General features: G+C 41.5%; 102 protein-coding genes, 1 tRNA gene and 2 other annotated features (2 of these 105 running past the window's edge). Of the genes, 55 read left to right on the top strand and 48 right to left on the bottom strand.

Annotation, left to right across the window (positions count from 1 at the left end; translation table 11 throughout):
* The 6 genes from gabD to GUY17_RS16005 form a co-directional block, all read left to right on the top strand.
* On the top strand, positions 1–236 hold the final stretch of the coding sequence (gabD, locus tag GUY17_RS16030) for an NADP-dependent succinate-semialdehyde dehydrogenase (RefSeq protein ID WP_162023719.1). 1,213 nt of this gene lie to the left of the window's left edge; 236 of the gene's 1,449 nt are visible here — the last part of the coding sequence; the start codon falls outside the window, past its left edge; the stop codon is at positions 234–236.
* 11 nt (positions 237–247) lie between these two features.
* Entirely contained in the window at positions 248–1,522 is a 1,275-nt protein-coding gene (gene gabT, locus GUY17_RS16025) for a 4-aminobutyrate--2-oxoglutarate transaminase (RefSeq protein WP_162023718.1), read from the top strand.
* Positions 1,523–1,654: 132 nt separating this feature from the next.
* Complete coding sequence (locus GUY17_RS16020; protein WP_162023717.1) at positions 1,655–3,772, top strand: methyl-accepting chemotaxis protein; 2,118 nt, start codon at positions 1,655–1,657, stop codon at positions 3,770–3,772.
* A gap of 94 nt (positions 3,773–3,866) precedes the next feature.
* Positions 3,867–4,526 carry an RluA family pseudouridine synthase gene (locus GUY17_RS16015; RefSeq protein ID WP_162023716.1) on the top strand — a complete coding sequence of 220 codons (660 nt, stop codon included), beginning with the start codon at positions 3,867–3,869 and terminating at the stop codon, positions 4,524–4,526.
* Between the two features lie 85 nt (positions 4,527–4,611).
* Entirely contained in the window at positions 4,612–5,334 is a 723-nt protein-coding gene (locus tag GUY17_RS16010) for a DUF599 domain-containing protein (RefSeq protein WP_101088816.1), read from the top strand.
* Positions 5,335–5,569: 235 nt separating this feature from the next.
* Positions 5,570–7,228 carry a sensor domain-containing diguanylate cyclase gene (locus GUY17_RS16005; RefSeq protein WP_162023715.1) on the top strand — a complete coding sequence of 553 codons (1,659 nt, stop codon included), beginning with the start codon at positions 5,570–5,572 and terminating at the stop codon, positions 7,226–7,228.
* Positions 7,229–7,520: 292 nt separating this feature from the next.
* On the opposite strand, the gene GUY17_RS16000 is transcribed toward GUY17_RS16005, so the two are convergent.
* The 5 genes from GUY17_RS16000 to rpsU all read right to left on the bottom strand — a co-directional run bounded on the left by GUY17_RS16000 (position 7,521) and on the right by rpsU (position 12,251).
* A tRNA-Ile gene (locus GUY17_RS16000) sits at positions 7,521–7,597 on the bottom strand.
* Between the two features lie 184 nt (positions 7,598–7,781).
* Positions 7,782–9,617 carry an RNA polymerase sigma factor RpoD gene (rpoD, locus tag GUY17_RS15995; protein ID WP_101088819.1) on the bottom strand — a complete coding sequence of 612 codons (1,836 nt, stop codon included), beginning with the start codon at positions 9,615–9,617 and terminating at the stop codon, positions 7,782–7,784.
* 150 nt (positions 9,618–9,767) lie between these two features.
* A complete protein-coding gene (gene dnaG / locus GUY17_RS15990) occupies positions 9,768–11,495 on the bottom strand; it encodes a DNA primase (protein WP_162023713.1) in 1,728 nt (575 codons plus the stop codon).
* 89 nt (positions 11,496–11,584) lie between these two features.
* Positions 11,585–12,028, bottom strand: a complete 444-nt coding sequence (locus GUY17_RS15985; RefSeq protein WP_101088821.1) for a GatB/YqeY domain-containing protein — start codon at positions 12,026–12,028, stop codon at positions 11,585–11,587.
* 7 nt (positions 12,029–12,035) lie between these two features.
* Positions 12,036–12,251: a 30S ribosomal protein S21 gene (rpsU, locus tag GUY17_RS15980; protein WP_006080725.1), complete on the bottom strand. Its 216-nt coding sequence runs from the start codon at positions 12,249–12,251 to the stop codon at positions 12,036–12,038.
* A gap of 683 nt (positions 12,252–12,934) precedes the next feature.
* On the opposite strand from rpsU, the gene tsaD reads away from it, so the two are divergent.
* Positions 12,935–13,951, top strand: coding sequence for a tRNA (adenosine(37)-N6)-threonylcarbamoyltransferase complex transferase subunit TsaD (gene tsaD, locus GUY17_RS15975; RefSeq protein WP_162023712.1), 1,017 nt, complete (start codon positions 12,935–12,937; stop codon positions 13,949–13,951).
* A 75-nt stretch (positions 13,952–14,026) separates the two neighbouring features.
* Here tsaD and plsY read toward each other — a convergent pair whose 3' ends face one another.
* A complete protein-coding gene (plsY, locus tag GUY17_RS15970) occupies positions 14,027–14,647 on the bottom strand; it encodes a glycerol-3-phosphate 1-O-acyltransferase PlsY (RefSeq protein ID WP_162023711.1) in 621 nt (206 codons plus the stop codon).
* Positions 14,648–14,898: 251 nt separating this feature from the next.
* Between plsY and folB the strand changes: the two genes are divergently transcribed.
* From folB to GUY17_RS15950, 4 genes are all read left to right on the top strand, one after another.
* A complete protein-coding gene (folB, locus tag GUY17_RS15965) occupies positions 14,899–15,252 on the top strand; it encodes a dihydroneopterin aldolase (protein ID WP_011638438.1) in 354 nt (117 codons plus the stop codon).
* Between the two features lie 36 nt (positions 15,253–15,288).
* Complete coding sequence (folK, locus tag GUY17_RS15960) at positions 15,289–15,804, top strand: 2-amino-4-hydroxy-6-hydroxymethyldihydropteridine diphosphokinase (protein WP_162023710.1); 516 nt, start codon at positions 15,289–15,291, stop codon at positions 15,802–15,804.
* Positions 15,805–15,838: 34 nt separating this feature from the next.
* Entirely contained in the window at positions 15,839–16,639 is an 801-nt protein-coding gene (locus GUY17_RS15955; protein ID WP_101088826.1) for an undecaprenyl-diphosphate phosphatase, read from the top strand.
* A 105-nt stretch (positions 16,640–16,744) separates the two neighbouring features.
* Entirely contained in the window at positions 16,745–17,593 is an 849-nt protein-coding gene (locus GUY17_RS15950; protein ID WP_101088827.1) for a putative RNA methyltransferase, read from the top strand.
* Positions 17,594–18,350: 757 nt separating this feature from the next.
* On the opposite strand, the gene GUY17_RS15945 is transcribed toward GUY17_RS15950, so the two are convergent.
* Entirely contained in the window at positions 18,351–18,617 is a 267-nt protein-coding gene (locus tag GUY17_RS15945; RefSeq protein WP_011638433.1) for an Lpp/OprI family alanine-zipper lipoprotein, read from the bottom strand.
* A 268-nt stretch (positions 18,618–18,885) separates the two neighbouring features.
* Positions 18,886–20,130 carry a multifunctional CCA addition/repair protein gene (locus GUY17_RS15940; protein WP_162023709.1) on the bottom strand — a complete coding sequence of 415 codons (1,245 nt, stop codon included), beginning with the start codon at positions 20,128–20,130 and terminating at the stop codon, positions 18,886–18,888.
* A gap of 130 nt (positions 20,131–20,260) precedes the next feature.
* Between GUY17_RS15940 and GUY17_RS15935 the strand changes: the two genes are divergently transcribed.
* The gene (locus GUY17_RS15935; RefSeq protein WP_162023708.1) at positions 20,261–21,934 is read left to right on the top strand and encodes an ExeA family protein; all 1,674 of its coding nucleotides are present in this window, start codon (positions 20,261–20,263) and stop codon (positions 21,932–21,934) included.
* Positions 21,934–23,103: a general secretion pathway protein GspB gene (locus tag GUY17_RS15930; RefSeq protein WP_162023707.1), complete on the top strand. Its 1,170-nt coding sequence runs from the start codon at positions 21,934–21,936 to the stop codon at positions 23,101–23,103. Before GUY17_RS15935 ends, GUY17_RS15930 begins: the two co-directional genes overlap by 1 nt.
* Positions 23,104–23,181: 78 nt before the next feature.
* Here GUY17_RS15930 and nhaD read toward each other — a convergent pair whose 3' ends face one another.
* The 4 genes from nhaD to GUY17_RS15910 form a co-directional block, all read right to left on the bottom strand.
* Positions 23,182–24,429 (bottom strand): sodium:proton antiporter NhaD, encoded by a 1,248-nt coding sequence (nhaD, locus tag GUY17_RS15925; RefSeq protein WP_162023706.1) that lies wholly within the window; start codon positions 24,427–24,429, stop codon positions 23,182–23,184.
* A 323-nt stretch (positions 24,430–24,752) separates the two neighbouring features.
* Complete coding sequence (gene hemL, locus GUY17_RS15920; protein WP_162023705.1) at positions 24,753–26,039, bottom strand: glutamate-1-semialdehyde 2,1-aminomutase; 1,287 nt, start codon at positions 26,037–26,039, stop codon at positions 24,753–24,755.
* Between the two features lie 26 nt (positions 26,040–26,065).
* On the bottom strand, positions 26,066–27,085 hold the full coding sequence (locus tag GUY17_RS15915) for an aspartate carbamoyltransferase (RefSeq protein ID WP_101088833.1): 1,020 nt from the start codon (positions 27,083–27,085) through the stop codon (positions 26,066–26,068).
* A 514-nt stretch (positions 27,086–27,599) separates the two neighbouring features.
* Positions 27,600–29,324: a chloride channel protein gene (locus GUY17_RS15910; protein ID WP_101088834.1), complete on the bottom strand. Its 1,725-nt coding sequence runs from the start codon at positions 29,322–29,324 to the stop codon at positions 27,600–27,602.
* Positions 29,325–29,645: 321 nt separating this feature from the next.
* Between GUY17_RS15910 and GUY17_RS15905 the strand changes: the two genes are divergently transcribed.
* On the top strand, positions 29,646–30,419 hold the full coding sequence (locus GUY17_RS15905) for a DUF6776 family protein (protein ID WP_162023704.1): 774 nt from the start codon (positions 29,646–29,648) through the stop codon (positions 30,417–30,419).
* A 21-nt stretch (positions 30,420–30,440) separates the two neighbouring features.
* Positions 30,441–30,791: an iron-sulfur cluster insertion protein ErpA gene (erpA, locus tag GUY17_RS15900; protein WP_011638424.1), complete on the top strand. Its 351-nt coding sequence runs from the start codon at positions 30,441–30,443 to the stop codon at positions 30,789–30,791.
* A gap of 137 nt (positions 30,792–30,928) precedes the next feature.
* On the opposite strand, the gene GUY17_RS15895 is transcribed toward erpA, so the two are convergent.
* From GUY17_RS15895 to GUY17_RS15880, 4 genes are all read right to left on the bottom strand, one after another.
* A complete protein-coding gene (locus GUY17_RS15895; protein ID WP_162023703.1) occupies positions 30,929–31,393 on the bottom strand; it encodes a hypothetical protein in 465 nt (154 codons plus the stop codon).
* Positions 31,394–31,399: 6 nt separating this feature from the next.
* Positions 31,400–31,786, bottom strand: coding sequence for a DUF2750 domain-containing protein (locus GUY17_RS15890; RefSeq protein ID WP_162023702.1), 387 nt, complete (start codon positions 31,784–31,786; stop codon positions 31,400–31,402).
* A gap of 114 nt (positions 31,787–31,900) precedes the next feature.
* The gene (locus GUY17_RS15885) at positions 31,901–33,013 is read right to left on the bottom strand and encodes an anhydro-N-acetylmuramic acid kinase (protein WP_162023701.1); all 1,113 of its coding nucleotides are present in this window, start codon (positions 33,011–33,013) and stop codon (positions 31,901–31,903) included.
* 36 nt (positions 33,014–33,049) lie between these two features.
* Complete coding sequence (locus GUY17_RS15880) at positions 33,050–34,588, bottom strand: peptidoglycan DD-metalloendopeptidase family protein (RefSeq protein WP_101088839.1); 1,539 nt, start codon at positions 34,586–34,588, stop codon at positions 33,050–33,052.
* 125 nt (positions 34,589–34,713) lie between these two features.
* On the opposite strand from GUY17_RS15880, the gene tyrS reads away from it, so the two are divergent.
* Positions 34,714–35,910 (top strand): tyrosine--tRNA ligase, encoded by a 1,197-nt coding sequence (tyrS, locus tag GUY17_RS15875; RefSeq protein WP_101088840.1) that lies wholly within the window; start codon positions 34,714–34,716, stop codon positions 35,908–35,910.
* Positions 35,911–36,005: 95 nt separating this feature from the next.
* Here the strand turns inward: tyrS and GUY17_RS15870 are convergent, their stop codons facing one another.
* From GUY17_RS15870 to GUY17_RS15805, 14 genes are all read right to left on the bottom strand, one after another.
* Positions 36,006–36,416 (bottom strand): nuclear transport factor 2 family protein, encoded by a 411-nt coding sequence (locus GUY17_RS15870; protein WP_081430168.1) that lies wholly within the window; start codon positions 36,414–36,416, stop codon positions 36,006–36,008.
* 67 nt (positions 36,417–36,483) lie between these two features.
* A complete protein-coding gene (locus GUY17_RS15865) occupies positions 36,484–37,110 on the bottom strand; it encodes a trimeric intracellular cation channel family protein (RefSeq protein ID WP_101088841.1) in 627 nt (208 codons plus the stop codon).
* Positions 37,107–37,496, bottom strand: a complete 390-nt coding sequence (locus GUY17_RS15860; protein WP_101088842.1) for a DUF2721 domain-containing protein — start codon at positions 37,494–37,496, stop codon at positions 37,107–37,109. Before GUY17_RS15860 ends, GUY17_RS15865 begins: the two co-directional genes overlap by 4 nt.
* Positions 37,497–37,694: 198 nt before the next feature.
* Positions 37,695–38,702, bottom strand: a complete 1,008-nt coding sequence (locus GUY17_RS15855; RefSeq protein ID WP_101088843.1) for a cobalamin biosynthesis protein — start codon at positions 38,700–38,702, stop codon at positions 37,695–37,697.
* Between the two features lie 84 nt (positions 38,703–38,786).
* Positions 38,787–39,479: a 5'-methylthioadenosine/adenosylhomocysteine nucleosidase gene (locus GUY17_RS15850; RefSeq protein WP_101088844.1), complete on the bottom strand. Its 693-nt coding sequence runs from the start codon at positions 39,477–39,479 to the stop codon at positions 38,787–38,789.
* Positions 39,480–39,811: 332 nt separating this feature from the next.
* Positions 39,812–40,897 (bottom strand): methyl-accepting chemotaxis protein, encoded by a 1,086-nt coding sequence (locus GUY17_RS15845; protein ID WP_101088845.1) that lies wholly within the window; start codon positions 40,895–40,897, stop codon positions 39,812–39,814.
* Between the two features lie 217 nt (positions 40,898–41,114).
* The gene (locus tag GUY17_RS15840) at positions 41,115–41,927 is read right to left on the bottom strand and encodes a sterol desaturase family protein (protein WP_101088846.1); all 813 of its coding nucleotides are present in this window, start codon (positions 41,925–41,927) and stop codon (positions 41,115–41,117) included.
* Entirely contained in the window at positions 41,924–42,589 is a 666-nt protein-coding gene (locus GUY17_RS15835; RefSeq protein ID WP_059744012.1) for a CDP-alcohol phosphatidyltransferase family protein, read from the bottom strand. Before GUY17_RS15835 ends, GUY17_RS15840 begins: the two co-directional genes overlap by 4 nt.
* A 167-nt stretch (positions 42,590–42,756) precedes the next feature.
* Positions 42,757–43,425, bottom strand: coding sequence for an ATP-binding cassette domain-containing protein (locus GUY17_RS15830; protein WP_242445222.1), 669 nt, complete (start codon positions 43,423–43,425; stop codon positions 42,757–42,759).
* Between the two features lie 2 nt (positions 43,426–43,427).
* Positions 43,428–45,140, bottom strand: coding sequence for an ABC transporter permease (locus tag GUY17_RS15825; RefSeq protein ID WP_101088847.1), 1,713 nt, complete (start codon positions 45,138–45,140; stop codon positions 43,428–43,430).
* Entirely contained in the window at positions 45,137–46,429 is a 1,293-nt protein-coding gene (locus tag GUY17_RS15820; RefSeq protein WP_162024384.1) for an ABC transporter substrate-binding protein, read from the bottom strand. Before GUY17_RS15820 ends, GUY17_RS15825 begins: the two co-directional genes overlap by 4 nt.
* A gap of 115 nt (positions 46,430–46,544) precedes the next feature.
* Positions 46,545–47,291, bottom strand: coding sequence for a DUF547 domain-containing protein (locus GUY17_RS15815; protein WP_254439937.1), 747 nt, complete (start codon positions 47,289–47,291; stop codon positions 46,545–46,547).
* A 247-nt stretch (positions 47,292–47,538) separates the two neighbouring features.
* The gene (locus GUY17_RS15810; RefSeq protein ID WP_162023699.1) at positions 47,539–49,692 is read right to left on the bottom strand and encodes an FAD-dependent oxidoreductase; all 2,154 of its coding nucleotides are present in this window, start codon (positions 49,690–49,692) and stop codon (positions 47,539–47,541) included.
* A gap of 11 nt (positions 49,693–49,703) precedes the next feature.
* Entirely contained in the window at positions 49,704–52,076 is a 2,373-nt protein-coding gene (locus GUY17_RS15805) for a TonB-dependent siderophore receptor (RefSeq protein ID WP_162023698.1), read from the bottom strand.
* A 239-nt stretch (positions 52,077–52,315) separates the two neighbouring features.
* Between GUY17_RS15805 and GUY17_RS15800 the strand changes: the two genes are divergently transcribed.
* On the top strand, positions 52,316–52,729 hold the full coding sequence (locus GUY17_RS15800) for a hypothetical protein (RefSeq protein WP_101088851.1): 414 nt from the start codon (positions 52,316–52,318) through the stop codon (positions 52,727–52,729).
* Between the two features lie 142 nt (positions 52,730–52,871).
* Here GUY17_RS15800 and GUY17_RS15795 read toward each other — a convergent pair whose 3' ends face one another.
* A complete protein-coding gene (locus GUY17_RS15795; protein ID WP_242445223.1) occupies positions 52,872–54,800 on the bottom strand; it encodes a cytochrome c/FTR1 family iron permease in 1,929 nt (642 codons plus the stop codon).
* A 726-nt stretch (positions 54,801–55,526) separates the two neighbouring features.
* Between GUY17_RS15795 and GUY17_RS15790 the strand changes: the two genes are divergently transcribed.
* Entirely contained in the window at positions 55,527–56,195 is a 669-nt protein-coding gene (locus GUY17_RS15790) for a flagellar brake protein (RefSeq protein ID WP_162023697.1), read from the top strand.
* Between the two features lie 193 nt (positions 56,196–56,388).
* On the opposite strand, the gene GUY17_RS15785 is transcribed toward GUY17_RS15790, so the two are convergent.
* Together GUY17_RS15785 and gltB are read right to left on the bottom strand one after the other, a co-directional pair.
* A complete protein-coding gene (locus GUY17_RS15785; protein WP_162023696.1) occupies positions 56,389–57,795 on the bottom strand; it encodes an FAD-dependent oxidoreductase in 1,407 nt (468 codons plus the stop codon).
* Positions 57,796–57,800: 5 nt separating this feature from the next.
* Positions 57,801–62,249 carry a glutamate synthase large subunit gene (gltB, locus tag GUY17_RS15780; protein ID WP_162023695.1) on the bottom strand — a complete coding sequence of 1,483 codons (4,449 nt, stop codon included), beginning with the start codon at positions 62,247–62,249 and terminating at the stop codon, positions 57,801–57,803.
* Between the two features lie 522 nt (positions 62,250–62,771).
* On the opposite strand from gltB, the gene GUY17_RS15775 reads away from it, so the two are divergent.
* The 3 genes from GUY17_RS15775 to oxyR all read left to right on the top strand — a co-directional run bounded on the left by GUY17_RS15775 (position 62,772) and on the right by oxyR (position 65,514).
* Positions 62,772–63,740: a TIGR01212 family radical SAM protein gene (locus GUY17_RS15775; RefSeq protein WP_162023694.1), complete on the top strand. Its 969-nt coding sequence runs from the start codon at positions 62,772–62,774 to the stop codon at positions 63,738–63,740.
* 296 nt (positions 63,741–64,036) lie between these two features.
* Complete coding sequence (locus GUY17_RS15770) at positions 64,037–64,402, top strand: Hpt domain-containing protein (protein WP_101088857.1); 366 nt, start codon at positions 64,037–64,039, stop codon at positions 64,400–64,402.
* A 194-nt stretch (positions 64,403–64,596) separates the two neighbouring features.
* Positions 64,597–65,514, top strand: a complete 918-nt coding sequence (gene oxyR, locus GUY17_RS15765; RefSeq protein WP_162023693.1) for a hydrogen peroxide-inducible genes transcriptional activator OxyR — start codon at positions 64,597–64,599, stop codon at positions 65,512–65,514.
* Between the two features lie 201 nt (positions 65,515–65,715).
* Here oxyR and GUY17_RS15760 read toward each other — a convergent pair whose 3' ends face one another.
* Together GUY17_RS15760 and mutH are read right to left on the bottom strand one after the other, a co-directional pair.
* On the bottom strand, positions 65,716–66,738 hold the full coding sequence (locus GUY17_RS15760; RefSeq protein WP_174839649.1) for an adenylate/guanylate cyclase domain-containing protein: 1,023 nt from the start codon (positions 66,736–66,738) through the stop codon (positions 65,716–65,718).
* Positions 66,739–67,262: 524 nt separating this feature from the next.
* The gene (mutH, locus tag GUY17_RS15755) at positions 67,263–67,931 is read right to left on the bottom strand and encodes a DNA mismatch repair endonuclease MutH (protein ID WP_162023691.1); all 669 of its coding nucleotides are present in this window, start codon (positions 67,929–67,931) and stop codon (positions 67,263–67,265) included.
* Positions 67,932–68,693: 762 nt separating this feature from the next.
* Between mutH and rppH the strand changes: the two genes are divergently transcribed.
* The 3 genes from rppH to GUY17_RS15740 all read left to right on the top strand — a co-directional run bounded on the left by rppH (position 68,694) and on the right by GUY17_RS15740 (position 72,365).
* Complete coding sequence (gene rppH / locus GUY17_RS15750; RefSeq protein ID WP_011638393.1) at positions 68,694–69,212, top strand: RNA pyrophosphohydrolase; 519 nt, start codon at positions 68,694–68,696, stop codon at positions 69,210–69,212.
* Between the two features lie 24 nt (positions 69,213–69,236).
* Positions 69,237–71,477 carry a phosphoenolpyruvate--protein phosphotransferase gene (gene ptsP / locus GUY17_RS15745; RefSeq protein WP_162023690.1) on the top strand — a complete coding sequence of 747 codons (2,241 nt, stop codon included), beginning with the start codon at positions 69,237–69,239 and terminating at the stop codon, positions 71,475–71,477.
* An 87-nt stretch (positions 71,478–71,564) separates the two neighbouring features.
* Entirely contained in the window at positions 71,565–72,365 is an 801-nt protein-coding gene (locus tag GUY17_RS15740; RefSeq protein WP_101086339.1) for a sulfite exporter TauE/SafE family protein, read from the top strand.
* Between the two features lie 81 nt (positions 72,366–72,446).
* Here GUY17_RS15740 and GUY17_RS15735 read toward each other — a convergent pair whose 3' ends face one another.
* Positions 72,447–73,298, bottom strand: a complete 852-nt coding sequence (locus GUY17_RS15735; protein ID WP_101086340.1) for a thymidylate synthase — start codon at positions 73,296–73,298, stop codon at positions 72,447–72,449.
* 216 nt (positions 73,299–73,514) lie between these two features.
* Here GUY17_RS15735 and nhaA point away from each other — a divergent pair, with 216 nt between their 5' ends.
* The 5 genes from nhaA to GUY17_RS15710 all read left to right on the top strand — a co-directional run bounded on the left by nhaA (position 73,515) and on the right by GUY17_RS15710 (position 76,913).
* Positions 73,515–74,690 (top strand): Na+/H+ antiporter NhaA, encoded by a 1,176-nt coding sequence (gene nhaA, locus GUY17_RS15730; RefSeq protein ID WP_101086341.1) that lies wholly within the window; start codon positions 73,515–73,517, stop codon positions 74,688–74,690.
* The gene (locus GUY17_RS15725) at positions 74,687–75,073 is read left to right on the top strand and encodes a hypothetical protein (RefSeq protein WP_101086342.1); all 387 of its coding nucleotides are present in this window, start codon (positions 74,687–74,689) and stop codon (positions 75,071–75,073) included. Before nhaA ends, GUY17_RS15725 begins: the two co-directional genes overlap by 4 nt.
* A gap of 184 nt (positions 75,074–75,257) precedes the next feature.
* Positions 75,258–76,181 carry a transcriptional activator NhaR gene (gene nhaR, locus GUY17_RS15720; protein WP_101087191.1) on the top strand — a complete coding sequence of 308 codons (924 nt, stop codon included), beginning with the start codon at positions 75,258–75,260 and terminating at the stop codon, positions 76,179–76,181.
* A 29-nt stretch (positions 76,182–76,210) separates the two neighbouring features.
* A complete protein-coding gene (locus GUY17_RS15715; protein ID WP_101086343.1) occupies positions 76,211–76,459 on the top strand; it encodes a succinate dehydrogenase assembly factor 2 in 249 nt (82 codons plus the stop codon).
* Complete coding sequence (locus GUY17_RS15710; RefSeq protein ID WP_101086344.1) at positions 76,440–76,913, top strand: protein YgfX; 474 nt, start codon at positions 76,440–76,442, stop codon at positions 76,911–76,913. Before GUY17_RS15715 ends, GUY17_RS15710 begins: the two co-directional genes overlap by 20 nt.
* Positions 76,914–76,943: 30 nt before the next feature.
* On the opposite strand, the gene nadB is transcribed toward GUY17_RS15710, so the two are convergent.
* Positions 76,944–78,560, bottom strand: coding sequence for an L-aspartate oxidase (gene nadB, locus GUY17_RS15705; RefSeq protein WP_101086345.1), 1,617 nt, complete (start codon positions 78,558–78,560; stop codon positions 76,944–76,946).
* A gap of 234 nt (positions 78,561–78,794) precedes the next feature.
* Here nadB and rpoE point away from each other — a divergent pair, with 234 nt between their 5' ends.
* The 12 genes from rpoE (at position 78,795) to GUY17_RS15645 (ending at position 89,744) form a co-directional block, all read left to right on the top strand.
* Positions 78,795–79,373 carry an RNA polymerase sigma factor RpoE gene (gene rpoE / locus GUY17_RS15700; RefSeq protein WP_011638383.1) on the top strand — a complete coding sequence of 193 codons (579 nt, stop codon included), beginning with the start codon at positions 78,795–78,797 and terminating at the stop codon, positions 79,371–79,373.
* Between the two features lie 26 nt (positions 79,374–79,399).
* On the top strand, positions 79,400–80,017 hold the full coding sequence (locus GUY17_RS15695) for a sigma-E factor negative regulatory protein (RefSeq protein WP_162023688.1): 618 nt from the start codon (positions 79,400–79,402) through the stop codon (positions 80,015–80,017).
* A 40-nt stretch (positions 80,018–80,057) separates the two neighbouring features.
* On the top strand, positions 80,058–80,990 hold the full coding sequence (locus GUY17_RS15690) for a MucB/RseB C-terminal domain-containing protein (protein WP_101086347.1): 933 nt from the start codon (positions 80,058–80,060) through the stop codon (positions 80,988–80,990).
* 199 nt (positions 80,991–81,189) lie between these two features.
* Entirely contained in the window at positions 81,190–81,660 is a 471-nt protein-coding gene (locus tag GUY17_RS15685; RefSeq protein ID WP_162024383.1) for a SoxR reducing system RseC family protein, read from the top strand.
* A gap of 417 nt (positions 81,661–82,077) precedes the next feature.
* The gene (lepA, locus tag GUY17_RS15680; protein WP_101086349.1) at positions 82,078–83,868 is read left to right on the top strand and encodes a translation elongation factor 4; all 1,791 of its coding nucleotides are present in this window, start codon (positions 82,078–82,080) and stop codon (positions 83,866–83,868) included.
* Between the two features lie 465 nt (positions 83,869–84,333).
* Positions 84,334–85,248: a signal peptidase I gene (gene lepB, locus GUY17_RS15675; protein WP_101086350.1), complete on the top strand. Its 915-nt coding sequence runs from the start codon at positions 84,334–84,336 to the stop codon at positions 85,246–85,248.
* Positions 85,248–85,928: a ribonuclease III gene (gene rnc, locus GUY17_RS15670; RefSeq protein WP_101086351.1), complete on the top strand. Its 681-nt coding sequence runs from the start codon at positions 85,248–85,250 to the stop codon at positions 85,926–85,928. The genes lepB and rnc overlap by 1 nt, the downstream gene beginning before the upstream one ends.
* Positions 85,925–86,929 (top strand): GTPase Era, encoded by a 1,005-nt coding sequence (gene era, locus GUY17_RS15665; protein ID WP_101086352.1) that lies wholly within the window; start codon positions 85,925–85,927, stop codon positions 86,927–86,929. Before rnc ends, era begins: the two co-directional genes overlap by 4 nt.
* 45 nt (positions 86,930–86,974) lie before the next feature.
* Positions 86,975–87,688, top strand: coding sequence for a DNA repair protein RecO (gene recO / locus GUY17_RS15660; RefSeq protein ID WP_162023687.1), 714 nt, complete (start codon positions 86,975–86,977; stop codon positions 87,686–87,688).
* Positions 87,689–87,797: 109 nt separating this feature from the next.
* Positions 87,798–88,535 carry a pyridoxine 5'-phosphate synthase gene (gene pdxJ / locus GUY17_RS15655; protein WP_162023686.1) on the top strand — a complete coding sequence of 246 codons (738 nt, stop codon included), beginning with the start codon at positions 87,798–87,800 and terminating at the stop codon, positions 88,533–88,535.
* On the top strand, positions 88,535–88,915 hold the full coding sequence (gene acpS, locus GUY17_RS15650; RefSeq protein ID WP_101086355.1) for a holo-ACP synthase: 381 nt from the start codon (positions 88,535–88,537) through the stop codon (positions 88,913–88,915). Before pdxJ ends, acpS begins: the two co-directional genes overlap by 1 nt.
* A gap of 304 nt (positions 88,916–89,219) precedes the next feature.
* Positions 89,220–89,744, top strand: coding sequence for a DUF962 domain-containing protein (locus GUY17_RS15645; RefSeq protein ID WP_162023685.1), 525 nt, complete (start codon positions 89,220–89,222; stop codon positions 89,742–89,744).
* A gap of 61 nt (positions 89,745–89,805) precedes the next feature.
* On the opposite strand, the gene GUY17_RS15640 is transcribed toward GUY17_RS15645, so the two are convergent.
* On the bottom strand, positions 89,806–91,086 hold the full coding sequence (locus GUY17_RS15640; protein WP_101086357.1) for an HlyC/CorC family transporter: 1,281 nt from the start codon (positions 91,084–91,086) through the stop codon (positions 89,806–89,808).
* A 152-nt stretch (positions 91,087–91,238) separates the two neighbouring features.
* Entirely contained in the window at positions 91,239–92,027 is a 789-nt protein-coding gene (gene ccsA, locus GUY17_RS15635; protein ID WP_101086358.1) for an inner membrane protein YpjD, read from the bottom strand.
* A 281-nt stretch (positions 92,028–92,308) separates the two neighbouring features.
* On the opposite strand from ccsA, the gene ffh reads away from it, so the two are divergent.
* The 8 genes from ffh (at position 92,309) to GUY17_RS15595 (ending at position 99,044) form a co-directional block, all read left to right on the top strand.
* The gene (gene ffh, locus GUY17_RS15630) at positions 92,309–93,682 is read left to right on the top strand and encodes a signal recognition particle protein (protein ID WP_101086359.1); all 1,374 of its coding nucleotides are present in this window, start codon (positions 92,309–92,311) and stop codon (positions 93,680–93,682) included.
* Positions 93,683–93,911: 229 nt separating this feature from the next.
* A complete protein-coding gene (rpsP, locus tag GUY17_RS15625) occupies positions 93,912–94,163 on the top strand; it encodes a 30S ribosomal protein S16 (protein WP_011638368.1) in 252 nt (83 codons plus the stop codon).
* Between the two features lie 21 nt (positions 94,164–94,184).
* Entirely contained in the window at positions 94,185–94,715 is a 531-nt protein-coding gene (gene rimM, locus GUY17_RS15620; protein ID WP_011638367.1) for a ribosome maturation factor RimM, read from the top strand.
* A 15-nt stretch (positions 94,716–94,730) separates the two neighbouring features.
* Entirely contained in the window at positions 94,731–95,477 is a 747-nt protein-coding gene (gene trmD, locus GUY17_RS15615) for a tRNA (guanosine(37)-N1)-methyltransferase TrmD (protein WP_011638366.1), read from the top strand.
* Between the two features lie 33 nt (positions 95,478–95,510).
* Positions 95,511–95,864: a 50S ribosomal protein L19 gene (rplS, locus tag GUY17_RS15610; RefSeq protein ID WP_011638365.1), complete on the top strand. Its 354-nt coding sequence runs from the start codon at positions 95,511–95,513 to the stop codon at positions 95,862–95,864.
* 462 nt (positions 95,865–96,326) lie between these two features.
* A complete protein-coding gene (locus GUY17_RS15605; RefSeq protein ID WP_011638364.1) occupies positions 96,327–97,418 on the top strand; it encodes a 3-deoxy-7-phosphoheptulonate synthase in 1,092 nt (363 codons plus the stop codon).
* Between the two features lie 11 nt (positions 97,419–97,429).
* The gene (gene tyrA, locus GUY17_RS15600; protein ID WP_162023684.1) at positions 97,430–98,569 is read left to right on the top strand and encodes a bifunctional chorismate mutase/prephenate dehydrogenase; all 1,140 of its coding nucleotides are present in this window, start codon (positions 97,430–97,432) and stop codon (positions 98,567–98,569) included.
* A gap of 130 nt (positions 98,570–98,699) precedes the next feature.
* Positions 98,700–99,044 (top strand): hypothetical protein, encoded by a 345-nt coding sequence (locus tag GUY17_RS15595; RefSeq protein ID WP_011638362.1) that lies wholly within the window; start codon positions 98,700–98,702, stop codon positions 99,042–99,044.
* Positions 99,045–99,150: 106 nt separating this feature from the next.
* Here the strand turns inward: GUY17_RS15595 and GUY17_RS15590 are convergent, their stop codons facing one another.
* The gene (locus GUY17_RS15590) at positions 99,151–101,097 is read right to left on the bottom strand and encodes a chorismate mutase (RefSeq protein WP_162023683.1); all 1,947 of its coding nucleotides are present in this window, start codon (positions 101,095–101,097) and stop codon (positions 99,151–99,153) included.
* A gap of 58 nt (positions 101,098–101,155) precedes the next feature.
* Positions 101,156–101,277: a sequence feature (Phe leader region), on the bottom strand.
* 123 nt (positions 101,278–101,400) lie between these two features.
* Entirely contained in the window at positions 101,401–101,754 is a 354-nt protein-coding gene (gene raiA, locus GUY17_RS15585; protein WP_101086362.1) for a ribosome-associated translation inhibitor RaiA, read from the bottom strand.
* Positions 101,755–102,249: 495 nt separating this feature from the next.
* Here raiA and GUY17_RS15580 point away from each other — a divergent pair, with 495 nt between their 5' ends.
* The gene (locus GUY17_RS15580; RefSeq protein ID WP_162023682.1) at positions 102,250–102,915 is read left to right on the top strand and encodes a cytochrome b/b6 domain-containing protein; all 666 of its coding nucleotides are present in this window, start codon (positions 102,250–102,252) and stop codon (positions 102,913–102,915) included.
* A gap of 103 nt (positions 102,916–103,018) precedes the next feature.
* Here GUY17_RS15580 and GUY17_RS15575 read toward each other — a convergent pair whose 3' ends face one another.
* The gene (locus GUY17_RS15575) at positions 103,019–103,468 is read right to left on the bottom strand and encodes a cytochrome c (RefSeq protein WP_162023681.1); all 450 of its coding nucleotides are present in this window, start codon (positions 103,466–103,468) and stop codon (positions 103,019–103,021) included.
* A gap of 314 nt (positions 103,469–103,782) precedes the next feature.
* Between GUY17_RS15575 and trpR the strand changes: the two genes are divergently transcribed.
* Positions 103,783–104,061: a trp operon repressor gene (trpR, locus tag GUY17_RS15570; protein WP_101086365.1), complete on the top strand. Its 279-nt coding sequence runs from the start codon at positions 103,783–103,785 to the stop codon at positions 104,059–104,061.
* Between the two features lie 273 nt (positions 104,062–104,334).
* Here trpR and GUY17_RS15565 read toward each other — a convergent pair whose 3' ends face one another.
* Both GUY17_RS15565 and slyD read right to left on the bottom strand, forming a co-directional pair.
* The gene (locus GUY17_RS15565) at positions 104,335–104,712 is read right to left on the bottom strand and encodes a hypothetical protein (protein ID WP_101086366.1); all 378 of its coding nucleotides are present in this window, start codon (positions 104,710–104,712) and stop codon (positions 104,335–104,337) included.
* Between the two features lie 246 nt (positions 104,713–104,958).
* Positions 104,959–105,525 (bottom strand): peptidylprolyl isomerase, encoded by a 567-nt coding sequence (slyD, locus tag GUY17_RS15560; protein WP_011638355.1) that lies wholly within the window; start codon positions 105,523–105,525, stop codon positions 104,959–104,961.
* Between the two features lie 543 nt (positions 105,526–106,068).
* Positions 106,069–106,191, top strand: a sequence feature (Thr leader region).
* A gap of 62 nt (positions 106,192–106,253) precedes the next feature.
* Here slyD and thrA point away from each other — a divergent pair.
* The 4 genes from thrA (at position 106,254) to GUY17_RS15540 (ending at position 111,735) form a co-directional block, all read left to right on the top strand.
* Entirely contained in the window at positions 106,254–108,722 is a 2,469-nt protein-coding gene (gene thrA / locus GUY17_RS15555) for a bifunctional aspartate kinase/homoserine dehydrogenase I (protein ID WP_162023680.1), read from the top strand.
* The gene (gene thrB, locus GUY17_RS15550; RefSeq protein WP_162023679.1) at positions 108,719–109,678 is read left to right on the top strand and encodes a homoserine kinase; all 960 of its coding nucleotides are present in this window, start codon (positions 108,719–108,721) and stop codon (positions 109,676–109,678) included. Before thrA ends, thrB begins: the two co-directional genes overlap by 4 nt.
* A gap of 46 nt (positions 109,679–109,724) precedes the next feature.
* Positions 109,725–111,008: a threonine synthase gene (gene thrC, locus GUY17_RS15545; protein WP_162023678.1), complete on the top strand. Its 1,284-nt coding sequence runs from the start codon at positions 109,725–109,727 to the stop codon at positions 111,006–111,008.
* 184 nt (positions 111,009–111,192) lie between these two features.
* On the top strand, positions 111,193–111,735 hold the full coding sequence (locus tag GUY17_RS15540) for a hemerythrin domain-containing protein (RefSeq protein WP_101086370.1): 543 nt from the start codon (positions 111,193–111,195) through the stop codon (positions 111,733–111,735).
* Positions 111,736–111,867: 132 nt separating this feature from the next.
* Here GUY17_RS15540 and GUY17_RS15535 read toward each other — a convergent pair whose 3' ends face one another.
* The 4 genes from GUY17_RS15535 to GUY17_RS15520 form a co-directional block, all read right to left on the bottom strand.
* On the bottom strand, positions 111,868–112,053 hold the full coding sequence (locus GUY17_RS15535) for a DUF3545 family protein (protein ID WP_101086371.1): 186 nt from the start codon (positions 112,051–112,053) through the stop codon (positions 111,868–111,870).
* A gap of 179 nt (positions 112,054–112,232) precedes the next feature.
* Positions 112,233–113,870 (bottom strand): glucose-6-phosphate isomerase, encoded by a 1,638-nt coding sequence (gene pgi, locus GUY17_RS15530; RefSeq protein ID WP_162023677.1) that lies wholly within the window; start codon positions 113,868–113,870, stop codon positions 112,233–112,235.
* Positions 113,871–113,885: 15 nt separating this feature from the next.
* Complete coding sequence (gene tal / locus GUY17_RS15525) at positions 113,886–114,839, bottom strand: transaldolase (protein ID WP_162023676.1); 954 nt, start codon at positions 114,837–114,839, stop codon at positions 113,886–113,888.
* 296 nt (positions 114,840–115,135) lie between these two features.
* Positions 115,136–115,343, bottom strand: partial view of an OmpA family protein gene (locus tag GUY17_RS15520; RefSeq protein WP_162023675.1) — the end only. 911 nt of this gene lie beyond the right edge of the window; only the last 208 of its 1,119 coding nucleotides appear in the window; its start codon lies beyond the right edge, outside the window — the gene reads right to left on this strand; the stop codon is at positions 115,136–115,138.

Raw genomic sequence — 115,343 nt, 5'->3', positions numbered from 1 at the left:
AACAAGCTAATGACACTGAATTTGGCTTAGCCGCTTACTTTTATGGCCGTGATATTTCGCTGGTTTACAAAGTAGCAGAAGCACTTGAATACGGTATGGTGGGCGTTAACACCGGATTAATCTCGACCGAAGTCGCGCCATTTGGTGGCATTAAATCGTCTGGATTAGGCCGCGAAGGCTCAAAATTTGGTATCGAAGAATACCTTGAAATGAAATATATCTGCATGTCAGTTTAAGAGAGCGGGCTATGACTAAAACAAATGATGGATTAATGGCTCGTCGCCAAGCGGCTGTGGCTCAAGGTGTAGGGCAAATTCACCCAATTTTTACTGAACGTGCTGAAAACGCCACAGTATGGGATGTTGAAGGTCGTGAATATATCGACTTTGCCGGTGGTATTGCGGTACTCAATACTGGTCATTTACACCCTAAAGTTAAAGCGGCAGTGGCAGCGCAGTTAGATGCATTTTCTCACACATGTTTTATGGTGTTGGGTTACGAAAGTTACATTGCGGTATGTGAAAAACTTAACCATTTGGTACCGGGTGATTTTGCTAAAAAAACCGCCTTATTTACCAGTGGTTCTGAGGCGGTAGAAAACGCAGTAAAAGTAGCTCGTGCTTATACAAAACGAGCAGGCGTTATTGCATTTACCTCTGGCTATCATGGTCGAACCATCGCTGCGTTAGCATTAACTGGCAAAGTAGCACCGTACAGTAAAGGCATGGGCTTAATGTCTGCCAACGTGTTCCGAGCTGAATTTCCGTGTGAAATGCATGGCGTGTCTGAAGATGATGCTATGGCATCAATTGAACGTATTTTTAAGAATGATGCTGAGCCTGCCGATATTGCCGCAATTATTTTAGAGCCGGTACAAGGTGAGGGTGGCTTTTACGCGGTTACGCCATCATTTATGAAGCGCTTACGTGAATTGTGCGACAACCATGGCATTGTATTAATTGCCGATGAAGTACAAACCGGCGCTGGTCGTACAGGTACTTTTTTTGCGATGGAGCAAATGGGTGTAGCCGCTGACATTACTACCTTTGCCAAGTCAATTGCCGGTGGTTTTCCACTGTCGGGTATTACCGGTAAAGCAGAAGTCATGGATGCTGTTACCGCTGGTGGCTTAGGTGGTACTTATGGTGGTAGCCCGATCGCCTGCGCTGCTGCGTTAGCGGTTATTGAAGTGTTTGAAGAAGAACAATTATTGGCCCGAGCTAATGAAGTTGGTCATCGGCTTAAGTCGGCACTCACTGAGATGCAAGCTAAGTATCCGCAAATTGCTGATGTGCGTGGATTGGGTGCAATGATCGCCATTGAGTTAATGGAAGATGGTGAACCTGCTCCGCAGTACAGTGGTAAGATTTTAACTGAAGCACGTAACCGCGGACTGATTTTATTGTCTTGTGGCACCTACGGCAACGTTATCCGCGTGCTGGTACCATTAACTGCGCCAGATGCACAAATTGATACTGGTCTTGCGATTATGGACTCTACATTTCAGACAGTGTTTAAATAGCGGCTTTTTGTCAAAATAATCAATAGAATCCCGTTTTTACGGGATTTTTTATATCTCATACTTACTTAATTTTTAAAGCTGACTACACTTTATTGTATCTGAAAATTAATACTAAAGCGGGAGCTCAATTGAATGAAGGCATTATCCATTAAGTCAAAGTTGTTATGGATCACCTCGGCGTTATTTATTGCCACAGTAATTACACTCTCTTTAAGTTTATGGCTAGGCTTAAAAGATAAGAATACCAGTCTGGCCGCAGAGGTTGAGGTTGCGTTACAACAAGAGATTAATGACAAACTCTCAGCAAGAGCGGGTGAGTATGGTGAGCGTATTGCTGGATTTATCAATGAAGCTTATCGGGTTCCCTTTTCGTTTGCGGGCTTACTGGAACAAACCTCAAAAAAAGATCCTTTAAGTCGTGAGCGGGTGGAGTTATCGCTTGCGGCAATATTGCAGAAAAATAACATCATATCATCGATGTATGCGCAATTTGAACCTAATGGCTATGATGGTCTCGATGACAGTTATCTTCAAGGTGAAAGCCACAGTGTACCGAATGCGGGCACATTAGAAATTTACTACACCCGCAATGATGACGGCACAGTAGAGCAGAATCAAGTTGATGAAGCGGCTGAAAAATACGTTACCACGTTAAATGAGTTTGGCGTTCGCGAGGCTGAGTGGTACTTGTGTGCCAAAGACAGTAAAAAGCCGTGCTTAATGGAACCATATTTGTACGAAATCACTCCAGGCAATACTGCACTCATGACCTCGTTAACCGTGCCCGTTATAGTGGATAACCAATTTAAAGGTCTCGTTGGCGTGGACATCAACTTGCCGATATTTCAAACCATGATTATGCAATTATCTAAAAGTTTGTATGGTGGACAAGCTAAGGTGACCTTGGTGAGCCAGAAAGGGTTTGTGGTGGCTGCTAGCCATTATAAAAAATTTGCACGACCTTTTAGTGAATCTGTCGGGCCAGAATTAGCTAAAAAGCTGTTGGCATTAAATAGTTCATCGGGGTTTGTAAATGAACCAACCACCATTGCCGTGGCATATCCTATTAACATCCCTATTGCTAATGCAACTTGGTCATTGATTATTGAAGTGCCGAAAACCCAAGCGTTTATGGCGGTAGATCATATGAATACTGCCATGAATGACATGGCGATGTCTCTGGGCAGCTTGCTATTAACCATCGGTATTATTGTCACGGTTATTGCGGTGCTTATTATCAGTTTGGTTATTCGCAGCATTATTGCGCCGCTTAATATGATCCAAGCTCGCGTCGAAAACCTTGCCAGCGCCGAAGGCGACTTAACTCAAGCGATAGAAGTCGATGCCCATGCGGAGTTAATTGCATTAGGCAGTGGTATTAATGCCTTCATTGCGAAATTGCGCCATCTCATTTCCGAGCTCAAAATTCTTGCCGACCGTTCGCAACAAGAAAGCATAAAATCGGCAGACATTGCTAAGCACACACGCGAAAGTGTTAATCGCCAATATGGTGAAATTGAAAGTGTGGTAACAGCGGTTAATCAAATGAGCGCCACCGCGCTTGAAGTGGCTAAAGCCTCTGAGCAAACCGCAATGGAAACCGAATCCATGACGGTTAATGTGAAAGACGGTCAGTCGCGGTTAACTCAAGCAATGGTATTTGTTGAGGGAGTCTCGGGTGATTCAGCACAAGCTCAGCAAGCGGTAGGTATGGTGTCGCAAAGCAGCGCCAATATTAGCCGTATTTTAGAGGTGATCAGTTCCATTGCAGAGCAGACTAACCTATTAGCGTTAAATGCGGCTATTGAGGCTGCCAGAGCGGGGGAACAAGGCCGAGGCTTTGCTGTTGTTGCTGATGAAGTCAGAACCCTTGCGTCTCGAACTCAAACGTCGACTAATGAAATTAGTACCTTGATTGAGTCGTTACAAAAAGAAGTTAAAAATGCCTCGAGCATTATTGATAAAGGTGCCCAAGGCGCACAAAAAGCGGTTGAGCAAACTCAGCTAGCATTACAATCGCTGAATGCCATCGTTGAACAAATTAACCAAGTGTCAGGTCAAGTGACCCACATCGCTACCGCCGCTGAAGAGCAGAGTGCGGTAACCGAAGAGGTCAATCGTAACATTACTGGCATTTCAGACTCGGCTGCTGAGTTATCACAGCTGGCTGACAGTGCTCAGCAGAGCAGTGACAGCCTAGCTGATTTAGTTCAGCAGCAGCATCAGCAATTGGGACGATTACGAACTTAACCCTGCTTTAACCTAGCGCGAACAGTATGAAAGGTGGCTTACAAGCCACCTTTTCTATTATTATTCCCGCTTAGATAGTTACCACTAAGATATTATGGCTGAATTTATTGCTCCACCCTGCGATGGCAACATTGAGGTTTTATACCAAGATGAACATTTGTTGTTGATCAATAAACCGACGGGATTATTAAGTCTCTCGGGGAAGAATCCATTAAACAAGGATTCAGTACATCATCGTTTAGTGCAAGATTATCCAACGGCTACGTTAGTACACCGTCTCGATTTCGGTACGTCAGGTATTATGTTAGTGGCGCTAAACAAAGAGATTAATGGATTATTAACTAAACAATTTCAGCTACGCACTGTCACAAAAACCTACACCGCAGTGTTATATGGTGATTTGGTTGAGCAACATGGTGATATTGAATTACCGATCGCCAAAGATAGTGATAATTTCCCATTTATGAAAATTTGTCAGCAAACTGGTAAACCCGCTCACAGTCAATATCAAGTAATTGAACGCCATCAACAAGGGCTGTCAACACGGGTCACCTTTACCCCTATTACCGGTCGAACTCATCAGCTACGCATACACAGCCAGCAAATAGGCCATCCTATTTTAGGTTGTGACTTATATGGTAATGACTATTCGCGAGCGATGTCGGACCGATTAATGTTGCATGCCACTTCATTATCGTTCACTCATCCAGTAACAGAACAACGGATTGATTTTGTTTGCCCAAGCCCATTTTAACCACTTCTAGCAACAAACTGATGTAAGCATGGTGAAAACTGATGCATAATCAATCTATTATTTATTCTTACATAGGTTAATCAGCATGGTGATTTCATGGTTAGATTCGCTGGCTTTAATTGTATTTTTAGTTAGTTGGATAGGGTATACCGGTTTTGCCCGTCGTAAAGCCAAAACCTCTAATTGCATTGCACGAGTAATGCATCAGCAACGTATTCATTGGATGTCGCAGGTGATAGCCAAAGAGATACGCGTAGCGGAAGCGGCATTATTGGCTAATTTAGAACGCAATATTGCCTTCTTTGCTTCAACAACTTTACTGATCCTGGCGGGTGTGTTGACGTTATTTTCGCAGGTTGAAAAGCTTGAAACCGTGATTGGTTCTATTCCCTTCACCTCGTCGCCTAATCACGCGCTGGTACAGATCAAACTGGCTCTTTTAGCTGGGATTTTCGTGCTAGCATTTTTCCAATTTACCTGGTCAATGCGTCAATATGGTTTTGTGAATATTATGATTGGCGCGGCACCATTAGATAAAACCGGTAGCGATAAAAATGCATTGGGCTATGCAAGGCAAATGGCCGTGGTACAAGATCAAGCGGCGCATTCATATAACTATGGCTTACGTTCTTATTACTACTCTATGGCGGCGCTGTGCTGGTTTATGCATCCAGGAATGTTCATTTTAGCCAGTTTATTTGTGGTATATACCTTGTACCAACGTGAATTTAATTCTAAAGCCGTGGTTGCTATCACTGCAGCACAGGCTTATTTAGAACAAAATCCGAGTTATATTCGTCGAGATTAACCCCAAAAAACATGCATTGTTTGTTAACATTAACGGATATGGCGTAATAACATGACTTAATGCAAGATGATTTGAGTGAGTTTATGTGTTCAATTCAAAGTCTATGCAATCATGATTTAATGGTATTGCATCAGTACGACATAATGCTAACCACCAGTCTATACCATTAAGTGTCATCAATTTTTTGTGATTTATATATATTTTAGTGTGTTAAGCAAACGTTTTCAGGGGTGATATGTTTCATAGTATAAAAGCCAAGGTTATCACTATTTTCTCTTTAGTCATGATAGCTTTCACGTCTGTGCTTTTAATCACTATATTTATCAATGAGCGTGATCGTGTAATGGATTTAGCATTAGAAAACTCTACCAAAATTTCGAAAATGCACGCAAACCTCCTCAGCCAAGAGTTTGCTCGATATGTGGTTATGTTAAAAATGCTCAGCAACAACCCAAAGACAAAGCTAGGTGATAAAGCGACTATCGCTCGACAGCTGCAAAGGCTGATGACAATGGGGCGTGGTAATTTCATTAATGCTATTTATGTAGACAAAAATTTAAATTTAACTGATGTGTTAGGTAATACAAATAAAGTCACTCATTCTTCATTTATACGTGCTGAGCAATGGGTGGGCAAAGAATATAATATTAGCGCGCCTGTAATCACTCGGTTTGAAAAGGCCCCCGTTATCATGGTGGGAGTACCTATTTTAGACACGAAAAATAATTGGATAGGAACACTTGCAGTGGCGGTGCCTCTCACCATCATCTCCGCTAAATTAGCAGAAATTAAGCTCGCAAAAGAGAGTTACGCCTGGTTAACTGACTCGAATGGCTTAATGGTTTCACATCCGAATAAAAGTTTTATAATGAAGAATAAACTTTCAATGACAGAAAGTGCTGATTATCCAGGATTTTATAAAATAGTCCGACAAACTAAATTACAAAATGATGGCTACGGTCGTTATAGGGATGCCAAATTAAATGAATCGAAGATAGTCACATTTTCAAAAGTTGATTATCTGCCTGGCTGGACCTTGTTTGTCACAACTAAAGAGTCTGAAATTTTTCACGCTATATATACAATAATGTACGACGTTTTAGTCACTTCGATCATTTTGATGGTGATATTTTTATTACTCATCAGTGAACTATCCAATAGAATAACAAAACCAATCGTGCAACTGACCAAAGATGTAAAAGCCTCTGTTAAAGATAAAAAAAGTTATCTAAAAATAATCGATTCAGATGATGAAATAGGTCAACTGTCTAAAGCTTTCCACGATAGTCTTCAAAAAATACATTTACACACTATCCATTTAGAACAAATGGTCAATCATCGAACCCAAGAAATCACCGACAAAAACTTACTGCTTAATCAGCAAAATGAAAAGCTTGAACAGCTTGCCTCTAAAGACCCGTTAACCTTGCTTTATAATCGTCGAGCTTTTAGTGCTCTGGTTGATAAAGAGATCTCCCGCGCTAAGCGACATCATTTTCCTGTTACTCTGGTCATATTAGACATAGATTATTTCAAAAAGATTAATGATGAGTTTGGCCACAATGTTGGTGATGATATTTTGTGCCGTTTTGCGGATGAACTGTCTGTAAATATGCGCAAAGAAAATCTCATCTGTCGTTGGGGGGGCGAAGAGTTTGTGATTTTAATACCAGAAGCGACCTCGGCTATGGTCTTTAAACATATTGAAGCGCTACGTCAAAAAATCTCACAGATGGACTTCGCGCCAATCGACAAGTTAACCTTTAGTGCCGGCATGGCAACTCTGCGTATTGAAGAGCCTTTTAAAGAGTGGTTCCAACGAGCTGATAGCGCTTTGTACAACGCTAAAGGATCGGGTCGAAACAAGATAGTAGTTGATGACATTATTGGCTAGAAAGAAGCTGAGGCATATACGATAGCGAAGCTTAAATTAGTTACCTTGGTTTTTACTTAAGCCGATTGGCTATCCTCTAATGCATCACGCAGATTGTTCAAGAGCGTTATAAGCGCTTATCGTGGAGTTATTTGATGGTTGGTGATTTGCATAACTATCAAAATGGCAAGCGGATTCAAATTCCTTCAATTACTGACTTTTATTTAAGTATCTGCTACACATTTGCTACAACACAGAACGCCAGATATGAAAAAGCCGTAGTAGGTATTAACCTACTACGGCTTATCAGAATTGGTGGCCCCTCCCAGACTCGAACTGGGGACCTGACGATTATGAGTCGTATGCTCTAACCAACTGAGCTAAGGGGCCGACTTAAGATAGTCGTCACTATCGAAAGCGGGGAAAGTATACGAAGTTTGTTGGCACTTGTCACCCGTGTTTTTAGTTGTATTTACTTATCTTGTTTCAATTGGTTATCTGTTAAGCAATTATTGCGTTTTTGGACATAAAAAAACCTGCCGAAGCAGGTTTTTATACTATTTTTTCAGTGAGCTTATTCGTCTAAGAACGACTTTAAGATTTCTGAGCGAGAAGGGTGACGTAATTTACGTAACGCTTTAGCTTCAATTTGACGAATACGTTCACGTGTAACATCAAATTGCTTACCCACTTCTTCTAACGTGTGGTCAGTATTCATATCGATACCAAAACGCATACGCAGTACTTTTGCTTCACGGGCTGTTAGGCCAGCTAACACTTCGTGTGTGGCGTTCTTTAGACTTTCGCTAGTTGCTGAGTCAAGTGGTAGCTCGAGGGTAGTATCCTCGATAAAATCACCTAAATGCGAATCTTCATCGTCACCGATTGGGGTTTCCATTGAGATTGGCTCTTTAGCGATTTTCAGCACCTTACGAATCTTATCTTCAGGCATCATCATACGTTCTGCCAATTCTTCAGGAGACGGCTCACGGCCCATTTCTTGAAGCATTTGACGAGAAATACGGTTCAGCTTGTTAATCGTTTCGATCATGTGTACTGGAATACGGATCGTACGTGCTTGGTCGGCGATTGAACGAGTGATTGCCTGACGGATCCACCACGTTGCATAAGTCGAGAACTTGTAACCACGGCGGTATTCAAACTTATCTACTGCTTTCATCAAACCAATGTTACCTTCTTGGATTAAATCCAAGAACTGTAAACCACGGTTGGTGTACTTTTTGGCAATAGAAATAACCAAACGTAAGTTAGCTTCAACCATTTCTTTTTTCGCACGACGAGCTTTCGCTTCACCGATAGACATACGACGGTTAATGTCTTTAATGCCTGCGATGGTTAAATCTGTTTCAACTTCAATAGCACCAAGTTTGGTCACACAACGCGTTACGTCATCGGTGATCATACGCAAACCTTCAGCGTAAGGCTTAGTGCTTTCTTTTTCTTTGTTAAACCAATCTAAGTTTGTTTCGTTGCCAGTGAAAGCCTTAATAAAGTTTTTCTTTGGCATCTTAGCGTGTTCAACACAAAGCTTAATGACTAGACGTTCTTGAATTCGTACGCGGTCCATCATGTTGCGCATGCTTTTCACTAAACGGTCAAACTGTTTAGGTACTAAACGGAATTCTTTGAATAATTCGCCAATAACAAATAATGAGCCAATCGCTTCAGGGTGGTCACGGCCTTTTTCGGCAATAATTCCTAAGCTTTTTTCGTAGGCTTCTCTGAGTTGAGTGAATTTTTCTTTGGCTTCTTCAGGGTCTGGCCCTTTGTTGCCTTCTTCCTCTTCCTCATCGTCATCATCGTCGTCATCGTCATCATCATCATTTTTAGAGTCAGCTAATTCTGAACCAACATTGGTGGCAGTTGGTGCGACGTCATCGTCGTCAGGATTGATAAATCCAGAGATAATATCAGACAAGCGCAATTCTTCAGCTTCATACTTATCGAATTGCTCTAAGATCATTGCGATCGCTTGAGGGTACTCACTGACAGAACTCTGTACTGTGTTGATACCTTCTTCGATACGTTTAGCAATAACAATTTCGCCTTCGCGAGTAAGTAGCTCTACCGTGCCCATTTCGCGCATATACATGCGGACAGGGTCTGTGGTTCGGCCTAACTCACTTTCTACGGTTGCGAGAGCTGCCGCTGCTTCTTCTGCAGCATCTTCGTCTGTGTTGTCTTCCGACATCATCATGTCATCGGCATCTGGCGCTTCTTCAAAAACGCGGATACCCATGTCATTTATCATCTGGATAATATCTTCAATCTGATCGGAATCGACCATGTCTGCAGGTAAGTGGTCGTTCACTTCTGCATAGGTTAAGTAACCTTGCTCTTTACCTTTAGCGAGCAACAGTTTGAGTTGCGACTGCGGAGTGTGATCCATAGATATCATCCAATTTTGGGTAACTGATAAAACGATAGGCCAGTTAGCTGTGCTAAGTGGCGCGCAAATCGTCAATTATAGCTGTGTGGACTAACCTTAGCTAGTCCATGGCAATGTTTGTACGCATATTCTTCACGAATAAATTGCGTATTACTTCGCTATGCCTTTCATTATAGAAATCAGCTTTGTTAGCTGCATTTTTTCAACTTTCGTTAAAGCCTGTTTTAGGCTTAATTCCTGATATCGTTGTTCAATATATTGGTTGTTTAACCAAATCAGGGTTTGCTTAAACTCTGGCAATACGTTTTCATCCGCCACTTGATGTTCCCATTGGGCTAGCTTTATTAGAGTGCTCTTTTGATTATGCTCTCTATGCATTTCAAGTAGTTGTGCGCTGTTTAACGTTTGCTCTCGAGTTATATCTAACAAATGATTGAGCAATTCTATGCCGGTCATCTGTAATCGATCTAGTGCAGGCTGTTTTGCCAAACCAAAGCCTAAACTTGGGTTTTGGACCAGTAGGGCAATGGCCAATCTTAATGGCGTACCACGACCTTGTAAGCCTTTCGCATTTAATGGTTTTGGCTGTTTTACAGTAAAACCTAATTTTTTCTTTAAATCTTCGCTACTGTTCATGCCTAATTTGTGTGCTAAATTTTCTAACAGTAAATTCTGTAGGACGGTATCTTGTACCTTTTCGATTAGCGCAATGGCTTGCTTGGCTAATGCCCCTTTATCGGTACCGTGGTTAGCACTTAATGTGTCAAACAAAAACTCGGGCAGTAACATGGCTTTTTGCATTAATGCTTCGAATGCTTCTTTGCCAATTTTGCGGACCATAGTGTCAGGGTCTTCACCTTGCGGTAGAAACATAAACTTGACTTGGTCACCCGGTTTTAACAGTGGTAGCGCTGTTTCTAGTGCACGCCAAGCTGCTTCGCGGCCTGCGCGGTCACCGTCATAACAACAGACCACTTGTTTTGCACTACGCACTAAAAGCTGAAATTGTTCAGCTGTAGTCGATGTACCTAACGATGCAACCGCATAATCAATCCCAAATTGGGCGAGTGCGACGACATCCATATACCCTTCAACAATTAACACATGTTGTGGGTCACGGTGTTTTTGCTTTAGCTCATATAAACCATAAAGCTCATTACCCTTATGAAATATGGGCGTTTCTGGAGAATTCAAGTACTTTGGGGTGCCGTCACCCAAAACTCTTCCTCCAAATCCAACCACACGACCACGACGATCGCGTATTGGGAACATTAATCTGTCGCGAAAACGGTCATAGCGTTTACCGCTATCATTGGCAATTAACATGCCTGCGGTCAGTAATTTATCTTGGGCGGGCAAATTTTGCCTGTAACGACCCAGTAAACCATCCCAACCATCGGGTGCAAACCCAATGCCGAACTGCTCAACAACGTCACTCGATAATCCGCGAAATTCAAGATAATCGACAACTTTTTGTTTGTCTGTATGCTGCCTAAGTTGGCTTTGATAGAAGAGGTTAGCTTCTTCCATCAGTTCGTATAAGTCTCGACTTAATCCTTGATCTGGCCTTTTTCCTGTGCCTTGCTCTCGTGGTACGGCAAGACCAAGTTGACCTGCAAGTTCTTCAATGGCATCAACAAATTCTAGGCGATCATATTCCATGACAAAATCAATAGCATTGCCATGGGCACCGCAACCAAAACAGTGGTAAAACTGTTTGTCTCTGCTGACGGTAAAAGAGGGTGATTTTTCGCTATGAAAAGGACAACAAGCCGAATGGTTCTTACCGGCTTTTTTCAACGGCACTTTACGGTCAATGAGATCGACTATGTCTATTCGAGCTATTAGCTCATTGATAAAATCACGAGGTATCGCCATTGATTGCTGTTGTTCTCGAATTTACTTTATCAACTGATGTAAACAAACAAGCCGTGCAAGTGCACGGCTTATTCAACATTAAAAATTGATTACTTCAATTTAGCGCGGATCATTGTACCAATAGCACTCATATCTGCACGGCCTTGAACTTTAGTTTTTAATGCTCCCATTACTTTACCCATATCCGCCATGGATGCAGCACCAACATCAATAATAGTGGCATCGATAATCGCTGCTACTTCATCTTCTGTTAGCGGTGTAGGCAGAAAATTTTCGATAACTCGAATTTCATCTGCTTCTACGGCTGCCAACTCCGGACGATTCGCTGCTTCATATTGAGCAATCGAATCACGGCGTTGTTTAACCATTTTGGTTAATACAGCTATTGTCTGTTCATCAGTCAGAGTTTCGCGGGTATCCACTTCAATCTGTTTGATGGCAGAAAGTGCCATACGAATTGTTCCTAAGCGCACTTTATCTTTAGCGCGCATGGCATCTTTCATGTGGTCTTTTAGCTGATCGGTTAAGTTCATAATGAGATTAATATAAACGTACGCGACGTGCGTTTTCGCGAGAAAGCTTCTTAGCTAGACGCTTAACTGCAGCTGCTTTTGCACGCTTACGGGCAGTAGTTGGCTTCTCGTAAAATTCACGAGCACGCACGTCAGCTAAAATACCAGCTTTTTCACAAGAGCGCTTGAAACGACGAAGAGCTACGTCGAATGGTTCGTTTTCACGTACTTTAATAATTGGCATACGCCATCACCCCTTAGGTGTAGTTATGTTGGATGATTAAATCGACTAAACATTTTTAGTGACTTCACTCAAACCAAAGGCTATTTAAAATGGTGCAGAATTTTACACCGAGCGGCGACCATTTGTAAACCCCTGATTGATTTTCTCTTCGGGGAAATAGCCCACTGTTTCATTTTTTTAATATTTAACCTGAACTCGGGATATAGAGTTGAGAATATAATTATAAATATCATAATTTTAGTAATTAACCTCTATCAAACTTGTCATTTTTTACTAACAAAGCGAAATGACGCGTCAAATAGCGGGATTATTGCAAGTCTTCTTGTGTAAATAATCTCGACGTTAGCAAGGCAAAGGGCTGTTTGGGAGGAATTTGTTATCTTAAGTTCAGGTTATTTAAGAAAAAGTAGCCGTTATATGTCTATTCGTTTAAGCCGTTAGTTGTACTGCAGTGCCTGTTTTGTTAGGTAACGCGCATGGACAATATCATGGTTGCCCCTTGGTAAGTGTATTTAACACTAATTGTGACTGTTTAAAATCGGTTTGTTATCTATGTTTTGCTGGTTCAGAGTCTTGAGTTGATCTCTTACTTATAAGGATAGGTATTTAATCGTTAAACATTGGAGTATTTACGCTGAGACGGGTAGAATTGGCGGCCTTATTTTTAATGAAGACGAGAGATTATGCGGGTTATTGGTATTGAGACATCCTGTGACGAGACTGGGGTTGCAGTGTATGACGATAAATTAGGCTTATTGTCGCATGTGCTATACAGCCAAGTTAAATTGCACGCCGATTATGGTGGTGTTGTGCCTGAGCTTGCCTCTCGTGATCATGTTCGCAAAATTGTGCCATTGATTAAGCAGGCTTTATCAGAGGCTAATTCAAGCCTAGATAATATCGACGGTGTTGCTTATACCAAAGGCCCTGGGCTAATTGGTGCATTACTTGTTGGCGCTTGTGTGGGACGCTCTTTAGCGTATGCATGGAATAAACCGGCGATCGGTGTGCATCATATGGAAGGACATTTATTGGCACCCATGCTGGAAGAAAATGCGCCTGAATTTCCTTTTTTAGCCTTGTTAGTGTCTGGCGGCCATTCAATGTTAGTGCAAGTTGAAGGCATTGGACGATATCAAGTGTTAGGTGAATCTGTCGATGATGCTGCAGGCGAAGCGTTTGATAAGACAGCCAAGCTCATGGGATTAGATTATCCTGGCGGCCCTCGTTTAGCCAAACTAGCCCAGAAAGGCTTGCCTGCGGGGTATAAGTTTCCACGTCCAATGACGGACAGGCCAGGTTTAGATTTTAGTTTTTCTGGATTGAAAACATTTACCGCAAATACGATTGCTGCAGAACCGAATGATGAACAGACTCGTGCCAATATTGCGCGTGCATTTGAAGAAGCGGTTGTTGATACCCTTGCGATAAAATGTAAACGAGCCTTGAAGCAAACAGGTTATACACGTTTGGTGATTGCCGGTGGTGTAAGTGCTAATACTCGCTTACGTGAGACATTGGCAGAGATGATGACCAAGTTAGGCGGTCAAGTGTATTATCCTCGTGGGGAGTTTTGTACTGACAATGGTGCCATGATTGCTTACGCTGGATTACAGCGTTTACGTGCAGGGCATATAGAGGGGCTTGAGGTTAAAGGTCAGCCTAGATGGCCTTTGGATACGCTGCCTGCAGTAGACTAATTGATGAGTTAGCGTGTTTGAGTCGGTAAGCTTAAAAGTAATGATTTACTTTCAAGCCGCCAAGAAAACCTAATACTATTTGGTGTTGGGTTTTTTTATGGATTTTTTTCGTGTGACCTTACTTTCTTCGCCATGGCGCAAACGGCCAATATTGTCTTTGTGGCGGATTAAAATAAGGGTTGAGAGCATCGCAACAGGCAGAATAAAACGTTCGTCTAACCACCAAGTAAAAAAGGGCGCTAAAGTTGCGGTTGCCATAGCGGCTACAGAGGAATAACGCGTTAATAGTAAAAACACAATCCAAGTGAGGATGAGGCATAGCGCTAAATCACCGCCAATGGGGGCCATTGCACCAAAGGCTGTAGCAACACCTTTTCCGCCTTTAAAGCCAAAAAATATTGGGAATATATGCCCTAGGCAGGCGCTGACAGCGATAAAACCTAATGATGCGGCATCAAGTCCCATTTTATAGCCCAGATAAGAAGGCAGGGCGCCTTTGAGCATGTCAAAAAATAACACAAGCGCTGCAGAACTAACTCCACCAATGCGTAGCACATTAGTGGCACCGGGATTGCCGGAGCCGCTGGTTCTTGGATCAGGTAAACCTCTTAATTTACAAACCAGTACGGCACTTGAGATCGAACCCGCTAGGTAGGCGGTAATGATCATCAAAATGGTGACTGTAACGGCGTTCAAATTGGTTTCCTTACTCTTCTTAGGGTATCATCGCGCATTCATTTGTGAGACAAGTCATTTTAGTATTCACTGAAGCTGTCTTTGCGTTAACATTAACCATTTAATTGATGTTAATTGAACAACAGCGCCTATCCTACTGCTTTAATTCATTAGGAAAAAGCTTAAATGTGCATATTAGGCATATAATCGGTAATAAAGTTTGATTAGGATGAACTTAACGTCTTTTTACATCGGTTAAGGTAGGAATTTATATGGATAAAGTACTCATTCGCCAGTTAGCGATAGAGACCATTATTGGTATCTATGAGTGGGAAAAAAAACTTCATCAAACATTGCTTATCGATTTAGATATGGCATGGGATAATCGTCTTGCGGCCGCTAGTGATAGTTACGAAAATGCATTGTGTTATGAAACGGTATCAAATCGTTTAACGGCATTGATTACTGAGAATCCGATAGAGCTGATTGAAACTGTTGCTGAAATGATTGCGCATTGTTTGCAAGACGAATTTAATGTGCCTTGGGTTAAAGTGGTTGTGATGAAGCCAGGTGCAATTCCTCATGCTGTTTCTGTCGGTGTCGAGATCGAACGCGGTAGCATTTAACTGTTATTTTTTTACTGTTTAGCATTAGGTCAGTCAATGGCACGTATTTACATAAGTTTGGGCACTAATATTTCGCCAGAGAAACACCTGAAAGCCGGTTTGGTTGATTTACAACAATATTTTGGCCCATTACAATTATCACGGGTTTTTGAGAGTGAATCGGTAGGGTTTAAAGGCACTAATTTTTTAAATATGGTGGCTGCGGCTGATACCGATTTATCAATTGCACAGGTTGTGGCGACATTTAAGCAAATTGAACAAGACAATGGCCGAATTCGAGGTGAGAAAAAATTCAGCCCGAGGAGCCTTGATATTGACTTATTGCTGTATGACGATGTTATTTGTGACATCCCCGTTGAATTGCCTCGTGGCGAAATTTTGTTTAATGCGTTTGTATTGTGGCCTTTGGCAGAATTAGTCCCTAATCTGTCTCATCCGGTGACGTTACAAAGCTATCAAACACTTTGGCAGAATTATGACAAACAGTGTCAACAATTGTGGCCTATTGTATTTGAGTTCCCACCAGAACTATTACCCATTAACACGTTATAACTAATCGATAAGTTAATCTCTAACAAGGACAAATATGGAAACGTTTCAAGTTATTCTGCTGGCATTAATCCAAGGGCTTACGGAGTTTTTGCCTATTTCTAGCTCGGCACATTTAATTTTACCATCACAAATATTAGGTTGGGCAGATCAAGGTTTATCATTTGATGTCGCAGTTAATACAGGCTCTTTATTTGCCGTGGTCATTTATTTTCGCCATGAGATTGTTGTACTGGCAAAAGCTTGGTTTACCAGTTTAGCTAGCAAGCAACAAACTCAAGAAAGTAAACTCGCTTGGTGGATTATTTTAGCGACTATTCCTGCTGTTATTGTCGGATTTACTGCCAAAGACTTTATTGAAACCCATTTCAGAAATACTTTAGTGATTGCAATCACTACGATTGTTTTTGGTTTGCTGTTGTGGGCGGCAGATAGAATGTCAAAAGCACAGTTAACTGAATTTCAAATGGGTTGGAAAAAGGCTTTGCTTATCGGTTTAGCACAGGCTATGGCATTAATACCTGGCACGTCGCGCTCTGGCGCCACGATGACAGCAGCACTGATGTTAGGGCTAACCCGTGAAGCCGCGGCTCGCTTTTCATTCCTTATGTCTGTTCCTGTTAGCTTTGGTGCCGCGTTACTGGTGACCAAAGACTTAGTCAGTAGTCCTGCACCTATCGATTACCAAGCGCTTGGTTTAGGGATTGTTGTATCATTTGTTGCTGCGTATTTATGTATTCATTTCTTTTTAAAATTTATTAGCAAAATAGGCATGACGCCGTTTGTATTATATCGCCTTGCTCTTGGTGCGTTATTGCTTGGATTGCTCTATCTTTAATATAAGCATTTAAGCGACTTTTTATTTGCATAGCGGGTAGGCTTACCACACTAGGTATTTCTACCCGTTTGTTTTACCGTCTTTCAATTAACTATCAGTGTAATTATGACTTTATCTTTATTATGTCCAGTGTGTTCAGCTCCACTAAATCAACATCAAGCTTCAGCGGGATTTTATTGCGACAACAAACATCATTTTGATAAACACCCTAATGGTTACTGGCCACTGCTGAGCAACGTAAAGGGCAAGAGTAAGCCGCAAGTGGAGTCTCGCCAACAAATGCGCGGGCGACATTTTTTATTAGAAACAGGCTTGTTTGCACCGTTAATTAAACAACTTCAAACAGTATTGCTGGACTTATGTGCCTCTACCTCTAATGGTGACACACAATTACAGCATATCGATTACCAATGTGCTGATGGTTATTATTTACGTCAGCTTGTGCCTGCGTTAGTGGAAGCCAATGTATCGTGTCAGCATTGGGGCATTACCGATGCTGAAAATGCTATCTTTGCCGCGGCAAAATCTGAAACACCGGCGAATTTATTGTTGTTGGCGTTAAAAAAATTGCCCTTTGCCTCGCAATCAGTCGATATCGTGACGGTTCTTGATTCACCGTTAAAAGGGAAAGAATGCATTCGGATTTTAAAAGATGACGGTCGAATTGTATTGTTGCAGCCTGGTATTAGGCATTTATGGCAAATTAAACAACAAGTTTATCCAGACTTAGTCGAAAAGCCGCTGCAGTTAAATTTACCCAATGATGTGGAAATTGATGCCCAGCAACAAGTGGTGTTTACTCAGTCAGTTACCGGTGAGCAGGCATTAACATTGCTTGATATGTCGGTATTTGGTTGGCGTGCTAATGATCAGCTAAAGCATCAAGTTAAATCTACTGCAATTAGTGAACTAGAGTTTGACTGGCAGATTATAACCCTCAAAAAACGCTTATAAAAATGTAAAATAGGTAACAAGCGTGAAGGCTGATGGAAAGCGATAACAAGCGATGGAAAACGATAACAAGCGATAAGATGAAAGTGCGGTGAGGGCGTTAGAGCCTAAGAGCTAGGACGCTTCGCGGCTAGATGATATACAAGCTAAGATTGGTTGCGATCGATGACAAGCGATAAGGACGACAATGCGGTGAGAGCGTTAGAGCCTAAGGGCTAGGACGCTTCGCGGCTAGATGCTATAAGAGCTGGTGCTAAGATTTCTGTGATGACAAGCGATAACGAACGGTGAGAGCGTATACAAGCCTAGGGGCTAGAGCGCTTCGCTGCTAGATGCTATAAAAGCTAATGCTAAGATTGAACTTTGTGTTAATGGTCAATCCAGATGATATCTGTGAGATTGTTTAGAAAGATTAACTGGTTGAACAATGTATAGATTAAATAGTGAAAAAGCTGGTGTGGATAAGCTGTAGGTGTTTAGATTTTTCGCTTGATACCGCTTGATACCGCTTGATACCGCTTGATACCGCTTGATACCGCTTGATACCGCTTGATACCGCTTGATACCGCTTGATACCGCTTGATACCGCTTGATACCGCTTGATACCGCTTGATACCGCTTGATACCGCTTACTATTACTTTTCTACGCGAAGCACAAATAATTAAGGCTTGATGTTGAAGTACTACTTAGAGTAGTGGTATCAACAATCAAGCCCTAATAATCAACCTATGTAAATAAGCTAATTTTTAATAACTATTCTTACTTTTTGTAAGAAGAAGCCATGTTGTCTAAACGGTCGTTAGCACGTTTAGCTTCGGCTTGTGCGTCCATAGAAGCAGCTTTAGCGCCTTTAACATCAGCAGATAGCTTGCTTTGCTCAGACTTTAAAGAACCAACTTGTGCTGATAGTTGATCAACTTTGTTACCTAGGTTTGCTACGCTTTCTTCTAAAGCAGTAGTGTTAGCACAACCACCTAATAAAGCAGTCATCGCAACACCAGCAATCATCAGTACTTTCTTGTTCATGGGTAAATCCCTTAATATATAGGTTGTTAAATAGTGCAACGGCATGTGCCTTTGCAACGGCGTAATTATGTCACAGATTTTTTTATTTGCTATAGGCAAATATAAGATTGTTCATTTAAAATAGCGAAATAAATGAAAATTGCAAGTCTACCGGGCCAAAAGCATCATTAATTGCCGAATTTATATAAATCTTAGTGATTTATTGCTTATTCCCTGTTAAAAAATGCTTTTTTCCGCTTTTTTTCATAAAACCCTAAATAGGCAATAGCTAATGTAGCTGCTTGCTTTCAATGTATTGTATTTTATAGTTATTAATCGTTTCGGCTCGATTTAGCTGAAGTTGACTTTTAATCTGTGATCCTTGGTAACCCGCGGCAATAATCGATTGCACATCGACGTTGCTCGCTAACTCATAGCAATGTAGTAAATATTCGGCTTGTGGATAGGGTGCTTGTTCAAATCCAGTTCGTCCTCTTAAGTCGCCATGACAACATAATAGTAGCTCTGTTAAGCGTTGAGGTTTTCGCCAAAAATCACCTTTATCAAATAATTTGACGATGGTTTCTGCTCTTAGTTCAAACGCGTTATGAATGTTTTGGTGTTGATCGCTGACTAATAATGCTAAATCACGGTATTCGTTTGGCACTCTAATTCGTTCACAAAGCTTTTTAATGACCGGCAAACCTTTCTGCCCGTGGCCATAATGCTTCGGCCAATCTTGTTTTGGGGTCAACGCTTTACCTAGATCGTGAACTAGAGCGGCAAAACGTACTGCTTTGTTGTCACTTAACAGACTCGTTTGCTCGAGAACCATGAGGGTATGAATACCGGTGTCTATTTCAGGATGCCACTTTTCAGGTTGTGGCACGCCAAACAACGCATCAATTTCAGGAAATAACACTGTTAATGCTTGGCATTGCTTTAATACATTGAAAAAAACCTGCGGACTTTGACTGCTTAATGCTTTATCACATTCTTGCCATACGCGTTCTGGGGTGAGGTGATCTAATTCACCGCTATTAGCTATGTCGGTCATTAACTGTAAGGTTTCAGGTGCAATAGTAAACCCTAAGTGGTGAAATCGAGCGGCAAAACGAGCCACTCGTAACACGCGTAAAGGATCTTCAACAAAGGCATCTGACACATGGCGAAGTATTTTAGCGTTAATGTCTGCAATACCGTGGAACGGGTCCGTCAGTGTGCCGTGCTCATCTTGCGCGATGGCATTAATGGTTAAATCTCGGCGTAATAAGTCTTCGGCGAGGGTGACATCTTTATTGGCATCACAACTGAAACCTTGATAACCCTTACCGGTTTTTCGTTCTGTTCTGGCTAACGCATATTCTTGCTGAGTTTTAGGGTGTAAAAAAACAGGAAAGTCTTTACCGACTTGCTGATAACCCAATGCGAGCATTTCTTCTACGCTGCTGCCAACAACCACATAATCTTTATCAACGACAGTTTGTTTAAGAAGGGTATCGCGTACGGCCCCGCCTACTAAATAAATCTTCATGGCGTACCACAACGTGTAATAATAAGTTGCTTAAATCTTATCAGAGTTAGATTTTTACGGCTAACTTTTGACAAGCTGTCATACAAGCATTAACGTGAGCCGTCAGTTTCAAATAAGGATTTTTGGTCGAATGTATAAAGCCTTCTATGGATTAAACGATAATCCATTTTCTATCGCGCCTAACCCTCATTATATGTTCTTAAGTGACCGTCATCGTGAGGCGTTGGCTCATTTAACCTACGGCCTAGGTGAAACCGGTGGCTTTGTATTATTAACGGGTGAAGTCGGCACTGGAAAAACCACTGTTTCTCGCTGTCTATTACAACAAATACCCGATAATACCGACACCGCGTTTATTCTAAACCCATCGTTAACAGAGCTTGAACTCTTAGCCACCCTATGTGATGAGCTGGAAATTAAATACGGTGAAAATCCGACGTTAAAGCAGTTGACTGATTTAATCAGCATGTACTTACTGAATAATCACAAAAATGGTCGTAATACGGTGCTGATTATTGATGAAGCACAGCATTTGCGTTCGGAAGTATTAGAGCAGCTGCGTTTATTGACCAATCTAGAAACCAACACCAAAAAACTGCTGCAAGTGATTTTGATTGGCCAGCCAGAATTACAACAACTGCTAAAGCGTCAAGACTTACGTCAGTTAGCACAGCGGATCACCGCTCGCTATCATTTATTACCGCTAAATAAAGATGAAATTGCTCTATATGTGTTGCACCGTTTGCAGGTTGCCGGTAGGCATGAGCCGCTATTTACACGTAAGGCGATAACCGCGTTACATAAACATTCTGGCGGTATTCCGCGTTTAACCAACTTATTATGTGAACGTGCATTAATGGCTGGTTATGGTCAAGCTAAGGTTCCGATCGATCACAAAATGGTTAATCAAGCTGCGGTCGAAGTATTGGGTGATATTGATGTACCAGGCGACAAACGCTGGCCATTTATTGCCGCTACTGCGTTGGTGCTCGCTTTTGGTTTATCATTTTATCTGTTTAATCGTTCAGCCATTGAAAACAATATGAATGCGAATGCGGCGATAGCAGATGTTCAAGCGCAATCTAGCCTAGCCAATCAAACGCCTGCAGTTATGCCTAGCCAGATAAACCAAGCAGCACAAACTCAACCTCAACAAGTACAAGCAGCAACTCCAGTTGCCAATGCACAACAACAAATTATGCGCCAAGCAATGCTACAAAGCAGTAGCATTGATAATGCCTTTGCCGGATTATTTGGCTTGTGGAATAAACAGCCTATTATCGGCTTGTCGGCCTGCCAAGCTGCGCAGCAACAAGATTTAGCCTGTTATCAGCAACAAGGTAATTGGCACAGTATTATGCGTCTTAATTACCCCGCAGTTGTTTACTTGCAAGATACACAAACGAACGTGTTTTATGGCGTAATTGTTGAGCGTCAAGCCGAACAGATTTTATTGCAACTGGGCGAGCAACAATTTTGGGTGAATAAAGATTGGTTTGACCGTCACTTTAGTGGCACTTTTGAAATTTTGTGGCAACCAGACAGTGTCTTGCCGCGTGAGATTGGTCAGTCCTCTAGCTTGGCACAAGTGCAATGGCTCGAGAATAGCTTAGCGTTAGTCAACAAGCGACGTGCACGGCTACTGACGCAGTTTGATAGTGATTTAGAGCAACAATTGATGAATTTTCAACGTCAGCATGGGTTAAAGCCAGACGGTATAGCTGGCAATCAGACCTTGGTGCAACTTAACTTATATCTGAGCCAGCAAGGCCCTCGTTTAAGTACCTCTGAGGTGCGCAGTTAATGTCAATTCTATTGGATGCGGTTAACCGTAAAAAGCAGCAACAAGGTGATGTTGTCGATATTATGTCGACACAGCCGCCTCAATATACATCGCAATCTAACAGCTCAAATAAGTTGAATCAGTATAGTCTATTGGCTGTAGCCATTGCTTTGGGCATTGGCGCTGCATGGGGCATGAGTGTGCTATTACAGTCACCGTCTGCATCGTTATCAACTATCCAGCATAATGGCGTTAATGCACTACAAACTGTCACGGCGCCAGTTGCTGTTGTTACACCACATAAAACACCTGAAGCATTAGCCGGTAACAAAAATGAATCTGCGGTACAAAATAACGATGATATTCGTTTAGCGGGTAAGGTGGCATTACCTATTGCCAAACCTTTCAATACGAATGCAATGAACACGCAAGCGGCAAGTTATAATAATTATAGTTACGCTGAGTCTTCTGGTTTGAATGAACCATATCTGCAAGCAAATGATGACCAGCGCAGTTTTCAACAAGCTAATTCCCAGCAATTCAACTCTCAGCAATTTAACTCTCAACAAACCAACGCCCAACAAGCCAATTTTCAGCAACCAAGCTATCAGCAGCAAGCAGGTTATGAACAGGATAATTATCAAAGCGGGCAAGATAGCAGCGTTGATGAATATCAGACACAAGAGAGCAATCGTCAACAGGCGCAGCAGCAAGAAGCTATTGCATTGGGTGCTAAGGCTAATCGCCGAGGTTTAGCAGAGCTTGAGGCATTGCGCTTGCAAGTGAATGCCGCCGCAGAAGACGTCGATTTTGCCTCTGTTAAAGCACCATCAATTAAAGAGCAGAGTAATTTGATTGCTGCGTTTGAAACTGCGCTTAAAGACGTTGAATATGAACAGTCGGCGAATCAGCAAGTGACCTCAGCAAAATTAGATCCTATCCCTCGACCTTCCAATCAGCAAATTCCTAAGTATGGTGACTTACCCGCGAGTGTGCAGTTGCAAGTACCGGAGTTTAATATTAATGCTCATGTGTATTCGACAGAACCAAGTAACCGTTGGTTAAATGTCGATGGGGTTGAATTACAACAGGGCGATATGATCAAGAATAAGCTGACGATTGTAGAAATTCGGCCACGAGATATCGTATTAGAAATTGATGGTGAGCAATTTAGAGTGCCAGCAATTTAAGGCGATGTTGGGATGTTAGGCATAAAACAAAGGCGCTATTAGCGCCTTTGTTTTATCTGAAAAACCCTCGTAATAATATTAGCCGTGAATGTTATTGGCTAAAAACAGCGTTAATCCATAACCTATGCAGTAGCATAATAGTAATGCTGGAACATATTTTAAGTAGCTTACGAATGTCAGTTCTTCAACTTTACTCATCGCGATGATGCCAGATGCCGAACCGATGATTAATAACGATCCGCCTACACCAACCGAATAAGTTAAGCCTAACCATTGTGCTGTTGTCAGTACGGGATCTGCTTTTAATAATGCTGCAGTTAGTGGCACGTTGTCTAATAATGCAGAACCGACACCGGTAAAGAAGTTAGAAATGCTTGGGTTATACATGCCATAGACTTCTGTTAATAGGTTAAGCGTACCAATCTCTTTAAGCATACCAACCAGTAACAAGATACCTAAGAAGAACAGCAGGGTATCGAACTCAACTTGGCGAATGTATTCTAATACCTGAACTTCTTCGGTTTTACTCTTATGGGTAGTGCCGACTAAGAACATTACTGATAAACCGAATAAAAAGGTCAATACCGGTGGAATACCAAACAGCACGTTAAGTACCATGGTTAATACGATGGTGGTGAAGAAAATCAAGCCAATGACGATATCAACGGTATTGTAGTTTTGCTCAATTGGCGATGTGCTCACATGCCCTTCGGCTTTGAGTGAGAACAATATTGCTAGGATCATAACGCTGATGCTGGCAGGAATGAACAGAATTAATAATTCAGAAATATGCACTTTACCGGCAAGGAAAATCATCAGAGTCGTTACATCGCCGGTGATTAATGCAACCCCACCAGAGTTCACCGCAAAGATAATGAGCACTGCCATACGGCGACGCATTTGTTTGTCTAAATTAAAGGTGGTCAGTAAACCTAACGACACCAATGTGGCTGTCACGTTGTCACAAAAAGTCGACAGTACTAACGAAAACATCCCAACTTGTATCATCAACATGCGAACAGACACTTGCTGCGGAAATATTTTTTGCACCAGTACTTGGATCATACCTTTAGCGTTAAGGTAAGCAACAAAGGTCATAGTAGACATTAAAAACAGCCATAAGGTGGCAATTTCTAATAAGTTTTCATTGAGTTCTTCACCGACCAGTTTACTTTTCTCTGGGCTACCAGAGGCAATAAATAAGGTGATCCAAGCAATACAGCCAAGGAACAGGGTGGTTTTGGCTTTATTAATATGGGTAATTTCTTCGAGCACGATACTTAACAGCGCAAGCACTGCAAGTGAGATAAGAAAGGTATGTAGCATGACTGCAATTCCAACTTTGTGTTGTAGGTAATCAACATCATTACCATGAATTTTTGCTAACCTAATTCAGCCTTTTTTTTAAGGTTCAATTAAGCTTTCCGTTTGGCGGGGCGATCACATCACACCACGGGCATTTTCGCAATATAGATCACAGTTTTTTCGTTAATTATCGACCAAAGTCGTGGATAAAATAATTAACACAGAGAAAGGTAATAGGAATTTGTTAACATAAATAAAAATAGGATAAACAACGTAGTTATTTATCCTATTTTTGTTACCAACAGTTTGCTTAACCTAAAAAGAGGTTAACTGATGAAGTTGAGCTATTTCATTGCCGCAAAAACGCGATCAACAGCAGCTAAAGTATATTCAATTTCAGCATCACCATGAGCCATAGACATGAAGCCTGCTTCATAAGCACTTGGCGCTAAATAAATACCTTCATCTAACATGGCATGGTAGAAATGACGGAAATGCTCCATGTTGCATTTTGTGACTTGGGCAAATGACGTCATTGGCGTGTTATCTTCAGTAAAGAAGAAACCAAACATGCCGCCCACATAAGTAATATTTAATGGAATACCATGTTTGTCTGCTGCGGCTTTAAAGCCTTCAGCAACACGTTTAGTTTTGTCTGCAAGCGCTTCATACAAACCGGGTTCACATAAAGCGTCCATTTGCGCTAAACCTGCAGTCATTGCAATTGGGTTACCTGATAATGTACCCGCTTGATAGACTGGACCTGTTGGTGCGATAAATTGCATAACGTCTTTACGTCCACCAAATGCGCCTACAGGCATGCCACCACCAATGACCTTACCAAGTGTGGTTAAGTCTGGCGTTACGCCATAGTGACCTTGTGCGCCACTCATAGAGACACGAAAGCCCGTCATCACTTCATCGATAATCAATAATGCACCGAATTCGTCACAAATTGTACGTAAGCCTTGTAAAAAACCTTCTACTGGCGGGATACAGTTCATGTTGCCCGCAACGGGTTCAAGGATGATACAAGCGATATTGTCTGGGTTCTGTTCAAATATAGCGCGTACAGAATCAAGGTCGTTATACGTCGCGGTTAAAGTGTGTTTGGCAAAGTCTTCTGGAATACCAGGTGAACTTGGCTGGCCTAACGTTAATGCGCCTGATCCCGCTTTAACCAACAAGCAGTCAGCATGACCGTGGTAGCAACCTTCAAACTTTAAAATATCATCACGGTTAGTAAATCCACGGGCTAAACGGATTGCACTCATGGTAGCTTCGGTGCCCGAACTTACCATACGAACTTGTTCCATCGATGGCACCATTGAAATGACTTTTTCAGCCATTTTTACTTCAAGTTCAGTCGGTGCGCCAAATGATAAGCCGTTTTCGACAGCAGCTAACACTGCTTGACGAATTTTAGGATGATTATGGCCTAAAATCATCGGTCCCCATGAACCCACATAGTCGACATACTTTTTGCCATCGGCATCAAAAATATAAGCGCCATCAGCTTTCTCAATGAACAAAGGTGAACCACCGACACCATTAAAGGCACGTACAGGTGAGTTAACGCCACCAGGAATGGTTTTTTTAGCCTGTTCAAATAAAACTTCGGAACGGGTCATGTCTAATCCTTAATATTGTGTGCCAATTATCTATCGGCTTTACGTGAATACCAGTTTACTGGGCACTCATACTTTTCGAGTTGGTTTTCAACTCCAAGTGTTAATGCAAAAAGTGCCATACGTATAAGTAAGCCGTTGTCGGCTTGTCTAAAAATAGCCAAACTTGGATGGCTGTTTAAATCATTGTCGAGTTCATTTGCTTGCGCGCGTGAATCACGAGGTAATGGATGCATAATCACCGTATTTGATTTGCAATGTTGCGTATAAATATTGTGATTTAAGCGAAACTTACCCCGGTATTTATTGGCTTCTTCCTGTGACGGAAAGCGCTCTTCTTGAATACGGGTAAGATATAAAATATCCGCGTTATGTAAATTACCTTCAAGTTGTTCGGTTATTGTGATCTTATGGCCAGCATTTTCAATGTCGGCGATCACATAGTCAGGCATTGCTAGCTCACTTGGCGATATCAATGTGAACTTAATGTCCTTATGCATACAAAGTAAGCGCGAAAGTGAATGCACAGTGCGACCATATTTTAAGTCACCTACCATGGCAATATGCATACCATCGATACCCATACCTGAATGGCTTAATTCTTTTTTGATGGTAAATAAGTCCAGCAAGGCTTGAGTTGGATGTTCATTTGGTCCATCACCGCCATTGATCACTGGCACTCGGCTGCCTTCAGCAAACTCTTTGACGGAGTAGGCATCTGGGTGACGCATGGCAATCACATCTGAGTAAGTTGATAGTACTCTAGCCGTGTCATACAAGGACTCGCCTTTTGATAATGACGATGATGCCATTCCGGTGGTTTCTCGTACATGTCCGCCAAGCAAATTGAAAGCGCAGCCAAAGCTGACACGAGTACGGGTGCTAGGTTCAAAAAAAAGATTGCCTAAAATGGCACCTTCCAACACTTTGGTGCGTTTTTCACGCAAAGCATAAGGGGTCATTTTGTTAGCAACATTAAAAATAGTGTTAATCGAATCCAGATCTAACTGGCTTACTGAAAGGATATGTGAACCTTCGAACTGTGTCATCAGCCTGATTTCCAAAGTTTAGGGGCAAAATATTCACCAGAACAGCATGCTATTTTACCGTATTATTATATAGGGCATTATATAGAGTGTTATATAGGTTATGTGTAGGGTGGCTGAGGCAAAATTGTAGCAGAAAAGAACCGCCAGATAAATATAATAACCGTGCTGAACTTTGAGATTCACTTGCTGCTATGAAGAACATTCGCAGGGCTTTAGTTTACTTTTTAATGGAATTAAGTTGCGCGCCTTTATGACTCATTCAGCACTGAATGAGCGGCATACTGACCGAGCTACCTCAAATTTCATTGTGCTATAGCAGCCCCTGTATGGGTTAATGAATATTTGTTAAAGCATTTCGCCTCACTATTTAAGTTGTCTAATTTCCTAATAAAAGGACCGCTTTCAAGGTGTTAATACGTCTTGTTAGCCAATAGACCTATTTTGAAAATAGGTTGATTGAATAGGTACATTCCATCTTCACTCGGTGAGAGCTTATACCGAGGATAGTCTGGGACTATACCTGCCCGGAGCGGATTTCTTGAAGTAAATTAGCCCAACTTATTACCCCAACGACTTTCTGATTAGTGCCTCGATAGATATACACTTCACCGGAGCGTTTCGCGACCAGCGCTTCATAGGCTTCATTTAAGGTGGCCGTGTCTGGTAACCCTGGCATAGGGAGGCGTGATAGCGTGGTTGAATCTTCAAATGACTGCATTTCAAGACGCAGCATTTCAATTTCTCCCTCTGCATTACGCACTAGTACTGGGCGACCTGCTGCGCGTTTGAGTACTTCAAGTAGCAGTTCGTCATCATCATTAACAATGACAAAGCGTTTATCCATCAGTACCCTCACACCTTTCTTTTGCAGCCCTTGGTTAAGCGGAGCAATTTTGTAACCAAGCCCCATAATATCAAGTTGTTTTAGCAAGATAGAATTGGTATTAAATCCCTGATACGCCACCAAAAATGCTGGGATGGTGACAAACATGGCCGGTAAAATAATCGAAGCATCGTTGGTTAATTCAAGTAATGCTACTAATGCTGCTAGGGGCGCACTCAGGCAAACCCCCATCATCGCCGTCATCCCAATCACGGTATATAAGCCAACATAAGGCGCAATTGACGGGAATATTAGGCTACTGATTAACGCTAGAATTGCCCCAATTAAGGCGCCAATACCATAGAGCGGACCAATAAGTCCGCCTGGTACGCCAAAGCCAATAGCAGCAATGGTCGCCAACATTTTTGCTAATAACAGCGCGATTAAAAACAACAAACTAGGATGCTCACTAATGGCTTCATTGATGGCAAAATCGCCTGAGCCTAATGCCTGTGGCATGACTAAACCAACTAGAGTGGTGACTGCTGCAGCAATGAGCAGACGATAAATTAATGGCCAGTGCTGGCCAGTGGCAGTGACTTTCATCAGTGAAAAGTTAAACAGGGCAGCGACACATCCCAGCGCAAGTCCGCCAATGAGTAAAATAGGATAATGATCGAGTGGAATGTGGATCACATTGATCAAATCGTATTCGTGAATATTACCAAATACAAGTTGGCTTGATACCGCGCCGCAAATAGCAGATAGCATAATAGGGAAAAAGTAATGAATTTTGTACTCTCGTACAATGACTTCAAATACAAACAAAACCGCAGCCAGCGGTGCGTTAAAGGTGGCAGCAATACCCGCGGCAATACCACTAGCACACATAATGCGCACGCTATTGTCTGGTAACGAGAACTTCTCAGCCATAACACTTGCGCTCACCGCACCTAAGTGAATCGCTGGGCCTTCTTTTCCGACAGAAAAATTGGTCATCAGTGCGATTAATGCTTGAAAAAACTGTCCAGCAGCTGATTGAAGCGGTACCTTACCGTAGTGCAATTTAAATCGATGCAATACATAAGCAATGCCCATGCGCCGGTAACGCTTTGACCCCAACAATGACAGCAACCAAATAAGCAGCGCGCCGATTAAAGGTAAGTAAGAGCGCCAATCGCTTAAGGTTGAGCTAAGGCTCATGGAATCTGCATGCAGATATTGTTCTGCCCACACCAAGCTTAACCGGAATAAGATAATCACTAATGAGGCGATGATGGCAAATAACAGTGCGAGTGCACAAAGTTGCACACTAATTTTAGCCTGAGATAACTTATCTCTAAATTCGTTACGTAGATATTTGCGCGTAGTTCTTTTGGCGTGAATAATAGCGGCTTTATTTATCTTAAATTGCACGGTTTGACTCTAAAGTCTGTTGATATTTTAGGGTTATGTTTGGCAATTTTTTATTGATTGACCGATAACGCGTATGTGTCATGTTATGACTCTCCATCAATTTGCACTAACGCCTTTTAACAGGTCAAAGTACTGCCTGCGCATGTTTTTTAGCTCTTTACGTTGGCTGGTAAAGCTTTATTTGGCAAGCAAATTATTATCATTAGAACCTTATTTACAATGCATAGGATTTGAACAAGATGTTAAGCTCTACAAAAATATAAGCCCTAAGCAAATAAGCTTCATCAAGCATACTGTATTTTATTAAAAGGTTGTAACGTAATGTTAAATTATCACCGCTGGTTAGACAGACTGCAAGTTTTAGAACGCAAAAACCGGACATCAAGCATATACTTAATAGGGTTAATGGTAGTGTGTTTTTTGCTGGGAGCGATAAGTTTTAACCTATGGCTTTCATTTGCACCAGAGGCTACACCAAATAGCGCCAGTGGTAAGCGTAAATTATTGCAAGAACTAGAGACTCAAGCGCAAGCGCTTGCCAGTCGAAATTTAGCCTTAAGTATTGCTGATAATGCCAACAAAGAAATGCAAGAAATGTTTAGTCAGCAATTATCTGCACAGAAAGCGTTAGAAAAAGAATTAGCATTTTATCGCAGTGTTATGGTTACCGATGCTGATGTTGAAGGGGTGGCAATTCATGGAGTGGAATTATCTCAAGGTGTAGCTCCCGAGCAATATCAGTTACGACTAATCTTAACTCAGTTGCAAAAACGCAAAGTAAAAGTGAAAACCAACGCCACTGTATTGTTGCTTGGCACACTAAATAACCAGCCGGCCGAACTGTCTTTGAGCAAGTTAATTAATAAAAAGCTGGATTTTGAGTTTAATTATTTTCAAATTATGGACAGCGATTTTGTGCTGCCAAGTGGTTTTAATTTACAACGAATTATGGTCAAAGTGAAGGTCGCTGCGAGTCGTGGGGTGAAAGGCGGGGAGATTGAACAAGTCTTTAATGTGCCAGAGCTGTTGATGGGTGAAAAAGAACTGCGGGTAATACTTGAACAAAATAGTCAGGTAAAGGATAATTCTCAGTAGACACCGAAGTAAGAGGTAGTAATGACTGAACAAGTTGATGCAACAATGCCGATCCAATTTACCGATGCGGCGGCGATAAAAGTAAAAGGTCTGTTAGAAGAAGAACAGAATCCTGAATTAAAGCTACGTGTATATGTAACAGGTGGCGGTTGCTCTGGTTTCCAGTATGGCTTTACATTCGATGAAAAAGTCAACGAAGGTGATTTCACCATTGAAAAGCAAGGTGTGCAGTTGGTTGTTGATCCAATGAGTCTTCAGTACCTTGTTGGTGGTGAAGTGGATTATACATCGGGTCTTGAAGGTTCACGCTTTTTTGTTAAAAACCCTAATGCGACCACTACATGTGGCTGCGGGGCTAGTTTCTCGGTGTAATGAGTCTTACAGCAGCGATAAACCACGCTATAAATGAGATAACAATCTCACTGTAGAATGGATTTATATAATAAAAAGCCGTCTTTCGACGGCTTTTTTGATTTATGGACAACATCTCTAAATAATATAATCGATGATTAGCTACTCATAATGTTGAGGTTCATCCGCGGTTTAAACCACGCTTTCACTTTGGCATTAAAGCTAATCCACACTTGTATAATACCTAGCGTAATCAGCACTGAGTATATAAGCCAATCAGGCACTACGGCTTGAAATAAACCAAAATCAAATGTCGTTGGTCCGGCAACCAAATTATCTGGGTCATACATTATGATCGGTAATAGGCTATACAACAGCAGTTGCAACAGACAATAAACCCGCAGTAGATATAAACCTGCTTTCTGGCGACCGATAATTGCCAATACCATCATCAAGGTCAAAATGCATAACATTGCACTTAACTCTGATAGTGAGCTGGCGGACATTAATCCACTGACAGACGATAATGTATAAATAACCATTAAACCGATAAGTCGTTTTGGTAAACGTGGTTTGACCGTTACTTTATCTATTTGGTTTGATTCCGAGCTGATTATTGTCATAACACATTAATGCTTTTGTTGTTTCTTTGGCGAAATACGTTCGTTCATTTCAAACGGTGGCACAACGACACCTAAGTCTTCTTGTACTGGGAACACAGCGATAAATAAATCATCATCTTCCATGCCGCTCACCCAACGTTCTTGAAACTCGTCTAGTGGAATCGCTAATGGTTCACAGTCTTTCCATTCATCAACTGCCCAAAGTGCAGCTGTTTCTTCAGAAGGCCACATTGGAATGCAATCTTCATCTTCAGTGGTTAGCATGACGCAACCATCTTGGTCTTGAAGTGTCCAAATGATTTTTTCTGCTTTAATTTGCTCAACCATATAATCGTAACGGCCTTCTGGCGTTAGATTCATCAGTTCAGACACACTTTTGGTTTTGTTGCTCATATTGACTCTCATCTTAAGTTACGGCTTTGCCCAATTTCAAACGATTGAGCAAATTTGTGGGCATCATAACATTGAGGCCACAATTGCAAAAGTAAACCGCACATATTGGTGTATTTATCTCGCTTTAAAGCGACCACCTAATATAGCAGCACGTGACGCACCTGTGACGGCCGGTAAGTTTGCGGGTAAATCATGGTGATAACGCATTGCTAACCATGCAAAGGCAATCCCTTCAACCCACTTAGCATCAACACCTAAGGCGCTGGTAGTATCGACTTTATAACCGGGAACTAAAGTGGCTAGTCGCTGCATTAAGGCTTTATTTAACGCACCACCGCCGCAAACAAACAATTCGCCAGTCGGTGACAATTTATTAATGTCATTGGCAATACTGTGACAGGTAAGGTCAAGTAAAGTGGATTGAATGTCTTGTTGATCTAAATGGCTATAGTCAGCGAGTTGTTGTTCAAGCCAAGCTTGATTAAATAACTCTCTGCCAGTGCTTTTTGGATAGGCTAGTGAAAAATAAGAGTGTGATAATAGCTGCTTGAGTAAGTCTGGGTGGGTGGTGCCAGAATCTGCCCAGGCACCATCTTCATCAAAAGGTTGGTTTAAGTTTTGTTGAATAAAGGCATCGATTAAATTGTTACCTGGGCCAGTATCAAAGCCTAATACTTGCTCACTATTGCCGGGTAAATAAGTAACATTGGCAATGCCGCCAATGTTTAAAATAACTCTTGAATGACCAGACTGAGCAAACACTTGTTGATGAAACGCCGGAACTAACGGTGCGCCTTGGCCGCCAAGGGCGATATCTTTACGTCTAAAATCAGCAATAACATCGATATTGGTTTCAATGGCAATGGTGTTTGGATCGCCAATTTGCAAGGTAAAACCCATTTCTAAATTGGGCATGTGACGCACGGTTTGTCCATGTGAACCAATCGCGATCACTTCAGCGGCAGTCACTGTTGATTTTGCCAATAAGTGATTTACTGCCTGAGCAAACAGTTTGCCGACACTGCGATCGAGCCTACCTAAGCGGTTAATTTCATCTGTTTCGGGTTGACATAAACGCTGTAAGCCTTTTAATAAATGTGTAGGAATGGCTTCTGTATGGCTGGCGATTAGCACAGGATGTTCGGCCGAAAAATCAACCAATACTGCATCTACACCATCCATGCTTGTGCCTGACATTAGACCGATAAAATACTCTGGCTTAGACATGAAGTGACTCTCTGTTAACAGCAATAAAACCGCTTATTAATTACTTGCCAATTGCTGTTGTTGATTTGATTTTAATTGCGTCATCAATTGCTTGCTGAGTGCAGCGAATTTGTTCTTCTCTCTGCTATCAATTGGCATTGATTTAGGTAAATCGATGGTTCGTGGATTGCGGTGAACCCCATTTACAATAAATTCGTAATGTAAGTGAGCGCCAGTGACTCGGCCTGTTTTACCTAGAGTACCGATTATTTGGCCTTGTTTAACCGTTTCACCACGGTTTACTTTGCGCTTAGTTAAATGCAAATACTTAGTGGTGTAGGTTTCGTTGTGCTTAATGAAGACATAGTTGCCATTAAACTGGTTATAACCGGCCTCAACCACTTTACCTTTACCTGCCGCTTTAATCGGCGTGCCAATGGCAGCAACATAATCGACACCGCGGTGGGCTTTAACTTGGCCTGTTACCGGATGTAAGCGACGGGGGTTAAAATTAGAACTGACGTATTTAAAGTCTACTGGCGAACGCAAAAAAGCTTTACGCATGCTACTGCCATTTTCAGAATAGTATTCACCGTCGGTATAACGTACTGCGGTGTAGCGTTCACCTTGGTTAATAAACTCTGCTGCGAGAATATTGCCATTACGCAAAAATTGACCGTCGGCGTATTCTTGTTCAAATAACAACGAAAAGTGATCGCCTTTACGAATATCTAGAGCAAAGTCGACATCCCAACCAAAAATATTGGCCAATTCCATAATGTGGTTACCAGACAAGCCTGCATCGGCAGCGGCATTCCAAAAGTTGCTTTTAATATTGGCGCTAATAAACGAGGTGCGATTAACGACTTCTTTAGTGTTAACCGTTTCTTTGTATTGCTCATTGTGTTGACTGATAATTAATGTCGACACTTTATCCATGCGATAGGTTAATTCTTGTAATTCACCTTGAGCATTTTTACTGATGGCGATTTCTTCGCCCGGCATTATTTTTAGTAGATTCTTTTTCGCTAAGGGTAATTGGGTAATGTCATAAACATCTTTCGCGCTGAGTCCTGCACGGCTAAATAAACCGCCTAAGGTATCGCCTTTAGCCACTTCATAGTATTCAACGCTATAATCATCATTAGCCGCTTGTTGTTTTAATTTAGCTTTTTGAGTGGCAACTTGCTGATCGATATCATTGATCATGCCATCAATATCAGAGGTACTTGTTTGCAACATGGCAAGATGATGGGCAAACGCTTCATCGTCAGGGGTTTCGCCGCTGTTTACCTCTTCGCTATTATCTCGTGATGCAAGGGCATCATTTGATATGAAATCAATCGATTCATCTTCAGCGACACTGTCATTATTACCCGGTGGTGTTGGGCTGCGAAAGGCTAATGGAATATCATAACGTTTATTGGTTTCTATGTCTGATTTGTCAGCAGATTGACTTACCAGTTGGGTTTGTTTAGATGCTTGAGCGTCTTCCGATGGAAACATCAGAATAATTGTCGTTAGAATCACCAATAAAGATAATGTGATTTGATGTGCTTTTGGCAGCAATGTGAATAAAGTAAGAAGCTTTGCCATTGACTCTGTTACCAATTTCTCTCTTTCGTTATTATCGGCTAAGTGTACACTCTTTCATTTGCTGTGGCTAACAAGTAACATAGACCTCTTTATTTTTTGTGCAAGCCCTGGGAGTTGCAGTAGAGATGGCGAATTTAGATCAAGTATTGGCAGAGATTAAGCGCGGTACCGATGAGATATTACTTGAAGCGGATTTGCTTGAGAAACTGAAAGAAGGGCGTCCCTTACGCATCAAGTTAGGTGCAGATCCTACCGCTCCAGATATTCACTTAGGTCACACGGTCATCTTGAATAAAATGCGTACTTTTCAAGAGCTTGGTCACGAAGTGATTTTCTTGATTGGTGATTTTACCGGTATGGTCGGTGATCCTAGTGGTAAAAACAGCACCCGTCCGCCACTGACTCGTGAACAAGTGCTTGCTAACGCCGAAACCTATAAAGAGCAGGTCTATAAAATTTTGGACCCTGCAAAAACCCGCATCGAATTTAATTCTAGCTGGTTAGAGCCATTAGGCGCTGCTGGCATGATCCGCTTAGCATCACAGCAAACTGTTGCCCGAATGATGGAACGCGATGACTTTAAAAAGCGTTATGCATCAGGTCAATCGATTGCGATTCATGAATTTATGTACCCTTTATTACAAGGTTACGATTCGGTTGCATTGAAAGCCGATGTTGAATTAGGCGGTACAGACCAAAAGTTTAACCTGCTTATGGGTCGTGAACTGCAAAAATCTGAAGGCCAAAAGCCGCAGACTGTCATCATGATGCCATTACTTGAAGGGTTAGATGGCGTTAAGAAAATGTCTAAATCGGCGCATAATTATATTGGTGTGAGCGAGCCTGCCAACGAAATGTTTGGCAAACTGATGTCGATTTCTGATGACTTAATGTGGCGTTATCTTGAACTGTTGTCATTCCGTCCGTTAACTGAGTTAGCCCAATTCAAGTTAGACGTTGAAAATGGCACAAATCCACGCGACATCAAGATTTTGTTAGCCAAAGAAATCATTGCTCGTTTTCATGATGAAGAGCAAGCACAAGCGGCGCATCAAGCTTTTATCGACCGTTTCCAAAAAGGTGCCATCCCTGATGACATCGAAGAAGTGGTATTAGAAGCGGGCGACGGGTTAGCTATTGCTAACTTACTTAAAGATGCAGGCCTTGTGGGTTCAACCTCTGACGGTATGCGGATGATTAAGCAAGGCGCAGTTAAAATGGACGGCGAGAAGATTGAAGACAGTCGCCAAATTTTTAATGCAGGTCTTGAAGCGGTATTCCAAGTGGGTAAACGCAAATTTGCTAAAGTGATTTTAAAGTAATCACGGATGTTAGCGAATAAAAAACGGCTTATAATGTAAGCCGTTTTTTTATGTCTGAACCATGGTTAATTTATGGCTAATTTATACGTGCAACACTACTGAGACTCAAGTTGATCAGACATGGTTTGATAGTCCATTAAGTCCATTTGCTCAATTAAACGCTCAGTATTGTTATCAAATTTTAGTGTGGTGACACCTGGTACCGCAAGGTCGATAATTTTACCGGGTTTACCATATTGATCGCCGGGGCCTCGTAATCGATAACTGCCTATTATCACCACGAGAGAGCCGGTATTAAACATGTGTTCTACGTTTAAACGGTATTCTAATACACCTTCATGAGCCCGCTGTAAAAACGCAATAATATGCCGACCGCCAGTGTAAGTAGTATTGGCTGTTTTATCGTAAAATACCGTGTCGCGAGAGTAGAAACGACGCAGGACGGTATAGTCATGATCCGTAAGCGCTTCCATGTATTGCATCGCGAGTTGTTGTTCTCGTGGCATATCACCAATATTGGCTTTGCTCGGAAAGCTCAATAGCAAACAGCATAATATGAAGATTATTCGCACATTAAATTCTCTTTGTTTTCAAATCAAAAGCCGGTAAAGATAAGTGCCAGCGGATAGCACTCAGACGGATGATTAGCGTGCTGAACATAGCGATCAACATCGATGTCATGCTATCCATGCCGACAAATATGCTTAAGGTATAACAGATCCCTCCAACGATGGAAGCGGTTGCGTAAATTTCCGTTCGCAACACCATTGGAATTTGCCTACATAACAAATCTCGGATAATACCACCACCGACACCGGTTATTAATCCCATTACCACCGCGACCATACCAGATAACCCGAGTAATAAGGCTTTTTCCGCACCAATTACGGTAAATAGTGCTAAACCGAGTGCATCGGCAATAGATAATGAGCGTGGCGGTAATTTATGCGGTTTACGCACTAACACTAAGCAGGTTATTACTGTCGCAAGAATGACAAGAATATAGTTAGGATCGCGGATCCAAAAAACCGGTGTAGCACCTATTAGCGCATCGCGAATACTGCCACCGCCAATTGCTGTAACAGAAGCCAACACGATAACGCCAAAGGGATCCATACGATGTTTACCCGCGGCTAATGCTCCCGAAAGGGCAAATACCGCAGTACCACATAAATCAAAAAAGTAAATCCACTGACTCATTTACTTAACTCTTCAAGGTGAATAGTCAGAGCATCTACTGAAATACGGATCTCGATTACAGATAAAATTAACGAATACAATAACAACAATAAACTTAACCCAAAAACTATCGAACCAATTTGGTTAAAACCAACATAAATCAAAATCATACAAAACACACATAGGGCAAAGCTGCTGACACCGGCTTCTTGCATTTTTCGGATGATAATGATGCGTTGGCGTAAATTTTTAATTTGCTCGCCTTGCACTGGTTTTTTGTCGTTACTGAGTTGGCGGATTAATGCCGCTAATGAAAAAAATCGATTTGTGTAGGCCAATAGCAATAAGGAAATTGCCGGGAATAATAATGCCGGAGTCGTTAACGATACATGTAAGTTGTTCAACAAAGCGATATTCCTAAACAGGTTTTTAAGCAGACAATAATCAATTTTTTGTTATTTAAAAGGTTAATATGTTGTAAAAATGCAATGACCTTGTGATGTAATATCCTTATATTAACAAGCGAATATGACGCACAGACAAAATAGACAAATATTGATTCATAATTGCTAAATAATAGCCTGTTTAAAACAAGATTTATACGTTTAAAGTAATCTTAATCCTGTCCATATTAATGGCAATAATAACGTTAAGCTTATCCAAAATAGGTTCGCGGTTTGTGTCACTGTGATTGCTTGGCTTATGTAGCGATGATCTGGCAAGGGACCCGCTTTTACTTTCGGTAAATCGACCCGAATTGTCTTACCATTTTCGATAAATTGCTGGGGGCCACCAAGCTCTATCTTCAATAACTTAGCCGCTAACGCATAACTGCTGTAATGATTATTCAATTGATTTTTATTGGTTTGAGCTGATATTGGCTGCGAAAAAATAGACCTAATACCCAGTTGCCCAAACTGAATCGCTAACGAGCAATGCCATAATAAGGTTGGTATGAAAAAAATTACCCGATTGAATTGGCCTACAAAACTCGAAAACATATGAAAGTGTGGATGATATGGCGGCCAGCAATGTTCTAGTTGTCTTAACATCCGCACTACTAATGCCATGGTAGCGCCGCCTAAGCTAAAAAACAATATAGTCGCTAAGGTGCCGTAAATGGGAGTGGTAAAAAGTTTTTCAATGGTGGTTTTACTTAAACCGACTTCAGATAACACTTGAGTATTCTGACGTACCCATGGGGTGAGTAGTTGTTTTGCGTCTTGCTTATTACCAGTTTTTATTGCTGTAACGACCTTTTCAGCCACGGGTTTAAATGCTGAGTCGCATAAACAAAAATACAAGATGATTAGCTCAAAAAACCATGGGTAGGCGGCAAGGCTGAGTAAAAAACTGACGATAATCCCGCTAGGTACTATCAAAATAAGTGTGGCTAAAATCCCAGCGATAAGTTGTTGGCTCACAGCTCGGTCTGGGTGGTTAACCTTACTGGAAATTAATACCGCTAAACGGTTAAACCATAATAATGGTTGCAGCTCTCTAGGAATAGGAGCAAACCGAGCCAATATTAATGCGCAAAATAAAATACAACAGCTCTGAAGCAATCCGCCGTCTTGGCTCAGTAATTGAGGATTGAATAATTGATTGACCATAGAGACTCAATAATGTGCTGTTGTATTGTTTATGAAGCCTGCTTAGCTCGGCCCTATAGCGGGTCCGAGCTAAGTGTAGACCGATTACAGCTGTTGTAATAGCGCGATAACCATCATTGCTGAATGCATACCTGCTTTGATAATGTACGAGTCAAAATCAACGGGTGAGTCATTGTTTGCATTGTCTGATAGCGAGCGAATAACCACAAATGGCACGTTAAACTGGTGACATACTTGTGCAATCGCTGCGCCTTCCATCTCACAAGCTGCCATCGTTGGAAAGTTTTCACGCATGATTTTTGTGCGTACAGGATCGCAAATAAAGCTGTCGCCAGTACAAATTAACCCTTCAATTGCCTTAACTTCACCTAATTCAGCGACAGCACTTTTGGCCGCATTGACTAAGATGCTATCTGGCATAAATGCCGCAGGTTGCTGAGCCATTTGGCCAATTTCATAACCAAATGCTGTGACGTCTACATCGTGATGACGCACTTCTGATGAAATGACAATATCGCCAATTGCCAATGAATCGACAAAACCGCCAGCAGAACCGGTGTTAATCACATGGGTTGCGGCAAACTTTTCGATTAATAATGTGGTTGCAATACTGGCTGCTACTTTACCGATACCTGAGCGGGTCACAACCACGTCTTTACCGGCAATGGTGCCGCTAATAAATTCGATGCCAGCAATTGTTGTATGTACTGGTTCTACAATAGCTTGAACTAAATGAACAACTTCTGGCTCCATTGCGCCAATAATACCGATTTTCATGTGTAAACCTTAACTGAATAAGCAAATTCGAATGGGCGCTAATATACCATGAGCTCGATAAATTAGTGAAAACTGACAGTGATTTTATTGACCCATTAATTGGTTATTTGTGGCTAAACCTCGTGTTGATATTATTCTATTATGGCTAATTTAATCCATAGTAATTGGAAGTGATTGCTCTTTTTAACCTTAATTAATGACAGCACAATAACCTCAATCCAAGGCGCTAGCCTCAGGATTGCAGATTAAAGTGTCATTGACGTTATTTAGAGGGGAAATCATGCAACACGATATTATTTATTTTGTAGGCTCATGAAGTTGTGAGGTTAATTTTACTGCTGGCTTTGCGTGAGCAAATGATCGATTGCGCGAACCACATTGATACTGGCCTGTTCCATGGTTTCAAGATGAGCCAAAATAGTCGACTCATTACCCGACTGCATGGCTATAACAGCTGCTTTACCTGCACTGTGTACGGTTGTATGTGGTTGTTCGATAGTTTTAAAACTGGATAAACTGGCAAAATTTTGACCTTCGCCTTTGTAATACCATTTACCAAGTCTGCATTCAGTGTGGCTATTAACACTGGCATTTAGATCTTTATTTGCCAACACGCTGTATACATTACTTTTCCATACGCTGTGATCTAGTTTTACCGTGGTTAAGAAAGCAGTCATAGAGGCTTCTCCAATGACTCGTTTCATCACGCCTGAGCTTTGTAATACATCAGTCACCACTTGATCAATTTGTTCTGAAGATACAGCAATATCCCTAGAGCAAGTTTGGTTGGTAATGACTACATTCTTAATTTGTTCAGTTTGTTCAATAACTGTGGCGACTAATTTTTCAATATTAGCGCTGGCATCATGAGCATTACTGGCCAGTTGGCGCACTTCGCTTGCCACCACTGCAAAGCCACGGCCTGCATCACCAGCTCGTGCAGCTTCAATGGCTGCATTAAGAGCAAGTAGATTGGTTTGTTCAGAAATTTGCTGGATAGATGAAACTAAACTACTTATTCCATTAGCCGAAAGACTTAATTCTGCGGCAGTAGCCATGCTTTTTTCTGCATGGTCATTTAGATGCCCAGCTCGTTTTTTTAAGTTGCCAATCGCGACATGTGTTTGATTAAATAACTTATCTAATTCAGATAGCATTTGTTTTTCTTCGTCTAACTTAATTGAGTTTGCCAAGGTGGTGTCGCGAATATCATTGAGCATTGTTGCGCCCAGCAATTGTAAATTAGCGCGTGCGGTATCGTATTCAGATTGGCTATTAGAATGGTTTAACTGCTGGCTTAATTGCGTAATAGTCTGTTGTAATTGATTTAATTCATCTGAATGTTGCTGTTTATGAGTGACTAATTGGTGTTCTAAGTCGGCTATTTTAGTTTTCAAACCTTGGGTAAAACCGATCATAGTATCTTTATCCTTTAGCAATATATTAATAATATTTTGATAAACTATCATCGATTAATCAAGTGCTTCAGCAGTCACATATCACAAAAATGCATAATAAATACTTCTAACCTTTGACCTTTAACCGTACCAAGTCCTATTTATAAATTAAATAAGATCGTAGTATTATTCTGTTTATTGCTTAATCATTAGTGCTGGTAAAAATCAACGTAAACCGTTATTTTTTATGGGTAAACGGCATCCATAGCAACCCTGTTAACCAAGCGTTTTGTTTCGCGTTTTGGTATTCAATTAATCCTATGTCGATATCCTCGTCTGCTTTACTGGCCTTAGCAGAATAAGTACCAAATAGACGATCCCACCACACAATACTAAAACCAAAGTTGCTGTTGGTTTCGCACATTATTTGGCTGTGATGAATTCGGTGCAATATTTGAGTTACTAATACGGTTCTGACGACGCGTTCTAGCCTTGGTGATAGTCGGATATTGGCATGGTTAAATATGGCTAAACCATTTAATAAAATCTCAAATAAGATCACTGCACTGGCTGGTACCCCTAGTAGGATGATCGCTAATGCTTTAACCCCAATGCTGGCGATAATTTCTAGTGGGTGAAATCGCAACGCAGTCGTACTGTCGACATGAACGTCAGCATGATGAACTTTATGTAATCGCCACAATAATGGGACACGATGAAACAGCCTGTGTTGCCAATAAATAAGCAGGTCTAATAACAATAAGCTTATGGTGATGCTAGCCCAATCAGGTAATGCAATATAATTGAACAGTCCCCATTGTTGTTGCTGACAGTACAGTGCAATACCTGCTAATCCTATTGGTAATACCATTCGGGCTGCTATTGCTGAAATAACCAATATACCGATATTGCCTACCCAACGCGTAGCTGGTTTCGGTGCGTTGGCTCTATTGGGCAAATGCCTAGCAGGCAACCAAAACTCCAGTAGCAGCATGATTATCAATATCGTTAAAAATGCCCCGAGTCGAATGGATGAAATATCGTCCATCATGTTGATTTACCTCGTTGAGATTGATTAACTGAAGTGTTTTTTTTCACCGTATGATTTTTCAGAGTGTGATAGCCACCATGTATACGGGTGAAAATGGTAATTGCGCCTAAAAATGCAAAGCTATAGGCAAGTTCTGGGAAATAAGCCGGCCACAAACAAAATGCGACAAAGAAGGCGATGGTTTCGGTGCCTTCAGTTAAGCCGTTTAAAAAGTAAAAGCTCTTATTGGCAAATTGTGGTCGAGGCAGATTCAGCTTTTCGGCCGGTATGGCAAAGGCTAAAAAGCTTGAGCCTGTGCCAATGAATACGGTTAACAACACTGCCGCGGCTAAGGCATTTTCATTAGGGTTGGCCAAGGCGAATCCTAGCGGAATGGCCGCATAAAACAGAAAGTCGACACAAATATCTAAATAGCCACCTGCGGCACTGGTGTGTTTTTGGTGGCGAGCAAGGGCGCCATCGAGTCCGTCGATAATCCGATTCAGTGCGATAAAAAACAAGGCGCCATACCAAAGTTGTAATGCCAGTAACGGCACTGCCAGCATGCCTAAACCGAAACCGACTAATGTGAGCTGATCGGGATGGACATTCTTTTTGTCTAGTAGCAGCACAACTGGGGCTAACAGTGGCTTTATTACTGGGGTGATAAATCTATCTAGCATGATGTCATTCCAATTAATCTCTTGATTATCTTTTCAATTTTTTAAAGTCGCGAGTTTGTTATGTCACGACTTATCTATTTTTTAGCTATCTGTGTATTACCTACATCAGTACAGTTGATTACAGTACTTTCTATTTGAGTAGGGTTTTAGTCATTTAGTACCACAACTCAAAGTGAGATGACTTTACCTTGAGCGGCATCGGCATCTGTTTGATCGTGAGTCACCATAATGGCAGGTAGCTGATGCTGGCGTATTTGATCAAATACTAATTGTCGGGTTTCTTGACGTAACTGACTGTCTAGCTTACTAAAGGGCTCGTCTAATAATATGGCTTTGGGTTGGCTAAGCAATACCCGCAGCAATGCCACCCTAGCTTGCTGACCGCCAGATAAACTTTGCGGGTCACGTTGTTCTAATCCACCCAGACCCACTAGGGTTAACGCTTCACTAATTGCGGCTTGTCGCTGTGCTTTGGGGCTTGGCGGCATGGCAAAGCCGATGTTTCCTGCCACGGATAAATGCGGAAATAATAATGGGTCTTGGTAGAGCAAACCAATATGGCGTAGATGACTGGCTGTTGTGGTGATATTTTGGCCGTTTAAATGCAACTGACCTTCAGCACTAAATCCCGCTGGCAACATGCCAGTTAACCAGTTTAATAGCGTTGATTTGCCGCTGCCAGATGGGCCCATAATAGTCAATATTTCACCGCCACGAATGGTCGCGCTTAATGATAATAAGCTTTGTTGCTGGCGACGCAAGATCAGCCCATCAATGGTGAGTTCTGATGTTGAGGTGGTATTTGAGCCGTTGGCTGTACTCACGAATGTTTGCATTATTATCCTTGTTGGTGGCGTTTGACTAACATTTTTGGCAATAGCCAAGCCAGTAAAAAACCTAAAGCTGGGAGGATCATTTGCATTAACGCATATACGGCACTGATCCTGCGGCTTCCACCATTGGCGAGCGAAACGGCTTCAGTGGTAATGGTGTTGATGCGTCCACCACCAGTGAGTAAGGTTGGTAAGTATTGGCTAAAGCTAATGGCTAAACCTAATGCGCAAGCAATGAATATCGGCCCAATTAGCATGGGCAGTTTAATCCGGAAAAATATTTTTGCTTTGGTGGCCCCAAGACTGGCCGCAACAATACTAAAGCGTGGGTCTAAACGACGATAGCTACTGGCCAGCGATAAAAACACATAGGGTAATACAAATAACAAATGGGCCAGTACCACATTGATAAAGGTGTGTTGACTGTTTACTTGCTCAAGTAACCACACCAAACCAAATAAAAACGCGATACTTGGAATAAGCAAGGGCAGATAAATTAATACACTGCCCAGCAGCGATAGCGGTTTTCCGCTGTGCTGCTCTGCTTCTAAAGTGAGTAAGGTTAAGGTTATCGCTAGGGCGGTTGCGCAGAGGGCAATCAGTACCGTGTCGATAAGTGGCGTGTGCATTTGTTGCAATGCCGTTTGCCAGTGCAGCATTACAAATTGTTGAGGCAAGGCATCAGGGAAATGCCAAAAGCCAGCAAAAGACCACAGCAGCATTCCCACTAATGCCAAACCTATGATGGTCAACATTAAGGCGGTGATGACATGGGTTATCTTTTGGATGATAGCGCCGCCGTATTCGCGCTGGCCATTGGTTAACATCGATTGAGCGAATCGACTCACCAAGCGTTCCAGTAACCACCAGCAGGCTAATACGAATAACGTCAGTTGAATTTGTAATATCGCCCCCGCAGACGCTTTGATCCGTAAACTTAAATCCACGTCATGAAACCACTGCATAATCGCTACAGCCAATGTCGGCGGATTGTTGGGGCCTAAAATTAATGGGATTTCTACACTGGCACTGGCGTAGGCCAATACTGCCAATATTGGCAAGCGTAAGTGAGGATACAGGCTTGGCAACACCACTTTTAAAAATGCTGTCATTGGGCAATAACCTAAACTCAATGCCACTTTATGTTGCGCCCGTAGTGTTTGCCCAAGGTCGGGTTGTGCTAATACGCCTAGCGCCATCAGTAATAAAAAAGGCAGTTCTTTTAAGGTCACGCCTAGAATAATACTCAGTCCCATCGCATCGTGTGGATATAGCCAATCGGGTGGTGCATCCCAACCACTTAACCAAGGTGAAACTAAGCGAGACAACATGCCAGACGGGGTGATAAGAAATCCAATAGCAATGGCTGCAGCAGCATGAGGGATAACCAGAATAGGTCCTAAAAGGCGTTGAATATAACCCAGCCACGGACTGTTAAAGTAACTTGCTAGGATCAATATAGTGATTAAAAAGGCCAACAAGGTACTCACCAAGCTGGTGGTGATACTCAATAACGCCATGTGGCCAATGCCTGGTGTTTGCCATAATTGCTGAAAACCATTCAAGCTAAAATGGGTTTGATCCAGTGCTGGGATCCAGCCAAACGCAGGCAGAATAACGCCAATTAACCCACCCAATACAGGGATCAGTAACAAAGCCATCATCATAAATGGACTGAAGCGCACAATTGGATTGAACAGCTTGGCTATAGTGCTCATTGCATCACTCCATAGCGTTGTAACCATAGCTTTGTAATAACCTTACTCCAACTTGGATCTGGCTCGCTTAACGCTGGGCTGATTGCTTGGTTAGCAATAGTGGCACTGGGATGTGACTGAGCGGGTGGCTCAAACCAAGTCTGCTGTTCGGCAGTCAGCTTTGATAGTGCTAACACGCTGGTGTCGCCCCATATATTCGCTTGCTGTTTGTGTGCTTGAGCTTGTGGGCTCAGTAAAAAATTGACTACCAATTTAGCGCTGTCTAGGTGAGCGGCATTATAGGGAATAGCGATAAAATGAATATTGCTCAAACTACCATCTTGCATGCGATAACTGCGGCTACTGTCGGGTAATTCAAAACGGGCAACGGCCGCGGGAATTTCAGCGGCTGAAAAGGTAAACGCTAGAGCAAGTTCTCCATCGCCGATTAAGCGGCGAAGCTCCATGCCGCTAGACATAAAGTGTCTACCTTTGCGCCATAAATGCGGATGTAGTTCATCTAAATATTGCCACAATACCGGCAATAACAAAGCCTGGCTTTGTGTTGTAGCGGGTTGATAAAGCAAATTTTTAATCGCTTCAGGCTGTGAGTTGTTCAGTACAATTAAGGCGTACTTTAAAAAGCTGGTGGCTAAAAAGTCAGGTGGCTTAGGGTAGGTGAATCTGCCTGGGTGTTGTTTGGCCCATAGGCTTAATTGTTGCAAAGTTTGCGGTGGTGATGTGGTCACTATGCTGTCGTAGTAAAACGTCAGCGCAGCTTTACCCCATGGTGCTTCCATCCCTTGTGTTGGCACGCCAAAGTCACGGGTCATCGCGGGATTGTTATCTGGATCGGTTAAACCAAAGTTGGGTAATTGCGTAACCCAATTTGGCGCTAGCAGTTGATGCTTGGCCATGGCGGCAAAATTTTCACCGTTAATCCACACTAAATCGACTTGTCCTTGATGATCATTGCTTGCTGATTTTTCGGCTAATACTCGGCTGACGGCTTCGCTGGTGTCGGTGAGTTTTACATGGTGTAAATTGATCTGATATTGCTGCTTAACTTGTTTCGCGGCCCATTGAATATAACGATTTATTTGCGGATCGCCACCCCAAGCATGAAAGTACACATCTTGATTAGCGCCTCGAGATTCAACCTCTGGCCATGATGACTTTGATGTTTGTGCTGTTTTAACTGATGCTTGAACTGATGTTTGAGCAGACTCGCGGATTGATGTTGATGTTTGAATTCGTGCCGACGGCTTGTCTGCAACATTTACAACACCGTTGCTAGATGCATTAGCCATACCAGCCCAAAGACTAGCAGTAAGCAAAAAAGCACTAAGCCCAAAGCTTACTGCAACCTTAGATTTTATAAGGTTGCTGTAAAAGGCTGTGCTAACGATATGCTGCCAGCGTAAATTAGCCAGCAACATTAAGTGACCAGTCATAATCTAAAAATTCAATATCAAGTTGTTGTTTTTCTGCCGCTTGACGCTGTGCTGGCGTAAGTGTCAGAACACCTTTATCACTATTAGAATAAAGCAGTAAAAACGCTTCAATCGAATGAGTGTTACGAAACCCTTTGGTAAAGTCATCGCCATACCATTTAAAGATAGAAGACAAATACAAGCTGTCTCCCTTGGCATAATTTCGGCTATTATCCGCAAGAAAACGTTCAGTTTGCTCGGTTAATTGCAGTTCGAGTTTAGCGCCTGTGTAGGCTTCTTCACGCAGTGCAGGGCAACCAATGCTGGCACAGTTTACCGCGAAGTGGATCCTTGGGTCGTTGTAACGATCGCTACCACGAATGAGTGTGTGCTCAATATCATTAAGGCTGCGGGTTTTACCTAATAATGGAATAAAACTTTTATCCCAAGGTGAGCTAAATAACCCGCCTAACTCTTTGATTGAGTCTATATCAGGGTATTTAGTTAAGATAAGTTCAACGGTCCACGCGTTGTAAGCATTGATTAAAAATGCCAATTGCGATGCTTTATCCCAAGCATCAAATTCAGCTTGGGTTATCTGACTCAGTTGGTTGAGATACCTGGTCAATATGGCTCGATCTTGTTGTATTGCTGCGTAATCTATCGCGCTACTGTGACCTGAATGAATCGGTTTTACATGACGGTTGAGTAAGGTGTTCCACTCATCATGTAACACCATTTTCGTCTGGGTCTCCACAAGACGATTCGCATCTGACAGCGCTTCAGACTCATCCACTGCAGCAATAGCCGCATTACTGACAAGCAAGCTCAAAAAAATACCAATAGTCAGTAAAAATGATTGAGTAAATCGCGTTAATATTTTCATTATCTGAGACCTATTTTTAAGATCCATCTTTATGATTCTAAAGATAAGGCCCAATTTCGTGAGCCTTAGCTAAGTGAACCTGAGTTATTTCTCTGTCAGGTTAGCCACGACGCCATGTGTGGTATTTTTCTAACCAGCGCAATACAGTTTCTGGTGCATGGTTACGCTTCCATTCACCTGCGGCGTACTTGTTGCCTTCGGCCCATGTTGGGTAACTGTGTATGGTGCCTAAAATCTTGTTAAGCCCTAATCCGTGTTTCATCGCCAATACAAATTCAGCAATTAAATCACCAGCGTGTTCAGACACTACGGTCACACCTAAGATTTTATCTTTACCTTTAGGGGTAATCACTTTAATAAACCCTTCGGTAGCACTGTCGGTAATGGCACGATCAAGCTCGGCAAAATCAAAGCGAGTCACCTCGTAATCAATACCTTGCTGTTTGGCTTCATATTCATTAATACCTACACGAGCCACTTCTGGATCGATAAACGTAGTCCATGGAATAACTCGGTAATCCACTTTAAACTTTTTCAAGTGTCCAAACAGTCCATTGACTGCCGCGTACCAGCCTTGATGTGCCGCTACGTGAGTAAATTGATAAGGCCCAACAATGTCACCTGCCGCATAGATATTTGGGTATAAGGTTTCTAGGTATTCATTGGTGACGATAGTACGGTTGGTTTCAATACCTAACTCTTCTAAGCCGTAACCGCTTAAGCGGGCACTACGACCGACTGCACATAAAAGCTGGTCGTATTCTAACGCTAACTCTTGCTCTTGATGTTTAACGATAAGGTATTTTTTACCGTCACGCAGTTCGCAGCGCAGCGCTTGGTGTGAGGTTAAAATATTCACGCCACTTTTTTGCAAGGCTTGGGTGGCAAACTCAGACACTTCAAGATCTTCTTTGATCATGATGCGCTCAGCCATTTCAACTTGAGTCACTTGCGATCCTAAACGGGCAAAGCTTTGTGCCAGTTCAGAGCCAATTGGGCCGCCGCCTAGTACCACTAATTTTTGTGGTGCTGTATCGAGTTTTGCAAACTCGTCCCACAAGGTATCACTGGTAACATAACCGACTTCTTCTATGCCTGGTAACGGTGGCACAAACGGGCGAGCACCTGTAGCAATGACAATGCTGCGCGCGGTTAAGCGACTGGTGTTACCGTCAGGGTGGCTAATTTCAACTGTCCATGGGTCAACTAATTTTGCATAGCCTTTGACTACGTCGACACCTAAGTTGGTGTAACGCTCAACACTGTCGTGAGGAGCAATATCGGCAACCACTTGATGCACGCGCGCCATGACTTTTTTAAATGAAAATTCAGGAGTGCTGCCTTCTAAGCCGTAATGATGGGCATTTCTTATTTGCTGAGCAATTTTAGCGCTTTTAATAATCGCTTTACTCGGCACACAGCCATAATTTAAACAGTCGCCGCCCATTTCGCCGGCTTCAATTAAGGTCACTTTAGCTTTTACTGCGGCAGCAATATAACTGGTTACTAGGCCACCAGCACCTGCGCCAATCACAATCATGTTGCGATCAAATTTAGCTGGCTTGGTCCATTTGCTGTATACACGACGTTTTTTAATCATGTTAACAATACCTTTTGCAATAAGCGGGAATAAACCTAATAGTGCAAACGACAGGATAAGGTTAACCGATAAAATGTTCGATAAGCTGTCAATTTGTGCCAGCTGAGTACCGGCATTAACGTAAACAAAGGTACCCAAAAACATACCGACTTGGCTTACCCAATAGAAAGTCCACGATTTAAAGGCGGTTACACCCATCAGCATGTTGATTAAAAAGAACGGAAATATTGGTACCAAACGTAAGGTAAATAAGTAAAAGCCACCTTCTTTTTCAATTCCGGCATCAATGGCCGCTAAGCGCTCTGGAAAACGTTGTTTAATTGAATCACGCAACAGATAACGCGACACTAAAAATGCCATTGTTGCGCCAATACTCGAAGCAAACGACGCAATAATTAATCCTTCGACGATGCCGAATAAGGCTCCCGAGGCGATGGTAAGAATCGCGGCACCAGGTAAAGACAATGCGGTCACGGCCACATACAATAAAAAGAACCCGCCAATAACTAACAATGGTGACTCTTCACGTAATTGACTAAAGTCATTCATTGAGCCTTTTAGGCCCTCTAAGGTCAGTAATTGATGCAAATCAAAGTGGAAAAATAATCCCACTAATGATGCAGCAATCAGTAATAACACAATTTTTTTAAACATAATTTATAGCCTTAAAATGAATGCTGTAAGGTAAGGGTAGCGTTAACAGGTAGTTCAGGAAAAACCAATGTTGATCCGAAATAACCGCCTTCAAACACCGGACGCCAGTTCTTTTGGTTAGTCACGTTATTCACATCCAGCCTTAAACTTGTTTGCTCGGTAAAATCATAGCGAGTGTTAACGTTAAGCGTGTATTGATCGCGAATATACACAGTCGCTAAATAGTCTAATGGGTAACTCTTGGTATATAGACCGGAGAAACCTGCTTTCCATTTCTCAGTAATCGACATTCCGCCATTAATTGTGAACGTTTGTTCAGGAAGGCCTTGTACACGGCGGTCAGACGCTGCAAATGAAGCGAAGTTTGGTGCGCCAATACCTGTGCCAGCAATAATGTCTGGGCGTGAATTATCAAATGTATCGGCAACTTGTACCGTATCTTGGCTACTGGCTGAGTCATCATAACGGGCGTCTAAATAACTGTAGCCCGCGCTTAACCAAAACGGATCGGCATCATAAAAAGCTTGGGCTTCAAAGCCTTTAGTGCGAATGCCGGTATTGCTGCCATCACGGTTACGTAGACTGCGTTTTTGGTCAAACACTGCAGCGTCAACATACCAAGCACTGTCCGTGGGTGAGTACTTAATGCCCACTTCGGTTAAGGTATTTTCGGTGGCAAAGTTTTGGCTACTAATTTGGTTGTTGGCGCCTAACGTGGTGCCGCCAGCCATGCTGTTTGAAGTTGATTCGTTATAACTGGCACTGGCATAGGTAGTGATATCGTCACTAAGGCGATAGCTCAAACTGACTTGACCAGATTCAAGCATTTCACTTATCGAATCGCTAGCAGCAACTTGTCCTTGTGGGGCAATAGCATCGCGCGCATCTACATTATAAAAATCGGCACGATAACCTACGCTGGTGGAAAACTTATCTGTCCATTGGCTGTTATGTTGAATGGCTAGACCGGTTTGCCAACTGGTAGAGTCAGTGGTGTCAGATAATGAAAAATCGCCGCTGCCATCGGCATTGGTATCGTACTGCGCTCCGGGTGACACAAACACACCAGGGCGCAGTTCAACTAATCGACCTTGTTGTGCTGCAGTAAGCGGAATACGGCGGTTTTCAATGGGGCCAGTTAAATCGATAGGTAAGTCAGCTTCGGTGGTAAATTGACTGTAACCTAACACTTTGTTGTAGCGGATATCCACCGCAGTAATGGTGCTTTGAGCATCGCTCCATTTATAGGCTAATTCAACTCTGTTTTGTGCAGTATCTGCACCATCAATAATTTCAACAAAACTATTTTGAGCAATTTCTTCACGTTCTAAATGCTGATAATAGGTAATGTTTTTAAAAGTCGCTTTATCGCTTAACTCACGCACATAAGTACTGTGAAGTAAGAAGGTTTGGGCGTTATTGATATTGTCTGGGTCGGTTAATACTTGGCTGCGATCTATCTCAACTAACCCTGTTGGCGATACGATAGCATTGGCGCCAGCAATAGTACTGCCGTTAGGTTGTACACCTTGACCTGTAACGTATAAACCGTTGTCGATTAATGCTTGAGTTGGACGGTTAATCCCCGCGTTGTCGGTAAACTCAACATCATAGTATTCGACATTAATGTCCCAGGTGCTGGCATCGTCTGGCAGTAAACGAAATGCCACAAAAATACTGTCGCTTTTAAAGCCTGAATAATCGTAGTAGCTGCCATTATCGATATGTTCTGCACTTAAGCGAACACCGCTTTGATTGGCGACAATGTCAGTGCCAACATCTATTTGAGCTCGGTAATGATCCCAACTGCCGCCAGATAGGGTGAGCTTATTAAATTGCTCGTCAGTAGGCGCGACTTTAGAATGTATGTTAACAAATCCACCGTTACGTTGGCTGGTGCCTAATAGCACTGGCGGCGCACCTTTTACCACATCAATTTGCTCGACAGCGTTAAATGACATGGGGACACCAAAGCCATTGTTGCCCGCTTGGCGACGCACACCGTCTTGATATAACTCACCTAACTGACCACGAATAGTGGGTAGGCTTGATGCGCCAAAGCCGCTGGCTGAATAACTGTTTGGGCTGACTTTTTGTATGTCAGATAAATCAGTGATGTTGAGCTGTTCAATCATTTCACTGGTGATAGGCGTAACCGAACGTGCGATATCTTTCAATGCTATTCCATCACCAAATGGGCCATCTACAGTGCTGTTTTTAGGTGACATGCCTTTATCGTTAATCGCTTTACCTGATACTTGAATGACTTCAATAGATTCAAGTTTTTCGGCTGCTGTAGCCATTGATGACGTTATTGATGAGTACAGGGCTAGGCTAATAGCGAGTGCGGTAAGTGAACGATTAGGATAACGATAAATAGGCATAATTTTTTCTGCTGTAATGAACTTGGTGAAAGAGACCTTGTTGTTAACAAGTTTATTTCAATCATGTTATGCCAATTTTAATTGTGTTAGATCTAAATGGCATAACTGCTAGTGCAACATAGTTGCGTTTTACTCGGTCAATTAACGGCTGATGATTTTCAGTAACAGTCAGTTTAGCTTATTTAGACGGTCAACAGACCCTAGATGATGTTATTTTATATATTTTTTAAGGAATTAAGATGCAAACATCAATTAGCAATGATACTCAGAAAAAACTGCAGTGGTCGTTACTTTCTTTACGCTTAGGCGTGTTTGTGGTGATGCTGGTATGGACATTAGATAAGTTTGTCAATCCTGGCCATAGTATGAAGATTTTCGAAAAGTTTTATGGCATCGGCGGAATGAGTGAGGTTGCTGCTTATGTTATGGGCGCACTGCAATTAGCCTTAGTATTTGCGTTTGTATTAGGTATTAAAAAGCGTATTACTTACGGGGTTATCTTTCTGATGCATGGCGCTTCAACATTATCGGCATTTAATCTATATTTTGATGCATTTAATAATTTATTGTTTTTTGCAGCATGGCCAATGTGGGCCGCGTGTTTTGCGTTGTACATGTTAAGAGATGAAGACACTAAGTTTACAGTGAAATAAATTACTAACGATTTATCGACACAAAAAGGCCAGCTAAATATATTTAGCCGGCCTTTTTATTAGACGCTCAATGTTAAACGCTCAATGTTAAACGCTAATGCTAAGCGTTAAGCACTCAAGGTTTAGTTGTCAAAGCTAAACCTTATTTTGTGTCACGATTACGGATAACCAAAAAGCTAAATAACACTACAATCACCATTTGCGTACTCAAGCCTTGCCATGTTGATGCTATACCTAACCAGCTAATCGACACATCTATAGGGAAGGGAGTAAGGCTAATTACTGCTGCTTCTTGTAACGCTGAAATCCCTTTTCCTGCCAAGATAAACGCTAAAATAAGCATGAAGTAAGAACTCACCGCAAAGAAGCGGGCTAATGGTAATTTAACTGAGTAGCGCATCATTAACCAAGCAATCACCGCTAAAATAGCCATACCTGCTAGCAAGCCGTAAACCAAGTAACTGACTTGTTCATTGCTGCTGGCAGAGCCTATGGCTTGTGTCAGTAATGATTGATAGAACAAAATCGTTTCAAAGACTTCACGATAGACCGAAATAAATGCCAGCCCAGTGAGACCCCATAAGGTGCCAGTGTTTAAATGGCGGTCGACATTATTTTTAATGTAACTTTGCCATTTGGAACCTTGGGTTTTACTGTGCATCCAATAACCAACATAAAACAACACCAAAGCGGCTAGCAATGCCGCGCCGCCTTCCATTAACTCCCTTGAGGCTCCGCTAATGCTAATTAGGTTATCTGCTGCCCACCAGGTTAATACGCCAGCAGCGAGTGCTGATATCCAACCAAAGTGAACAAATTTAATCGCATCTTGACGTTCGGTTTTAATTAACACTGTCATTAAAGCAATGATAACGAGCAGTGCTTCTAATCCTTCGCGTAGCAGGATGATTAATGCAGCCGAAAACATGGCGTTATTCGATAGTGATTGCCCTGTTAATAGGGTGTCGGCTTGGTCTAGTTGAGCCAATATGCTGGTCAACTGTTGATTTACCTGGCTGTCCTGTCCTGCTGTTTTTAGGATGTTTCTAAAATTAAGCAGCTGGCTTTCGATTGATTTACGTAAACTACTGTCATGAGCATCTAAATTGTTTTCAATTAATTCAAAACCGTCGAGATAGGCGCTCACTGCTAAGGTTTGTGCTTGAGCAAACTCATTGGCTTTATATGCTTTTACAGCAGCCTGCAAGTTAGTACGCGCGACTGAAATAGGTGAGTCAGCATGTTGAAACAGTCGCTCAGGTTGTGAGCGTAGTAATGATAATTGGGTTTTATCAATTCCGACATTTTGCTGAATTAACTGGGTTGGATTGCTATTGACCCACTGTTGTAATTCAATATTCGCATCATGCTTGATGTGCTCCGTGGCAGTAGCTGTTGGCTCAAAAGCTAAACTACCTACATAGAAAGCCAGTGACCAACGCTGTTGATCATTTAACTCACTAAAAGCACGCATAGCACTGCCATCTAAACCGTCGGAAATCGCATCGTAAAGTCCCAATAATGAACGATTCATTGCTCGATCGTGATCGGTGAAATTGGTTGGCTCTGGTGACAATGATTTTGCCAGAGGCCCATCGCCTTGGCCTAAATCACCATGACAGGTCGAACAATTTTCGATAAACAGCTGTTTAACATGGTCTTTGGCTAATAGCTGTGTTGGTAACACTAATGCTGGAGACTGGCTTAATAACTGGTTACGTATTTTTTGGCTAAGCCCTTGAATAACATCCAGTGATGTTTTTTCTGCAATGGCTTGCTGTAATTGCAATGCATCGGCTGTTAATGAATTTGGCACATCATTGGCGAGCAGGTTAGTTTTTTCGATAATGATGCTAGCAAATTGCTGCATTTCAGCAAATTCATCAGGATTAGAGATACGACCTTCGGTCACCGCTTCTGAGTAATCAACACCAATGTATTCAGCTAATTGAAGAATTTGTCGTGTTTGTTTTAAGAGATCTTGCGATGTCTCTGGTGATATCTCTTGTGACGAGACTGCCGGGCTCTGTGCCCATAAAGAAGTTGAAAACACCGAAGTAATGACAATCAATAGGCATCTATTGAAGACCGAAGATGTGAGCTGTTGTCGCCATAACGTGAAGCTGCTTAAGAAAGTATTCAAGGTATTGCCTTAATAGGAATGAAGGAATTATTCTTTAAACTAAATTAAATAAATGATAATGATTTCTATTCTACTTTCTTGCTTGAGGCTAATCAATCACTCTGAAGGCTTGTTAGATAATACTGTCAGTGTAAAAAGCGGTTTGAGGTGAGATTGTTGGCCATGGATAATTATGTCGAGACAGCATTTAAATAGATATTGTCTATTTATAACAATTAGATAATTGTTATATTGGTACCATATAAGCATTAGCCTTGTGCCTTGCTGATATACAATAGTCAGTATTAATTATTGCTGTTTGGTATAAGTGACCTTAGATGTTTATAACTGAAGGTTATGAATCAGCCTTTGTGCTGTTATCTGCATTTTATGGACTTACTGTAGGTTAACGATTGATGTGCCAATACGTATTATTAATAAAATACATGCCAAATTTGCTATCATAATTTCGACATCAGCCAGTCTCGAAATAATTATCCATGGCCGCTAATGATTTTTGTATCGATTGCTCAGGCTTGAGGTTAGCTAGGATTAGCACTACGCTAGTTACTAACAAACTAAACCTGATATGTTAATGTTATTAAGTGTTATTGGAGTCGATAGATTGATAGAAATGAGGTCCATTATGATGAGTAACACGATGGTAAATAACCAATGACAACGCCAGTAAGTGCTTCGTTGTATGCTGATCTTCGCCTAATTGACATAGGTATGGAATTGTTTATTGAAATTCATTTTGCCAATGGTAAAACAGTGCAGTCACGTTCGAGCTTAATTGGTTATCAGGTTGGGCGGTTTATCTTGATTGAGTATCCTAATAAAGGTTTTTCTGAGGCTTATCAACATATGCTAGTGAATGCTGAAATTGTGGTAAGGGCGATGACGAATAGTGGTTTTAAAGACATTATTGCTTTTAAGTCGACCATATTCTCTGTGGTTAATCAACCGATTAGAATGCTGTGCCTTAGTGTACCTAAAACCATCATCAAGAAAAAAGTCAGAGAGCAGTTGCGAGTTAATATCGAGCAAGAAGTGTTTATTATGCACAATGACAATAAAATCAGTGCAAAAATGCTCGACTTTTCTTCTACTGGCTGCTTACTGACGGTAGACGCCAAAACGGTGAATATTGAACAAGGCGAAGAGATACATGTGGCTATCTCTATTAACACTGATCTTTCAGGGATCTTAACGGGTAGCATGGTCAAAGTTCAAAACATTGAAGGTGTATTGAATATAGGGGTGAGGTTTTCAGATGAGCATCCACAATTAAAAGATAATATTTTCAGCTATTTTTTAGTCAGTTCAACTACAAAATCATGACCCTAAGTGAATCCTAGTTGTGGGCTATCCGTGTGAATCATCGTCCTTAAAAAAGATAAAAAAAAACGCATCAAAAGATGCGCGAAAATTCACAAGCAAACACGGTATTACAGCTTTTATTGTTAGTCTGAAAGTAGGCTAAAGGTAAGCTACCTTTAGCCTGTCTTTAGCCCTATATAGGGCTAGCAAGCTGTTAATCTAAATAGTTTAAAATGCCTAATGCAGCATCTCGTCCTTCTGCTATAGCCGTTACAACGAGATCAGAACCTCGCACCATATCACCACCGGCAAACACTTTAGGGTTAGTGGTTTGGAAAGGGTTGTCGTCGGTTTTCTTGGCCTTAACTAATCCCCATTCGTTGGTTTCAATGCCAAAATCACTAAACCAAGCAGCAGGGCTCGCTTGGAAACCAAAGGCGATAATCAGCGCATCGGTTGCTAATACTTGCTCACTACCAGCAATGATTTCGGCGCGTTGACGTCCACTAGCATCAGCTTCACCCATTTGAGTTTCAACACATTCAATCCCGACTACTTGACCGTTTTCAGCTTTAATTGCCACTGGTTGACGATTAAATAAGAAGTTAACGCCTTCTTCACGCGCATTTTGCACTTCACGGCGAGAGCCCGGCATGTTGGCTTCGTCACGACGATAAGCACATGTCACGCTCTTCGCGCCTTGACGAATGGCTGTACGCACACAATCCATTGCAGTATCACCGCCGCCCAACACCACCACATCTTTACCTTCAAGGCTTAGATAGGGTGTAGCGTCGTCTTGAGTACCCATAATGTGATGAGTATTGCCAATAAGATACGGTAGCGCTTGAATCACGCCTTGAGCATCTTCATTGGGCAGTTTAGCTTTCATGGCCGTGTAAGTACCCATACCCAGAAAGACAGAATCGTACTCGTCTAATAGGCTTTGAAAACTCACATCCTTGCCGACAGTCACACCCATTTTGAATTGAATGCCCATGCCTTCAAGCACTGAACGGCGAGTGGCCATAACATCTTTATCAAGCTTGAAAGAAGGGATGCCATAAGTGAGTAAACCACCAATTTGTGGGTATTTATCATACACCACGGCTTGCACACCATTACGAGCCAACACATCAGCACAGCCAAGACCCGCAGGACCCGCTCCAATAATGGCAACACGCTCTTTACGTGGCGTCACATCCTTCATGTTTGGGCGCCAGCCTTGGGCAATTGCAGTATCGGTAATGTATTTTTCAACACTGCCAATGGTGACCGCACCAAAGTCGTCGTTTAAGGTACAAGCACCTTCGCATAAACGGTCTTGTGGGCATACCCGGCCACATATTTCTGGCAGAGTATTGGTTTCATGCACCAAGTCTGCCGCTTCCATAATGCGACCTTCTTCTGCTAGTTTTAACCAGTTTGGAATGTAGTTATGCAGTGGGCACTTCCATTCGCAATACGGGTTACCGCAGTCAAGACAGCGATCGGCTTGTTGTTTTACTTCTGGTTGCGTAAACGGCTGATAAATTTCAATAAATTGTGTAGCACGTTTTTTCGCTTCAAGTTTAATGGGGTCTACTCGACCCACTTCTATAAATTGAAAGTCATTGCTCATAATAATTACCCTGCCTTTACTACTAATTCCGGACTCTTCTGCTCAATTTTTAGCAGGTCAGCAACGGCAATATTCTTTGGTTTAACTAATACGAAACAATCCAACCAGTTTTCAAAATCACTTAAAATCATATGAGCATGTTCACTGCCGGTTTCAGCATAGTGAGTTTCAATCAGGCCTTTTAAGTGTTGCTGGTGGATGGTCGATTCTAATTTTTGAGTATCGACCATTTCGGTGTTTACTCGGCGATTAAAGCGACCAAACTGATCAAATACATAGGCAAATCCGCCAGTCATCCCCGCACCAAAGTTGACCCCCGTTTTGCCTAGGATAACCACGATACCACTGGTCATGTATTCGCAACCATTGTCACCCGTTCCTTCAACGACCGCGATGGCCCCTGAGTTACGCACAGCAAAACGCTCACCCGCTTGACCTGCGGCAAACAGTTTGCCGCCAGTAGCACCATACAAACAGGTGTTCCCCATAATGGCACTGCGTTCACTTTGGAACGGGCTACCAATAGGTGGGTGAATAACGATCTTACCGCCAGACATACCTTTGCCGACATAATCATTAGCATCGCCGCACAGCTTAAGTTCAAGGCCAGGGCTATTCCATACGCCAAAGCTTTGGCCTGCACTACCGCTAAAGCCAAGTTTGATTGGTTGTTTTGCGCCTGCGACACCAATTTTAGTTGCAATATAACCAGATAATGCCGCGCCAACTGAACGGTCGGTATTGTTGATTGCATATTGACCTGAATACGGTTCACCCGCATCAACTGCAGCACTGCAATCTGCAACCAATGTTTGGTTTAACTTGCCAATATCAGATGGAGGGTTAATTTCTTTCCATGTGAGTGACGAGTTTGCCTGCACTTTGGGTTTATATAAAATTGGCGCAAGGTCAAGACCACGTTGCTTGTCTGTTTGACCTTCAAGTGTATATAACCAGTCGCTTCGTCCGACTAAATCTTCGAACTGAGTTACCCCTAATGCAGCCATCCATTCACGCACTTCTTGAGCCACAAATTCAAAGTAGGTCATGACACGTTCTGGTAAGCCGTGATAATGGTTTTCGCGTAAGTTTTTATCTTGGGTTGCGACACCTGTCGCACAGTTATTAAGATGACAAATACGTAAGTATTTACACCCAAGCGCAATCATCGGCACTGTACCAAAGCCAAAGCTTTCGGCACCCAATAAGGCTGCTTTAATAACATCGGTGCCGGTTTTTAACCCGCCATCCACTTGTAGACGGATTTTATGACGTAAACCATTTTCTACTAACGACTGATGCACTTCCGCTAAACCAAGCTCCCAAGGAGAACCGGCGTATTTCACCGAGGTGATAGGGCTTGCGCCAGTGCCACCGTCGTAACCTGATATGGTGATCATATCGGCATAGGCTTTTGCAACACCGGTTGCAATGGTGCCAACACCGGGTTCTGATACTAGCTTGACCGACACTAAGGCTTTTGGATTGATTTGTTTTAAATCGAAAATCAGCTGAGCTAAATCTTCAATTGAGTAAATATCGTGGTGTGGCGGCGGTGAAATCAAGGTCACACCTGGACGAGCATGACGAAGTCCTGCGATTTCAACGCTAACTTTATGGCCAGGTAATTGCCCACCTTCACCCGGTTTTGCACCTTGAGCTACTTTAATTTGCAGCACATCAGCGTTAACTAAGTAATGCGCGGTCACGCCAAAGCGACCCGATGCAATTTGTTTGATGGCCGAGTTACGTTCGCTATTGAAACGACGTGCATCTTCGCCACCTTCACCTGAGTTTGAGCGTCCACCAAGACGGTTCATCGCAACCGCTAACGCTTCATGAGCTTCAGGGCTTAATGCACCGATACTCATGGCTGCGCTATCAAAGCGAGAGTAAAGCTTTTCAGCGCCTTCTACCGTGTCTATTTCAATGGTGTTAAGTTGACCTTTAATACCAATTAAATCACGTAAAGTGGCCACTGGGCGATCATCAACTAAGTGAGTAAACTTTTTGTACTCAGCATAGTTTTTGTCTTTTAATGATGCTTGTAAGGTATTCACTACGTCTGGATTAAAGCAGTGATATTCACCACCTTCAACGTACTTTAATAAACCACCTTGTGGTAACGGTACATGGGCTCGATAGGCGGCGGTATGGAGTATTTTCTGGTCATCGGCAATATGGTTAAAACTGACACCTTCAATACGGCTTATCACGCCTTTAAAACATAACTCAATCACATCACTGGCTAAACCCACAGCTTCAAATTGTTGGCTACAACGATATGAACCTACGGTACTAATGCCCATTTTAGACATGATTTTACGTAAGCCTTTTTCAATGCCGTAACGGAAGTTAAGCATTAAATGGGTTACATCATCGACTTGATGCAGTTTTGCCATCGCTGAAATAGATTCATAGGCGAGGTAAGGGTAGATAGCCGTGGCACCAAAACCAATTAATACCGCAAAATGATGCGGATCGCGTGCTGAAGCGGTTTCAACAATAATGTTAGTGTCGCAACGTAGGCTTTTATCGACTAATCGAGTTTGCACAGAACCCACAGCCATAGCGGCAGGGATAACTTGAGCACTTTTCGCTACTGCACGGTCAGACAATACTAACAATGTTGTGCCGCTGCGAGCTAAGCGTTCAGCTTCGTCGGTAATACGGCGAATAGCCTGCTCTAGTGTTTCATTGGCATCATAGTTTAAATCAACTGTGTTGGCGCGATAGTTAGTGCTGTCTAATCCCAGTAACTGATTAAAATCACTGAATAACAAAATCGGTGAATTGAACATCACTCGGTAAGCATTACCGGTGGTTTCGCTAAATAGATTTTGCTCGCGACCGACGCAAGTGGCTAACGACATCACGTGTTTTTCACGTAATGGATCAATAGGCGGGTTGGTTACCTGAGCAAATTTTTGACGGAAATAGTCGTATAGTGAACGCGACTTTTTCGACAATACTGCCATAGGCGTATCATCACCCATTGAACCAATGGCTTCTTCACCTTTGCTCGCAAGTACCCAAATAACTTGTTCTAATTCTTCACGGGTAAAACCAAACTGTTTTTGATATTGCAGTAATGTTTTACTATCAAAACCACTTGAACCTTGTTTGGTTGGAGCCATATCCTCAGCAGGGATCAATGTCTGACTGTTTTTAGCCATCCACTCTTTGTAAGGATGACGACGCTTTAAGTCATTATCAATTTCAAATGAATGATACAAACGACCATTCAAGGTATCGAGTACTAGTAACTCACCGGGCCCAACGCGGCCTTTTTCAATCACTTCATCGGCGGAATAATCCCAAATACCGACTTCAGACGCTAAGGTGAGGATACGATCCTTGGTTATAACGTAACGAGAAGGGCGTAGACCGTTACGATCTACCGCACAGGCAGCATGGCGACCATTGGTCATTACAATGCCTGCAGGGCCGTCCCACGGCTCCATGTGCATTGAGTTAAAATCATAAAAGGCTTTTAACTCGTCATCCATTTCAGGATTTGATTGCCATGCAGGTGGAATAAGCAAGCGCATGGCTCGATATAAATCCATCCCTCCAGATAACAACATTTCAAGCATATTGTCTAAAGAAGACGAGTCTGAACCTGTTTCGTTAACAAAAGGGGCGGCTTGTTGTAAATCTGGTAGTAAAGGCGAATTAAACTTATAGGCGCGCGCTCTTGCCCATTGGCGGTTACCGGTAATGGTATTGATTTCGCCGTTATGAGCGAGGTATCGAAACGGTTGAGCTAATGGCCACTTTGGCGATGTGTTAGTTGAAAAGCGCTGGTGGAATAAGCAAATCGCACTTTTCAAACGAATATCTGCTAGGTCGGTATAAAATGATGGCAGATCTGCTGGCATCATTAAGCCTTTATAGACAATGACTTGTCCAGAAAGGCTGGCGACATAAAAGTCTTTGTCATCGGTGATCTGTTGTTCAAGACGGCGACGAGCCATATATAGGCGACGCTCAAGATCTTTTTCCCGCCAGCCTACCGGCGCGTTGATCAATACTTGATAAATTTGTGGCAAGCTTTCCCGGCCAATCTCCCCCAAGACATCCGGATTAATCGGTACTTTACGCCAGCCAGCGACACTGAGTGTTTCTCGTTGTAGTTCTTTTTCTAAGATAAACTTCGCTTCATCAGCGCGTTGCTCATCTTGGCTGAGAAATAGCATACCTACGGCAAACTTTCGGCTTAAATGCCAATCGTTTTCTGCCGCAATAGCTTCAAAAAAATCTGTAGGCATTTGCATTAATAAACCACAGCCATCACCTGTGCGTCCGTCAGCTGCAATACCACCACGATGCTTCATTCGATCGAGACCATGAATCGCGGTACGCACAATGCGGTGACTCGCGTCGCCGTCCATTTGTGCAATCAAACCAAATCCGCAATTGTCACGCTCAAAACTGGGATGATACAAGCTCATACAAAAAACCCCCTAAACCTCTACTTGATACGACTCGGGGTAAATTTGAAGAATATCCATAGATATGCACCCGAACCATTCAAATTAAACTGAGAATGAATAAAGGTCAAACCAAAAAAATGCAACAAACTGAAATATTATTACTAAAAAATCGTTATAAGCCACCAACCTTACGTTAACGTAAACTGTGATATATCACCTATAACGTTCTGAATAAAAAGAATTTTAGAAAACATTCAAACAATTGTTTACCTTTTTGTAACAACAGCAGGGAATTATTTTTGAAATAAAAATAGTGAATTTTATTTCAAATACAGTCTTTGGGTAAAAAATTATTCTAAATGACTAAATATTCATTTTAGGTGATGTATAAATTACTTAAATTGTTTTAAACGTTTTTTGAGTTTGTGCACAACTTTAACGAGCGCTTGAATTGATAGAGCATTTATTGATTTAGCACCAAGACAGATGTTTACCGTCTGACTACACTGGCGAACTTTGGAATGATGATGAGAGTAAGTTGTGGGTTTAGATGATTACGTTAATACGTTTGGGGCACATTGCAAACATTTATATGGCCAAAGAGTAAAAAAATTAACTATTGATGGCCAATTTACCTGTCCCAATCGAGATGGCACGTTAGGGGTGGGCGGTTGTACTTTTTGTAATGTTGTTTCATTTAGTGGCGAACAAGGTAGAGAACAGCCGATTGCGATGCAGTTAACCGAAGGTAAAGTACGCGCCCAATCTGCAAAAAAATGTACTACCTCTGCGGATGTTAATTCTATTCTTACCGCTAAATACATCGCTTATTTTCAAGCTTATACCAGTACTTACGACGAGTATAAAGTGCTAAAGCAAAAGTATGATCAAGCACTTGAAGATGCCGATATTGTCGGGCTTCATATAGGCACTCGTCCTGACTGTGTACCCGATGAAGTACTTGATTTACTCGTTGAGTATCAACAAAGAGGTATTGAGGTGTGGTTGGAACTTGGCCTACAAACGGCCAATAATCACACGTTAAAACGGATTAATCGTGGTCACCAATTGTGTGAGTATCGTCAGACAGTTAAAAAGGCTCGCGCTAAAGGTATTAAGGTGTGTACCCATCTAATATTAGGGCTGCCGGGTGAAACATCTGCTGACTATTTTAATAGTTTACAAACCGTATTAGGAATTGGTGTTGACGGACTAAAACTGCACCCTTTGCATATTGTAGAAGGCAGTATTATGGCGAAACAATGGCGCTATCATCCTATGCCGCTAATGAGTCTTGAAGAGTATGCCTATGAGGCGGCAAAACTTATCCGCCACACCCCAAAAGAGATTATCTTTCACCGCGTAACCGCCTATGCCAAAAAACCAATGTTACTCGCCCCTGATTGGTGCGCATTTAGATGGGACGGACTAGTAGCCATTGTGGATGAGCTTAAAGAATACGGTGGCCAAGGCAGTGCATTAATGTTTAGCCAAAGTAAAACGGCCTAGTGTGGTGTATTTAGGCAGATATATTATGTCTCTGCTGAATATGGACAAAGTAAAGATAGCGCTAGGTTTTGTGAAGATGTATCAGACTAATCGCTATTATTAGTTATAAATTGGACGAAACATTACCAAAGTGAGTGTTTTTTAAACATTGGTAATACCAGTTGAGTAGTTATGTTGTAAAAATGTGATTTTTTACCATTAAATAGCGGCTAAATATTGGCAAGCCTTGCATAGGGTATTTTACTCGGTATCATATTTGTAATTTTATAGAGTTAGATTTTGATAGAGGTGCCTTTATGGCCACAACGCAGTTAGACTCAATATTGGATCTCAATACGCTTGAGCAATATATCAGTGCCATTGGTGCTGGAACGTTATTGAAAAGCGTAGTGTTATTCGAGCAGTTAATGCCTGAGTATGTCAGTAGCCTAGTGAAAGCTGGCGATGCAAATGATAAAGAAACGTTATGTGCAGAAGCTCATAAATTTAAAGGTGCAGCAGGATCTGTTGGCCTTAAACGCATTCAGCAATTTTCACAGTTACTACAACACGGTGAAGAAGCTAAATGGGAAACAGAACATAAAGTATGGCTTGCTGAAATCGTTGCGCATGCTGCACAAGATTTACAACAACTGAAAGTTTACTTAGAAGCGAAAGCGTAATTACGAGTAGAGTAGGCAGCATAATCAGTTTAGATTAACATCTACATTAGTGCCTACAATCGGTTTGTTGAAATGCCTCTTTATTGAAGAGGCATTTTTTATGGCCGTTTGTTCAATATTGACCATCAGTGTCTTGTTATTTTGGCTAAATTAATTCATTATTTGAATTAATATGGATAAGGGTAATCGTTTATATGAAAAATCTTCCTAGCCTCAAGAACCTTTATTATTTGGTTCATTTACATCAAGAGCAAAATTTTAATCGTGCTGCTAAGATGTGCTTTGTGAGTCAATCGACTTTATCTAGTGGTATCCAAAACCTTGAAGAACAACTGGGTTATCAGTTGATTGAACGTGATCATAAATCATTTATGTTTACCGCTATCGGTGAAGAAGTGGTTGAGCGTGCTCGAAATATTTTAACTAATGTTGATGACTTAGTTGAATTAGTGAAAAATCAAGGCGAACCGATGACCGGAGAAATTCGTTTAGGCTGTATTCCCACTATCGCGCCTTTCTTACTTAGCCGAGTCGTTAAGTTATGCCAGCAAGACTACCCCAAACTCAGTTTGTTATTAAAAGAAGACACGACCGAGCGTCTATTAGATGCCTTAGCAAAAGGTGAGTTGGATTTATTAATATTAGCGTTACCTGTCGACACCAGTGGTTTTCATAGTATGAAAGTCGGCATCGATCCGTTTAAAATGGTGATGCATAAAGAGGTATCGCAACAATTTTTGCAACCCATTGACTATCAAAAAATGCCAGACGAAAGCATCTTTTTACTCCAAGCTGAACATTGCATTACCGGTCACGCGATAACAGCATGCCAATTGGGTGATAGTGCCAAAATCAATCCATTTGCTGCAACCAGTTTGCATACCTTGGTGCAGATGGTAAACAGTAAACTAGGCACCACATTTTTACCCCAAATGGCCATTGATACCGGTATTTTAACTGATACTGATCTTGTTGCAATGGATCCGCCGGGTGAAGCTCCTTATCGTGATATTGGCTTAGTTTGGCGTAAAACTACCAGCCGTATTTCAACGTTTAGAACCTTAGGCTTAGCGATTCAACAAAAGCTGCTAGCACAATCGTTACCAGGTTAACCGCAACTTGGGATAAATGAGAGATGGGATGAATCGATAAAATGGTTTATTTCAGGTTAGTAATATCAAAGGTGCGATTTGTGTCGTTAATAAGGCTATTGAAGCGTCAATAGCCTTTTTGTTATCTGTCGCATAGCACTGTGCGTTTCAGGCATGTTTATGATTGAAATTGAGCTTAACTAAACTCAATTAACCTCAGTTTTAGGCGTTGGTCAATTTTCTTGGGGCAACACCATACACTTCAGTCGGATGTTTTTTACCTTTAAGCATGATGGGGCCTAAATCAGTCAGATCATATTGACTATTTTGTTGCTCAAGTCGATGTACCACATCTCCAGACAGCAACATTCGTTGACCGAGCGGATTACATTGGTCTTGTAGCCGTGCCAAGGTATTTAATACATCACTGAAAAAACTAATCTCTTGCTTATGTACGCCGACTACCGCAGCTACAACTTGGCCACAATGCGCCGCAGCTTTAAATTTTGGCACAAAACCATATTGCTGTTCAAAATATTGCCTTTGCCACTGCAATTGCTGGCAAAATTCGAAATAGATATTCATACAACGGTCTTGTTTAATACCTTGCTCTAATGGCCAGTGGATAAGTACGGCATCACCCATGTAACGATAAATTTCAGCTTCATTATCGGTTACTGTGTCCGCTAACATGCTAAAGCTATCTTGAATTAGGCGGCTAAAGCGATAATCACCTAAGGTTTCTGCATGAGCTGTTGATGAGACCATATCGATAAATAAGAATAATTGTTGCTCGTAACGTGGTTTGTGGTATTTGCCAAGGCCTATATTGAGCAAGACTTTAGGGCCAACCAACAGCGACATTTGTTCGATAAAAGCTAAGCTGACCCTTACCACAACAAGATAAACCACTAATGCCTGAAACGATGGGCTATAAATAATCTGCACTGTGAGCATTTGTCGTAATGTCACCATGTGGTTCTCTATGGCCCACATGTTTAAAAATTGTGTCACATACGCCAAGGTTGTTGCCCCAAGGAGCAAAAACAATCCTTTAAACACCACTGAAAATAAATAAGGTAAACGGCTGATGGCGCTAAAATCTGCAATGAGATTGGACATCCAATGCAAGCCGCCAAATACAACACCCATCATTATGGCAAGCGTGGCGAGATCGGCATTGCCAACAGCCCATTCAGGCAGTTGCGATGATTGTGAGTAGCGAAAAAAAACGAAAGAAGCCATTGCTACACACCAGGCAAAAATAGCGAACAATAATTTTTGAGTTTGACGGCGTGCTTTCACGGAGGATGTGGTTGCCCAAATGACTTAGTATATAAGGGGGGTAGTCTATAGAAAATTTGCTTACATGTGATAGTTTATTTGTGATTTAGATCAATAGAAGTGAAGAAATATGTGTACTAACGCAAAGTTTTTTCAACATTACTAGGGCTTGTTGAACTTTAGTGGCTGAAATTTGTTCGAGATAAACGGCTTGTTATTTATTTAACAAGGCGGCATAAATATTAGAGACGAAACTTCCAATTAGGCTAACGGTTTGTCACCAATTTATTCGATAAAGATTAAAAACACCCTTTAGCCGGTTCGTTTGAGCTGCATTTGTGGTTTGTTTCTGTGTGTTATCGCTTACTCATGTTGTATCACGAGATGTCGTAAGCTCTGCTTTGTAAAACATTGCCATGTACCACTGAAAAATTGATGTTAATGATCAACAGACCCTAGATAGCAAGCAATGTAACAATGGCAGATTATGAAAAGGCATTGGTTAATATCTGTTGAGTAAAATCAATTTTAAGGTAAAAGCCTCGGGGATTAGATAACTGAATGCTGCCGTCTTCGGCGATGCTTTCGGTGAGTATTTTGCTATTAGCTGCTTTTGGACGTAATTGCAGTACTTCACCATGACGAGCAGTAATTTTATCAACTTGACCTAGTGCAATTAACTCCATTATCTCTTCCCAATCTTGTTGCAACTGTCTGGCTTGTGCCGTATTCGGTTGCCACAATATGGGGGTGCCTATACGACGATCACCGACTGGGATACTACGTTCGCCTTCAATAGGAACCCATAACACTCTCTGCAATTTATGATAAACCAAACTGTTTTCCCAAGTCATACCCTGAATGTTTGTCAGCGGTGCCACTGTGACATAAGTGGTCTCAAGCGGTTTGCCTTTGCGATCAATCGGGATCGTTTTGAGTTCAACTCCTAAATGTAAAAAGTCTTGTTCAGGCTTTGATCCTGCCAGCGCGCCTAATTCAGATTCAATCAGTTGGCCTACCCAACCTTTATCTCGGCGTAAATCGGCTGGTACAATGATGTCATTATCGGCCGCAATATCAGCTAAACGAATGCCAGCCATATTGTGCGCTCTTTGCATTAATTCGCTTATATCTAATGGCGATGATTTAGCCATGGATGAGTATTTTCCTCTGGAAAAAAGAATGAATAGACGATCAAAATCAACAGGCTATGCTATCAAGTAATATTCGTCGAGAACAAGTTTAGTTAGTTATTTGCGATGTGGTTGAAAAACGACCATGTTTTAGTTGGTTAAAGTTATTTGATTGAATTCCTTTGTAATTGGTTGTTTTAAAAGTTCTTTTTAGGTTGTGGTTGTTTTTATATTATACTTGTCCCGAGTTACACTCGTTTTTCCCCTACATTTCACACATACTTATCCACAGATTTAATGGATAAGTGTAATAAAACCTGTCTTTAACTGATTAAAAACACCAAGTCAACGCAATAAAACAGCTTTTTAGCGGGTTTAATTTAAAATAAGCCTTGTTATTTGTGTATAACTTAAGTTGCTAAATGAGTGATTGGCTATCTTAATTGGTGTTGTTTGTTTTTTGTACGATAGCGGCGATTTGCTATAATGTTAATTTACAATTTTTTTTAAGTTACTAATTATATTAGAGTATATTATAATAAAAAGCAGTTTACCTTAGAAAGGGTGCAACTAAATTTTAGCCTGTTATCAAGCTTTAGCAAAGTTTCGAACAGAGATATCCACAGATTTTGTGGATAATCCACAGGGTAGCTTGGTTTAATTGTTGATAATTTTGATTTATTAACATTGTTATTCAATTATCCACAGTAAATAGAGGTTTGCCGATAGGCATGCTTTGTGAAACAATCAGACGATATAAAATTTGTTATTTTTGGAGTCCATGTGATTGATAGCGACGGCTTTCGCGCAAATGTGGGCATCATTATCTGTAATAAATTTGGACAAGTTATGTGGGCCAGACGTTTTGGTCAACATTCATGGCAGTTTCCACAAGGTGGGTTAGATGATGGCGAATCAGTAGAAGAAGCCATGTATCGCGAACTTTACGAAGAAGTGGGACTCAGACCTGAGCATGTTCAAATTTTAACATCCACTCGATCTTGGTTACGTTATCGGTTACCCAAGCGTTTGGTACGCCAAGAAAGCAAACCTGTTTGCATTGGCCAAAAACAGAAATGGTTTTTACTACAATTGAAAGGTCACGATAATACTATTAACTTGAATTCTTCTGGTCATCCTGAGTTTGATGATTGGCGTTGGGTGAGTTATTGGTATCCTGTTCGTCAGGTTGTGTCTTTTAAGCGCGACGTATATAGAAAGGTAATGAAAGAGTTCGCATCGACGACATTAGCGCTGCAAACGCGCGAGTTTAGTAAAAAACGAAGCAAACAACGGAGTTAACTGATTTCAAAGAGGATTGAAACAGTGTTAAATATGCTCAGGGATATCACTCAAGCTGTTGCCAGAGCCAGCAGCCTTGAAAGTGCATTAAATATATTAGTGTCACAAACTCGATTAGCGATGGCTACTCATTGCTGTTCTATTTATATCCTTGAACAACAACATCTAGTGTTATCCGCTACCGAAGGTTTACAACAATCTGCCGTTGGCCGAGTGAGCATGCCATTATCGCAAGGTTTAGTAGGCTTAGTTGCTGAGCGTGAAGAAGCCGTTAATCTTGCCGATGCCCGTATTCATCCTCGTTTTAAATTATTTCCCGAAGCTGAAGAAGAAGAATATCGTGCATTTTTGGCTGTGCCGATTATTTTTCAAAAACAGGTTGTGGGCGTTATTGTGGTGCAACAGCCAGAAGCCCGTCAGTTCAGTGAAAGTGAAGAAGCATTTTTAATGACCTTAGCCGCTCAGTTGGCGGTGGTTGTGCGCAGCTTGAAACACAAAGCGGCTGTTACTAATGTGCAACAGCAAGTGGTTTTCAGTGGTGTTAATGCATCAAGTGGTATTGCGATTGCTCATGGCCTGGTATTAGGCGGTGTTATTTCTCTGGAACAACCCGAGGTCAGCTGCTTCGATATAGATGTTGAAATTCAGCGCTTAAAGTTGGCCATGCAGCGTTGTAAAGACATGTTGTCGTCTATATCGCAACGTTTTGAGCGTGAAAAGTCTGCTGATGTGGCCTCTATCTTTACCGCATTTCAATTATTGCTAGACGACTCTAGCCTTGGTGGTGAATATGCCCGTGAAGTCGCTTTAGGCTGGCAGGCTGAGTCTGCGGTAAGCCGAGTGTCATTGCGCTATATCAAACAGTTTTTAGAAATGGAAGATCCATATCTAAAAGAGCGCGCCAGTGATATTCGTGAGCTTGGGCAAAAACTACTTCGACAGCTTATTGAACCGGGTCGGTTAGAGTTAGAGCCAGATAAACCGGTTATTTTAGTCGCTAAAGAAGTGGATGCCACTTTATTGGCTGAGTTTCCACGGCAAAAGCTCGCTGGTATTGTCACTGAGCGTGGTGGGGTTAATGCTCATGCGGCTATTTTAGCGCGAGCCCTGGGTGTACCTGCCATTGTTGGCGTTGATGATGTGTTATCAATCGACATCGATCAAAAACTATTAGTCCTCAATGCGAATCGTGGCCAGCTATTGGTATCGCCATCGCCAGCAGTGATTGAAGAGTACCAATTACTGATTGATGCCGATGTTGAAAAGCAAAAGCAATTTTCTGCCGAATTAAACCTACCATCAGTGACTACAGATGGTCAGCGGATCCATTTGTATTTAAATGCAGGTTTATTGAGTGGTATCGCTTCTGAAATTGCTGAATGCGCAGATGGTATTGGGCTGTATCGAACTGAAATTCCCTTTATGCTCCATCAACGCTTTCCGAGCGAAAGTGAACAAATCAATGTATATCGTCAGGTATTGAGTGCCGCTGGTGATAGACCTGTTGTCATGCGTACATTGGATGTTGGCGGCGACAAACCGTTACCGTATTTTCCAATTAAAGAAGACAATCCGTTTTTAGGTTGGCGTGGCATTCGTTTATCGCTTGATCATCCTGAGTTGTTTTTAGTGCAATTGCGCGCGATGCTGCAAGCTGCTGGAAACGGCAATCAATTACAAATATTACTACCAATGGTGAGTAATCTGGATGAGATAGATCAAACATTAAAATATTTAGAGCAAGCGTTTACCGAACTAAGCCAAGAACTAAAGACTATTTTAGTGAGGCCGAAGGTCGGCGTTATGCTTGAAGTTCCTGCATTGTTGTATCAATTGCAAGATGTGGCAAAACGGGTCGATTTCGTGTCGGTGGGCAGTAACGATTTAACGCAATATTTACTGGCCGTCGATCGTAATAATCCGAGTGTGAGTTCGTTATTTGATAGTTATCATCCAGGTATTCTTAGGGCACTTAAACGAGCTGTCGATGAGTGTAAATTGTATGATTTAGATGTGAGTGTTTGTGGTGAACTTGCGGGTGAACCTTATGGTGCACTGCTTTTAGTCGCAATGGGCTATAACAAACTTAGTATGAACCAAGGCAGCTTAGCCAGAATCAATTTTTTACTCAGGCGTGTATCAAAGCAAGAGCTCACTGAGTTATTAGGATCTATTTTACAACAGTCAAATGGAAACCAGGTTCGCGGCTTGTTAGCCAGTTTCTTGCGAAAACATAACCTTTTAGATTTAATCAACATCGATTAGCAGTACGATTGAATCTGCTTCGGAAAACCTTAAATGATTTTCCTAGTGGTTCGTAACATAATCAAGCGTCATTTTAAGGATGTCATCGTGGATAGTTTACTGCAGGTATTTTTAATTTGCCTTGTTTTAGGTTCTGTCGTGGGTTTTTTGGCTGGGCTGTTAGGTATTGGTGGTGGGTTAATTATCGTACCTGCGCTATTGTATATTTTACCTTCAGTAGGTATCAGTTCAACCCAAATTACTCATGTCGCTATCGCTACGTCACTGGCATCGATTATTTTAACGTCTATGTCATCAGCCACCGCGCATCACAAACGTGGAAATATACCTTGGGAGCTATTTAAGCCTATATTTCCGGGTATTGTAATAGGGTCGTTAGCATCAGCTTTTGTGTCTGAGCAAATTGCATCAGATGATTTGCAACAGGCTTTTGCTATTTTTGTGGTGTTAATGGCTGTACAAATGGCATTTCCGTTTAAAGTCAAAACGGGTGGCAGTATGCCAAATTTTGCCGTGTTACTGGTGATATCGACAGCGATAGCGTTAATTGCTGGTTTAATGGGCATTGGTGGCGGGGTTCTGCTGGTGCCATTTTTAAGTTATTGCGGTTTGCAAATGCGTCAAGCTGTTGGGTTTTCGTCGGCAACCGGGATGCTTATCGCAGTATCCGGTACCATTGGTTATATTATCGCAGGTTTCGATGTACCTAATTTACCCGAAGGCTCGGTCGGGTTTATTTATTTGCCGGCATTAATCGGCATTATCATTAGTTCCATGTTGTGTGCGCCTATTGGCGTAAAAGCGGCGAGTTCTTGGCCGACACCAGTATTGAAAAAAATATTTGCTTGTTTGCTTGTTGTGGTAGGGCTAAAACTACTATTAAGTTAATTCTAAATTGTTCTAAATGATTACAAAAACGCCTTTGTTCAAGTAGTTGAACAAAGGCGTTTTTAGTTAACCTAACAGCTATTACACTGCGAAAGGATACTTAATCGCATCGTGATGTTGATAGTCTTCAACGCTAAAGTCATCCAAGGTTACCCAGGTTTCGATGTCTTTTAGGGTTTTAATCTTTGGATTGATGATTAACTTAGGCGATGCAAAGGGTTCACGCGCGAGCTGAACATCTCGCATTGGTTCGAGTTGATCTTCGTAAATATGAGCATTGACTATCTTATGGTATGCCTTACCCGGTTTATGGCCAGTAATCTGAGCCATTAACGCAAGCAATACATATACTTGTACCATATTAAAGTTTAACCCTAATGGGACATCACAACTGCGTTGTGTGCTGTTAAGGTATAAAGTATCACCGAGTAATGAAAAATGGTGCTCGTACATACATGGTCGTAAGCAGCCTAAGTCAAATGCGCCAGGGTGCAAGAAGGTTAAAATTTCACCACGATTATCTATACCATTACTGAGATCATCGACGATTTGTTGCAGTAAATCGACATGACCACCATCAGGCTTTGGAAATGCACGCCCTAACGCTCCGTATATCAGTCCCATATCATCGGGCCCTTTACGGTTTGGGTTATCTAGCCATGCTTGGTTTTCATTGGCGTTAGCGTCCCATGTTTTAGTGCCTAATGCCCTAAAATCGGCCGCATTTTGGTAGCCACGTAAATAACCGAGGATCTCCGCTATGGCAGACTTCCAGAAGCTTTTACGTGTGGTCACCAAAGGGAATTGATTGTTACCAACATCATAAACTAAGTCGGCATTAATGACAGTTAGGCACTTTTTGTTTGTTCGTGCATTATTAACCCATTCGCCTTCTTCGACAATGCGTTTACACAGGTCTAAATACTGTTTCATTGGTCCCAATTCCTTTGTTGCTTTTATCGATTATACCTAATCAAGGCCGGCAAATCATTGCCAAATGAAATGCAGGTTCAATTAATTATTTTTACTTTTAGAGCTAACTTTACGATCGACACCTCGGTTAAGCCGAGTTAACATCAAGAAACAATCGATTATTATTGTTTGAACATATCAGATAGACTGATCCCATTGTTTTTTTAGGAGTGTTATATGGAACGAGCAATTAAGAACTTCTTAAGCCAAGAGTCTGCGGGTGGCATTTTATTAATCGTTGCCGTCGCATTGGCGATGATTTTAGCCAATTCACCGTTAGCGGGTGTATATCAAGATTTCTTAGGCACCGAAGTGCAGCTTAGAGTAGGTGATCTTGATATCGATAAGCCGCTTTTACTGTGGATCAATGATGGCTTGATGGCATTATTCTTTTTATTAATCGGTTTAGAAGTAAAGCGTGAATTACTTGAAGGTGCGCTATCGAGCGTAGCTAAGGCATCATTGCCCAGCTTTGCTGCGATTGGTGGCATGGTGTTTCCGGCATTATTTTACTTAGCATTTAATTACTCAAACCCAGAAACTCAGATCGGATGGGCTATTCCTGCTGCTACTGATATCGCCTTTGCGCTAGGTATTATGGCACTGCTCGGTAGTCGTGTGCCCGTGGCGTTAAAAGTGTTTTTGTTAGCACTGGCAATTATTGACGATCTAGGAGTCATTGTTATTATTGCTCTGTTTTACAGCACTGATTTATCAATGCTTAGTTTGGTTATTGCCGCGGTATCGATCGTGCTGATGGTCGCACTGAACAGGAAAGGAGTCAGTTCAATTCTGCCTTACGGTTTACTCGGTTTTATTCTTTGGGTTGCAGTATTGAAGTCTGGAGTACATGCGACATTGGCCGGAGTGATTATTGCATTTTGTATTCCACTTAGAGCAAAAGATGGTTCCTCGCCATCTGAGCATTTAGAGCATAAGTTGCACCCTTGGAGCACCTTTATGATCCTGCCGGTATTTGCTTTTGCCAACGCTGGTCTGTCATTAACTAATATGTCATTTGATACATTTGCTGAACCTATCACCCTAGGTATCATCATGGGTCTGTTGTTGGGTAAGCCGATCGGGGTGCTGTTATTTAGTTATTTAGCAGTAAAACTTAAGTTAGCTGAACTACCACCAGGTATTGGTTGGAGGCATATCATACCGGTTGCTGTTATGTGTGGTATCGGCTTTACCATGTCGGTGTTTATTGCTTCGTTAGCATTTGAGAACTCACCCGCTGCATTTGGTGATTATGCAAGACTAGGTATTTTAACAGGATCGTTATTTGCGGCTGTGATTGGCTACTTTTGGTTGGCCAAGGTACTGCCTGAAAATGGAGTAAAATCATGAAATTGAATAAATTAACCTTTGGAATACTACTGACCAGTTTTGTTATTCCTGTATCGGCTGAATCATTTAATGTTTGCTTAGAATCATCTGATTCACCGACTTGCCAAAGTTATCTAGAAGGTGTGGTAGATGGTGCACTAATGTATCGTGATGATTTGGCAAAGAAAAGAATAGATCCTAACGATTACGAGTCAAGAGCACTAAAATACCGAGCAGGTAAACGTTATCAATCGGCGAATTTGAATTATTGCGCTAGTCATATACCGGTGAAATCTGAAATTGTATCAGCACTCACAGAGCAGGTGTCGTTGAACAATGTCAATAACAGTGATGAGCTTGAGTCAGTGATCACTAGTTTGATGGATTGCCGACGGAGTCAGTAACTACGTCTTTACTTAACGCAGCCATTTGGCTGCGTTTTTTTATGACTAATCTTGGCTAATCAATATGGTGAACTATCTATGGTGAACTAATATTGTCGTTGATTGGTATAGATTAATGAGCAATAGAAGTAGCGGTTTATTTGCTATAGTAGTGTGAGTAAATTTTGTTAGGTTAATGATTGATATGCAGCATTTAAATTATAACCATTTATATTATTTTTGGATGGTACAAAAAAAAGGCTCAGTGACTAAAGCGGCTGAAGCATTGTGTTTGGCCCCGCAAACCATAACGGGGCAAATTCGTGCATTAGAAGAGCGATTAAAAGGCACGTTATTTAAGCGTGTCGGTCGTAACTTAGTTGCTACAGAGTTGGGCGAATTAGTATTTCGTTATGCCGATAAAATGTTTAGCTTGAGCTATGAAATGCTCGATATACTTAATTATCAAAAAGATGATTCACTGCTGTTTGAGGTAGGTATTGCCGATGCTTTATCTAAAGCTTTAGTGAGTAGAGTGTTGTTAACTGTTATTCCAGATGATGGTTCGGTTCATTTGGCGTGTTATGAATCAACCCACGATAGCCTTATTGAGCGTTTACGTGAGCATAAGCTTGACATGATTTTATCTGATTGCGCTGGCGGCTCGTTAAAATTCCCTGAAATTTTATCGAAAAAGCTTGGTGAATGTGGTGTCAGTTTCTTCTCGGCTGAAGCGATTCCAGTCCCTTTTCCTGCCTGTCTTGAGCAGCGTAAATTACTCATACCGGGTAAGCGGACATCATTAGGACAACAGTTACACGGTTGGTTTGCTGAAAAAAGTCTTAATGTTAGTATCTTGGGTGAATTTGACGATGCCGAAATGATGAAAGCATTCGGCTATTTTAATCAGGGAATTTTTGTCGCACCGTCTATTTATCGTCATGATATACTCTCTCAAGGTATGGTGTTACTTGGTGAAACCACCGATATTAAAGAAGAGTACCATGTGATGTTCGCTGAGCGAATGATCCAACATCCGGCGGTAAAATCATTACTGGCAACGGATTTTAGTGATTTATTTGCAGGACGAGATCTACAAGTACAAGATTTTGAAAACCGTATAAGCTAGCTTGTGATATAGACATCAGGAGATTTGTGTTGGAATTAATGAATATAGCTCGTGTACGCTGGGCATGCCGTCGCGGAATGTTAGAATTAGATATATTGTTTCAACCCTTTGTCGAAGCCCAATACGAAGCCATGAGCGATGATGATAAAAACACTTTTATTCGTTTATTGGAGTGTGAAGATCCGGAGTTATTTGCTTGGTTTATGGGCCATGAACAATGTTCAGATCCATTGTTCGCCAATATGATAGTCAAAGTCCGTGGAAGAGCAGCACCTTAACCCGCCTGTTGATGTATTGGTCAGTACTAGCACTCATATGCAACAATTTGCATTGAGTGCTTCATTTTTGCAGCGTGGTGCCTTAGTGGTATCGTTTGCTGTTGTATTAACGAGCTTTTTAGCTTGGCCTTATTATCCTTCCTTGATATACCACGCCATTCAAATGTTGTTATTCGTTACCATTATCTTCATTTTTTTTTACAGCTGGCGCAGAGTATCTAGTTGGCGTTGTTTGCTTACTTTAGGTGACAAGGGGGCTGGTACATTATTGCAAGGTGAAAATGGAAGTCTCAATAAAATAACACTCACTAAAAAACCGTTTATTAGTCCATTAATGTGCATTATTTATTTACAACATCTTCAAACGGGCGAGAACAGAGTATTGCTGGTATGGAGTGATATGTTAGACGACACAGCATATCGTAATCTGTGTCGTCTATTATTAAGCCATTAATGATGTGAAGTTGAGTGACGTTGACAGCGTTTAACTGCTCGGTTGTAAAATGGTTGGTTTAGGATTGTCGATTTGTTCAGGATAATCAATATTATAATGAAGGCCTCGACTTTCTTTACGTTCCATTGCACATCGAATAATTAATTCTGCAACTTGCACCAAATTACGCAGCTCTAATAAATTGTTACTGACACGGAAGTTTGAATAGTACTCTTCAATCTCTTGTTGAAGCATCAAACATCTTCGTAGTGCTCGTTCTAATCGTTTATCTGTTCTGACAATACCGACGTAATCCCACATAAATAGGCGCAGTTCGTGCCAATTATGGGCAATAACGACTTCTTCATCAGAGTTAGTTACTTTGCTCTCGTCCCATAAAGGTATTGGGCAAGGCATCGGTATTTTATGCAACAAACCTTCAATATCTTGTGAGGCCGCACGGGCAAAGACTAAACACTCCAGTAGTGAATTGCTCGCCAGTCTATTAGCGCCATGTAAGCCTGTGTAAGCCACTTCGCCAATAGCATATAAGCCATTAATATCGGTTTGACCATGAAGGTCAGTCATCACACCACCACATGTATAGTGTGCCGCTGGAACCGCTGGAATTGGGTCTTTGGTGATATCAATACCCAATTCAAGACAACGTTGATAAATGGTTGGAAAGTGTTTAATGATAAAGTCAGCAGGTTTATGGCTGATATCTAAATACACACAATCAACACCTAAACGTTTCATTTCATAATCAATGGCGCGAGCAACAATATCGCGAGGAGCGAGTTCAGCTCTTTCGTCGAAATCGGGCATAAAACGGCTGCCATCAGGACGACGTAAATAAGCTCCTTCACCGCGTAATGCTTCCGTTAATAAGAAGTTTCTGGCATTAGGGTGAAATAAACACGTTGGATGGAATTGATTAAATTCCATATTGGCAATTCGACAACCTGCGCGCCATGCCATTGCAATACCATCGCCACTGGCAATATCAGGATTCGAGGTGTATTGGTACACTTTTGAGCTGCCGCCAGTTGCTAACGCAACAAATTTGGCTCTGACGGTTTCTACATGTTCCTCATCGCGATTCCACACATAAGCACCAAGCACGCGGTTACCCGGTCGATGCAATTTACGCGTGGTGATTAAATCAATCGCATTGTAACGTTCAAGCACTTGTATGTTTGGGTGAGCGATTGCACGTTCTTGTAATGTAGTTTGTACCGCTTTACCGGTAGCATCGGCAGAATGCAGAATACGACGATGGCTATGTCCACCTTCACGGGTTAGGTGGTAGGGGGCTGTACTATTATCGACTCCAGCTAAGGTTTCTTCTTTATCAAATGCCACGCCACAATTAATTAACCATTGCATTGCACTTTTGGCATTTTCTGCGGTGTAGGTCACAACTGATTTATCGCATAATCCGGCGCCAGCGATTAAGGTATCGTTGACGTGGGACTCAATTGTGTCGCCTTCATCGAAAACAGAGGCGATTCCACCTTGAGCGTATAATGTTGACCCTTCTGATAATGGGCCTTTAGAAAGAAGAATTACTTTTGATTTTTCAGCAAGATGTAGTGCTAAAGTTAGTCCTGCAGCACCGCTGCCGATGACCAAAATGTCAGATTGGTGTTCAACTGCTTGTTTCATCAGGTATCATGGTGTGGCTATGTGGTTTGATCATAGTAAATCAAATTACTACGACAGGGTACTTTTACAGCGTATTTTATTGTGATTTTGCTTAGATATTTTGTTTATATGTAAAATAAATTAATTTTTTTTAATTCAATATCGAACTTTCTTCATATCAGTAGGTCTACTTATATGAACAGGATTCGAGCGACTGAGAAATCAGTATTACAGATTTAGGAGTAGTCGGCTCGGATGAGTGGACAATATAGTGATCAACAATTAGTTGAGCGAGTACAGCAAGGCGATAAAAATGCATTTAACCTGTTAGTGCTGAAGTATCAAAATAAAGTGATGAGTTTGATTTCTAGGTATGTACGCAATCAAGCGGATGTAGCGGATGTGACACAAGAAGCCTTTATTAAAGCGTATAGAGCGTTAGCAAATTTTCGTGGTGAAAGTGCATTTTATACTTGGTTGTATCGTATTGCGGTAAACACCGCAAAAAACCATCTTACATCGCAAGGGCGCAGAGCACCTGCAAACGATGTTGATATAGAAGATGCAGAATATTATGAAGGCAGTGATGCGTTAAAAGAGTTTGCATCACCAGAGCGATTATTGATGAAAGATCAAATGAGTAAAGTGATTTTTGATACGCTTGACACTCTGCCTGAAGAGTTAAAAATGGCAATATCGCTCAGAGAGCTAGAAGGAATGAGTTATGAAGATATTGCTAATATAATGGATTGCCCTGTTGGCACGGTAAGATCGCGTATCTTTCGTGCTCGAGAAGCAATCGACAAACAGCTCCAGCCTTTGCTGGAAAAGTAACAGCCTTAACCTTAGATAGGTGAATAATGCTTAAATCAAGTCAAGAGTGGGTATCTGCAGCAGTTGATGGTGAAGCCGATGATAAAACATTGGCGCAGCTTTCTGCCGACGTTGATTCACATGATGAATGGCAACGCTATCACATGATAGGCGATGCAATGCGCGGCGAGTTGCCGACAGCCATTGACTTAGACCTTTTTGCTAGCATCACTGCAGCAATTGAGCTTGAACCGACAATTATTATGCCTCAAGTCAAGCAAAGTGAATTAGTCGAGCCAATTAGCACTCCACAGCAAGTTGCAGTGGGTTCAAACGTGGTGCCATTTTTCAAACAGTTTGGCCAATATGCTATTGCAGCAACAGTTGCTATGGTGGCCATTGTTGGGGTGCAAAATTATAACCAAACCAGTGATGCAGAGTCACCGTTACCGGTATTAATGACTCGTCCTTTAGTGGGGAGTGTGTCACCGGTAAGCTATCAGACTGGTGCGGTACAAAATCAACAAAGCTATTCTAATGAGCAAGTTATAGAACAGCGTCGCCGTATTAATGCTTATATCCAAGATCACATGTTACAACAACGCTTGAATCCAGGTGTTGCTGTTGATGATAATAGCGTGCAAGATGCCGCGGTAAATCCATAATCCGCCGGCAGAACCTTGTCTTACCATGTTAGGAGTTAGCTTGCGCCTTATCCTGCTAGCACTGTTAGTGTTAACCTTTCCAACACACGCTGAAGAAGATTTATCTGCTAAAGCTTGGCTTAAGAATATGAGCCAAGCAATGCACGATAAACAATACAAAACCTCTATTATTCAGCTACAAGCCGACCATATCCGTCCGCTTGTTTACATTCATGGCATTGTCGATAATAAAGAAGTCGCTTTACTTGAATACCTTAATGGTCCGCCGAAAAATGCAGTGCGAGTGGGTAATACGGTTACGTTTATAGAACATGACCAACCGGCTTACAGTGTGGTAGCGCCTCGTATTCAGGGAATTTGGCCAGCAGCTTTAGCGGGAGATTTAAGCCAGCTTGAAAAAGGCTATCAATTTGTTATTGGTGGTCGAGGGCGTATTGCTGGACGTCCTGGACAAATGATCCGTTTACTCGCCAATGATGACAATCGTTATGATGCTCAAGTGTGGATTGATATGGACACTTATTTGCCATTACGTTTTGACTCCCTCAATAAAGAAAAACAATTACTTGAACAAACCATGGTCATTGAGCTGATTGAGTTAACCGAACCTGCGAACATTTTAATTGAAGCCGCAAAGCAAGAGTGGCCAGCAGTGATGAACCAAGCGGAACGCACGGATGGTAAAAACTGGCAATTTACTTGGTTACCAGAAGGATTTGATGTGGTTGTTCGCGATCATCATCGTTTGATAGGTATTCACGAGCCGGTTGAATATGTGGCGTTAACGGATGGATTAGCCAATATTTCTGTTTATGTCGCGCGAGCGGGAGAAAATCCGATGCCCAATGAGCTGCTTATTCGTAATGGTTTATCTATGGTAGTTGTTAAAGTGGGTACGCTTGAGGTTGTAGCTATCGGTAAGGTGCCTTCTGAAACGTTAGACAGGATAGCCAATAGTTTAGTATTAAAATAAACAATGCTCGTTAACAAGCAAGCCGTGACAACAATATTTTGTGTCACGGCTTTCGTGTTTCTAGTGGCAAATTAGAAATGATATAGCTTAGCGGTAAACTTGCTTAGCCAATGAGCGGCATTGTGCTAAAATTGAATCCTTATTTATGGTTTGAGCTGATTATATGAATAGCCACATGTCCGAGTCATCCACATCCACTATGATGGAAGAAATTGCCCGCGTGGTTGATTATCAACAAGGCTGGGTAACTGTTGAGGTTGAATTAAAAAGTGCATGTAACCATTGTGCCAGCAGTGAAAATTGTGGCACATCGACGATCGCTAAAGCTTTTTCGGTTCATACACAACGTTTTTCATTACCGAGTGAAAGACCTTGCCGTAGCGGTGATTTGCTTAAAATAGGTTTACCTGAAAGCGTCATCATTAAAGCGGCTGCATTGGTGTATTTATTGCCGTTAATTGGGTTGTTTTTATCGGCAATGATAGGGCATATGCTGGCTGCTGGAATAGGATTGAGTACCAATGGTTTTGCTATGGCTTTTGGTGCATTAGGCGCATTGGTTGCCTGGTTTATTGGTAAGCACTTCGCCACTGAACTAGAGGCTCACGCCACACCCGTTATCATTACCTATTTAGGCCAAGAAGTGGGCATTATCAGTGCCAGTCATTAGTTAGCCTGATCTCGGGATAACAAACTGCTCGCCCTTTGTTTTACTAACTGCGTTGAATGAACTTGCAATAAGCCAGATATACGCGCGTCAATTGGCCTTGTTAGTAAAAAATGACAATTTTGATAGTGGTTAACTTCTAAGTTTATGATCTTTATAATCATATTCTCATCTCTTATCCCGAATTCAGGTTAGTGAATATTTTCCACATTTATGCTGATGACCTATGATGCCGTGTAACATGTTTAACCATCTCTTTTAACCTGAAAATGTGTGTACAGAGCCTCGAAAACCTCCTGTAATGGTTAATAATCGCCCCAAAATGGATACTATTGTTTAATCTGATTGGTATTACCCCCCCAATCAGGTACAATTTGCCACCTTAATTTTCATCATTTTAGTAGTAGTCATTGCAGCATAATGAAACACATTAGAAACTTCTCGATTATTGCCCATATCGACCATGGTAAATCAACTTTATCCGATCGCCTGATTCAGGTATGTGGCGGCTTAACTGACCGTGAAATGGCTGCACAGGTTTTAGATTCAATGGATCTAGAACGTGAGCGTGGCATTACGATCAAAGCCCAAAGTGTCACCTTAGATTACCATGCAAAAGATGGTAACACTTATCTACTCAACTTCATTGATACACCAGGCCACGTTGACTTCTCTTATGAAGTATCACGTTCTTTGGCTGCATGTGAAGGTGCACTATTAGTAGTTGATGCTGGTCAAGGCGTAGAAGCTCAGACATTAGCAAACTGCTATACCGCACTAGAAATGAATTTAGACGTAGTTCCTGTATTAAATAAAATTGACTTACCTCAGGCTGAACCAGACCGTGTAGCAGCAGAGATTGAAGATATCGTTGGCATTGATGCCATGGATGCTGTGCGTTGTTCAGCAAAGACAGGTGTTGGCGTTGATTTAGTACTAGAGGAAATTATCGCAAAAATTCCTCCGCCAGTGGGCGATGAGTCTGCGCCTTTACAAGCGTTGATTATTGACTCATGGTTTGATGCATACCTTGGTGTTGTTTCTTTAGTACGTATTAAGAATGGCATACTTAAGAAAGGCGAAAAATTTAAAGTGATGTCCACTGGACAAAACTATAACGCCGATCGCGTAGGCATTTTTACCCCAAAAGAAAAAGACAAAACAGAGCTTCGTGCAGGTGAAGTGGGTTATGTGATTTCTGGTATTAAAGAAATTCACGGTGCGCCAGTAGGTGATACCTTGACCCATGCAAAAAATGGCGCGGACAAACCTCTTCCAGGCTTTAAACGTGTTAAGCCTCAGGTTTATGCCGGTGTATTCCCAATTTCTACCGATGAATATGAAAGCTTCCGTGATGCGTTAAATAAATTAAGTTTGAATGATGCATCACTGTTTTTTGAACCTGAAACTTCATCAGCGTTAGGTTTTGGTTTCCGTATAGGTTTTCTCGGCCTTCTGCACATGGAGATTGTCCAAGAGCGTTTAGAGCGCGAATATAATCTAGATTTGATCACGACGGCACCCACAGTAGTGTACGAAGTTATCATGAACAATGGTGAAACGATTTATGTCGATAATCCTTCAGGCCTACCTGCGCTGAATAATATCGAAGAAATTCGTGAACCGATTGTTGAAGCCAATATATTAGTGCCAAAAGAATACTTAGGTAACGTGATTACCTTGTGTATTGAAAAGCGCGGTTCGCAAACTAATATGGTTTATCACGGTAATCAAGTGGCCGTGACTTATCATTTGCCGATGGCTGAAGTGGTCATGGATTTCTTTGACCGTCTTAAGTCAACGAGTCGGGGTTATGCGTCATTAGAGTATAACTTTATTCGTTTTGATCCTGCAGATATGGTGCGACTGGACATTTTAATCAATGGCGACAGAGTTGATGCATTAGCGATGATTATTCATCGCAGTAATATTCGTCATCGTGGTTTGGCATTGGTTGAAAAGATGAAAGAATTGATCCCTCGCCAAATGTTTGATATTGCTATTCAGGCTGCTGTTGGTAGTCAGATTATTGCTCGTTCAAGTATTAAAGCATTACGTAAAGATGTAACCGCTAAGTGTTATGGTGGTGACGTTTCACGTAAGAAGAAACTACTTAACAAGCAGAAAGAAGGTAAAAAACGCATGAAGCAAGTCGGTAACGTTGAAGTGCCACAAGAGGCATTCTTAGCGGTATTGAAACTTAACGACTAATTATAATTAATTGTTTTAGTTTGCTAGTGCCTGTTGATCTTTGCTGGTTAAATTTTGTTCGAGATAAAAACGTTTTAATCGAGGCGAGTGGATTGCTGCCTAGTAATCTAAGCACCACTTGATTCACAAAGAATCACTCAATAAAGAGTAAAACGTTTTTAGCCGAACCCTTCGGACAGCGTTTGTTGGCCATTTTTACTGCGTTATCGGCTTTTTATGTAGAATAACTACACTACAAAGCCTCTGCCTTGTATAAATGACCAACAATTCGCTGCAAAAAAAACCTTGAAAGATTAACCGACACTAAACGCCGCGTATTGCGGCGTTATCGTTATTTTTACTATATATTTTGTAACACTCAACTGGGTGAATGTTTATTCGTTAATCACCATACTGGATTGAGTTATTCTGAGCCTTTGCTCAAGCCATATGGATCCAACACACCTAGCAGGAGATAAATCAGTAATGGCAGCCTATTTTTCGCTCATTTTAGTGCTCGTAACCTTAGTCAGTGGACTTATTTGGTTAATTGATGTGGTATTTTTTGCGCCTAAACGCCGTGAAAGCTTATTAGCAGCACAAGCTAACTCAACTCAGTTAAGTGCAGATGCGATAGATAAAATCATTCGTGAGCCTGTGTTAGTTGAAACTGCACATTCGATTTTTCCGGTTATCGCCTTTGTGATGATTTTACGTTCTTTTATTTATGAGCCATTTCAAATTCCATCTGGTTCGATGATGCCGACACTCTTAGTGGGTGATTTCATTCTGGTTGAAAAGTTTAGTTACGGGTTACGCGATCCTGTATGGCGCAGCAAACTAGTTGAAACCGGTGAACCTGAGCGCGGAGACGTATTTGTATTTAAATACCCTGAAAACCCAAAAATTGACTATATAAAGCGTGTGGTTGGTTTACCAGGTGACAAGATATTTTATCGTAATAAACAACTGATGATCCAAGAAGCGTGTGTCAATAAATCTGACTGCCCAGCGGCTCATACGATTGAGCATGTAGAAATTAATCGTGGTGAGTTTAGCCAAAATGACGTGCCATTAATTCGTTTGAGTGAGCAATTAGGCGATGTAGAACACGATATTTTGCTTAATCCATCGCGCCCTGATTTCAGACAGCACTTTTATCCTCAAGCGGGTCTTCCTGCTGGTGAGTTCGTTGTCCCTCAAGGAATGTATTTTGCCATGGGTGATAACCGTGATAATAGTACCGATAGTCGTTTTTGGGGCTTTGTACCGGAAGAGAATCTTGTCGGTAAAGCCGTTGCAATTTGGATTAGTTTTGAATTTGATCGTAAACCGAGTGATGTGTTACCAACGTGGGTACCGACCGGAGTACGTTTTGATAGAGTAGGTGGAATACATTGATGGAACCCATTAAAAATTTGCCGCGTTTGTGCCGTACTTTAGGGTATGAGTTTAATAATATTGAATTACTCATTCAGGCCTTAACACATCGCAGCGCAGCAAATAAACATAATGAGCGTTTAGAGTTTTTAGGCGATTCGATTTTATCGATAGCTATTTCAGATGCCTTATATCATCAGTTTCCAAAGGCGACTGAAGGTGATTTAAGCCGTATGCGCGCTACTTTAGTCAAAGGTGACACACTGACAATTATCGCTCAAGAGTTCAAGCTAGGTGATTATTTGTATTTAGGCCCTGGTGAACTCAAAAGCGGTGGCTTTAGACGCGAATCTATTTTAGCGGATGCCGTAGAGGCTATTATTGGTGCAGTTTACCTTGATGCCGATATCGAAGTGTGCCGTAAGCTATTATTATCATGGTATCAAGAGCGTTTAGCTGAGATAAAACCGGGTATTAATCAAAAAGATCCGAAGACAATTTTGCAAGAATACCTGCAAGGTTTTAAAAAGCCATTGCCAGATTACCAAGTTGTTGCGGTAGAAGGTGAAGCGCATGATCAAACCTTCACCGTAGAATGTAAAATTAGTGAATTAGATAAAGTTGTCACCGGTGTGGCAAGTTCAAGAAGAAAAGCTGAACAGCTTGCCGCTGCTCAGGTATTGGAGCTACTGAATAAATGACCAAAAAAACAGACTTGCCAGCAGGTGATAACCAAGAGCCTAGCTTAGATGAACTGCTGGCAAGGATGAACCAAGCAGCACCAACGGCCACAGCCAAATACGATGTAACTTATTGTGGCATGGTGGCTATTGTCGGTCGTCCCAATGTGGGTAAATCAACACTTTTGAACAAGTTACTTGGTCAAAAGGTGAGTATTACCTCAAAAAAACCACAAACAACTCGTCACCGTATCATGGGTATTCATACCGATGGCCCAAGCCAGATTATATTTATTGATACACCTGGTCTACACATCGAAGAAAAGCGTGCGATAAACCGCTTGATGAACCGTGCGGCTGCCAGTTCATTAGCTGATGTTGCTATGGTTATTTTTGTTGTTGATGGTATGACGTGGACTGCCGATGATGAGATGGTGCTCCAAAAAATTCAACATCGTAATGATGATCGAAAAATCATTTTAGCCATCAACAAAGTTGATAACATTAAAGATAAGGAATCATTGTTCCCTTATTTAACGGAATTGGCTAAAAAGTTTGATTTTGATGAAATTTTGCCAATATCAGCCAGTAAAGGCACCAATGTGCAACGCATTTTGGATATGGCACGTGAATCATTGCCAGAAGCCCCATTTTATTTCCCAGAAGATTATGTTACCGATCGCTCACAACGCTTTATGGCATCTGAAATTGTCCGTGAAAAGCTAATGCGCTTCCTTGGGGATGAACTTCCTTACGACGCAACGGTTGAGATTGAACAGTTTAAAATGATGGAAAATGGCGTCTATCAAATTAATGCGTTAATTCTGGTTGAGCGTGAAGGCCAAAAACGGATGGTGATTGGCAATAAAGGTGAGCGAATTAGAACGATTGCAACGCAATCCCGTCTGGATATGGAAACCTTATTTGACAATAAAGTATTTCTTGAAGTGTGGGTGAAAGTGAAATCAGGTTGGGCTGATGATGAACGTGCATTGAGAAGTTTAGGCTATGGCGAAAGCTAAATTGGCTTTAGCGTTATTGATTAAGTATTTATAGGCATGGCCACTATGAAACGTGGCTATGTGCTTCATCATCGACAATTTCGTGAATCGAGCGTGATCGTTAATTTGCTGATAGAAGGTGTTGGGCGTGTTGATGCCATTACTCGAGTCGGTTCTGGTAAACGGTCGATTAAAAGTATCTTACAACCTTTTCAGCCGCTGATTATCCAATTTAGTGCCCAATCCGAAGCCAGAAATTTAGGATTGAAAAATATTACCCAAATTGAAGCCGCTGCACCTGCTATGCCGCTGAGCGGTAATAGTCTTTATTCTGGTTTTTACCTAAACGAAATATTAGTTCGCCTATTGTCAGTCGATCACCAAGCTGAAGGTCTCTTTCTCGATTATCATCGTGCACTACTGGCGTTAGCTAAACAGTTTTGTTCAAGCCACCTGCGTTATTTTGAAATGGCTTTATTACTCGAGTTAGGCGCGTTGCCGTCTCTTGCTTATGACACCCAAGGTGACTCGTTAGATGACCGTTGCCACTATCGGTTTATTGCAGAGAGTGGTTTTATCCCTGTAGCAACCACTCAAGAAAGCTCTTTTTCTCATGGTAAAGGCTGTTTATCTGGGGCAATGTTGCTAGCATTGGCATCACAAAACCTGCAACCTGAACAGTTTAATCAAGCTAAAGGATTAATGCGTTATTTACTCACACCATTGTTGGGTAATAAGCCGTTATTAAGTAGGCAGTTATTCAGTAACAAAGCGGATTAGCATATAATCTATTTTAAACTCAACACATGGACCAAACACTTGTAAATTAGTGCATAACTTTGGTTATCGTGTGCCTCATTGTGTTATTTATTATCTTAAGGAGCTCGATGTGAGCGGAATACTATTAGGCATTAACATCGATCATATCGCGACATTGCGTCAGGCCCGCGGTACTCATTATCCTGATCCCGTACACGCAGCTGCAGTAGCAGAGCATGCCGGCGCCGATGGTATCACCATACATTTACGTGAAGATCGTCGCCACATTCAAGATCGTGATGTGTATTTATTGGCAAAGACATTAAAGACCAGAATGAACTTCGAGTTTGCTGTCACTGAAGAAATGATCGCTATCGCCTGTGATATCAAACCAGCGTATGCATGTTTAGTCCCAGAGAAGCGTGAAGAGCTAACAACTGAAGGCGGTCTTGATGTCGCAGGTCAGTTAGAAAAAATCCGCTCAGCCGTCACACGTTTGGCTGCAGAAGGTATTAAAGTGTCATTGTTTATTGATGCTGATAAAACTCAAATTGATGCCGCAGTGTTATCTGGCGCACCTTATATTGAGATCCATACTGGTTGTTATGCTGATGCCATCACCGATGCTGAGCAGGCAAATGAATTAGCTCGTATTACTGAAATGGCACAATATGCTCACAGTAAAGGTTTAGTGGTTAATGCTGGGCATGGATTGCATTATCACAATGTTAAGGCTATCGCGGCTATTCCTGAGCTTTATGAGCTTAATATTGGTCATGCTGTGATTGCTCGAGCCGCTATTGATGGTTTGGACACTGCAGTACGGGATATGAAGAAACTGATGCTTGAAGGCCGCAGAGGCGAATAATGGCGATTGTAGGGATCGGTACAGACATTGTTGAGATTGCCCGCATCAGTGAGCAGCGAGAGCGCCTAGGTGACAGGTTAGCCAGAAGAGTGCTGACCGAGTCTGAGCTTACTACTTACTTGCAATCAAAACAGCCTGAGCGATTTTTAGCTAAGCGTTTTGCCGCCAAAGAAGCTGCAGCAAAAGCCTTAGGCACAGGAATTGGCAGAGGTGTGTCGTTTCAACATATCCATATCGACAATGATGATAATGGCGCGCCCCAGGTACGTTTTACCGATGGCGCGCTAGCACGGCTTGAACAATTAGCGGGCAAGCATGGTTTTATCAGTATTGCAGATGAAAAACATTATGCTGTAGCCACTGTGGTGTTAGAAAGTTGATGTGAACCATATTAGGCTATTTATTAAAGGCGCATTAGCGCCTTTTTTGTGAGCTTTTAAAATGGCCGTAAGTGGGGTAGATTAACAAGATATCAACAACTCATCTCAGAACGAAATGATAACTGACATCAAACAGTCTTTTTCTATACTAATACGACGACATCACACTAGATTAATATTGGTAAATCAATACGGATTGTTAGCCAAAATGATCCATTAGATATGAATTAGATCGAATATCATGATGCCAGTTTACCTACCTCATTCCTTCTTTTGAGCTGAGGTTAACTAGAGAGAATCAAAAATGAAATCGGCAGTAGAACAACTTTCAACTTATAAAAGCGTGCACTTAAATCCACAAAATATAAAGACGCATTTTGTCGGCGTTCCTATGATTATTTGGTCGGCATTTTTGATGCTGGGGACTCTTCGCTTTGCATGGCAAGATTATCAAGTGAGTGTTGCAATGATATTAGCTGTGGTGGTATTGGGCTACTATATGGCACTTCATATGCGCCTGGCGTTTGGATTAGTATTGTTCATTGTGCCGGTGTTATACACCACAGAGCTGGTTGTTCATACCTCACATCCTTTTATCATTGCCATTAGTATTTTTATTATTGGCTGGGTTATTCAGTTTATTGGCCATAAATATGAAAAGGCCAAACCTGCTTTTATGGATGATCTCAATCAGCTTCTGATTGGGCCATTCTTTTTGATGGCAGAGTTGTATTTCATTTTAGGTTTGGAAAAAGACTTAGCCGCAGAAATTACCCCAATAGCACGTGATAAACGCCGTGCTTTAGAGGCTAAGCGTCGTGCATCGTAATGAATGACCAATTCATGGCAATAAAAAAGGCGCTTGAAGCGCCTTTTTTATGTGTAAAAATCTACTCGTTATCATCAATTAACGTTAAATTGCTGGGTAAAACTCTGACTGTTTTAATCATATTATCTGCAACATCGATGACTTCTATTTGATAATCGACGATGCGTAAGCTGGTGTTTGCTGCAGGAATATCTTCCAGAAATTCAATGATCAGGCCATTTAAGGTTTTAGGGCCATCAATCGGAAGATTCCATTTCATTTCTTTATTAAGGTCACGAATGTTAATCGTGGCATCAATTAAGAAACTACCATCTTGTTGGATATTAATGTCTTCACTTGCCGTGGTCAGCATTGAGGTTGTGAAGTCACCGACAATCTCTTCTAAAATATCTTCAAGTGTGACTAAGCCCTGAATATCACCGTACTCATCAACAACTAACCCTATGCGTTCTTTATTTTGCTGGAAATTAGTCAATTGAACGTTTAGTGGTGTACCTTCAGGAATAAAGTATAACTCCTTAACAGCCCTTAATAATGATGACTTACTGAATTGCTCTTTGGATTGTAAGCGCAAAGCATCACGTAAGTGAATAAACCCGACAGCATCATCGATGTTGTCGCGATAGACTAACACTCGAGTATGAGGACTTTGAACCACTTGCTTATTTATCAATTTAAAATCGTCATTGACGTTAATAGCATAAATATCTGAGCGCGAAATCATAATGTCTTCGACTGTGACTTTTTCTAAATCTAAAATCGACAATAACATTTCTTGGTGACGTTGTGGGATTAATGCTCCAGCTTCATGCACAACTGTGCGCAGTTCTTCTTGGCTTAACGCGTCACTTGTTTTGACGGTTTTAATGCCCATTAAACGTAAAAACATTGAGGTAATTAAGTTGATTGCTTTCACTAATGGCGACAGCAATATTAATAACCAACCTAATAAAATACTCGATGGAAATGCAATACGTTCAGGGTGCAAAGCCGCAAACGTTTTTGGTGTGACCTCAGCAAACACTAACACCACTATAGTCAGAACACCGGTTGCAATAGCAACACCCATATCACCAAACAAGCGCATACCGATAATAGTCGCAATTGCAGATGCAAGAATGTTAACCAGATTATTACCGATGAGAATCAAGCCAATGAGTCGATCTGGGCGGTCGAGTAACTTTAAGGCGCGCTGTGCACCTTTGTGGTCATTGGATGCAAGATGTCGTAAGCGGTATCGATTGAGGCTCATCATTGCGGTTTCTGAACCAGAAAAATAAGCAGAAATCACGATTAAAACCAAAAGGAAAATAAGGAGTGCGCTGGTAGATATAGCGTCCAAAAAAGGGGCCCCATAAAGTGGTGTGAAATTGACCTATTGGCCAAATTGTCATAAATTTAACGGCCATTATTTATTATTGGCCGTTAGTGTCAAGTAATCTTGGTTATTTTTCAACAGAATAGAAAAGCATATTCAGCGTAAAGATATTAAAATTAGTTTAATATCAATTCTTTAACAACTCTAGCACCAAAATATGCGAGAGATAGTAAGCCTGCACCCGATAAGCTATAAATCACTGCGGTACGGATTCTACAGCCAACAGTATATTGTTGCCACAACATCGCAGCGTAAACCACCCAAGCTATTATTGATAATATGGCCTTATGGCCTTTACCGTCGCCAAACATATCTTCTAAAAATACAAATCCAGTTACTAGCGATAAACTCAGTAAAATAAATCCAATAATGATGAGGTGATAAAGTTGCTTTTCAACCGTCATTAATGGCGGCATTGCTGGGCTCATCATCATTTGCTTTTTCTTCAGTTTATTCTGGATAAACCATAATTGAATGGCGTACATAGCCGCTATCATCAATGCGCTATAGGCCATGAGTGATAACACTACATGTGCCAGAAGTTCAGGGTGTATTTCAAAATGAGTAATAAACTGCGGCGGCACTAACCATAGAAGTGCTACTGACAATATTGAGCAGGCATACACAACGGGCACTACAATGATGACTTTAAGTCGAGGCATTGTAATCGTGAACGTTAATGCAATAATCCAGTTAACCAATGAAATTACGTTGGTTAAACTAAAGTTTTGTCCATCGACAGTAAAAACCGCATTCGAAAGTGCAAACCCGTGCATGATGACGGCAATACCAGAAGCCAGCATAACGGCCTTACGATTAGGCCCTTCAACATGAAAAAGTCTGCTTGTTACTAAAACCAAAGCTAAACAATAAAACAGCATGGCTGCCGCTGAAAAAATAACCATTGAGACTCAACCTATCATAGTAATTAATGCTGAAAAACTGCGCTGTGAGTGTTGAACAATACTATCAAAGCATCACATTTTCATTATTTTATTAGATTAACATGATCAGGGCCTAATATGGCAGTGACCTAAGACCCAAAATTTAACAGTTTCCTACCTTTAGCTACAATAATTTACTCAAAATGAGTCAGTGTTTACGTTCTTCGCGTTGCAAGTATCGTAATTTGGAGTGGCTTGGGTATAATGGGCTCAATTATCGATATGCTGAAAAGAGCCGCTCAATGTTTGAAAATTTATCTGACAGACTTTCACGCACACTAAAAAACATTAGTGGCCGTGGTCGCTTAACAGAAGACAACATTAAAGAAACCCTGCGTGAAGTGCGTATGGCGCTGCTTGAGGCGGATGTAGCTTTACCTGTTGTTAGAGACTTCGTTAACAGCGTAAAAGAACGCGCTGTGGGTCAAGAGGTGTCAAAAAGCTTAAGCCCAGGGCAAGCCTTTATCAAAATTGTCCAAAACGAACTTGAAAAAGCCATGGGTGAGGCGAATGAAGCCCTCGACTTAGCGGCAATACCTCCGGCTGTGATCATGATGGCGGGTCTTCAAGGCGCGGGTAAAACAACCTCGGTAGCTAAATTAGGTAAATTTTTACGTACACGTCATAAAAAATCAGTCCTTGTCGTCAGTGCGGATGTATACCGTCCTGCGGCAATTAAACAACTTGAAACATTGGCTGCAGAAGTTGAGGTTGAATTCTTTCCGTCTGACGTAAGCCAAAAGCCAGTTGATATTGCTAAAGCCGCAATAAGCTATGCAAAATTAAAATTCATTGATGTGGTGATTGTCGATACAGCAGGTCGCCTGCACGTTGATGAAGCTATGATGGATGAAATCAAACAGCTGCATGCTACTGTAAATCCGATTGAGACCTTATTCGTTGTTGACGCGATGACGGGGCAAGATGCGGCCAACACCGCTAAAGCATTCAATGAAGCGTTACCTTTGACGGGTGTTATTTTAACCAAAGTTGATGGTGATGCTCGCGGTGGTGCAGCGTTATCGATTCGCAGTATCACAGGTAAGCCAATTAAATTTTTAGGTGTTGGTGAGAAAACCGATGCATTAGAGCCTTTCCATCCAGACCGTATTGCTTCGCGTATCCTCGGTATGGGTGATGTGTTGTCATTAATTGAAGAAGTTGAACGTGGCGTCGATAAAGACAAAGCGATGAAGCTGGCTTCAAAAGTTAAATCCGGCGGCAGTTTCGACCTAGAAGATTTTCGTGAGCAATTGCAGCAAATGAAAAACATGGGCGGAATGATGAACATGCTTGAGAAGCTTCCAGGTGTAGGACAATTACCACCAGAAGCATTGGCCCAGGTTCAAGACGGTAAAATGACCGGACAAATGGAAGCCATTATTAATTCAATGACTTCTAAAGAACGTAAGAATCCAGATTTGATTAAAGGATCTCGTAAACGTAGAATCGCTGGCGGTTCAGGTACCCAAATTCAAGATGTAAACCGCTTATTGAAGCAATTTACCCAAATGCAGAAAATGATGAAAAAGATGTCTGGCAAGGGTGGAATGAAGAAGATGATGCGCGGAATGGGCGGAATGTTACCACCAGGAATGAAGTTTCCTGGTCGATAATAACAGCATCTTTCAAGAGCAAAACTAGTAATTTTTAAATTCAATCAGTTGGTTAGGTTATATTTTTGACTTTATTGCAACAAAATGGGTGAGCTAAAAATCATCAGATTTGGTTGCAATAGTTCAAAAGTCAGGTAAAATCTTCCGGCTTTCTTTCTGGGACTCTTCGCGAACACGGAGTTCCAGTTTTTATTTTTGCTTCTAGCAAATCATTAGAGGAATAAAACGCATGGTTACCATTCGTTTAGCTCGTGGCGGCGCAAAAAAGCGTCCATTTTACAATATCGTTGTTGCTGATAGCCGCAATGCTCGTGACGGTCGTTTCATCGAACGTGTAGGTTTCTTCAATCCATTGGCCCGTGGCCAAGAAGAAACTTTACGTTTAGATCTTGATCGTGTTGAGCACTGGGTTGCTACTGGCGCTGCAACATCTGAGCGTGTTGCAAAACTGATTAAAGACGCGCGTAAAGCTGTTGCTTAATTGCGTATAAGGTATAGATAGATGAGTAGTAACCAAGAGCTAGTTGTACTGGGTAAGTTAGGTTCCAGTCATGGTATTAAAGGTTGGCTAAAAATCACTTCCTATACCGATTCTGTTGAAGGTATTTTCGATTATTCGCCTTGGCTTATAAAAGAACAAGGCGTTTGGCGTGAAGTTAAGGTCGCTCAGTGGCGTTTTCAAGGTAAAGCTGTCGTGGCTGAACTAGAAGGTGTCGCTACCAGAGAACATGCGCAAATGCTCACAAATTGTGAAATTGCGATCATGCCTGAGCAAATGAAAGATTTGGATGATAGTGAATTCTATCATCGTGATCTTATCGGCTGCGAAGTGACCAATATAAACGGCTATAACATGGGTATTGTTGACCAGATCGTGGAAACAGGATCAAACGACGTACTACTGATTAAAGCTAATGCCAAAGATGCCTTCGGCAAAGCGGAACGTATGATCCCCTTTGTCCCTGAGCAGTTCATCAAACAGGTGGACTTGCAAGGGAAACAGATTTTAGTGGATTGGGATCCTGACTTCTAAGTCGAGGTACAACATATGTGGTTAGGGGTAATCACCCTGTTTCCAGAGATGTTTCGTGCTGTTACAGACTTTGGGGTTACGGGTCGAGCCGTGAAAAACGGCCTGCTAGAGGTGCAAACGTGGAATCCTCGAGATTTCACCCATGATAGACATAATACTGTGGACGACCGACCTTATGGTGGTGGGCCCGGTATGTTAATGATGGTGCAACCTCTGCGTGATGCTATCCATGCAGCTAAAGCAGCTGCAGGTGATAGGGCAAAAGTGATTTATCTATCTCCTCAGGGACGCAAGCTGGATCAGCATGGCGTTACTGAGTTAGCTAAATCAGAGTGTTTGATTTTAGTGTGTGGTCGATACGAAGGTGTTGATGAACGCATTATTCAAACAGAAGTTGATGAAGAATGGTCTATCGGTGATTACGTACTTTCGGGTGGTGAGTTACCGGCAATGACGTTAATCGATTCAGTGGCTCGTTTAGTACCAGGTGTACTGGGCAAGCAAGCGTCAGCAGAGCAAGATTCTTTCTCTGATGGTTTACTGGATTGTCCTCATTATACGCGCCCTGAACAATTGGATGGTCTTGACGTACCCGCAGTGCTGCTAAGCGGTGACCACGAAAAAATTAGACTCTGGCGTTTACAACAAAGTATCGGAAGAACTTTTTTGAGACGACCAGAATTATTTGAAAATCTAGCTCTGACTGACGAACAAACGACTTTATTAGCGCAGTTCGTGAATGAAACGGACAAGTCCGCATAGTCAACGCTCAGTTATTACTAGGATGGAGTAATTATGAACAACATCATTAAAATGCTCAACGATGAGCAAATGAAAACAGATGTGCCTGATTTTGGTGCTGGTGATACAGTAGTAGTTCAAGTACGTGTTAAGGAAGGCGAAAAAGAGCGTCTTCAAGCTTTTGAAGGTTTGGTAATTGCTAAGCGTAACCGTGGTCTGCATTCTGCATTCACAGTACGTAAAATCTCTAATGGCGAAGGTGTTGAGCGTGCTTTCCAGACGCATAGCCCGCTAATTGCTAGCATCGAAGTTAAGCGTCGCGGTCGTGTACGTCGTGCTAAACTGTACTATTTACGTGAGCGTTCAGGTAAGTCTGCACGTATCCGTGAAAAATTGGCAACTAAGTAATAGTTACCAATACAGAATAAAGATGCAGTGTTCGCACAACAACCCGCCGAAAGGCGGGTTTTTGTTTGTGGGGCTTTTAAAAATAATAAAGGGATAACAGCGAATAGAGCGGTAATAGCGAATAGAGTGGTAACGACGAGTAGAGCGATAACAACGAATAGAGCGGTAACGACGAATAGAGTGGTAATAGCGAATAGAGTGGTAACAACGAGTAGAGCGGTACCGACGAGTAGAGCGCGTACAAGATGTATGACTGGGGTTATTTTTTTGTACGAAATATCATCAGTTATATGATTTTTTACACTTTGTGTAAATAAGCCTTGCTCTAGGACCTTTGCGCAGGCATAGTTGCTTTCAAGGTGTAATGGTGTAGCGTTACAAAAATACAGATTGTACTATCCAATACCTAAAAAATAATTCTATTAGTGACCTTTGGTCTGTCGTCAAAAGAGAGTGATAAGTATGCAACAAGATACCATTAATAATGTGCACATCAGTTCAGAACAAGTGCTAGTGACTCCTGCAGAGTTAAAGCAAGAACTTCCATTATCAACTCATGCTTATCAATATATTCTAAATGCTCGTAAGCAAGTCTCAGATATAGTCCATAAACGTGATAATAGGGTGCTTGTGGTGACGGGGCCATGTTCTATTCATGATATTGCCGCGGCAAAAGAGTATGCATTAAAGCTGAAAAAGTTACATGATGAACTCAGTGATGATTTCTACATTTTAATGCGCGTGTATTTTGAAAAGCCTCGCACAACTGTCGGTTGGAAAGGGTTGATTAATGACCCTGATATGGATGAGTCATTTGATGTCGAGAAAGGACTCAGAATGGCTCGAGAACTCATGATTTGGCTTGCTGAACTTGAATTACCTATCGCGACAGAAGCGCTGGATCCGATCAGTCCACAATATTTGTCCGAGCTAGTTACTTGGTCTGCAATTGGCGCAAGAACCACAGAATCGCAAACTCATCGAGAAATGGCTTCAGGTTTGTCGATGCCTGTTGGTTTTAAAAATGGCACAGATGGTAAGTTGGAAGTGGCTATTAATGCATTAAAATCAGCTGCCAGCAGCCACCGCTTTATGGGCATTAACCAAGAAGGTCAAGTTTCTTTGTTGCAAACGGCCGGTAATCCAGATGGACACATTATTTTACGTGGCGGGTTAGCACCTAACTATGATGCAGACAGTGTTGCTCAGAGTGAAGCCCAAATTCATAAGGCGAAACTCAGTGCTCGTTTAGTCGTTGACTGCAGTCATGGTAATTCATCAAAAGATCATCAACGTCAAAAAAACGTTTGCGAAGATGTATTTAACCAAATTGAAGCAGGTAATAAATCTATCATCGGTGTTATGCTTGAAAGTAACCTCAATGAAGGTAATCAGAGTTCAGATAAACCGTTAGCAGAGCTAAAATATGGTGTTTCTGTCACTGACGCATGCATTGATTGGGAAACTACTGAAACCATTTTAAGACAAGGCGCTAACCAGTTGTCTGCAGTATTACCAACGCGTTTTGAGACGCTGCAGGTTGTTAACGGTTAATGGATAAACAGATGAATGAAAAAACCACAGCAGGCTTAGAGCATCTTCGTGATTTAATTGATGGCGTGGATCAACAATTACTGCATTTATTACGTAAACGTCTCGATTTAGTGGCGCAAGTTGGTGCCGTAAAACATGCGGCTGGTGTACCTATTTATGCCCCACAACGTGAAGCATCGATGTTAGCTAAACGTCGAGACGAAGCACAAAAAATGAATGTCTCACCACAGTTAATTGAAGATATTTTACGTCGACTTATGCGCGAATCTTACCTAAATGAAAAAGATGTTGGGTTTAAGCAGATTAAGCAAGATCTGGGTCATGTGGTCGTTGTGGGTGGTCAGGGCAAACTGGGACAGTTATTTAGCCAAATGTTGGTTCTTTCTGGTTATGAAGTTAAAAGTATAGATAAAAATGATTGGCAAGATGCCGCTGCCATTTTTGATGGTGCAGGATTAGTGATTGTTACCGTACCCATAAATGTGACCTGCGAAGTGATCCGTGACAAGTTAACCCAGCTACCTGAAAATTGTATTCTAGCTGATCTCACCTCGATTAAAGAAGCACCTTTAGCGGCAATGTTAGCTGCGCATAAAGGCCCTGTAGTGGGTCTGCATCCTATGTTTGGCCCAGATGTTGGTAGTCTCGCTAAACAGGTGGTGGTGGTGTGTCATGGCCGTCATCAAGAAGCGTATCAATGGTTACTACAACAGATTGAAATTTGGGGGGCGCGAATAGTTGAAGCTGAAGCAGAGCGTCATGATAAAGCGATGCAACTTGTACAGGCTATGCGTCACTTTTCAACATTCGTATATGGCGTCAACTTGTGCAAAGAAGAAGCTGATATTGGTAACTTATTACAGTTTAGCTCACCGATTTATCGTTTAGAGTTAGCCATGGTTGGTCGTTTATTTGCTCAAGATCCCGAGCTTTATGCCGATATTATTTTTGCCCAACCTGGCAGCCAACACGCGATTAGTGATTATCTAGATAATTATCGTGATGCATTAACAATGTTGCAAACCGGTAATAGGCAAGCCTTTGTGGAGCAGTTCCAGCGTGTCGCTAAATGGTTTGGTGACTTTGCGCCGCAGTTCCAACATGAAAGTCGCGCCATGTTGCAATCTGTTAATGATATGAAAGCTGGATAACGCTAAATGAAGCATTATTAATTGAACTAATTATTGCGAAATAGTGACACAAAGCTTATGTTTAGTTAATACGGTAGCCAAATAACGCTGTGTTAGCTCAGTAAACTTAGTTACCTTTGGAGGATACCCCATGTCGATGATGCCATCGAATATGCTACCTGTTCAACAGGTTGAAGATAATTCCTTAGGGCATTTTCTTTACGGCTTAATGAGTGCTTTTCCATTATTTTTTGTGCCTGTATTATTGAGTTTTTGGCTTAATTTGATCCAAAAGAACGTCAACCCAGACTCTGTGTTGGGTAGTCATCTACGTTGGCAACGTATGAGTATTATTGGCCTATGTCCATTTTTTATTGCAGGATATTGGCTTAGTCCTTTATGGCTGAGTTTACCCATGTACTTACTGGGTGTTAGTTGGTTCAGTTATCGTATTTTTAAAGGCTGGATAAGTTTAAATGATGGCCTAGCAGTATGATTATTGAATAGCCTTGAATAACTAATTACCTTTTACAATTACGAGTAATAAAATGCCGAGAATATTCTCGGCATTTTTATGTGTGTCATTCCCGGTTATTTAATCGTTACTTTGCTTGGTATAAACCATGAATAATATCAGCTTGCGATACACCATCTTGATGTAACAATATAATTCCGTCAGCATTAAGTTGCTTAACGGCATTTGCATGAGTAGTTAACAGTGCAGCATTAATACAGAAGCTCGTGTTAACGATTACAGGTAAATGACTGCGGGATTTCACTTCAACCAATCCGGCTAAATCGAGGCTTAACTGCTCTGGGTGCGTGAAACTACGTACACCTGATTCGCATAGCCCGAGTTGTTGATTACCGTGACTAAGGACTGCATCGGCAGCTTGTAGCCAATCATCGATACTAGCCATGGTGTTTCTTTCTAATATTACCGGCAAATTGACGGAACCAATTAAGGTTAACATGTCCGGGTTGTACATTTGTTTACCACTTAATATCAGCATATCTGCTAATTGGCTAGCAACGATAAACTCTTGTTCTTGATCTATTTGCATTACACATAATAAACCAGCTTGTTCAATGACCTGTGCATGCTGTTTTAATTGTTGTTCATTGAGTTGTTGTTTTAAATCATTGAGCACAATGGCTTGAAAGCCTGATTCTTTGATGTGCTTTGCTTGCGTAGCCAGTTCGGTATTATCTATCGGTAAGTTAATTTGCTGTAATGCGCTAAATTGTCCGGCGCCTATTTGTAAGTGCTGACAGAACAATTGAGTATCTTGTGATTTATAGTCGCGTGAATGCTTAGCTTGGCTATTTGGTATAGGTTTGATTGGCTCTTGTTTAGAGCTACCGGGTTCAATTAATAATTGAGCTTGCGATAGTTGTGTAGGTTTAACGGTTTCACATGGATAACAGCCTAATACTTTGATAAAACGAGTAAGGCGCTCTAACTCTTTAATCGCTTGTTGTACTTCGGTAGTAGCCAAGTTGCCATCAATATCGAGGTAAAACATCTCCTCCCATGGTGTTCCAGGTATTGGACGAGATTCTAACTTACTCATATTCAAATTATGAGCTTTAAGTACCAATAATGCTTCTACTAATGCTCCTGGCTTCTGTCCTGTCGCCATGATCAAGGTGGTTTTTGCTGGCAGCTGAGAAGGCACCGCAGAGGCTTTTCGAGCGACAACAATAAAACGACTCTGATTGATTTTTTGGTTAGCTAAACCTTGCTCCATCGCAATTAACTGATACAGCGCTCCGCCTTCAGCACTGCCTATGGCTGCGACAGTATTGCTGTCCGCCTCGACAACTTTTGTCATGGCTTCAGCACTACTAGAACAATATTCAAGTTTGATATGAGGATGTTGACTTAAATAGCGACTGCATTGACTGATCGGCTGCGGGTGAGCGTAAATAGTCTTGATATCAGATAGTTTACCGTTGGGTTTAGTGAGTAAACAATGACTCACTTCAATAGTTGTTTCGCCAACAATTGACAGCGTTGTATGTTGCAGTACGTCATACACTTCATTGATAGATCCTGAAGAGGTATTTTCAATCGGTAAAAAACCATAATCGGCATGACCAGATTCAACGGCATTAACAATTTCATCAAAACTTTTGCAGCCGAAATCAAGCATTTCGACTTGACGGCGTGAACAGTAACGGCTTGCAGCTAAGTAAGAGTAAGAACCCCTAGCACCCAAATAAGCCACAGTATATTGCTGCTTTTGAGTGTCTGGGTTAGCTCTACCATGAAGATACGTTTGTTGAAATAAAACCGAGTCTTCAATAATGCTTTGATAAAGTGATATCACAAAATGTGCATCAAGTCCTTGGTCGCGCCCTTGCTGTACTAGTCTTTCAAGTAGTTCTTTTTCTCGTTGTGTATCTCGTATCGGTCTAACATCAACTTCTTTGCTGCGTGCAACATTTAGGCTCAATTGGCGGCGCTGAGATAACAACGCTAATAAGGATTTATCCAAGGCAGTTATCTGTTCACGAGTTTGACTTAACTCAGGTGGTTTTTGCATATTGACCTCAATGTGACGCTACATACTGGCGCATGACTAGATACGGCAGAGTTTATAAGACAAAAAAGCCTCCCAGTTGGGAGGCTTTAGAATTTTCATTTTCGTTTTTACACAGAAAATCCGCCTCCAGAGGTGGGCTGAATAAAAAAGAAAATAAAAAGGCTGAATATTTTTTTGTTCATGGAGTAAAACTAAAGCTCTGACAGGCGACTGTCAACGTAAATTTACTCATCAATGCTTGAGTATTGGATTATAGACAAAAGAAAGCGCACCCGAAGGTGCGCTGGTGAGAGATAAATAATATCAAGCGGCGTTTTCCTCCTTATAAACATACTCAAATTCGCTTTCTGTGTCATTTGGTAATGATACATGGCGTTGAGCCTGGGGTTTGTGGGTCAGGCGATTTAGCTGTTTTTCCAGCTTTTGTCCCATTGCAGTAATTGCTGCGTATAGGTTTTCACTTTTTGCCTGGGCGAATAAATCTCCACTAGGTAATCCAACTGATGCCTCTATTTTAAACAACTGCTTTTCTTGAGTAATAATGACGTGCGGGTTAATTAATTGAATATCATGTCGACTTAATTTTTCTAATCGTCCTTCAATACGTTCACGGATAAGGGCAGTGACTTCAAGTTGTTTGCTAGTGATTTTCAGCATATTTAGAACCTTCTTGTTGTTTGCTTAACTCCAGATTACCAAGGTTAACCATAAAATTCGTGATCTACATCACACTTTTACCGGCTTTATATATCGAGTGCTGCATATTTGATCTCTTAGACGTTTTGAACAAAAAAGCCATTAAATATGCTTGTAATGCTGTCAGTATAGGCTCATATTTGTATGGATAAGTTAATACTTAATTAGCTTTGCTGAGGTTTTTTCATACAATTTCAAGCACGATTTTGTATGGGGTTGTCTTATTCATAAACGCTCTACAAGCATGCTCCTTTATCCTATGTTACTGGTTACTTAGCTGACATTGATTTATTACTTCTCGTTAGGTTCATCCTCTTTATAAAGCAAAGCTTCTTTGGTTGTCTTTTTTAGCTACGTAAGCATGTTTATTTGTATTAGTTTGTAAACCTTCTTGTTTTATTTATTGCTGATGAGTTTATAATTTGTCAGTAAAGAATAGTAATAAGCAGGTTATTAATGAGTATAGAACAACAAAAAATAAAGGTATGGGATTTTCCAACACGTTTTTTCCATTGGGCTATGGTGTGTTTAATTGGCGGATTATGGTGGACAGCCGAAATAGGTGAAATGCAGTGGCATCAGATATTGGCGTATCTATTGATGACTCTGATTACATTTAGATTAATTTGGGGCTTTATAGGAAGTGACACCGCTAAGTTTACACATTTTTTTGTTGCACCTAAAAAAGTTATCGCTTACGCGAAAGCCCAGCCTAAACCTTCGTCACTTGGGCATAATCCACTAGGTGGTTATATGGTGATTGTGTTGCTGGGATCACTTGTGTTGCAGTTAAGTACCGGTTTATTTGCAACAGATGATATTTTTACTGAAGGTCCGCTGATATATCTCGTTTCGTCAGATACTGCGGGGTGGCTAACCTGGCTGCATAAAACTAATTTCAATCTTATTTTGGCTTTGGCTGCGGTACATATTATTGCCGTGTTAGTGCATGTTTTTAAGGGTGACAATGTACTTAAAGCCATGTTCAGCGGTTATAAACAAGTTACCGAGCAGGTCACTTCACCTACATTGCGTTCGCCTTGGATGGCGTTAGTTATCGTGTCAGTTATTTTTGCTGCTATTTGGTGGTTGTTACTCGAACCTGTGGTCAGTTTTTTATAATTCCAGGTTAATTAAAGCCAATAAAAAAGCCCATAAAGATGGGCTTTTATCATTTTTACTATTGAGTAGAGCTACTTATACTCACCAGAGCTAACTAATCAAATTAGTCTTTTTTGTAAACGTCGTGACAACCTTTACAGCTTTTACCAGTGTTAGCAAAAGCTTGTTTAATGCTATTTTTATCGCTTGATTTAGCTGAAACAGCTAATGCCGCGGCATTATCTTGAAATGCAGTCATTTTGCTATCAAAATCTGCTTTATCTTGCCAAATTTTAGCTAGTGCTTCGGTATCGCCTTTATCTGAACCAGCAATAAAACCTTCATGTGGTATTTTTGATAGCGCTGCAACATTATCTGCACGAGCACTAAATACAGCAGCATCAAAAGGTTTTTTACCTTTTAGCATAGCGCCCATATCACCAAAGTTATAAGCAATTAAGCCGAAAGCAGCTTGGCGGTATTCAATGGCATCTGCAGGTTCTTCAAAATTATTCGCAAATACAGCAGGGATCATCATTGCGGTTGCCGCAACCGTTAGTAATATCTTTTTCATCGTCATCCTTCACTTTTTTGTGGGTGGTACCGGTTCCATAAGCACAGATATCCACATAATTATGCTAACTTTTAACTAAAGTGCTAACCATTAAATGTTCAGCCTACTACTTAGTCGAGTTTTTAGCGCTTAGTTATGAGGGTATTACATCTCATTCTACACAATTTTATAAGCATTTTGCGATATCTTTCATCAATAGCATCCCGCAGTTATTTTTCATTTTCATTACAAGTTTATCGGTAGCAATTTTGCTAATCGACGTCGTTCCTTGGTACACTTGTAATGTCTGGGCATTACTAAAAAGAGAAAAAACAATGCGTGCCAATTGGAATTTAGTGGTAGAAAAAATATTAACCCATGCAAATGAAGATGATTTGTCGGTGTTGTTTCATTTATTATTAACCGAAGAAGAGCGAAGTGCAGTTTCTGGGCGTTTACAGGTGTTCCAAACGTTATTAGCAGGGGAATTGAGTCAGAGACAAATTGCTGCAGAACATCAAGTGAGTATTGCAACGATTACACGGTGTTCAAATTATTTAAAAAATATGCCAGTAAATCAAAGAGACTTAGTTAAAAAATTGATTCTGGATTAACAATTGATTTTAGGCTAAGCAATTGGTCATCGATTCGCATCGACACAATATTTCAGTCCTCAATGCTGATAATTCAGTGCTGATAAATCACCAATATAACTGACTCGATAGGTGTCTTTTATTACCTATCGAGCCTAAAGCATTGCTCATAAAATCAAATAGACACCCATCGATTTTAATTACATTAGGTTCACCATTAACACCTACTAATCAATTCCTTATGCTGTTTTGTTCAGTTAACCTTTTTGATCCTCATTGCAATAATAAATCTGACTATTGGCTAACTCCACGCGGTAATCTGTGATGACGATAACTTAAACGTCTTAAAAATAGGTATCCACCATACGTGGTTAGGCACAGAGCAAAAAGTGTGCTCGAATCTCTAGGGTAAAAACGATAAAGGCTCACGGCACTTAATACGTAAATAAAGGGTAATAAACCATAAATCGTTTCGGGGATTAATCCTGATTTGCGTTTACGTTTGGGATCGGTTCTACGGTTCTTGGAACGTAAGTTGTAAATATGTGCACCATATAAATACACTACAATTGAAGCAATAAGTGCATAATTAGGTTCAAGAAGAAAAATACTGACACTGCCTACAAGCATGTAAGTGAACGGCAGTAATTCATACAGCGGTTTAATTAACATAAGCACTCCGTCGCTAGGTATTAATTATTATATTGGTTGTCAATTAGTGAGGATTGTACCGCCTAGTTATCCTTAACGGTCGATACAATAAATCTGACTAATTGATGTGACTAACGAACTAACTATAACCTAAACAAAAAGGCACTGCCTAGTAACTAGACAGTGCCTTACGATGTTTCAACCTTTTTACTGACAAATAGACATTAAAAATAGAATGAGTCACTTATCTATTTAATCAATAATGAATTAACGACAGCCACAGCCGCCATTCCCATCACAGCCAGGTTTTTCTGTGCCACATGATTCATGGTCGTGTCCGTGATCGTGTCCATGGCTACCACAGCCGCCTTCTGCATGGATATGTCCATGAGATAGCTCTTCTGCTGTTGCTTCTCTTACAGCAATAACTTCGACACTAAAATGCAGTGACTGACCCGCTAGAGGGTGATTACCATCAACAACGATGACATCATCTTTCACTTCAATTACTTGAACAGGGCGTTGACCCATTTCAGTTTCAGCGATAAAACGCATACCTGGAACGATATCTTCGACATCACCAAATGCACTGACAGGAACTTCTTGCTTTAAACCTGGGTGATATTCGCCATAGGCTTGTTCCGCAGGGATCTTTGCCTCGATATTTTCACCAACAGTTTTACCTTCCAAAACTGATTCAAGTCCAGGAATTAAATTTTCAGTGCCATGTAAGTAAACCATTGGTTCACTTTCAAATGAACTTTCTACTAATAGACCTTGCTCATCAGATAAGCGGTAATGAATAGTGACCGCCGCATGTTTTGTAATTTTCATATCGCCTCCAATTGTGATGTGAGTATCATACCGTATTTTGATATAAGGCTGCGATGACTAACATCAGTTTTTGGTTATTGAATCACAGCTTTTTTTGTTTTGTCTTATGCTGCATGTTTTACATCGACTGATGGTGAAAATAAATCATTTAATTGGTGTAGGAAATAGCTAAGGCGGATAAATCATCTTGGTTACACATTTACTGGCAATCTTTTTATGAATACATATTAAGTTACTACTTCTATCATTATGAAATTGTTGTATTTACTTAACTTTATTTATTACTCTTACGTCTACGTTAACGTTGGATAAGGCAATCAATAATGGTTATCACTACTCATTATTGATTTTTAACAACTTAATTATTAAAAAAATCAACTCAACTTAAAAAATAACTAGTAAATAAACTGTAATGAGGGGTTGACAACCTTAGGTTAAAAAAGCAATTCTGTTAGCCAGCGTGGATCAGCTATTTAATCTAATTAAATATTATCGGCAGTTAACATTTAACTTAACGAAGAGAATCATCAAATGTTTACCCTCATGCTCGTTGTAATTACAACCATTACAACCACCACTATTACCATAGTGGGGGCGGGCTGATTACACCTTAAAAGATTTTGCATAAAAAGCCCGCTTCTAACAACTGAAGCGGGCTTTTTTGTTTTTATTCTAATCATTTGATTTTAATTTAATGTTGTCACTTTATGAGTGACAAGGAGAGCGACATGAAAGTAATGAAATTTGGTGGAACATCGCTAGCGAATTGGCCTCGTTTTTCGATGGCGGCAGATATTATTGCTGATACGGCTTTGACAGAATCTGTTGCTACAGTGCTTTCAGCTCCTGCCACAGTGACCAATGCGCTTTTAGAAATGGTAGACATAGCAGTTGAACAACATGATTATCAACCGGTATTAGATCATATTCATTTGGTCTATAGCGGGCTGTTTTCTGACGCGGCGGCATCACTTATTACGGCTCTTCAACATGAGCTGCTGGTTGGGAAATTAACGGCACAAATGCAAGTTTGGAAAGATAAACTTTACGGTATTAAACTGCTAGGCGAATGCCCTGATAGTGTTCGTGCTGAAATAGTGGTGACGGGTGAGCGTTTATCTGCGGCATTAATGGAACAAGTTATGTTGGCGAAAGACATCACTTCAGCACAATTAGATCCAGTGGCGTTATTTTTAGCGCATGGTCAGCCGTTGGAGTCGGTCGTTGATATTGCGGTGAGCAAACCTCGCTTTACCTTACTACCGCTTGATCAATATCGAGTGTGGGTGATGCCTGGTTTTACTGCTGCAGATGCTCAGGGCAAGATCGTCACATTAGGCCGCAATGGTTCTGATTATTCAGCTGCGGTTCTGGCGGCATGTTTAGATGCCTCAAGTTGTGAAATTTGGACTGACGTTGATGGGGTTTATAACACAGATCCTCGAGTGGTTGCTGATGCTAAATTGTTATCGCAGCTAAGCTACCAAGAAGCGATGGAGTTGTCTTATTTTGGTGCCAAAGTATTGCATCCTAAAACGATTGCGCCGATTGCTCAGTATCATATTCCTTGTTACATCAAAAACAGTTTTAATCCATCCGCTCCCGGCACGCTAGTGTCTAATGACGATGATAAAACCGGTTTACAAGTTAAAGCAATTTCCAATCTTGATAATCAAACCATGTTTAACGTATCGGGCCCTGGTATGAAAGGCATGGTCGGTATGGCAAGCCGAACATTAGCGGTTATCTCTCGCTGTGGCATCTCGGTATCGCTTATTACCCAAAGCTCATCTGAGTACAGTATCAGTTTTTGTGTGGCAACTTTAGATGCCAATAAAGCCAAATGGGCATTAGAGCAGGAGTTCGAGCTAGAAATTAAGAGTGAATTACTTGAACCGATTGAGTTACGTCATGACCTGTCGATTGTGTCTTTGATCGGTGATGGCATGAAAACCCACAAGGGCGTAGCGGCTAAGTTTTTTACTGCGTTAGCTAAAGCCAGTGTCAACATCGTTGCTATTGCGCAGGGGTCATCTGAGCGTTCTATTTCTACTGTTATTCAACAGAAAAAAACCAAACATGCTATTGGAGCATGCCATCAAGCATTTTTCGATGTTCAGCAGTATCTTGATGTTTTTTTAGTCGGTAGCGGTAATGTGGGGGCTGGATTACTCGATCAAATCAAGCAGCAAAGTGCGATGTTAAAAGAACAACACATTAGTATTCGTGTATGTGGGATCGCTAATTCGAGCCAAATGTTGTTGAATAGTGAAGGTATTGAACTTGGCGAGTGGCAGTCATTACTGGCCGAGAAGGGCCAAACGTATGATTTAGCTAAGCTACTTGAGTGGGGACAAGAGCAGCAATTACTTAATCCTGTACTGGTTGATTGTACATCAAGCGAGTTAGTGTCAGACCGTTACCTTGATGTGATGAATGCCGGTTTCCATGTTGTTACCCCAAACAAAAAATCGAACACTCGTGATTATGCTTACTATCAAGCATTGCGTAAAACGGCTTTAACTCAGCGTCGACAGTTTTTGTATGAAACGACGGTAGGAGCTGGTTTACCGGTTATCGATAACTTGAAAAAACTCATGTACGCCGGTGATAAGCTACATAAGTTTAATGGTATTTTGTCTGGGTCATTATCCTACATTTTTGGTATGTTAGATGACGGTATGAGCTTATCGCAAGCGACTGCGATTGCGCGTGACAAGTGTTTTACTGAACCCGATCCTCGTGATGATTTAAGTGGTATGGATGTCGCTCGTAAAGTACTCATTCTTGCTCGTGAAGTTGGCCTGCCATTAGAGCTTGAAGACATTAATATTGAATCTGTATTGCCTGCTGATTTTGATGACTCAGGCGATGTTAATCAATTTATGGCCAATCTTGCTTCATTAGATGAGGTTATCTCAGCTCGAGTCGCGGCGGCTAAAACCGAAGGTAAAGTGCTGCGTTATGTTGGTCAAATTGAAGATGGGCAATGCCATGTCAGAATTGTTGAAGTCGATGCAACTGATCCATTATACAGCGTAAAAGGTGGCGAGAATGCGCTGGCATTTTATAGCCGTTATTATCAACCAATTCCCTTTGTATTAAGAGGCTATGGTGCCGGTACCGATGTTACTGCTGCCGGGGCTTTTGCTGACGTATTAAGAACCTTAAACTGGACTCGTGAGGTTGGGTTATGAATCAAACGTTAAAAGTAAGCCAAGACACGCTTACTGTGTATGCTCCAGCGTCTATGGGTAATGTTGGTGTTGGCTTTGATTTGCTAGGCGCTGCATTGGCGCCGATTGACGGCTCATTATTGGGCGATAGAGTGATGATTAGCGCTGCTGCCAGCGGGGTTGAATATAGCCAAACAGGTGAATGGGCACATAAATTACCAAGTGATGGTAAGGACAATATTGTTTACCAATGCGCTGAGTTTTTTTTAGATAAATTACAACGACAAGATGGTGTCACTGTTTGTCTAGAGAAAAACCTTCCAGTCGGCAGTGGTTTAGGCTCTAGTGCCAGTTCAGTTGTCGCCGCGTTATATGCTTTAAATGAACATTTTGGACAGCCTTTTAACCAGCAAGCTTTATTAGCATTGATGGGCGAGTTTGAAGGGAAGATATCTGGCAGCGTGCATTATGACAATGTAGCGCCATGCTATTTAGGCGGCATGCAGCTAATGCTCAACTCTCGTGACCAAGCATGTGCTGCTATTCCAAGTTTTGATAACTGGTATTGGGTTATCGCTTACCCGGGGATTTCATTATCTACAGCCAAAATGCGCGAATTACTGCCGGAACAATATGATAAGTCTGTTGCCATCGATTTTGGACGTTACTTAAGTGCATTTGTTCACGCTAGTTATCAGCAAGATGCCGCATTAGCGATTGAGATGCTAAAAGATGTTTTGGCTGAACCTTATCGTGCATCCGCAATTCCTGGTTATACCGAAGCGCGATCAGCATTAGCTGAATTAGGCATGCTGACTAGTGGTATTTCTGGCAGCGGCCCAACATTGTTTAGTGTAACCGACGATTTAGCCATCGCAGAAAAAGCCAAAAACTGGCTGATGCAACATTATATTTCGGAGCAAGGTGGTTTTGCTCACGTTTGTAAATTAGATAAACTTGGCACGCGCTGCGTGTAACGCTCTCTTTCACATTATTGATATTGAAATTTAAAAGGCAGTCGCAATGGAATTATATAATTTAAAACACCCATCGCAGGTAGTTAACTTCAGTCAAGCGGTTCAGCTGGGTTTAGGTAAAGATAGAGGACTGTTTTTCCCAAAGTCCATTCCTGTACTATCCAATATAGATGCATTGCTGGCATTACCCTTTGCTGAGCGAAGTAAAAAAGTCTTGGGTGCTTGGTTAGCGGATGAACTCGGGCAGGAGAATGTTGATAAGCTTGTTGATAAAGCATTTACCTTCGATGTACCACTCGTTAAGGTTGATGATAAACGCGCTTGTTTAGAGCTTTTTCATGGCCCTACATTAGCGTTTAAAGATTTTGGCGCACGGTTTATGGCCCAATGTGTTGATTTACTTGCTGGCAATAAAAAACTGACCATTTTAACCGCAACATCGGGTGATACTGGCGCTGCAGTAGCGGATGCATTCTACGGTTTAGATAACGTTAATGTAATGGTGTTATACCCAAAAGGTAAAATTAGCGAACTACAAGAGAAGATGTTTACCACCTTAGGTAAAAATATTCATACTGTGGCAGTAACGTCTGACTTTGATGCGTGTCAGCATCTGGTAAAACAAGCTTTTGATGACAGTGATGTTCGCGATGGCTTAGCGTTAAATTCTGCTAATTCGATTAATATCAGCCGTTTATTAGCTCAGATATGTTATTACTTTGAAGCGGTAGCGCAAGCAAAGCAAGCTGGACATAATGAGCTTGTGATGTCTGTACCCAGCGGTAATTTTGGTAACTTAACGGCCGGGTTATTTGCTAAAGCCATGGGGTTACCTATTAAACGTTTTATTGCAGCAACCAATAGCAATGACACTGTACCGCGTTATCTCACTGGTGGAGAATGGCAGCCACATAAAACGGTAGCGACTATGTCAAATGCTATGGATGTGTCAGAGCCAAGTAATTGGCCTCGTGTTGAAGCGATTTGTGAGCAAATGGGCTGGCCGTTATCATTGGTAGCTGGCGTGGCTCTTTCTGAAGATGATACCGCTGGCGCTTTAGCAGAACTTTATCAGTTGGGTTATCAATCAGAGCCTCATGCGGCGATTGCAGCTCATGCATTAACGCTTGGCCTAACAGGTAACGAAACTGGTGTATTTCTAGGTACAGCGCATCCTGCGAAGTTTAAAGATGTGGTTGACCGTGAGTTGGCCATTAATTTGCCGTTACCTCCTGAATTAGCTGCAGTGGCACACAAAACGATTCTGTCAGCAGAATTAGATGCTGATTTTGGTCAGCTTAAGGTTCATATGTTTGCTGTGTTAAAGTAACCCCTTAGCTTCAAATATCTAACACCTAATATCAATGAGATTGGCATTAGGTGTTTTTTTATATTTCAATATTATGATCTTGGTCATACCTCATAATGCTTATCACAGTGTAGATTAGTAAAAGACGCATTATTGGCTATTATTTATACATTGGTGTTTTGTAGATAGATGACGGGAGAAGGTTATGTTGCAACGTTTAATGCGCGATCATAAGCATATTGCCATTTTGTTGAATATCCTTTCGAATAAATTGACTCGATTGGCTGAAGGTAACGGAGTTAATTTTAATCTGGTTAGGGATATCGTTGAGTATATGCAAGGCTATGCTGAGCATAGTCATCACCCGTTGGAAGATATTATTTTCGATTATTACAGTAATAAAACGGGTTTAGCGAATTGTGGCCAACTTTATAATGAACATCATCGTTTGGCTGAGGCATCGGGTGCTTTAGTTTATAGCTTGAATATGATTCTTTCGGATGTGGTTATCTCGCGCGACAAGTTGATTAACGATCTGCAAGAATATATTGACCTACAACAATTGCATATGCAGTATGAAGAACGGGAAGTCTTTCCTAATTTTGTTAAGGCATTAGACAATAACGATTGGCAAAAAATCAACGTGTTATGTCAAAATCGCTTAATTGAAGATCCGTTATTTAATGATAATGATAAAACGATTTTTGAAGATTTACGGACCTATATTGAACATTCAGATAACAAATGATGTGATTATTCTGGGCTAGAGGGTTGTGATGCACATTCATAGCCAACCTATAAATTCTGGCAAACAAAAAGAGCGCTCTATGCGCTCTTTTAATCGATTTTATCGTTAAGTGTTAAATGTGGTGGGATTCAATTAAAGCACTAATGTATTAACATCAAAATCGAATGAATCATCAATATCTTGCAATTCCTTGAGTAAACGCTGTTTATCCTTAATGGTTTCAATTTCACGCCATTTGCGTTTTTTTGACGAGCTTTTTGAGCGGGTTGGTCTTTCAACAACTTCGTCTAGCGCACCACCATAGTCTAATCGATCCATGGTAACCTCCCTTGTTATTATGATGTCTCTGCACAAATAAGTACCATATTTCAGCTATAGGGTGCAATAGTTGTGTTGCATTTACGTTACTAATAAATCACAGTTTAGTGAATTTGATATCAAAAACGCATAAAAAAACCTCAGCAAGCTGAGGTTTTTATTTAAGGCTAGTATTTGTTCTATAGCTTACCTTTACGATACAGGTTCACTAATGCATTGCTCGATGCATCTAAATCGGTAGCATCTTGGTCGGCACCAATTCGTTCAAGCACATCATTGCCTAATTGCTTACCTAGCTCTACACCCCATTGATCAAATGAGTTTATCTGCCATATAGCACCCTGAACAAAGGTTCTGTGCTCATATAGCGCGATTAACGCACCTAATGTTGTTGGCGTTAGCTTATCCATCAATAAGGTATTACTTGGCTTGTTACCAACCATTACCTTATGTTTGGCTATAAGCGGTTTTTGTTGCTCATCAAGCTTGCTATTGCTTAGTTCAGCCAGCGCTTCATCGTAGGTACGACCTTGCATTAAGGCTTGGGTTTGCCCAAAGCAGTTTGATGCAAGTTGGTCATGATGTTCACCCAACGGATTGTGGCTTTGCAACGGCATAATAAAGTCGGCAGGAATAAGTGCTGTGCCTTGATGTAGCAACTGATGATAGGCATGTTGACCGTTAGTACCTTCACCGCCCCAAATGACGGGACCGGTGCTGTAATCGACGTCAGTGCCATCGAGTGTCACTGATTTACCATTACTTTCCATGTCGAGTTGTTGAAAATAAGCCGGAAGACCACGTAAGTAATGATCGTAGGTTAAAATGACATGTGATTGAGCACCATGAAAATTACCATACAATACAGACAACATAGCCATGATGACGGGCATATTTTGTTCGATAGGCGTGTTAGTAAAATGCTCATCCATTTGATGCGCGCCATCTAACAAGTCTTTAAAGTTATCCATACCAATAAGTAGCGCGATTGGTAAACCAATGGCTGACCATAATGAGTAGCGTCCGCCAACCCAATCCCACATTGGGAATATGTTGTTAGCGTCCATACCAAACTCAGTTGCCTTAGCCACATTTGATGTTACAGCAACAAAGTGTTTCGCCACATCTTGTTGACTTGCACCTTGGCCTAAAAACCAATCTTTAGCGCTAAGGGTATTGGTAAGAGTCTCTTGAGTACTGAATGATTTTGACGACATCACAAACAATGTGGTCTCAGCATTGAGATTTTTTAATTTTTCACAGATTGAAGTAGCATCAACGTTGGCGACAAAATGGCAATTAAGCCCTGCTTGCCAATATGGTCTAAGCGCTTGTGAAACAATTTTAGGTCCAAGAAAAGAACCTCCAATGCCGATACTGACGATATCTGTAATCGCTTTACCGGTATAACCTTTCCACTCACCTGATTGCACCGTGCCAACAAACTTAGCCATTTTGGCTAATGTTTGTTGCACTTCGGGAACGATATTCGCTCCTTCAGCAATAACCGTTTGAGTTGCTTTACTGCGTAATGCAGTGTGCAATACTGAGCGCTGTTCGGTGTTGTTAATTACATCACCATTGAACATTGCAGTAATTTTTTCACTCAGTTTTGCTTCTTTAGCGAGAGAGAATAGCAGCTTAAGTGTTTCATCGTTCACACGGTTTTTAGAGTAATCTAAAAACAGACCACAAGCCGCAACGCTCATTTGCTCAAAACGTTGTGGGTTTTGGGCAAATAATTCGCGCATGTGAGGTAGTTGACTTGAATGGGTTTGTAGCGCCTTCCAAGTCGTGCTTTGAGTCAGTGTAGTCACGAGTAAAGCCTCCAACTAGCTTAATTTTGTTTTTAGCATAACTTCTAGTTTGCCTTGATCGATGGCAAAATTGCGAATGCCTTCTGCCAACTTATCTACTGCCATTGGGTCTTCGTTAAATGCCCAGCGGAATTGTTCTTCAGTTAACGCAGCTGGAGCCGACTGTGTTGCTGGTGTCGCAACCAATTTCTGGATGATTTCTACATCAGTATTGGCTAATTCTTCTAGTAATGCAGGGCCAATCGTTAGACGGTCGCAACCTGATAATTCAATAATTTCACCAATATTTCTGAAACTCGCACCCATTACAACAGTGTTATAACCATGTTGCTTATAGTAGTTGTAAATCTCAGTAACAGAGACCACACCAGGATCGGTTTCTGCAGTGTAATCTTGGCCTGTGTCTTTTTTATACCAATCTAGGATGCGACCCACAAAAGGCGAAATAAGGTATACGCCAGCTTCTGCACAGGCTCTTGCTTGAGCAAAGCTAAATAGCAATGTTAGGTTACAGTTGATGCCTTCTTGTTCAAGTACTTTTGCTGCGCAAATACCTTCCCAAGTCGAAGCTAGTTTGATCAAAATTCGTGATTTATCAATTCCGGCTTCTTTATATAATTTGATTAGCTTATGAGCTTTGTCGATTGAGCGTTGCTTGTCAAATGATAAGCGAGCATCGACTTCTGTTGAGATACGACCTGGTACTAGCTTTAAAATTTCTACGCCAATATTGACTGCAAGTTTGTCGCCTGCATCTTCAATCTGTTGTTCAATACTTTGGCTTTGAGTTTTAGCCCATTCAATTGCATTCTCGATAAGAAAAGCATATTCAGGGATCTGAGAAGCTTTTAAAATGAGTGATGGATTGGTTGTTGCATCTTCAGGCTGGTAACGCTTAATAGCTTCTATGTCGCCGGTATCAGCAACGATGGTCGTGAATGATTTGAGTTGCGCGAGTGCATTGGCCATGGAAATTTCCTCTCGTTAAGCAATGAATATAGATCAATGCCTTTATTAGAAGCGATTTTAGGAATTATTCCAACTTTATTTGTAAAAAAATTACGAAATTATCCGCTGTTTTCGCTTATTTAAAGCCATTATTGTTGCTAAATAGACAGAATTGGTCAGTTTATACGGTACATACTTCCAATTCTATTACCGCTACGTCAGTGGCAGTCACTGGTGTACTAGTTTTTACGTTGTTCTGAAAATAAAAAAGTCGCTGCAAGCAGCGACTTCTAAAGTATAGCGTATCTATATTACAATTAACGTAATACTACGCGCTTTTCAGTACCCGTCACGATAGCTTCGATACGACGGTTAACACGGTTAGCTTCAGCTGAGCTACCTTGCATAACTGGTTTAGTGACACCGTAACCAACAGAATTAATACGGCTCATGCTAATGCCATACTTTTTGTTTAGTGCACTTGCAACAGAAACCGCACGACGCTCAGAAAGCTTCATGTTGTAT

It is taken from the genome of Shewanella sp. Arc9-LZ, assembly GCF_010092445.1.
Lineage (GTDB): Bacteria > Pseudomonadota > Gammaproteobacteria > Enterobacterales > Shewanellaceae > Shewanella.
This window is presented reverse-complemented; position numbering and strand designations above follow the sequence as displayed.

What these genes read in the sequence shown, in the direction of transcription:
- GUY17_RS15835 (WP_059744012.1), bottom strand. Translation starts at nt 42,589, where the DNA reads ATGCTAGATAGATTTATCACCCCAGTAATAAAGCCACTGTTAGCCCCA.
- GUY17_RS15940 (WP_162023709.1), bottom strand. Translation starts at nt 20,130, where the DNA reads ATGAAGATTTATTTAGTAGGCGGGGCCGTACGCGATACCCTTCTTAAA.
- rimM (WP_011638367.1), top strand. Translation starts at nt 94,185, where the DNA reads ATGAGTAGTAACCAAGAGCTAGTTGTACTGGGTAAGTTAGGTTCCAGT.
- rpoD (WP_101088819.1), bottom strand. Translation starts at nt 9,617, where the DNA reads ATGGATCACACTCCGCAGTCGCAACTCAAACTGTTGCTCGCTAAAGGT.
- rpsP (WP_011638368.1), top strand. Translation starts at nt 93,912, where the DNA reads ATGGTTACCATTCGTTTAGCTCGTGGCGGCGCAAAAAAGCGTCCATTT.
- GUY17_RS15855 (WP_101088843.1), bottom strand. Translation starts at nt 38,702, where the DNA reads ATGGTCAATCAATTATTCAATCCTCAATTACTGAGCCAAGACGGCGGA.
- GUY17_RS15950 (WP_101088827.1), top strand. Translation starts at nt 16,745, where the DNA reads ATGACTTTATCTTTATTATGTCCAGTGTGTTCAGCTCCACTAAATCAA.
- GUY17_RS15820 (WP_162024384.1), bottom strand. Translation starts at nt 46,429, where the DNA reads ATGGCTAATGCATCTAGCAACGGTGTTGTAAATGTTGCAGACAAGCCG.
- nhaR (WP_101087191.1), top strand. Translation starts at nt 75,258, where the DNA reads ATGCAGCATTTAAATTATAACCATTTATATTATTTTTGGATGGTACAA.
- oxyR (WP_162023693.1), top strand. Translation starts at nt 64,597, where the DNA reads ATGAAAAATCTTCCTAGCCTCAAGAACCTTTATTATTTGGTTCATTTA.
- GUY17_RS15930 (WP_162023707.1), top strand. Translation starts at nt 21,934, where the DNA reads ATGTCAATTCTATTGGATGCGGTTAACCGTAAAAAGCAGCAACAAGGT.
- trmD (WP_011638366.1), top strand. Translation starts at nt 94,731, where the DNA reads ATGTGGTTAGGGGTAATCACCCTGTTTCCAGAGATGTTTCGTGCTGTT.
- GUY17_RS15785 (WP_162023696.1), bottom strand. Translation starts at nt 57,795, where the DNA reads ATGAGCAATGACTTTCAATTTATAGAAGTGGGTCGAGTAGACCCCATT.
- acpS (WP_101086355.1), top strand. Translation starts at nt 88,535, where the DNA reads ATGGCGATTGTAGGGATCGGTACAGACATTGTTGAGATTGCCCGCATC.
- raiA (WP_101086362.1), bottom strand. Translation starts at nt 101,754, where the DNA reads ATGCTGAAAATCACTAGCAAACAACTTGAAGTCACTGCCCTTATCCGT.
- nhaD (WP_162023706.1), bottom strand. Translation starts at nt 24,429, where the DNA reads ATGCTACATACCTTTCTTATCTCACTTGCAGTGCTTGCGCTGTTAAGT.
- GUY17_RS15605 (WP_011638364.1), top strand. Translation starts at nt 96,327, where the DNA reads ATGCAACAAGATACCATTAATAATGTGCACATCAGTTCAGAACAAGTG.
- GUY17_RS15945 (WP_011638433.1), bottom strand. Translation starts at nt 18,617, where the DNA reads ATGAACAAGAAAGTACTGATGATTGCTGGTGTTGCGATGACTGCTTTA.
- tyrA (WP_162023684.1), top strand. Translation starts at nt 97,430, where the DNA reads ATGAATGAAAAAACCACAGCAGGCTTAGAGCATCTTCGTGATTTAATT.
- rnc (WP_101086351.1), top strand. Translation starts at nt 85,248, where the DNA reads ATGGAACCCATTAAAAATTTGCCGCGTTTGTGCCGTACTTTAGGGTAT.
- ffh (WP_101086359.1), top strand. Translation starts at nt 92,309, where the DNA reads ATGTTTGAAAATTTATCTGACAGACTTTCACGCACACTAAAAAACATT.
- GUY17_RS16005 (WP_162023715.1), top strand. Translation starts at nt 5,570, where the DNA reads ATGTTTCATAGTATAAAAGCCAAGGTTATCACTATTTTCTCTTTAGTC.
- lepB (WP_101086350.1), top strand. Translation starts at nt 84,334, where the DNA reads ATGGCAGCCTATTTTTCGCTCATTTTAGTGCTCGTAACCTTAGTCAGT.
- GUY17_RS15575 (WP_162023681.1), bottom strand. Translation starts at nt 103,468, where the DNA reads ATGAAAAAGATATTACTAACGGTTGCGGCAACCGCAATGATGATCCCT.
- GUY17_RS15935 (WP_162023708.1), top strand. Translation starts at nt 20,261, where the DNA reads ATGTATAAAGCCTTCTATGGATTAAACGATAATCCATTTTCTATCGCG.
- GUY17_RS15590 (WP_162023683.1), bottom strand. Translation starts at nt 101,097, where the DNA reads ATGCAAAAACCACCTGAGTTAAGTCAAACTCGTGAACAGATAACTGCC.
- GUY17_RS16010 (WP_101088816.1), top strand. Translation starts at nt 4,612, where the DNA reads ATGGTGATTTCATGGTTAGATTCGCTGGCTTTAATTGTATTTTTAGTT.
- trpR (WP_101086365.1), top strand. Translation starts at nt 103,783, where the DNA reads ATGCGTGCCAATTGGAATTTAGTGGTAGAAAAAATATTAACCCATGCA.
- GUY17_RS15695 (WP_162023688.1), top strand. Translation starts at nt 79,400, where the DNA reads ATGCTTAAATCAAGTCAAGAGTGGGTATCTGCAGCAGTTGATGGTGAA.
- GUY17_RS15850 (WP_101088844.1), bottom strand. Translation starts at nt 39,479, where the DNA reads ATGAAAATCGGTATTATTGGCGCAATGGAGCCAGAAGTTGTTCATTTA.
- GUY17_RS15905 (WP_162023704.1), top strand. Translation starts at nt 29,646, where the DNA reads ATGTTAAATTATCACCGCTGGTTAGACAGACTGCAAGTTTTAGAACGC.
- GUY17_RS15915 (WP_101088833.1), bottom strand. Translation starts at nt 27,085, where the DNA reads ATGACACAGTTCGAAGGTTCACATATCCTTTCAGTAAGCCAGTTAGAT.
- dnaG (WP_162023713.1), bottom strand. Translation starts at nt 11,495, where the DNA reads ATGGCGATACCTCGTGATTTTATCAATGAGCTAATAGCTCGAATAGAC.
- GUY17_RS15685 (WP_162024383.1), top strand. Translation starts at nt 81,190, where the DNA reads ATGATGGAAGAAATTGCCCGCGTGGTTGATTATCAACAAGGCTGGGTA.
- era (WP_101086352.1), top strand. Translation starts at nt 85,925, where the DNA reads ATGACCAAAAAAACAGACTTGCCAGCAGGTGATAACCAAGAGCCTAGC.
- tyrS (WP_101088840.1), top strand. Translation starts at nt 34,714, where the DNA reads ATGGCGAATTTAGATCAAGTATTGGCAGAGATTAAGCGCGGTACCGAT.
- GUY17_RS15880 (WP_101088839.1), bottom strand. Translation starts at nt 34,588, where the DNA reads ATGGCAAAGCTTCTTACTTTATTCACATTGCTGCCAAAAGCACATCAA.
- hemL (WP_162023705.1), bottom strand. Translation starts at nt 26,039, where the DNA reads ATGACCCGTTCCGAAGTTTTATTTGAACAGGCTAAAAAAACCATTCCT.
- GUY17_RS15805 (WP_162023698.1), bottom strand. Translation starts at nt 52,076, where the DNA reads ATGCCTATTTATCGTTATCCTAATCGTTCACTTACCGCACTCGCTATT.
- GUY17_RS15540 (WP_101086370.1), top strand. Translation starts at nt 111,193, where the DNA reads ATGTTGCAACGTTTAATGCGCGATCATAAGCATATTGCCATTTTGTTG.
- GUY17_RS15735 (WP_101086340.1), bottom strand. Translation starts at nt 73,298, where the DNA reads ATGAAACAGTATTTAGACCTGTGTAAACGCATTGTCGAAGAAGGCGAA.
- GUY17_RS15890 (WP_162023702.1), bottom strand. Translation starts at nt 31,786, where the DNA reads ATGAGCAACAAAACCAAAAGTGTGTCTGAACTGATGAATCTAACGCCA.
- GUY17_RS15985 (WP_101088821.1), bottom strand. Translation starts at nt 12,028, where the DNA reads ATGAACTTAACCGATCAGCTAAAAGACCACATGAAAGATGCCATGCGC.
- GUY17_RS15955 (WP_101088826.1), top strand. Translation starts at nt 15,839, where the DNA reads ATGGAAACGTTTCAAGTTATTCTGCTGGCATTAATCCAAGGGCTTACG.
- GUY17_RS15535 (WP_101086371.1), bottom strand. Translation starts at nt 112,053, where the DNA reads ATGGATCGATTAGACTATGGTGGTGCGCTAGACGAAGTTGTTGAAAGA.
- folK (WP_162023710.1), top strand. Translation starts at nt 15,289, where the DNA reads ATGGCACGTATTTACATAAGTTTGGGCACTAATATTTCGCCAGAGAAA.
- GUY17_RS15790 (WP_162023697.1), top strand. Translation starts at nt 55,527, where the DNA reads ATGACAACGCCAGTAAGTGCTTCGTTGTATGCTGATCTTCGCCTAATT.
- thrA (WP_162023680.1), top strand. Translation starts at nt 106,254, where the DNA reads ATGAAAGTAATGAAATTTGGTGGAACATCGCTAGCGAATTGGCCTCGT.
- GUY17_RS15840 (WP_101088846.1), bottom strand. Translation starts at nt 41,927, where the DNA reads ATGATGGACGATATTTCATCCATTCGACTCGGGGCATTTTTAACGATA.
- tal (WP_162023676.1), bottom strand. Translation starts at nt 114,839, where the DNA reads ATGGCCAATGCACTCGCGCAACTCAAATCATTCACGACCATCGTTGCT.
- folB (WP_011638438.1), top strand. Translation starts at nt 14,899, where the DNA reads ATGGATAAAGTACTCATTCGCCAGTTAGCGATAGAGACCATTATTGGT.
- rplS (WP_011638365.1), top strand. Translation starts at nt 95,511, where the DNA reads ATGAACAACATCATTAAAATGCTCAACGATGAGCAAATGAAAACAGAT.
- rpoE (WP_011638383.1), top strand. Translation starts at nt 78,795, where the DNA reads ATGAGTGGACAATATAGTGATCAACAATTAGTTGAGCGAGTACAGCAA.
- rpsU (WP_006080725.1), bottom strand. Translation starts at nt 12,251, where the DNA reads ATGCCAATTATTAAAGTACGTGAAAACGAACCATTCGACGTAGCTCTT.
- erpA (WP_011638424.1), top strand. Translation starts at nt 30,441, where the DNA reads ATGACTGAACAAGTTGATGCAACAATGCCGATCCAATTTACCGATGCG.
- gltB (WP_162023695.1), bottom strand. Translation starts at nt 62,249, where the DNA reads ATGAGCTTGTATCATCCCAGTTTTGAGCGTGACAATTGCGGATTTGGT.
- GUY17_RS15810 (WP_162023699.1), bottom strand. Translation starts at nt 49,692, where the DNA reads ATGTTTAAAAAAATTGTGTTATTACTGATTGCTGCATCATTAGTGGGA.
- GUY17_RS16015 (WP_162023716.1), top strand. Translation starts at nt 3,867, where the DNA reads ATGGCTGAATTTATTGCTCCACCCTGCGATGGCAACATTGAGGTTTTA.
- recO (WP_162023687.1), top strand. Translation starts at nt 86,975, where the DNA reads ATGAAACGTGGCTATGTGCTTCATCATCGACAATTTCGTGAATCGAGC.
- GUY17_RS16020 (WP_162023717.1), top strand. Translation starts at nt 1,655, where the DNA reads ATGAAGGCATTATCCATTAAGTCAAAGTTGTTATGGATCACCTCGGCG.
- lepA (WP_101086349.1), top strand. Translation starts at nt 82,078, where the DNA reads ATGAAACACATTAGAAACTTCTCGATTATTGCCCATATCGACCATGGT.
- mutH (WP_162023691.1), bottom strand. Translation starts at nt 67,931, where the DNA reads ATGGCTAAATCATCGCCATTAGATATAAGCGAATTAATGCAAAGAGCG.
- GUY17_RS15830 (WP_242445222.1), bottom strand. Translation starts at nt 43,425, where the DNA reads ATGCAAACATTCGTGAGTACAGCCAACGGCTCAAATACCACCTCAACA.
- thrB (WP_162023679.1), top strand. Translation starts at nt 108,719, where the DNA reads ATGAATCAAACGTTAAAAGTAAGCCAAGACACGCTTACTGTGTATGCT.
- GUY17_RS15645 (WP_162023685.1), top strand. Translation starts at nt 89,220, where the DNA reads ATGAAATCGGCAGTAGAACAACTTTCAACTTATAAAAGCGTGCACTTA.
- GUY17_RS15595 (WP_011638362.1), top strand. Translation starts at nt 98,700, where the DNA reads ATGTCGATGATGCCATCGAATATGCTACCTGTTCAACAGGTTGAAGAT.
- GUY17_RS15760 (WP_174839649.1), bottom strand. Translation starts at nt 66,738, where the DNA reads ATGGCTTCTTTCGTTTTTTTTCGCTACTCACAATCATCGCAACTGCCT.
- GUY17_RS15770 (WP_101088857.1), top strand. Translation starts at nt 64,037, where the DNA reads ATGGCCACAACGCAGTTAGACTCAATATTGGATCTCAATACGCTTGAG.
- slyD (WP_011638355.1), bottom strand. Translation starts at nt 105,525, where the DNA reads ATGAAAATTACAAAACATGCGGCGGTCACTATTCATTACCGCTTATCT.
- GUY17_RS15580 (WP_162023682.1), top strand. Translation starts at nt 102,250, where the DNA reads ATGAGTATAGAACAACAAAAAATAAAGGTATGGGATTTTCCAACACGT.
- GUY17_RS15800 (WP_101088851.1), top strand. Translation starts at nt 52,316, where the DNA reads ATGCAAACATCAATTAGCAATGATACTCAGAAAAAACTGCAGTGGTCG.
- GUY17_RS15865 (WP_101088841.1), bottom strand. Translation starts at nt 37,110, where the DNA reads ATGAGTCAGTGGATTTACTTTTTTGATTTATGTGGTACTGCGGTATTT.
- nhaA (WP_101086341.1), top strand. Translation starts at nt 73,515, where the DNA reads ATGGAACGAGCAATTAAGAACTTCTTAAGCCAAGAGTCTGCGGGTGGC.
- thrC (WP_162023678.1), top strand. Translation starts at nt 109,725, where the DNA reads ATGGAATTATATAATTTAAAACACCCATCGCAGGTAGTTAACTTCAGT.
- GUY17_RS15815 (WP_254439937.1), bottom strand. Translation starts at nt 47,291, where the DNA reads ATGGTGTTACATGATGAGTGGAACACCTTACTCAACCGTCATGTAAAA.
- GUY17_RS15845 (WP_101088845.1), bottom strand. Translation starts at nt 40,897, where the DNA reads ATGATCGGTTTTACCCAAGGTTTGAAAACTAAAATAGCCGACTTAGAA.
- GUY17_RS15870 (WP_081430168.1), bottom strand. Translation starts at nt 36,416, where the DNA reads ATGCCACGAGAACAACAACTCGCGATGCAATACATGGAAGCGCTTACG.
- GUY17_RS15895 (WP_162023703.1), bottom strand. Translation starts at nt 31,393, where the DNA reads ATGACAATAATCAGCTCGGAATCAAACCAAATAGATAAAGTAACGGTC.
- GUY17_RS15725 (WP_101086342.1), top strand. Translation starts at nt 74,687, where the DNA reads ATGAAATTGAATAAATTAACCTTTGGAATACTACTGACCAGTTTTGTT.
- GUY17_RS15825 (WP_101088847.1), bottom strand. Translation starts at nt 45,140, where the DNA reads ATGAGCACTATAGCCAAGCTGTTCAATCCAATTGTGCGCTTCAGTCCA.
- nadB (WP_101086345.1), bottom strand. Translation starts at nt 78,560, where the DNA reads ATGAAACAAGCAGTTGAACACCAATCTGACATTTTGGTCATCGGCAGC.
- GUY17_RS15885 (WP_162023701.1), bottom strand. Translation starts at nt 33,013, where the DNA reads ATGTCTAAGCCAGAGTATTTTATCGGTCTAATGTCAGGCACAAGCATG.
- tsaD (WP_162023712.1), top strand. Translation starts at nt 12,935, where the DNA reads ATGCGGGTTATTGGTATTGAGACATCCTGTGACGAGACTGGGGTTGCA.
- gabT (WP_162023718.1), top strand. Translation starts at nt 248, where the DNA reads ATGACTAAAACAAATGATGGATTAATGGCTCGTCGCCAAGCGGCTGTG.
- GUY17_RS15565 (WP_101086366.1), bottom strand. Translation starts at nt 104,712, where the DNA reads ATGTTAATTAAACCGCTGTATGAATTACTGCCGTTCACTTACATGCTT.
- ccsA (WP_101086358.1), bottom strand. Translation starts at nt 92,027, where the DNA reads ATGGTTATTTTTTCAGCGGCAGCCATGCTGTTTTATTGTTTAGCTTTG.